Source organism: Streptomyces sp. NPDC093260 (assembly GCF_040683715.1).
In the GTDB taxonomy this organism is placed as follows: Bacteria; Actinomycetota; Actinomycetes; order Streptomycetales; family Streptomycetaceae; genus Streptomyces; species Streptomyces sennicomposti.
The window spans coordinates 1-110,925 of sequence record NZ_JBFBEK010000024.1 but is presented as its reverse complement, the minus strand read 5'-3'; the positions used below and the strand labels follow the sequence as shown (position 1 = coordinate 110,925).

The 110,925-nt window shown below is 73.6% G+C and carries 106 protein-coding genes, 1 rRNA gene, 4 pseudogenes and 2 riboswitches (1 of these 113 only partly in view); of the genes and pseudogenes, 48 read left to right on the top strand and 63 right to left on the bottom strand.

Features of this window, described 5'->3' with window-relative positions; all coding sequences use genetic code 11:
- The 8 genes from AB0N63_RS26810 to AB0N63_RS26775 form a co-directional block, all read right to left on the bottom strand.
- Nucleotides 1-179: the 5' portion of an urease accessory protein UreD gene (locus tag AB0N63_RS26810; RefSeq protein ID WP_365532460.1), read on the bottom strand. The gene continues 787 nt to the left of window position 1, outside the view; 179 of the gene's 966 nt are visible here — the first part of the coding sequence; it begins with the start codon at nt 177-179; the stop codon falls past the left edge of the window.
- A complete protein-coding gene (gene ureG, locus AB0N63_RS26805) occupies nt 176-859 on the bottom strand; it encodes an urease accessory protein UreG (RefSeq protein ID WP_365532458.1) in 684 nt (227 codons plus the stop codon). Before ureG ends, AB0N63_RS26810 begins: the two co-directional genes overlap by 4 nt.
- Nucleotides 860-1,040: 181 nt before the next feature.
- Complete coding sequence (locus AB0N63_RS26800) at nt 1,041-1,715, bottom strand: urease accessory UreF family protein (protein ID WP_365532456.1); 675 nt, start codon at nt 1,713-1,715, stop codon at nt 1,041-1,043.
- Between the two features lie 11 nt (nt 1,716-1,726).
- Nucleotides 1,727-3,448, bottom strand: coding sequence for an urease subunit alpha (locus AB0N63_RS26795; protein ID WP_365532453.1), 1,722 nt, complete (start codon nt 3,446-3,448; stop codon nt 1,727-1,729).
- Nucleotides 3,441-3,752 (bottom strand): urease subunit beta, encoded by a 312-nt coding sequence (locus tag AB0N63_RS26790; RefSeq protein WP_365532451.1) that lies wholly within the window; start codon nt 3,750-3,752, stop codon nt 3,441-3,443. The genes AB0N63_RS26795 and AB0N63_RS26790 overlap by 8 nt, the downstream gene beginning before the upstream one ends.
- A 12-nt stretch (nt 3,753-3,764) precedes the next feature.
- The gene (locus tag AB0N63_RS26785; RefSeq protein ID WP_009187411.1) at nt 3,765-4,067 is read right to left on the bottom strand and encodes an urease subunit gamma; all 303 of its coding nucleotides are present in this window, start codon (nt 4,065-4,067) and stop codon (nt 3,765-3,767) included.
- A gap of 340 nt (nt 4,068-4,407) precedes the next feature.
- Nucleotides 4,408-4,674: a type II toxin-antitoxin system Phd/YefM family antitoxin gene (locus AB0N63_RS26780; protein ID WP_365532447.1), complete on the bottom strand. Its 267-nt coding sequence runs from the start codon at nt 4,672-4,674 to the stop codon at nt 4,408-4,410.
- Nucleotides 4,675-4,739: 65 nt separating this feature from the next.
- A complete protein-coding gene (locus AB0N63_RS26775) occupies nt 4,740-5,099 on the bottom strand; it encodes an ANTAR domain-containing protein (protein WP_365532445.1) in 360 nt (119 codons plus the stop codon).
- A gap of 327 nt (nt 5,100-5,426) precedes the next feature.
- On the opposite strand from AB0N63_RS26775, the gene AB0N63_RS26770 reads away from it, so the two are divergent.
- Nucleotides 5,427-5,774: a hypothetical protein gene (locus AB0N63_RS26770; protein WP_365532443.1), complete on the top strand. Its 348-nt coding sequence runs from the start codon at nt 5,427-5,429 to the stop codon at nt 5,772-5,774.
- 404 nt (nt 5,775-6,178) lie between these two features.
- Nucleotides 6,179-6,392, top strand: a riboswitch (cyclic di-AMP (ydaO/yuaA leader).
- 3 nt (nt 6,393-6,395) lie between these two features.
- Nucleotides 6,396-6,869, top strand: a complete 474-nt coding sequence (locus AB0N63_RS26765) for a C40 family peptidase (protein ID WP_365532440.1) — start codon at nt 6,396-6,398, stop codon at nt 6,867-6,869.
- Nucleotides 6,870-7,725: 856 nt separating this feature from the next.
- Here the strand turns inward: AB0N63_RS26765 and AB0N63_RS26760 are convergent.
- Nucleotides 7,726-8,172 (bottom strand): ATP-binding protein, encoded by a 447-nt coding sequence (locus tag AB0N63_RS26760; RefSeq protein ID WP_365532438.1) that lies wholly within the window; start codon nt 8,170-8,172, stop codon nt 7,726-7,728.
- A gap of 270 nt (nt 8,173-8,442) precedes the next feature.
- Between AB0N63_RS26760 and AB0N63_RS26755 the strand changes: the two genes are divergently transcribed.
- Nucleotides 8,443-9,303, top strand: a complete 861-nt coding sequence (locus AB0N63_RS26755; protein WP_365532436.1) for a helix-turn-helix transcriptional regulator — start codon at nt 8,443-8,445, stop codon at nt 9,301-9,303.
- A 27-nt stretch (nt 9,304-9,330) separates the two neighbouring features.
- Entirely contained in the window at nt 9,331-9,561 is a 231-nt protein-coding gene (locus AB0N63_RS26750) for a DUF397 domain-containing protein (protein WP_365532434.1), read from the top strand.
- Nucleotides 9,562-9,602: 41 nt separating this feature from the next.
- Here the strand turns inward: AB0N63_RS26750 and AB0N63_RS26745 are convergent, their stop codons facing one another.
- The gene (locus AB0N63_RS26745; RefSeq protein WP_365532432.1) at nt 9,603-10,730 is read right to left on the bottom strand and encodes an 8-amino-7-oxononanoate synthase; all 1,128 of its coding nucleotides are present in this window, start codon (nt 10,728-10,730) and stop codon (nt 9,603-9,605) included.
- 148 nt (nt 10,731-10,878) lie between these two features.
- Between AB0N63_RS26745 and bioB the strand changes: the two genes are divergently transcribed.
- From bioB to AB0N63_RS26725, 4 genes are all read left to right on the top strand, one after another.
- Complete coding sequence (gene bioB, locus AB0N63_RS26740) at nt 10,879-12,138, top strand: biotin synthase BioB (protein ID WP_365532430.1); 1,260 nt, start codon at nt 10,879-10,881, stop codon at nt 12,136-12,138.
- A complete protein-coding gene (locus AB0N63_RS26735; RefSeq protein WP_365532428.1) occupies nt 12,131-13,429 on the top strand; it encodes an adenosylmethionine--8-amino-7-oxononanoate transaminase in 1,299 nt (432 codons plus the stop codon). Before bioB ends, AB0N63_RS26735 begins: the two co-directional genes overlap by 8 nt.
- 1 nt (nt 13,430) lies before the next feature.
- On the top strand, nt 13,431-14,159 hold the full coding sequence (gene bioD / locus AB0N63_RS26730; protein ID WP_365532426.1) for a dethiobiotin synthase: 729 nt from the start codon (nt 13,431-13,433) through the stop codon (nt 14,157-14,159).
- Between the two features lie 88 nt (nt 14,160-14,247).
- Nucleotides 14,248-14,958 carry a class I SAM-dependent methyltransferase gene (locus AB0N63_RS26725; protein ID WP_365532424.1) on the top strand — a complete coding sequence of 237 codons (711 nt, stop codon included), beginning with the start codon at nt 14,248-14,250 and terminating at the stop codon, nt 14,956-14,958.
- A gap of 172 nt (nt 14,959-15,130) precedes the next feature.
- Here the strand turns inward: AB0N63_RS26725 and AB0N63_RS26720 are convergent, their stop codons facing one another.
- Both AB0N63_RS26720 and AB0N63_RS26715 read right to left on the bottom strand, forming a co-directional pair.
- A complete protein-coding gene (locus tag AB0N63_RS26720) occupies nt 15,131-15,505 on the bottom strand; it encodes a hypothetical protein (protein ID WP_027757976.1) in 375 nt (124 codons plus the stop codon).
- A gap of 4 nt (nt 15,506-15,509) precedes the next feature.
- On the bottom strand, nt 15,510-15,761 hold the full coding sequence (locus AB0N63_RS26715) for an antitoxin (protein WP_365532421.1): 252 nt from the start codon (nt 15,759-15,761) through the stop codon (nt 15,510-15,512).
- A 191-nt stretch (nt 15,762-15,952) separates the two neighbouring features.
- On the opposite strand from AB0N63_RS26715, the gene AB0N63_RS26710 reads away from it, so the two are divergent.
- The 9 genes from AB0N63_RS26710 (at nt 15,953) to mug (ending at nt 26,724) form a co-directional block, all read left to right on the top strand.
- Entirely contained in the window at nt 15,953-16,849 is an 897-nt protein-coding gene (locus AB0N63_RS26710; protein WP_365532419.1) for an ABC transporter ATP-binding protein, read from the top strand.
- 5 nt (nt 16,850-16,854) lie between these two features.
- Complete coding sequence (locus tag AB0N63_RS26705) at nt 16,855-19,422, top strand: ABC transporter permease (RefSeq protein WP_365532416.1); 2,568 nt, start codon at nt 16,855-16,857, stop codon at nt 19,420-19,422.
- A 46-nt stretch (nt 19,423-19,468) separates the two neighbouring features.
- Nucleotides 19,469-20,353: an LLM class F420-dependent oxidoreductase gene (locus AB0N63_RS26700; RefSeq protein WP_365532413.1), complete on the top strand. Its 885-nt coding sequence runs from the start codon at nt 19,469-19,471 to the stop codon at nt 20,351-20,353.
- Nucleotides 20,354-20,438: 85 nt separating this feature from the next.
- Nucleotides 20,439-20,873 carry a GNAT family N-acetyltransferase gene (locus AB0N63_RS26695; protein ID WP_365532410.1) on the top strand — a complete coding sequence of 145 codons (435 nt, stop codon included), beginning with the start codon at nt 20,439-20,441 and terminating at the stop codon, nt 20,871-20,873.
- A 258-nt stretch (nt 20,874-21,131) separates the two neighbouring features.
- Nucleotides 21,132-22,550: a hemolysin family protein gene (locus tag AB0N63_RS26690; RefSeq protein ID WP_365532407.1), complete on the top strand. Its 1,419-nt coding sequence runs from the start codon at nt 21,132-21,134 to the stop codon at nt 22,548-22,550.
- Nucleotides 22,547-23,560 (top strand): hemolysin family protein, encoded by a 1,014-nt coding sequence (locus AB0N63_RS26685; protein WP_365532404.1) that lies wholly within the window; start codon nt 22,547-22,549, stop codon nt 23,558-23,560. The genes AB0N63_RS26690 and AB0N63_RS26685 overlap by 4 nt, the downstream gene beginning before the upstream one ends.
- Nucleotides 23,561-23,748: 188 nt before the next feature.
- On the top strand, nt 23,749-24,555 hold the full coding sequence (locus tag AB0N63_RS26680; protein WP_365532401.1) for an SGNH/GDSL hydrolase family protein: 807 nt from the start codon (nt 23,749-23,751) through the stop codon (nt 24,553-24,555).
- Nucleotides 24,556-24,706: 151 nt separating this feature from the next.
- A complete protein-coding gene (purB, locus tag AB0N63_RS26675; RefSeq protein ID WP_365532398.1) occupies nt 24,707-26,149 on the top strand; it encodes an adenylosuccinate lyase in 1,443 nt (480 codons plus the stop codon).
- 44 nt (nt 26,150-26,193) lie between these two features.
- On the top strand, nt 26,194-26,724 hold the full coding sequence (gene mug, locus AB0N63_RS26670) for a G/U mismatch-specific DNA glycosylase (RefSeq protein WP_365532395.1): 531 nt from the start codon (nt 26,194-26,196) through the stop codon (nt 26,722-26,724).
- Nucleotides 26,725-26,803: 79 nt separating this feature from the next.
- Here the strand turns inward: mug and AB0N63_RS26665 are convergent, their stop codons facing one another.
- Nucleotides 26,804-27,247: a hypothetical protein gene (locus tag AB0N63_RS26665; RefSeq protein ID WP_365532392.1), complete on the bottom strand. Its 444-nt coding sequence runs from the start codon at nt 27,245-27,247 to the stop codon at nt 26,804-26,806.
- A 252-nt stretch (nt 27,248-27,499) separates the two neighbouring features.
- On the opposite strand from AB0N63_RS26665, the gene AB0N63_RS26660 reads away from it, so the two are divergent.
- Entirely contained in the window at nt 27,500-28,657 is a 1,158-nt protein-coding gene (locus AB0N63_RS26660; protein WP_365532389.1) for an ROK family transcriptional regulator, read from the top strand.
- Nucleotides 28,658-28,815: 158 nt separating this feature from the next.
- Here AB0N63_RS26660 and AB0N63_RS26655 read toward each other — a convergent pair whose 3' ends face one another.
- On the bottom strand, nt 28,816-29,574 hold the full coding sequence (locus AB0N63_RS26655) for a GntR family transcriptional regulator (protein WP_365532386.1): 759 nt from the start codon (nt 29,572-29,574) through the stop codon (nt 28,816-28,818).
- Nucleotides 29,575-29,899: 325 nt separating this feature from the next.
- Here AB0N63_RS26655 and AB0N63_RS26650 point away from each other — a divergent pair, with 325 nt between their 5' ends.
- The gene (locus AB0N63_RS26650) at nt 29,900-30,730 is read left to right on the top strand and encodes an alpha/beta fold hydrolase (protein ID WP_365532383.1); all 831 of its coding nucleotides are present in this window, start codon (nt 29,900-29,902) and stop codon (nt 30,728-30,730) included.
- A 48-nt stretch (nt 30,731-30,778) separates the two neighbouring features.
- Here the strand turns inward: AB0N63_RS26650 and AB0N63_RS26645 are convergent.
- Nucleotides 30,779-31,615, bottom strand: a pseudogene (locus tag AB0N63_RS26645) (EamA family transporter); the annotation flags it as partial.
- Between the two features lie 47 nt (nt 31,616-31,662).
- On the opposite strand from AB0N63_RS26645, the gene AB0N63_RS26640 reads away from it, so the two are divergent.
- The 3 genes from AB0N63_RS26640 to AB0N63_RS26630 all read left to right on the top strand — a co-directional run bounded on the left by AB0N63_RS26640 (nt 31,663) and on the right by AB0N63_RS26630 (nt 37,007).
- Nucleotides 31,663-33,192: a PLP-dependent aminotransferase family protein gene (locus AB0N63_RS26640; RefSeq protein WP_365532380.1), complete on the top strand. Its 1,530-nt coding sequence runs from the start codon at nt 31,663-31,665 to the stop codon at nt 33,190-33,192.
- A 136-nt stretch (nt 33,193-33,328) separates the two neighbouring features.
- Nucleotides 33,329-34,909 carry an alkaline phosphatase D family protein gene (locus tag AB0N63_RS26635; RefSeq protein WP_365532378.1) on the top strand — a complete coding sequence of 527 codons (1,581 nt, stop codon included), beginning with the start codon at nt 33,329-33,331 and terminating at the stop codon, nt 34,907-34,909.
- A gap of 649 nt (nt 34,910-35,558) precedes the next feature.
- Nucleotides 35,559-37,007 (top strand): GNAT family N-acetyltransferase, encoded by a 1,449-nt coding sequence (locus tag AB0N63_RS26630; protein WP_365532375.1) that lies wholly within the window; start codon nt 35,559-35,561, stop codon nt 37,005-37,007.
- 145 nt (nt 37,008-37,152) lie between these two features.
- Here AB0N63_RS26630 and AB0N63_RS26625 read toward each other — a convergent pair whose 3' ends face one another.
- Complete coding sequence (locus tag AB0N63_RS26625) at nt 37,153-38,364, bottom strand: PLP-dependent transferase (protein WP_365532484.1); 1,212 nt, start codon at nt 38,362-38,364, stop codon at nt 37,153-37,155.
- A gap of 71 nt (nt 38,365-38,435) precedes the next feature.
- Between AB0N63_RS26625 and AB0N63_RS26620 the strand changes: the two genes are divergently transcribed.
- Nucleotides 38,436-38,975: an Lrp/AsnC family transcriptional regulator gene (locus tag AB0N63_RS26620; protein WP_365532372.1), complete on the top strand. Its 540-nt coding sequence runs from the start codon at nt 38,436-38,438 to the stop codon at nt 38,973-38,975.
- 42 nt (nt 38,976-39,017) lie between these two features.
- Nucleotides 39,018-40,706, top strand: coding sequence for a DUF885 domain-containing protein (locus tag AB0N63_RS26615; RefSeq protein WP_365532369.1), 1,689 nt, complete (start codon nt 39,018-39,020; stop codon nt 40,704-40,706).
- A 94-nt stretch (nt 40,707-40,800) separates the two neighbouring features.
- Here AB0N63_RS26615 and AB0N63_RS26610 read toward each other — a convergent pair whose 3' ends face one another.
- Nucleotides 40,801-41,319, bottom strand: a complete 519-nt coding sequence (locus tag AB0N63_RS26610) for a rhodanese-like domain-containing protein (RefSeq protein WP_365532366.1) — start codon at nt 41,317-41,319, stop codon at nt 40,801-40,803.
- Between the two features lie 136 nt (nt 41,320-41,455).
- Here AB0N63_RS26610 and AB0N63_RS26605 point away from each other — a divergent pair, with 136 nt between their 5' ends.
- Complete coding sequence (locus AB0N63_RS26605) at nt 41,456-41,902, top strand: Lrp/AsnC family transcriptional regulator (RefSeq protein ID WP_365532363.1); 447 nt, start codon at nt 41,456-41,458, stop codon at nt 41,900-41,902.
- Between the two features lie 53 nt (nt 41,903-41,955).
- Here the strand turns inward: AB0N63_RS26605 and AB0N63_RS26600 are convergent, their stop codons facing one another.
- The 3 genes from AB0N63_RS26600 to AB0N63_RS26590 form a co-directional block, all read right to left on the bottom strand.
- Nucleotides 41,956-44,949 (bottom strand): SMC family ATPase, encoded by a 2,994-nt coding sequence (locus AB0N63_RS26600; RefSeq protein WP_365532360.1) that lies wholly within the window; start codon nt 44,947-44,949, stop codon nt 41,956-41,958.
- A gap of 79 nt (nt 44,950-45,028) precedes the next feature.
- Entirely contained in the window at nt 45,029-46,192 is a 1,164-nt protein-coding gene (locus tag AB0N63_RS26595) for an exonuclease SbcCD subunit D (RefSeq protein ID WP_365532357.1), read from the bottom strand.
- Between the two features lie 119 nt (nt 46,193-46,311).
- Nucleotides 46,312-46,938, bottom strand: a complete 627-nt coding sequence (locus AB0N63_RS26590; protein WP_365532354.1) for a YigZ family protein — start codon at nt 46,936-46,938, stop codon at nt 46,312-46,314.
- Between the two features lie 151 nt (nt 46,939-47,089).
- On the opposite strand from AB0N63_RS26590, the gene AB0N63_RS26585 reads away from it, so the two are divergent.
- Nucleotides 47,090-47,500, top strand: coding sequence for a CoA-binding protein (locus AB0N63_RS26585; protein ID WP_365532352.1), 411 nt, complete (start codon nt 47,090-47,092; stop codon nt 47,498-47,500).
- Nucleotides 47,501-47,636: 136 nt separating this feature from the next.
- Here AB0N63_RS26585 and AB0N63_RS26580 read toward each other — a convergent pair whose 3' ends face one another.
- Both AB0N63_RS26580 and AB0N63_RS26575 read right to left on the bottom strand, forming a co-directional pair.
- The gene (locus AB0N63_RS26580; RefSeq protein ID WP_365532350.1) at nt 47,637-48,191 is read right to left on the bottom strand and encodes a YbaK/EbsC family protein; all 555 of its coding nucleotides are present in this window, start codon (nt 48,189-48,191) and stop codon (nt 47,637-47,639) included.
- Between the two features lie 43 nt (nt 48,192-48,234).
- Nucleotides 48,235-48,807 (bottom strand): XRE family transcriptional regulator, encoded by a 573-nt coding sequence (locus AB0N63_RS26575; protein ID WP_365532348.1) that lies wholly within the window; start codon nt 48,805-48,807, stop codon nt 48,235-48,237.
- A 92-nt stretch (nt 48,808-48,899) separates the two neighbouring features.
- Here AB0N63_RS26575 and AB0N63_RS26570 point away from each other — a divergent pair, with 92 nt between their 5' ends.
- Nucleotides 48,900-49,757 carry an EamA family transporter gene (locus AB0N63_RS26570; protein WP_365532345.1) on the top strand — a complete coding sequence of 286 codons (858 nt, stop codon included), beginning with the start codon at nt 48,900-48,902 and terminating at the stop codon, nt 49,755-49,757.
- A 65-nt stretch (nt 49,758-49,822) separates the two neighbouring features.
- Here the strand turns inward: AB0N63_RS26570 and AB0N63_RS26565 are convergent, their stop codons facing one another.
- Nucleotides 49,823-50,608: an acyltransferase gene (locus tag AB0N63_RS26565; protein WP_365532342.1), complete on the bottom strand. Its 786-nt coding sequence runs from the start codon at nt 50,606-50,608 to the stop codon at nt 49,823-49,825.
- Between the two features lie 123 nt (nt 50,609-50,731).
- Between AB0N63_RS26565 and AB0N63_RS26560 the strand changes: the two genes are divergently transcribed.
- Nucleotides 50,732-51,262, top strand: a complete 531-nt coding sequence (locus tag AB0N63_RS26560) for a gamma carbonic anhydrase family protein (protein WP_365532340.1) — start codon at nt 50,732-50,734, stop codon at nt 51,260-51,262.
- 141 nt (nt 51,263-51,403) lie between these two features.
- Here AB0N63_RS26560 and AB0N63_RS26555 read toward each other — a convergent pair whose 3' ends face one another.
- The 3 genes from AB0N63_RS26555 to AB0N63_RS26545 all read right to left on the bottom strand — a co-directional run bounded on the left by AB0N63_RS26555 (nt 51,404) and on the right by AB0N63_RS26545 (nt 54,361).
- Nucleotides 51,404-52,057, bottom strand: a complete 654-nt coding sequence (locus AB0N63_RS26555) for a DedA family protein (RefSeq protein WP_365532338.1) — start codon at nt 52,055-52,057, stop codon at nt 51,404-51,406.
- A gap of 135 nt (nt 52,058-52,192) precedes the next feature.
- Complete coding sequence (locus AB0N63_RS26550) at nt 52,193-53,437, bottom strand: hydrolase (protein WP_365532335.1); 1,245 nt, start codon at nt 53,435-53,437, stop codon at nt 52,193-52,195.
- 486 nt (nt 53,438-53,923) lie between these two features.
- Nucleotides 53,924-54,361, bottom strand: a complete 438-nt coding sequence (locus AB0N63_RS26545; protein ID WP_009187459.1) for a DUF4442 domain-containing protein — start codon at nt 54,359-54,361, stop codon at nt 53,924-53,926.
- Between the two features lie 143 nt (nt 54,362-54,504).
- Here AB0N63_RS26545 and AB0N63_RS26540 point away from each other — a divergent pair, with 143 nt between their 5' ends.
- Entirely contained in the window at nt 54,505-55,545 is a 1,041-nt protein-coding gene (locus AB0N63_RS26540; protein ID WP_365532334.1) for a hypothetical protein, read from the top strand.
- 41 nt (nt 55,546-55,586) lie between these two features.
- Here AB0N63_RS26540 and AB0N63_RS26535 read toward each other — a convergent pair whose 3' ends face one another.
- Both AB0N63_RS26535 and tuf read right to left on the bottom strand, forming a co-directional pair.
- Nucleotides 55,587-56,378: a fused MFS/spermidine synthase gene (locus tag AB0N63_RS26535; protein WP_365532481.1), complete on the bottom strand. Its 792-nt coding sequence runs from the start codon at nt 56,376-56,378 to the stop codon at nt 55,587-55,589.
- Nucleotides 56,379-56,722: 344 nt separating this feature from the next.
- Nucleotides 56,723-57,892 carry an elongation factor Tu gene (gene tuf, locus AB0N63_RS26530; protein WP_365532331.1) on the bottom strand — a complete coding sequence of 390 codons (1,170 nt, stop codon included), beginning with the start codon at nt 57,890-57,892 and terminating at the stop codon, nt 56,723-56,725.
- A 341-nt stretch (nt 57,893-58,233) separates the two neighbouring features.
- On the opposite strand from tuf, the gene AB0N63_RS26525 reads away from it, so the two are divergent.
- Nucleotides 58,234-59,061: a VTT domain-containing protein gene (locus AB0N63_RS26525; protein ID WP_365532328.1), complete on the top strand. Its 828-nt coding sequence runs from the start codon at nt 58,234-58,236 to the stop codon at nt 59,059-59,061.
- A 347-nt stretch (nt 59,062-59,408) separates the two neighbouring features.
- Complete coding sequence (locus tag AB0N63_RS26520) at nt 59,409-59,588, top strand: hypothetical protein (RefSeq protein ID WP_365532325.1); 180 nt, start codon at nt 59,409-59,411, stop codon at nt 59,586-59,588.
- A gap of 103 nt (nt 59,589-59,691) precedes the next feature.
- Here AB0N63_RS26520 and AB0N63_RS26515 read toward each other — a convergent pair whose 3' ends face one another.
- From AB0N63_RS26515 to AB0N63_RS26500, 4 genes and pseudogenes are all read right to left on the bottom strand, one after another.
- Nucleotides 59,692-60,432 carry a glucose 1-dehydrogenase gene (locus AB0N63_RS26515; protein ID WP_365532322.1) on the bottom strand — a complete coding sequence of 247 codons (741 nt, stop codon included), beginning with the start codon at nt 60,430-60,432 and terminating at the stop codon, nt 59,692-59,694.
- Between the two features lie 68 nt (nt 60,433-60,500).
- Nucleotides 60,501-60,971, bottom strand: a pseudogene (locus AB0N63_RS26510) (DUF4291 family protein); the annotation flags it as partial.
- A gap of 187 nt (nt 60,972-61,158) precedes the next feature.
- Nucleotides 61,159-61,821, bottom strand: a complete 663-nt coding sequence (locus tag AB0N63_RS26505) for a hypothetical protein (protein WP_365532319.1) — start codon at nt 61,819-61,821, stop codon at nt 61,159-61,161.
- A gap of 244 nt (nt 61,822-62,065) precedes the next feature.
- Nucleotides 62,066-62,350 (bottom strand): hypothetical protein, encoded by a 285-nt coding sequence (locus tag AB0N63_RS26500; RefSeq protein ID WP_365532316.1) that lies wholly within the window; start codon nt 62,348-62,350, stop codon nt 62,066-62,068.
- A gap of 545 nt (nt 62,351-62,895) precedes the next feature.
- Here AB0N63_RS26500 and lnt point away from each other — a divergent pair.
- Nucleotides 62,896-64,470: an apolipoprotein N-acyltransferase gene (gene lnt, locus AB0N63_RS26495; protein ID WP_365532313.1), complete on the top strand. Its 1,575-nt coding sequence runs from the start codon at nt 62,896-62,898 to the stop codon at nt 64,468-64,470.
- Here the strand turns inward: lnt and AB0N63_RS26490 are convergent.
- Nucleotides 64,388-65,299: a Gfo/Idh/MocA family oxidoreductase gene (locus AB0N63_RS26490; protein WP_365532310.1), complete on the bottom strand. Its 912-nt coding sequence runs from the start codon at nt 65,297-65,299 to the stop codon at nt 64,388-64,390. The two genes, lnt and AB0N63_RS26490, sit on opposite strands and share 83 nt — an antisense overlap.
- 22 nt (nt 65,300-65,321) lie before the next feature.
- Nucleotides 65,322-65,447 (bottom strand): annotated as a pseudogene (locus tag AB0N63_RS26485) (monooxygenase); the annotation flags it as partial.
- Between the two features lie 163 nt (nt 65,448-65,610).
- On the opposite strand from AB0N63_RS26485, the gene AB0N63_RS26480 reads away from it, so the two are divergent.
- Together AB0N63_RS26480 and AB0N63_RS26475 are read left to right on the top strand one after the other, a co-directional pair.
- Nucleotides 65,611-66,123 carry a DinB family protein gene (locus AB0N63_RS26480; protein ID WP_365532307.1) on the top strand — a complete coding sequence of 171 codons (513 nt, stop codon included), beginning with the start codon at nt 65,611-65,613 and terminating at the stop codon, nt 66,121-66,123.
- Between the two features lie 490 nt (nt 66,124-66,613).
- Complete coding sequence (locus tag AB0N63_RS26475) at nt 66,614-66,784, top strand: hypothetical protein (protein ID WP_365532304.1); 171 nt, start codon at nt 66,614-66,616, stop codon at nt 66,782-66,784.
- A gap of 70 nt (nt 66,785-66,854) precedes the next feature.
- On the opposite strand, the gene AB0N63_RS26470 is transcribed toward AB0N63_RS26475, so the two are convergent.
- The 7 genes from AB0N63_RS26470 to AB0N63_RS26440 all read right to left on the bottom strand — a co-directional run bounded on the left by AB0N63_RS26470 (nt 66,855) and on the right by AB0N63_RS26440 (nt 73,655).
- Complete coding sequence (locus AB0N63_RS26470; protein WP_365532301.1) at nt 66,855-67,382, bottom strand: hypothetical protein; 528 nt, start codon at nt 67,380-67,382, stop codon at nt 66,855-66,857.
- 786 nt (nt 67,383-68,168) lie between these two features.
- Entirely contained in the window at nt 68,169-68,852 is a 684-nt protein-coding gene (gene ung, locus AB0N63_RS26465; protein WP_019981443.1) for a uracil-DNA glycosylase, read from the bottom strand.
- Nucleotides 68,853-68,942: 90 nt separating this feature from the next.
- Nucleotides 68,943-70,520 (bottom strand): ABC transporter substrate-binding protein, encoded by a 1,578-nt coding sequence (locus AB0N63_RS26460; RefSeq protein ID WP_365532298.1) that lies wholly within the window; start codon nt 70,518-70,520, stop codon nt 68,943-68,945.
- 245 nt (nt 70,521-70,765) lie between these two features.
- Entirely contained in the window at nt 70,766-71,524 is a 759-nt protein-coding gene (locus AB0N63_RS26455; RefSeq protein ID WP_365532296.1) for an SDR family oxidoreductase, read from the bottom strand.
- Nucleotides 71,525-71,536: 12 nt separating this feature from the next.
- Nucleotides 71,537-72,298: a 3-oxoacyl-ACP reductase FabG gene (gene fabG, locus AB0N63_RS26450; RefSeq protein ID WP_019981440.1), complete on the bottom strand. Its 762-nt coding sequence runs from the start codon at nt 72,296-72,298 to the stop codon at nt 71,537-71,539.
- A gap of 146 nt (nt 72,299-72,444) precedes the next feature.
- Entirely contained in the window at nt 72,445-72,894 is a 450-nt protein-coding gene (locus AB0N63_RS26445; protein WP_365532293.1) for a DUF3037 domain-containing protein, read from the bottom strand.
- Complete coding sequence (locus AB0N63_RS26440) at nt 72,891-73,655, bottom strand: HipA family kinase (protein WP_365532291.1); 765 nt, start codon at nt 73,653-73,655, stop codon at nt 72,891-72,893. Before AB0N63_RS26440 ends, AB0N63_RS26445 begins: the two co-directional genes overlap by 4 nt.
- A 146-nt stretch (nt 73,656-73,801) precedes the next feature.
- Between AB0N63_RS26440 and AB0N63_RS26435 the strand changes: the two genes are divergently transcribed.
- Nucleotides 73,802-74,263: a Rieske (2Fe-2S) protein gene (locus AB0N63_RS26435; RefSeq protein ID WP_365532288.1), complete on the top strand. Its 462-nt coding sequence runs from the start codon at nt 73,802-73,804 to the stop codon at nt 74,261-74,263.
- A 150-nt stretch (nt 74,264-74,413) separates the two neighbouring features.
- A complete protein-coding gene (locus tag AB0N63_RS26430; RefSeq protein ID WP_365532285.1) occupies nt 74,414-74,881 on the top strand; it encodes a pyridoxamine 5'-phosphate oxidase family protein in 468 nt (155 codons plus the stop codon).
- A 140-nt stretch (nt 74,882-75,021) separates the two neighbouring features.
- Here the strand turns inward: AB0N63_RS26430 and AB0N63_RS26425 are convergent, their stop codons facing one another.
- The gene (locus AB0N63_RS26425) at nt 75,022-75,924 is read right to left on the bottom strand and encodes a LysR family transcriptional regulator (RefSeq protein WP_365532283.1); all 903 of its coding nucleotides are present in this window, start codon (nt 75,922-75,924) and stop codon (nt 75,022-75,024) included.
- Nucleotides 75,925-75,998: 74 nt separating this feature from the next.
- On the opposite strand from AB0N63_RS26425, the gene AB0N63_RS26420 reads away from it, so the two are divergent.
- Nucleotides 75,999-77,087 (top strand): DMT family transporter, encoded by a 1,089-nt coding sequence (locus tag AB0N63_RS26420; protein WP_365532280.1) that lies wholly within the window; start codon nt 75,999-76,001, stop codon nt 77,085-77,087.
- Nucleotides 77,088-77,262: 175 nt separating this feature from the next.
- Here the strand turns inward: AB0N63_RS26420 and AB0N63_RS26415 are convergent, their stop codons facing one another.
- A complete protein-coding gene (locus AB0N63_RS26415) occupies nt 77,263-78,594 on the bottom strand; it encodes an aminotransferase class I/II-fold pyridoxal phosphate-dependent enzyme (protein WP_365532278.1) in 1,332 nt (443 codons plus the stop codon).
- Between the two features lie 35 nt (nt 78,595-78,629).
- Here AB0N63_RS26415 and AB0N63_RS26410 point away from each other — a divergent pair, with 35 nt between their 5' ends.
- Both AB0N63_RS26410 and AB0N63_RS26405 read left to right on the top strand, forming a co-directional pair.
- Nucleotides 78,630-79,313, top strand: coding sequence for a pyridoxamine 5'-phosphate oxidase family protein (locus AB0N63_RS26410; RefSeq protein WP_365532479.1), 684 nt, complete (start codon nt 78,630-78,632; stop codon nt 79,311-79,313).
- On the top strand, nt 79,313-79,945 hold the full coding sequence (locus AB0N63_RS26405) for an FMN-binding negative transcriptional regulator (protein ID WP_365532275.1): 633 nt from the start codon (nt 79,313-79,315) through the stop codon (nt 79,943-79,945). The genes AB0N63_RS26410 and AB0N63_RS26405 overlap by 1 nt, the downstream gene beginning before the upstream one ends.
- A gap of 114 nt (nt 79,946-80,059) precedes the next feature.
- On the opposite strand, the gene AB0N63_RS26400 is transcribed toward AB0N63_RS26405, so the two are convergent.
- From AB0N63_RS26400 to AB0N63_RS26380, 5 genes are all read right to left on the bottom strand, one after another.
- Entirely contained in the window at nt 80,060-81,010 is a 951-nt protein-coding gene (locus tag AB0N63_RS26400) for an EamA family transporter (protein ID WP_365532272.1), read from the bottom strand.
- A 180-nt stretch (nt 81,011-81,190) separates the two neighbouring features.
- The gene (locus tag AB0N63_RS26395) at nt 81,191-82,195 is read right to left on the bottom strand and encodes an EamA family transporter (protein WP_365532269.1); all 1,005 of its coding nucleotides are present in this window, start codon (nt 82,193-82,195) and stop codon (nt 81,191-81,193) included.
- Between the two features lie 78 nt (nt 82,196-82,273).
- The gene (locus tag AB0N63_RS26390) at nt 82,274-82,903 is read right to left on the bottom strand and encodes a Clp protease N-terminal domain-containing protein (protein WP_365532266.1); all 630 of its coding nucleotides are present in this window, start codon (nt 82,901-82,903) and stop codon (nt 82,274-82,276) included.
- Nucleotides 82,904-83,056: 153 nt separating this feature from the next.
- Nucleotides 83,057-83,719, bottom strand: coding sequence for a PadR family transcriptional regulator (locus AB0N63_RS26385; protein WP_365532263.1), 663 nt, complete (start codon nt 83,717-83,719; stop codon nt 83,057-83,059).
- Nucleotides 83,720-83,904: 185 nt separating this feature from the next.
- The gene (locus AB0N63_RS26380; protein WP_365532261.1) at nt 83,905-84,339 is read right to left on the bottom strand and encodes a VOC family protein; all 435 of its coding nucleotides are present in this window, start codon (nt 84,337-84,339) and stop codon (nt 83,905-83,907) included.
- Between the two features lie 131 nt (nt 84,340-84,470).
- Here AB0N63_RS26380 and AB0N63_RS26375 point away from each other — a divergent pair, with 131 nt between their 5' ends.
- Nucleotides 84,471-85,280 (top strand): PhzF family phenazine biosynthesis protein, encoded by an 810-nt coding sequence (locus AB0N63_RS26375; protein WP_365532258.1) that lies wholly within the window; start codon nt 84,471-84,473, stop codon nt 85,278-85,280.
- An 11-nt stretch (nt 85,281-85,291) separates the two neighbouring features.
- On the opposite strand, the gene AB0N63_RS26370 is transcribed toward AB0N63_RS26375, so the two are convergent.
- Nucleotides 85,292-86,098 carry a type II CAAX endopeptidase family protein gene (locus AB0N63_RS26370; RefSeq protein WP_365532255.1) on the bottom strand — a complete coding sequence of 269 codons (807 nt, stop codon included), beginning with the start codon at nt 86,096-86,098 and terminating at the stop codon, nt 85,292-85,294.
- Between the two features lie 371 nt (nt 86,099-86,469).
- Nucleotides 86,470-87,987 carry a glutamate-cysteine ligase family protein gene (locus AB0N63_RS26365; protein ID WP_365532252.1) on the bottom strand — a complete coding sequence of 506 codons (1,518 nt, stop codon included), beginning with the start codon at nt 87,985-87,987 and terminating at the stop codon, nt 86,470-86,472.
- Between the two features lie 560 nt (nt 87,988-88,547).
- On the opposite strand from AB0N63_RS26365, the gene AB0N63_RS26360 reads away from it, so the two are divergent.
- The 4 genes from AB0N63_RS26360 (at nt 88,548) to AB0N63_RS26345 (ending at nt 92,618) form a co-directional block, all read left to right on the top strand.
- Entirely contained in the window at nt 88,548-89,132 is a 585-nt protein-coding gene (locus AB0N63_RS26360; protein ID WP_365532250.1) for a hypothetical protein, read from the top strand.
- A 512-nt stretch (nt 89,133-89,644) separates the two neighbouring features.
- Complete coding sequence (locus AB0N63_RS26355; protein WP_365532247.1) at nt 89,645-89,851, top strand: DUF5999 family protein; 207 nt, start codon at nt 89,645-89,647, stop codon at nt 89,849-89,851.
- 357 nt (nt 89,852-90,208) lie between these two features.
- A complete protein-coding gene (locus tag AB0N63_RS26350; protein WP_365532244.1) occupies nt 90,209-92,158 on the top strand; it encodes an amino acid transporter in 1,950 nt (649 codons plus the stop codon).
- 67 nt (nt 92,159-92,225) lie between these two features.
- A complete protein-coding gene (locus AB0N63_RS26345) occupies nt 92,226-92,618 on the top strand; it encodes a helix-turn-helix transcriptional regulator (RefSeq protein WP_365532241.1) in 393 nt (130 codons plus the stop codon).
- Between the two features lie 38 nt (nt 92,619-92,656).
- On the opposite strand, the pseudogene AB0N63_RS26340 reads toward AB0N63_RS26345, so the two are convergent.
- Nucleotides 92,657-93,143 (bottom strand): annotated as a pseudogene (locus AB0N63_RS26340) (hypothetical protein).
- Nucleotides 93,144-93,341: 198 nt separating this feature from the next.
- Here AB0N63_RS26340 and modA point away from each other — a divergent pair.
- Genes modA through AB0N63_RS26325 form a run of 3 tightly spaced genes read left to right on the top strand, consistent with a single transcriptional unit; the run spans nt 93,342 to nt 96,155 of the window.
- A complete protein-coding gene (gene modA, locus AB0N63_RS26335) occupies nt 93,342-94,166 on the top strand; it encodes a molybdate ABC transporter substrate-binding protein (protein ID WP_365532239.1) in 825 nt (274 codons plus the stop codon).
- The gene (gene modB / locus AB0N63_RS26330) at nt 94,163-95,017 is read left to right on the top strand and encodes a molybdate ABC transporter permease subunit (RefSeq protein WP_365532237.1); all 855 of its coding nucleotides are present in this window, start codon (nt 94,163-94,165) and stop codon (nt 95,015-95,017) included. Before modA ends, modB begins: the two co-directional genes overlap by 4 nt.
- Nucleotides 95,018-95,063: 46 nt before the next feature.
- Complete coding sequence (locus AB0N63_RS26325) at nt 95,064-96,155, top strand: ABC transporter ATP-binding protein (RefSeq protein ID WP_365532234.1); 1,092 nt, start codon at nt 95,064-95,066, stop codon at nt 96,153-96,155.
- Nucleotides 96,156-96,520: 365 nt separating this feature from the next.
- On the opposite strand, the gene gcvP is transcribed toward AB0N63_RS26325, so the two are convergent.
- Nucleotides 96,521-99,406: an aminomethyl-transferring glycine dehydrogenase gene (gene gcvP, locus AB0N63_RS26320; RefSeq protein ID WP_365532232.1), complete on the bottom strand. Its 2,886-nt coding sequence runs from the start codon at nt 99,404-99,406 to the stop codon at nt 96,521-96,523.
- A gap of 177 nt (nt 99,407-99,583) precedes the next feature.
- Nucleotides 99,584-99,678: riboswitch (glycine riboswitch) on the bottom strand.
- Nucleotides 99,679-99,792: 114 nt separating this feature from the next.
- Between gcvP and AB0N63_RS26315 the strand changes: the two genes are divergently transcribed.
- Complete coding sequence (locus tag AB0N63_RS26315; protein WP_019981412.1) at nt 99,793-100,170, top strand: PRC-barrel domain-containing protein; 378 nt, start codon at nt 99,793-99,795, stop codon at nt 100,168-100,170.
- A gap of 296 nt (nt 100,171-100,466) precedes the next feature.
- Here the strand turns inward: AB0N63_RS26315 and AB0N63_RS26310 are convergent, their stop codons facing one another.
- From AB0N63_RS26310 to rrf, 11 genes are all read right to left on the bottom strand, one after another.
- Nucleotides 100,467-101,855 carry a DNA polymerase IV gene (locus AB0N63_RS26310; RefSeq protein WP_365532230.1) on the bottom strand — a complete coding sequence of 463 codons (1,389 nt, stop codon included), beginning with the start codon at nt 101,853-101,855 and terminating at the stop codon, nt 100,467-100,469.
- Between the two features lie 169 nt (nt 101,856-102,024).
- Nucleotides 102,025-102,708, bottom strand: a complete 684-nt coding sequence (locus tag AB0N63_RS26305) for a MerR family transcriptional regulator (protein WP_365532228.1) — start codon at nt 102,706-102,708, stop codon at nt 102,025-102,027.
- A 195-nt stretch (nt 102,709-102,903) separates the two neighbouring features.
- Nucleotides 102,904-103,374 (bottom strand): bifunctional nuclease family protein, encoded by a 471-nt coding sequence (locus AB0N63_RS26300; protein WP_365532226.1) that lies wholly within the window; start codon nt 103,372-103,374, stop codon nt 102,904-102,906.
- A gap of 155 nt (nt 103,375-103,529) precedes the next feature.
- A complete protein-coding gene (locus AB0N63_RS26295) occupies nt 103,530-104,273 on the bottom strand; it encodes a MerR family transcriptional regulator (RefSeq protein WP_365532223.1) in 744 nt (247 codons plus the stop codon).
- A gap of 43 nt (nt 104,274-104,316) precedes the next feature.
- On the bottom strand, nt 104,317-105,201 hold the full coding sequence (locus tag AB0N63_RS26290) for an FHA domain-containing protein (RefSeq protein WP_365532221.1): 885 nt from the start codon (nt 105,199-105,201) through the stop codon (nt 104,317-104,319).
- A gap of 130 nt (nt 105,202-105,331) precedes the next feature.
- Nucleotides 105,332-106,168, bottom strand: coding sequence for a DUF881 domain-containing protein (locus tag AB0N63_RS26285; protein WP_365532477.1), 837 nt, complete (start codon nt 106,166-106,168; stop codon nt 105,332-105,334).
- A gap of 5 nt (nt 106,169-106,173) precedes the next feature.
- Entirely contained in the window at nt 106,174-106,506 is a 333-nt protein-coding gene (locus AB0N63_RS26280) for a small basic family protein (RefSeq protein WP_003988855.1), read from the bottom strand.
- On the bottom strand, nt 106,503-107,411 hold the full coding sequence (locus AB0N63_RS26275; protein WP_365532218.1) for a DUF881 domain-containing protein: 909 nt from the start codon (nt 107,409-107,411) through the stop codon (nt 106,503-106,505). Before AB0N63_RS26275 ends, AB0N63_RS26280 begins: the two co-directional genes overlap by 4 nt.
- Before the next feature lie 98 nt (nt 107,412-107,509).
- Nucleotides 107,510-110,005, bottom strand: coding sequence for a mannose-1-phosphate guanyltransferase (locus AB0N63_RS26270; protein ID WP_365532216.1), 2,496 nt, complete (start codon nt 110,003-110,005; stop codon nt 107,510-107,512).
- Between the two features lie 115 nt (nt 110,006-110,120).
- Nucleotides 110,121-110,729: a CDP-alcohol phosphatidyltransferase family protein gene (locus AB0N63_RS26265; RefSeq protein WP_365532214.1), complete on the bottom strand. Its 609-nt coding sequence runs from the start codon at nt 110,727-110,729 to the stop codon at nt 110,121-110,123.
- 108 nt (nt 110,730-110,837) lie between these two features.
- A 5S ribosomal RNA gene (gene rrf / locus AB0N63_RS26260) occupies nt 110,838-110,925 on the bottom strand; the annotation flags it as partial.

Below are 110,925 nucleotides of genomic sequence, written 5' to 3'. Positions count from 1 at the left end.
GTGGCCGGCTGGGGGGCGGCGGGTGCGGGTGCCACCCGCACGGCGGTCGTGGTGGCCGCCTGCCCGGCGCTCACCGCCTCCGGGGCCGGCGTCGTGGCCGGGGCCGTGGCGGTCCCAGTGACCGGTGCCGCCGCGGCCTGGGGGCTCGCGGCGGCCTGGGGGCTCGCGGCGGTCGTCATGCCTGTGCCGTCCACGCCGCGTGCCGCTGCCGCACCCAGCCGGCGACCTCCGCGACCCCGGTCTCGCCGCGCAACGACTGGTACACGACGGGCAGTTCACCGCGGGCGGCCTTGGCGTCGGCGGCCATCCGCGCCAGGTCGGAGCCGACGTACGGCGCGAGGTCGGTCTTGTTGACGACGAGCAGATCGGCGGTGGTGACGCCGGGGCCGCCCTTGCGCGGGATGTCGTCGCCGCCGGCCACGTCGATCACGAAGATCTGCGCGTCCACGAGCCCCTTGGAGAAGGTCGCGGTCAGGTTGTCCCCGCCGGACTCCAGGAGGATCAGGTCCAGCGGCCCGACCGCGTCCTCCAGGTCCTCGACCGCCTCCAGGTTGGCGGAGATGTCGTCCCGGATCGCCGTGTGCGGGCAGGCGCCCGTCTCCACGGCGGTGATCCGCTCGGGCGGCAGCACCGCCTCGCGCAGCAGGAACTCGGCGTCCTCGCGCGTGTAGATGTCGTTGGTGACGACGGCGAGCGAGAGTTCGTCGCGCAGCGCCCGGCACAGGGCGGCGACGGTCGCGGTCTTCCCGGACCCGACGGGCCCGCCGAGACCGATCCGGACGGCCCGGCGGGTGCCGTCGGGCCGGTGCGCGTCGGCGCTCACGGCGGGGGCGGCGGGGTGGGAGTGATCGAGGTGCATGACACGGCTCCAGTGGTCGGCCCGGACGGGCCAGGCGCCCTGTCCGGTCCGTCGGCGGACGGGACGGCGGGCGGCGGCCGGGCTCCGGGATACGAAGGGGCACAGCCCCGGGGTCGAAAGGGAGAGGGACGGCGGGCGCACGTCCCTGGGGGGTGGGAAAGGACCAGGCAGCGCGCGCCCGCTAGGACGCGAACAGCCGTACCGGCCAGGCGGCGTGCGCCTCCGCGGCGATCTCCAGCAGCGGCGCCGAGCACGCGGGCAACGCGTCCGCTCCCTCGGTGGCGACCCGCCGGGCCGCCGCCACCGCCCGCTCGACGACCTGGTCCAACTCGGGTGCCAGCCGGGCCAGCACGGCCGTCGCGTCGAACGGGTCCAGACTGAGCAGGCGTACGGTCGCCGTGGCCGGCCCGCTTACGCACTCGTACGCCGCGCAGTACGCCGCCTCCTCGGGCCCGAGCCCGGCGGCCCGCGCCGTGAGCCCGAGCACCACCGGCTGATGGGCGCCCTTGGGGAACTCCCTTGCCAGCGCGTCGAGTTCGGGCGCGGGCCAGGTCGCCCGGGCAGCTCGCACCAGCTGCCGTCCCAGCTTGCGGGCGGCCAGCCGCAGCGCGGGCGACGGCGTCCGCGCGTCGGCCGCCGCATCCAGTTCCACCGGGTCGCGGCCGAGGGCCGCGGCGCCGGCGAGGGCGGCCGCGACCAGCCCCGCCGTGTGCAACCGCCCCCGGCAGAAGTCCGCGAGGTCCGGCACACCGGTGATCCGCCCGGCCCTGACCGCCGCCTCGGCCCCGCCGGAGTGCGCGTGCCCGCCGGCGGGGAAGCGGCCGTCGGCCAGGACGAGAAGTGCTGCCCTTGACATCGGCGCCGCCCTCAGAAGAGGAAGTAACGCTGGGCCATGGGCAGTTCGGCGGCCGGCACGGACTCGATCAGCTCGCCGTCGACGCGCACGGCGAAGCTGTCGGGGTCGATGGCGACATCGGGCCGCGCGTCGTTCTCGCGCATGTCCGCCTTGGTCACCGCACGTGTCGAGGCGATGGCGGCGAACCGCTTGCCGAGGCCCAGCCGGTCCGGCAGCCCGTCCTCGATCGCCAGCGGGGCCACGAAGTTGACCGAGTTGGCCGCCGGCGCCCGGCCGACCGCCCCGTACATCGGGCGTGGCAGAACCGGCTGCGGGGTCGGGATCGAGGCGTTGGCGTCGCCCATCTGCGCGTACGCGATCTGGCCGCCCTTGATGACGAGGAGCGGCTTGACCCCGAAGAACGCGGGCTCCCACAGCACCAGGTCGGCGAGCTTGCCGGTCCGCACGGAGCCGATCTCGCGGTCCAGACCCTGGGCGACGGCCGGATTGATCGTGTACTTGGCGACATAGCGCCGCACCCGGTGGTTGTCGGCGCGCCCGTCGCCCGGCAGCGCGCCGCGCCTCCGCTTCATGACGTGCGCGGTCTGCCAGGTCCGCAGGATCACCTCGCCGACCCGGCCCATGGCCTGCGAGTCGGAGGAGATGATCGAGATCGCGCCCAGGTCGTGCAGCACGTCCTCGGCGCCGATGGTGGAGGGCCGGATCCGCGACTCGGCGAACGCCAGGTCCTCGGGCACCGCCGGGTTGAGGTGGTGGCACACCATCAGCATGTCGAGGTGTTCCTCGGCGGTGTTGACGGTAAAGGGGCGGGTCGGGTTGGTGGAACTCGGCAGCACGTTGGGCTCGGAGACCACGGTCATGATGTCCGGTGCGTGCCCGCCGCCCGCACCCTCGGTGTGGTAGCTGTGGATGCCGCGGCCGGCGATCGCGGCCAGCGTGTCGCCCACGAAACCGGCCTCGTTGAGGGTGTCGGTGTGGATGGCGACCTGGACGCCGGTCCGGTCGGCGACGGTGAGCGAGGCGTCGATGACCGCGGGCGTGCAGCCCCAGTCCTCGTGCAGCTTCAGGCCCAGGGCGCCGCCGCGGATCTGGGACAGCATCGCCTCGTGCGAGACGGTGTTGCCCTTGCCGAGCAGACCGATGTTGAGCGGGTACGCCTCCAGCGCCTCCAGTGTCCGGGCCAGGTGCCAGGGGCCGGGGGTGACGGTGGTCGCCTTGGAGCCCTCGGCCGGTCCGGTGCCGCCGCCCACGAGGGTGGTGACGCCGGAGGCGCGCGCCTCGTCGGCGATCTGGGGGCAGATGAAGTGGACGTGGGCGTCGATGGCGCCGGCGGTGAGGATGCGGCCGTTGCCCGCGATGATCTCGGTCTCCGGGCCGAGGATCAGGTCCGGGTGGACGCCGTCCATGGTGTCGGGGTTGCCCGCCTTGCCGATGCCGGTGATCCGGCCGTCGCGGATGCCGACGTCGGCCTTGACGATCCCCCAGTGGTCGATGACGACCGCGCCGGTGATCACGGTGTCGGGGGCGCCCTCCGCGCGGGTGACGCGCGACTGGCCCATGGACTCGCGGACGACCTTGCCGCCGCCGAAGACGGCCTCGTCGCCGGCGAGCCCGGGGCCGCCGCTGCGGTCCTCCTCGATCTCGACGATCAGGTCGGTGTCGGCGAGCCGGATGCGGTCGCCGGTGGTGGGGCCGAACAGGTCGGCGTAGGCGGGGCGCGAGATCTCAGGCATCGAGGGCCCCTCCGGTCTCGCCGCGCAGTCCGGGCACGATACGGGCGCCGGCGATCGGCACGAGGGCGACCTCGACGGGGATGCCGGGCTCGAAGCGCACGGCGGTCCCGGCGGCGATGTCCAGCCGCTTGCCGCGCGCCGCGGCGCGGTCGAACTCCAGGCCGGGGTTGGCTTCGGCGAAGTGGTAGTGCGAGCCGACCTGGACCGGGCGGTCGGCGGCGTTCAGCACGGTCAGCCTGGTGATCTCGCGGCCCTCGTTGCAGACGATCGGGCCGTCGGCGAACAGGATCTCTCCGGGAATCACTGCTCTGCCCCCTCAGACGATCGGCTCGTGGACGGTGACGAGCTTGGTGCCGTCCGGGAAGGTGGCCTCCACCTGGACGTCGTGGATCAGCTCGGGGATGCCCTCCATGACGTCGTCCCTGGTCAGCACCTTGCGCCCGGAGGCCATCAGCTCGGCGACGGTACGGCCGTCGCGGGCGCCCTCGAGGATGTGCGACGTGATGAGGGCGATCGCCTCGGGGTGGTTCAGCTTCAGTCCACGGGCCCTGCGCCGCTCGGCCACGTCGGCCGCCACATGGATGAGCAGTCTCTCTTGTTCGTGCGGGGTCAGTTGCATGGGCCCACCTCACAGTCCTCGCTCCGGACCGTGCGGGGTCCGGTTGCCGCAGCCACCGCGACGGGACAGGTCTAACACACGGACGGATCGCTCGATCTTCGACAATCCGGACGGAAAAACCGCAGGTGGCGTGGATCGGCAGGCTAGTTCGTCGGAGTTTCAACGACGTTAACCAGACCTTGGACGTTCCATGACCAGGAGCTGGGACGCGGCATACCGACGGCCCGCGCTGCTCCGTCCGTGGCACCGCCGCCGGACGAGGCGCACGGGGAGCACGGCAGCGCGGCGCGTACTGCCCCCCGGAGGGAGCCGCCGACCTTACGGAGCCGGTTGTTCCGCTCTACGGAGTCCGCTGTTCCGCCGCGAGACCGAGGCTCCCCGGTCGGGCGTGCGCCGACGGCGCGTCCCCGGCGCCACAGACCACTTCGAGCGTCTGTCCGGCGGGCTCCTCGCCCCCCTCCAGACGGCGCAGATCGACCGCGGAGACCAGGGCGACCAGCGGCTTGCCGTGCCGGGTCACCACGACGCGCTCGCCGGCGTACACCACCCGGTTGACCAGGTCGGCGAGTTCGGCCCGGGCTCGCGTCACCGGAATCTCGTAGGCCATGTGCCCACTTTACGGACCGGACACTGCACGGACACGTCAACTCCACCGGCGCGGCCGGGCGGCGCTCAGGACTGCGCTCGGCCCGTGGAGAAGTGCGCCGAGTAGCGGTCGAGCGCCCGCCTCAGCTCCTCCAGCTCGGTGTCGGACAGGGCCCCGCCCTGCGCGAACTTCAGGACGTGCTCGGCGACCGTGCGCACCTTCGTGTTGGTGTGCTGGGAGACCTCGCGCAGGACCCGCCAGGCGTCGTCGGGCGGGATCCGCCCGAAGGCCACCACGGCGCCGATGGCCTGGTCGATGACGGCGTGCGAGGTCAGGGCGCGCTGCAGCTGGTCGATCTCCTCGTGCAGCCGTTCGTGCTCCAGCACCAGGTCGGTGGTGGACAGCAGCTGGAGGGGGTGCCGCCTGGACATCGCGAAGAACACCATTGCAGATCCCCTGGGTCGTCGAACGGCCGGAGTTCCATCTCCAGCTTGCTCCAGGAGGGCGACGCGCACGACCGGAAGCCGACCGGCCGAGGGGTGCCGCCGGGTTGTGTACGTCCTGTACCTTCTCGACACCCGCGCCCCGCGCGGGGGCCGAGGACCGTCGCACGGAGGGCTGCGCCATGGACCGACCGTCCGCCCGCCGCATCACCCCGGAGGCCGTGGAGCGCGTGAGCGGAACCGTTCGGACGCCCCCGCCCCGGACGCCCGCTCCCCGGACGCTTGCTCCCCGGACGCCCGCTCCCGCCACGGTCGCGGGGTGAGCCGCCGATGCCGCCGCCCGCCCCGCCCGGACTGCCCGGGCCGTCCGCCGGACCGCCCTCGGAACCGCCGCTGCCGGCGCTGACCCGCGCCGAGTCGGAGCTGATCGACCGTTACCTCGTCGCGGTGGATCTGCTGGGCCGGATCAATCCGGGGCGGCACGAAAACACCTACAGCGGACTGAGGGCCGCTCAGGCGCTCGTCCGCGCGGCGGCCGAACTGCGGGACGCGCTCGCGCTGATGCACCGGCGTGGCGAGACCGAGCTGCACACGGCCACCCTGGCGCGAGCACTGCGGGCGCTCGACGGCGAGCGGCGGGCCGCCCGCGTCACCCTGCCGCCCCAGGACCCGAGTTGACGTACCCACAGACGTGCCGCCGTCGTGCCCGCAGGCGTGCCCCCGCCGTGCCCACCGATGCGCCTCGGACGCTCCCTCGGTGCGCTCGCATCACCGACGGAGCCGACACCCGCGGGCGGGACCCGAAACGGACCAAATGACGTACCGCCTTTCGGCGTAGATACACACCCTGTTTCGGCGTCTCCGCGGTTGCGCAACTCGCCTGCACGGATGGCGGAATACGCCGTTCCGCCGCTGGTCCGGGCCTCGCCGCGGGAGGACACAGTCGTTCGAACGCGCGAGTGTCCACCCGAACGGGTGAGTGGTGAGTAACAACACAAATCCTCGGTTGCGTTGGGATTTTCGGACATCCGTAGGTGAAGATCCCTGTCTGACGACAAGCCCCCGCCACAGCGGCGGGGCGGTCCGGGCGGACGCCGAGTCCTGCCGCCGCACGGACGACCGGTCGACGGGAGTGGATCGGCAGGAGTGGAGGACCCGAGCACGACGGGTCGCCGGAACGGTCACGCCATGGCCGGGTCGAGCAGCCCTTGGGGTGAAGCCGCAGCGATGCGGCCGGGCAACTTCGCCAGCCCGAATCCGACAGGTCATCCTTCACAGGCGGCTGACGAAGGGTTGCGCATGACTGCGCTCAATCGTGTCCCGTCGTTCATGGCCCGGGCCGGCACGGCCTCGGCCCTGACCATCGCCGCCGTCGGCGGTTCGATCGTGGTGCCCGGCGCCGCCTCCGACGCCTCGGCCGCGACTCTCGCGACGAAGGCGCTCCAGATCGCCGCGTCCAAGAAGGGCTCGCCCTACCAGTGGGGCGCCACAGGACCGCGGCGGTTCGACTGCTCCGGGCTCACGCTGTACTCGTTCAAGCGGGCCGGCAAGAAGCTGCCCCGCACGGCCGAGCAGCAGTACAACAAGACCCGCCACATCTCGGCGGGCAGCCGCCGCGCCGGCGACCTGGTGTTCTTCCACTCGGGCTCGTACGTCTACCACGTCGGCATCTACGCCGGCGCGGGCAAGATCTGGCACGCGCCGAAGACCGGGGACGTGGTGCGGCTGCAGAAGATCTGGACGAAGAGCGTGTGGTACGGGCGGGTCAGCTGACCCGCCCGAGGGCGGCGGCCCGGGTGACCGCCCGTCACCGCCGCCGGGCCGGCTCGCCGCCGCGCCCCCGGGCCCTGCCGCTCCGGGCCGGTCCGGCCCCCGCTGCGGTTTGCCGACCGGCGCGTCGGCCGCGGGCCGCGGTCCGACGCGGTCCACCGGCCGACGCGGCCGGTGACCGCCGGCGGTCACCGCCGTGGACCGCCCACCGGCCGACACGCACCGCCCGCGCCCGCCCCGTGCCCGGCGGCCCGCACCCGCACCCGCACCCGGGTACGGGGTCCGCTCCGGCCGTGCGCCGACCGGCGTCACGGCCACCGGGGCTACGGCGCTACGGCGCTACGGCGGCTACGGCCGGGATGGTCACGGCCATCGGCGGCCACGGCCGTCCGCCGTCCGCCGTCTGCCGTCTGCCGTCCGCCGTCCGCCGTCCGCCGTCTGCCGTCTGCCGTCTGCCGTCTGCCGTCTGCCGTCTGCCGACCGTCGCGGACCGCCCGGCCACTCGTGGTGCTCCGTCCGCAAGCCGTCCCACGGTCGCGACCGGAAGCCGAGCGACCGCCGCTGCCGGAAACCGACCCGGCGTCCCACACCCGGAAGCCGGTCCACCACCGCGGCTGCGAGCCGACTCGGCCGCAGGGCCGCAGGGCCGACCCGGCGGCACGGTCACCGGCGTCCGGTCGACGCGCTCACGGCCGCAGGCCGTGGCAGCCGCGGCCCGTCCGGGCCACCGCGGCCGCGGGTCAGCGGGCCCTTCCGGCGTGCGCACCCGCCCCGCCGGCCATGCACGGCACGCCCGCCCTCGCGGTCGTGGACGACCCGGTCGCTCGGGGCGTACGCCGCGCCCCGCTCCCGCCGCCGCTCAGCTCGCCGTCGCCGGGCGGTGGTCCCGTGGGGTCCACGGGAGTTCGATGCAGACCGTCTTGCCGCCCTCGCGGGTGGGTCTCACGCTCAACCTGCCGCCGCACTCCGCGGCGAGCCACCGGATGATCACCATGCCCCGGCCGTTGTCCTGCTGGACGGCGGCCGGCAGCCGCTTCGGGAACCGGGGGTGGCTGTCGGTCACCCCGATGCGCAGCAACTCGTCCCGCTCCAGAGCGAGGTCGACCGTGAAGGTGGGCGACTGCCCGAGAGTGTGCTGGACGGCGTTGGTGGCGAGCTCCGAGACGATGAGCCGTACGGTGTCGGCGGTCTCCGTCCGCGCCGGCAGACCCCATTCCGCCAGGGTGTCCACCGCGTAGGAGCGGGCGGCGGAGACCGAGGCGGGATCGCTCGGCAGAGTGACGGATGCTTCCAGGAGGTCTGCCATGGCGATGTCGTCCCTTTCCCACGGGGCCGTGGTCCGACACGGAGCGGATGGTTCGAGTACGGTCCCGGACTGGTGCTTCGCCGTCAGACTGCCATCACCACGCGGGTCCTGGTGGCGATCCACCGGGATATGCATATATCTGTCGCTCGAAGCGGTGAACTCTGCGACGGCCGACCGTATGCGGCAGGACTCTCCTCGCACCCGCGGGAACCGGTCCCGCCCGGCGCGGCGCGGTCCGTCGCGGGGAGCCGGAGGGAGGAAGGAGAGCCCATGCAGCACGGTCCCGTGGTGCGCCGCCGCAAGCTGGGCGCCGAACTGCGCGCACTGCGCACCGGCGCGGGTCTCACCAGCGGGCAGGCGGCCCGGCTGGTGGGCTGGCACCAGTCGAAGGTGAGCCGGATCGAGACCGGCACCAGCGGTACGAAGCCGGCCGACGTGCGGCTGCTGCTGGACGCCTACGACGTCCATGACACGCAGTTGCGGCGGCTGCTGCTGGCCCTGGCCGGCTCCGAGGACGGCGACGGCCGGCACCGCTGGTGGCACGCCTACCGCGGGGTCCTGCCCCCCACCTACCGAGACTTCATCAGCCTGGAGTCGCAGGCGACCGCGATGCGCACCCTGGAGACCACGGTCGTGCCCGGACTGCTCCAGACTCCCGAGTACGCCCGTGCGGTGACCCGGGCCGCCGTGGAGGGCCTCGACGAGGAGCGGCTGGACGCGCTGGTCGAGGTCCGGCTCGGCCGCCAGCACGTCCTGCGGGCCGATCCGCCGCTGGAGCTGAACGCGGTGCTCGACGAAGCCGTACTCCATCGTGAGGTGGGCGGCCCGGAGGTGATGGCGCGTCAGCTGGAGCGACTGGAGGAGGCGGCGCGGCTCCCGCAGGTGCGGTTGCAGGTACTGCCGTTCTCCGCCGGGGCCCACATCGGCGTCACCGGTCCCTTCGTCATCTTCTCTTTTTCTCACACTACTGATCTGGATGTGGTCGTTCTCGACCACTTGACGAGTAGCCACCATCTCGATCGGAAAGAAGACCTAGAGGCCTACACCGAGGCCTTCGACGCTCTTCGGTTCCACGCCCTGTCGGCCGAGGACTCGTCGGACTTCATCGCCGGGATGCGCCAGACCATGTGACGGCGCGCGACCGAACAAGGAGGCATCATGTCCGCTCCGCCGCGGCACGTACCTTCCAGCGCCGATCTCCACCGGGTGCGGTGGCTGCGCAGCAGCTACAGCACGGGAGCGAACAACTGTGTGGAGACCGCCCGACCGGCCTCGGGGCCGGGCGCCGGACTGCTCGCCGTGCGCGACTCCAAGGCCCCCGCCGGGCCCGCACTGCTCTTCTCCCCGGCCACTTGGGCGGACTTCACGGCCGCGGCGCACCGGTTCTGACCGCATTCCGCCGAGGCGACGCACGGCCGTGTCACGCCGACTCATGGTCGCGTTTCGCCGATCACCCGCACAGCGCGTTCGATCTGCGCCCCGGAGAGGTCCGCACGGGCGGTCAGTCTGAGCCGTGAGATGCCGTCGGGCACGGACGGCGGGCGGAAGCAGCCCACCGCCAGGCCCGCCGCACGGCAGTCGGCCGCCCATCGCACGGCCGCCTCCGGGGACGGCGCGCGCACGGAGACCACCGCGGCGTCCGGGCGTACCGCCTGAAGGCCCGCGGTGGTCAGGCGCGCGTGCAGGTCGGCCGCCACCGCGCGGGCCCGTTCCGCGCGCTCCGGTTCGCGGCGCAGCAGCCGCAGCGCGGCCAGCGCCGCGCCCGCCGCCGCGGGGGCGAGCCCGGTGTCGAAGATGAACGTCCGGCCCGCGTTGACCAGGTGTTCGATCACCCGGGCGGGTCCGAGGACGGCTCCGCCCTGGCTGCCGAGGGACTTGGAGAGCGTGGCCGTCACGACCACGTCGTCCGCGCCGGCGAGTCCCGCCGCGTGCGCCGCGCCGCGGCCGCCCGCGCCGAGGACGCCCAGGCCGTGGGCGTCGTCCACCACCAGTCCCGCGCCCCGCTCCCGGCAGACCTCCGCGAACCGCGCCAGCGGGGCGGCGTCGCCGTCGACCGAGAAGACCGTGTCGGAGACCAGGACAGCCGCCCCCTCGTGGGTGCCGAGCGCCTTGCGCACGGCCTCGGGGTCCGCGTGGGCGACGACCTGGGTCGTGGCGCGCGCCAGTCGGCAGCCGTCGATGAGGGAGGCGTGGTTGCCCGCGTCGGAGACGATCAGCGAGCCGTGCGGGGCGAGCGCGGTGACGGCGGCGAGGTTGGCGGCGTAGCCGGAGGAGAACACGAGCGCCGCCTCGAAGCCGCAGAACTCGGCGAGTTCGCGCTCCAGTTCGGTGTGGAGTGCGGTGGTGCCGGTGACCAGACGGGAGCCGGTGGCGCCGCCACCCCAGGTACGCGCCGCATGTGCCGCGCCCTCGGTCACCTCGGAGTGCCGGGCCAGGCCGAGGTAGTCGTTGCTCGCGAGGTCCAGCAGGGGCGAGTCGGCGGGGCGGGGGCGCAGCGTCCGTACCAGCCCGGCGCGGCGGCGTGCTTCCGCCTGCTCGTCGATCCAGCCGAACGCCATGGTTCCTCCGGGTGCTTTTGTAGGCAGTGGACAGACCCTAGCGGCCCGGCTCGCCGCCTACGGTGTGGCAATACCCACACGTCGATCCGTCTCCGTTGTGCAGACTCTCCTTGGCCGCGGGCCGTCCGGTAGGCCAGGATCGGCTTTCATGGACCTGCTGAACACGCTGGTGGACAAGGGGCTTCGGCGCGAGCTGCCGACCCGCGGGGAAGCTCTGGCCGTGCTGGCCACCTCCGACGACGACCTGCTCGATGTGGTGGCGGCGGCCGGCAAGGTGCGCCGCCACTGGTTCGGGCGACGGGTGAAACTCAACTATCTCGTCAACCTCAAGTCCGGCCTGTGCCCCGAGGACTGCTCCTACTGCTCCCAGCGGCTCGGCTCGAAGGCCGACATCCTCAAGTACAGCTGGCTCAAGCCCGACCAGGCCTCCGAGGCCGCGGCGGCGGGGCTGGCCGGCGGCGCCAAGCGCGTCTGCCTGGTGGCCAGCGGGCGGGGTCCGACGGACCGGGACGTGGACCGGGTCTCGGAGACCATCAAGACCATCAAGGAGCAGAACGAGGGCGTCGAGGTGTGCGCCTGCCTCGGGCTGCTGTCCGACGGCCAGGCGGAGCGGCTGCGCGCGGCCGGCGCCGACGCCTACAACCACAACCTGAACACCTCCGAGTCGACGTACGGCGACATCACCACCACCCACACGTACGCCGATCGGGTGGACACGGTGCACAAGGCGCACGCGGCCGGGCTGTCGGCCTGCTCGGGCCTCATCGCCGGCATGGGCGAGAGCGACGAGGACCTGGTGGACGTCGTCTACTCGCTGCGCGAGCTGGACCCGGACTCCGTTCCGGTGAACTTCCTGATCCCGTTCGAGGGAACCCCGCTCGCCAAGGAGTGGAACCTGACCCCGCAGCGCTGCCTGCGGATCCTCGCGATGGTCCGGTTCGTCTGTCCGGACGTGGAGGTGCGGATCGCGGGCGGCCGCGAGGTGCATCTGCGCTCGATGCAGCCGCTGGCGCTGCACCTGGCCAACTCCATCTTCCTGGGCGACTACCTGACCAGCGAGGGCCAGGCCGGCAAGGCGGACCTGGAGATGATCGCGGACGCCGGGTTCGAGGTGGAGGGCGCCGACCAGGTGACCCTGCCTCAGCACCGGGCGACGGCGGGCGGCGGCTGCGGCTCGCACACGGCAGCGGCCGACGGCGGTGCGCCGGAAGGCGCGGCCGGGTGCGGCTCGCACGAGGGCGGGGGCTGCGGTGCCCACGCCGACGCCGGGTGCGGGTCACACGGGGGCGGCGGGGTGTGCGGTTCGGTCCCCGCCACCGCCGCCGAGCCGAAGGCCAACGAGCCCCGCACGGACCTGGTGGCGGTCCGCCGCCGGGGCGCCGGCACGGACCTCGCGCCCAATGCCTGAGGGCTCCGGTCCGTACGGTCCGGGCACGGCCGGGCTGCTCGACCTGGACCGGCGGCACGTGTGGCATCCGTACGGTCCGATGCCCGGCCGGCAGGAACCGCTCGTCGTGGAGTCGGCGAGCGGGGTGCGGCTGCGGCTCGCGGACGGTTCGGGCGAACTGGTCGACGGCATGTCCTCCTGGTGGGCCGCGATCCACGGCTACAACCACCCGGTGCTCAACGAGGCGGTCCGCGAGCAGTTGGAGCGGATGAGCCATGTGATGTTCGGCGGGCTCACCCATGAGCCCGCCGTCCGCCTGGCGAAGCTCCTTGTCGACATGTCGCCCGACGGTCTCGAACACGTCTTCCTCGCCGACTCCGGCTCGGTGTCGGTCGAGGTCGCCGTCAAGATGTGCCTCCAGTACTGGCGTTCGCTCGGCCGCCCGGCCAAGCGGCGGCTGCTGACCTGGCGGGGCGGCTACCACGGGGACACCTGGCAGCCGATGTCCGTGTGCGACCCCGAGGGCGGGATGCACGAGCTGTGGGCCGGGGTGCTGCCGCGCCAGGTCTTCGCGGAAGCCCCGCCGGCCGGGTACGTGGAGGCGTACGCCGCCCACCTGCGCGAGCTGGTCGAACGGCACGCGGACGAACTGGCCGCCGTGATCGTCGAACCGGTGGTGCAGGGCGCGGGCGGGATGCGGTTCCACTCCCCCGCGTATCTGCGGGTGCTGCGCGAGGCGTGCGACGCGCACGACGTACTGCTGGTGTTCGACGAGATCGCGACCGGGTTCGGCCGCACCGGCGCGCTGTTCGCGGCGGAGCACGCGGCGGTGACCCCGGACGTGATGTGCGTGGGCAAGGCGCTGACCGGCGGTTATCTGACGATGGCGGCGACGCTGTGCACCGCGCGGGTGGCCGACGGGATCTCGCGCGGCGAGGTGCCGGTGCTGGCGCACGGTCCGACGTTCATGGGCAACCCGCTGGCGGCGGCCGTGGCGTGCGCCTCGATCGAACTGCTGCTCGGGCAGGACTGGCGTACGGAGGTCAAGCGGATCGAGGCGGGCCTGCGCGAGGGTCTGGCCCCGGCGGCGGAGCTGCCGGGGGTCCGGGACGTACGGGTCCTCGGCGCGATCGGCGTGGTCCAGCTCGACCATCCGGTGCACATGGCGGCGGCGACCCGGGCCGCCGTGCGCGAGGGCGTGTGGCTGCGGCCGTTCCGGGACCTGGTGTACACGATGCCGCCGTACGTCACGGGAGACGTGGACGTGGCACGGATCGCGCGCGCGGTGTGCGCGGCGGCGCGGGAGGGATGAGATGCCGGTACTGGTGATCACGGGCACGGGCACGGAGGTCGGCAAGACCGTCGCCACGGCCGCCGTCGCGGCGGCGGCCGTCGCGGCCGGCCGGTCGGTGGCCGTGCTGAAGGCCGCGCAGACGGGCGTGGGCCCGCACGAGCGCGGGGACGGTGCGGAGGTGGAGCGGCTGGCCGGCGCCGTGGTCTGGGCCGAAGTCGCCCGCTATCCGGAGCCGTTGGCGCCCGGCACGGCCGCGCTGCGGGCCGGGCGGCCGCCGGTGCGCCCGCAGGAGGTGGCCGAGGCCGCGGCCAAGCTGGCCACCGAGCACGACCTGGTGCTGGTGGAGGGCGCGGGCGGCCTGCTCGTACGGTTCGACGCCGCCGGCGGGACCCTCGCGGACGCGGCGCAGTTGCTGCGGGCGCCGGTCCTGGTGGTCGCCTCCGCCGGTCTCGGCACCCTGAACGTCACCGAGCTGACCGCCCGTGAGCTGCGCTCGCGCGAGCTGGACCTGCTCGGTGTGGTGATCGGCAGCTGGCCCGCGGAGCCCGGTCTCGCCGACCGCTGCAACGTCGCCGACCTGCCGCAGGTGGCCGGCGCTCCGCTGCTGGGCGCGCTGCCCGAGGGAGCCGGGGGCCTGGCGCCCGGCGCCTTCCGGGCGGCCGCCCCCGGCTGGCTGGCGCCGCGGCTGAACGGCCGGTGGGACGCGGCGGCGTTCACCGTGCGGGAGGCTCCGCCGCCGTACGCGTGACCGGACGCCTTACCGGGGGTGCGCGCGTGTGGCCGGGCCGTGCGCGGGGAGACTTCCCCGTAGGCCCGTCCTGTCCCGGGAGGCAGCCATGCCGCTACGGTCCACCGGCTCCGGCAAGGTGACACGGGACCCCGTCCGCCATCCCCTGTTCGCGCGTTGCTACGACCGGTTCAGCGTGGCGGCGGAGAACCGGATGGGCATGGCGGGCATACGGGAGCGGCTGCTGGCCGGACTGTCCGGCCGGGTGATCGAGATCGGCGCCGGCAACGGGCTGAACTTCGCGCACTACCCCGGCGCCGTCTCGGAGGTCGTCGCGGTCGAGCCCGAGCGGCTGCTGCGCCACAAGGCGGTGGCGGCGGCGCTGCGCGCCGAGGTGCCGGTCGATGTGGTGCCGGGCTGCGCGGAAGCGCTGCCGGTCAAGAGCGAGGCCTTCGACGGCGTGGTGCTGTCGCTGGTGCTGTGCAGCGTGCGCGATCTGCCGCGGGCCCTCGCCGAGGTGCGGCGCGTGCTGCGGCCGGGTGGCCAGGTGCGGTTCTTCGAGCACGGCAGGGGCGGAGGCCCTGCGATGGTCCTCACCCAGCGTGTCCTGGACCGCACGGTGTGGCCGCTGTTGACCGGCGGCTGCCGTCTGTCCCGGGACCCCGTCGCCGCCCTGCGCGACGCCGGGTTCGCGCTCGGGCCCTACCGGCGGGTGCTGATGCCTGGGACGGGGCCGGTCCTGCCGGCGTCGTACTGCTCGCTCGGCACGGCCTGGCGGCCGCCGGCGGAGGACGAACCGATCGGGGTCACCGGACGCTGATCAGGCGGCCGGACGCTCGGACCGCCGGGCGCCGGGGCGAAGCGCCGAACCTCCCGGATTCCGGCCGGTCCGCGGAACACCTCGCGCTTTCGGCGGCCCGCGGAGCCGCCCGGCGCTCGGCCGCACCGCCCGGCTTCCGGCGTCCGCTGAACGCCCCGGCGCTCCGGCCCGGTCACAGGCTCCACTGGCGCAGTTCGCGGGCGATGTCGTCCACCGACGCCTCGCCGCTCTTGACCAGCCGGGCTAGATCGCGCACCTGTTCGGGCGAGGTGACGACCTTCAGCCCGCTGGCGACCAGATAGGCGTAGGCGACCGCGGAGGCGAACAGGGCGTTGGACCGCTCCAGCGCGGGCACGTGCACGAGGAGCTGGAGCAGCGCGGCGGCCCGGGCGTGCGGGGTGTCGTAGACGGGGACGTCGAAGATCTCGGCCCGGTGCCGCGCCACCGCGGCGACGAGGGCGCCCCAGTCGGTGACCTGCGGGTCCCCGGGGGTCATCCGCTCCGCGAGCATGAGCAGCCAGGCGAGGTCGATGCTGAGATCGCTCAAGGGATCAGTGACGGCCTTCGATCCGGCGGACGCGGCGCCCTTCGCGGTCCGCTCCGAACTCCTCCGCGAACACGCTCTCGTAACTCTTCATGAAGTCGGCCGCGGCCTCCACGAAGGTGTGGCCGACCTCTCCCGTGTCCTGGCGGACCAGCTCCTCGATGTAGCGGTTGACGCTCATGCCGCGGGCCAGCGCGCGTTCCCGGGCGGCACGGGCGGTGCCCTCGTCCACTCTCACGTTCAACTGGGTCTTCGCCATACCTCGACGCTAGCGCCGGACCGCTAGCACGGGCAAGGCGCACGCCTCGCGCACCGGGAGCACCGACCGGGCGGGCCGAGCGCCCCCGCGCCGTCCGGCGGCCCGGCCCGCGGCGCGGCGGAGGCTCGGCCCAACGGGGGATACCGGGCGCGCGGGCGCTGACCTTACGCTCGATGGGGGACAAAGGAGTCATGAGCCAGGACGTCCAGGGTCACGGAAGCACCGAGGAGGCCGCCGTGTCCACACGCGCCGCGGCACCGGACCGGGCACGACCCGGCGGACCCGCGGCCCGCGCCCGCGGGCTGACCAAGGCGTACGGGTCGGGCGAGACGGCCGTACTGGCCCTGGACTCGGTGGACGTGGACATCGCGCGCGGCCGGTTCACCGCGGTCATGGGCCCCTCGGGCTCCGGGAAGTCCACCCTGATGCACTGCCTGGCGGGGCTGGACACCGTCTCGGCCGGTCAGGTGTGGCTCGGCGGCACCGAGATCACGGGCCTGAAGGACCATGAGCTGACCCGGCTGCGCCGGGACCGGATCGGCTTCATGTTCCAGTCGTTCAATCTGATCCCCACGCTCGACGCGCTGGAGAACATCACCCTGCCGATGGACATCGCCGGACGCGCCCCCGACCGGGAGTGGCTGGACGAGGTGATCGGCACGCTGGGGCTGAGGAACCGGCTGAAGCACCGGCCGGCCCAGCTCTCCGGCGGCCAGCAGCAGCGCGTGGCCTGCGCGCGGGCGCTCGCCTCGCGGCCCGAGCTGGTCTTCGCCGACGAGCCGACCGGGAACCTGGACTCGCGGGCCGGTGCGGAGGTGCTCGGCTTCCTGCGGGACGCCGTCGACCGCCTCGGCCAGACGGTCGTCATGGTCACCCACGACCCGAACGCCGCGGCCCGCTCCGATGCGGTGCTCTTCCTCGCGGACGGCCGGATCGTGGACCGGATGACCCACCCGACGGCGGAGGCGGTGCTCGAACGCATGCGCCTGTTCGCCACGGGCGGCGCCGGGGCGTCCGGCCCGGCGGGCCGTGAGAGCGGCAGCGTCGCCGAAGACCGCGAGGGCGGCGTCGCCGTAGAGGAGGCCTGACCCGCATGCTCAGGGCGACCCTGCGGAGCTTCCTCGCGCACAGGGGACGGCTGCTGCTCTCGGCCCTGGCCGTCGTGCTGTCGGTGGCCTTCGTCGCGGGCAGTCTGATCTTCTCCGACACCGTCACCCGCACCTTCGACCGCCTCTTCGCCTCCACCGCCGCCGATGTGACGGTCGCCCCGAGGCAGGACCTCGCCTCGCCGGTGCGGACCGGTGCCGTACGGACCCTGCCCGCCTCGCTCGCCGCCCGGCTGGCGAAGGTGCCCGGCGTCGCGGCCGCCCATGTGGAAGCGACCGTCGAGAACGTGGTGGTCGTCGACGACCGCGACGAACCCGTCGGCCCGACCACCGGCGCCCCCACCATCGCCCGCAACTGGCAGGCCACCGGCCGCAGCGGGGTGCGGCTGACCTCCGGGCACGCCCCGCGCGGCGACGGCGAGGCGGTGCTGGACGCGGACACCGCCGGGCGCCACCACGTCCGGATCGGCGACGTGCTGGCGGTGCAGGCGCCGACGGGCACGTTCCGGGTCCGCGTCTCCGGCGTCGCCGCCTTCACCACCACCAATCCGGGATCGGCCCTGGTCCTCCTCGACACGCCGACGGCGCAGCGCAGGCTCCTCGGCTCCACCGCCCGCGCGACCGCCGTCTCCGTCGACGCGGCCGGCGGCGTCACGGACACCGAGCTGAAGCGGCGCGTCGCCGCCGCGGTGGGCGCCGGGGCGTACGACGTGCGGACCGCCGCCGAGCAGGCCAAGTCGGCCGCCGCGAACCTGGGCGGGTTCCTGAAGGTCATCAAGTACGTGATGCTCGGCTTCGCCGGGATCGCGGTGCTGGTCGGCGTCTTCCTGATCGTCAACACCTTCTCGATGCTGATCGCCCAGCGCACCCGTGAGCTGGGGCTGCTGCGCGCCCTGGGCGCCGACCGCGAGCAGGTGCGCCGGTCGGTGCTCACCGAGGCGCTGCTGCTAGGCCTGGCCGGTTCCACGGCCGGTCTGGCGGCCGGGATCGGGCTCGCGGCCGGCTTGATGCGCCTCGTGGGCGCCTTCGGGGTGCGGCTGGGGACGGCGGGGATGGTCATCGGCTGGGTCACGCCCGCCGCGGCGTACGCCGTCGGAATCGGGGTCACCTTCCTGGCCGCCTGGCTCCCGGCCCGGCGTGCGGCGGCCGTCTCCCCGATGGCGGCTCTGGCGGACACCGAGGCCGCCGTCGCGGGACGGCCGCTCCGGGCGCGGGCGGTGGCGGGCGCCGTCGTCGGCGCCGTCGGCGCGGGCGCGCTCGCGGGCTGCGCCGTCGCCGGCCGGACCGCGACCGCCGTGGCGCTGCTGGGGGCCGGTGTCGTCCTCACCCTGGTCGCGACCGTGGTCGCCGGGCCGCTGCTGGTGCGCCCGCTGATCGGGGTGCTGGGCGGGGCCTTCCCGGCGTTGTTCGGCTCCGTCGGCCGGATGAGCCGGCGCAACGCCCTGCGCAACCCGCGCCGGACCGGGGCGACGGCGGCGGCACTGATGGTGGGCCTGGCCCTGGTCGGCGGGATGTCGGTGGCCGGCGCCTCCATCACCCGGTCGGTGGACCGCCGCATCGACCAGACGCTCGGCGCGGACTACATCGTGCAGAACCGCACCTACATCCCCTTCTCGCCGGAGATCACGGACCGGGTGCGCGCCACCGCGGGCGCGGGCGTGGTCGTACGGCAGCGGCTGGCGGCGATCGCGCTCCGGCTGCCGGACGGCAAGCGGGTCGAGACGGCCGCCTCCGGCTACGACTCCCGGCTGGACGCGGTCGCTCACCTGAAGTACGCGGCCGGGGACACGGCGGCGGCGCTGGCCGACGGACACCTGGCCATGGACGCGGGCTTCGCCGCGCAGCACGGCGTCCGCATGGGCAACGTGCTGCCCGCCGAGTTCCAGGGCGGCCGCCGGGCCGGGCTGACGGTGGCCGCGCTGACCGACCAGGAGCAGGCCGAGGGGTTCGGGTTCAAGGGCGGGCTGCTGCTCGGCATCGGCACGCTCGACCGGTACGCGCCCGGCAGCCTGGACGCCGCGCTGTACGTGAACGCGGCCCCCGGCACCGGCGCCGGCCCGTTGCGCACCCGGCTGGAGAAGGCCCTCGCCCCCTATCCGAACGTGCAGGTGCGCGACCAGGCCGACTACAAGAAGCTGGTGCACGACCAGATCGCGGTGCTGCTCCGACTCGTCTACGCGCTGCTCGCGCTGGCCATCGTCATCGCGGTGCTCGGCGTGGTGAACACGCTCGCCCTGTCGGTGGTGGAGCGGACCCGGGAGATCGGCCTGGTGCGCGCGATCGGGCTGTCCCGCCGGCAACTGCGCCGGATGATCCGGCTGGAGTCGGTGGTCATCGCGGTGTTCGGCGCGCTCCTCGGGCTGGCGCTGGGACTGGTGTGGGGCGTGTGCGTCCAGCGGGTGCTCGCCCTTCAGGGCATGACGGCGCTGGCGATCCCCTGGGGCACGGTCGTCGCGGTGGTGGCCGGGTCGGTGGCCGTGGGGGTGGTGGCGGCCCTGCTGCCCGCGTTGCGCGCGTCGCGCATGAACGTGCTGGCGGCGATCGCGCACGAGTGATGGAATCGCGGTAGGTCTTCAACTGGTACTGCTACGGGGAGAGTTCATGCCGCGACCGTTCCGCTTCGGGGTCAATCTGCTGCATCCCGGTCCCGCCGCCGAGTGGCGCGCCAAGTGCCGCCGGGCCGAGGACCTCGGCTACGACGTGATCCTCGTGCCCGACCATCTCGGCTGGGTCGCGCCGTTCCCCGCGCTGGTGGCGGCGGCACAGGCCACCGAGCGGCCCCGGCTCGGCACGTTCGTGCTCAACGCCGGCTTCCACAACCCCGCGCTGCTGGCCCGCGAGGTGGCGACGACGGACGCGCTCACCGACGGCCGCCTGGAACTGGGGCTCGGCACCGGGTACGTACGGGAGGAGCACGAGAGCGCGGGGCTGCCGTTCGGCTCGCCGGCCGAACGCGTGGACCACCTGCGGGCCACGGTGGTGGAACTGGAGCGGCTGCTGGGCTCCCCCGAGCACCGGCCGCGGCCGGTGCAGCCGCGGGTCCCGGTGCTGATCGGCGCCAACGGCGACCGGATGCTGCGACTGACGGCCGAGCACGCGGACATCGCCGCCTTCACCGGGGCCCGCCCGGCGGCCGGGAGCCCCACGGGACTCGCCCCGCTGACGGCCGACGAGCTGGCGGAGCGGGTGGCCCGGTACCGGACGTACGCGGCGGGACGCACCGAGCCGGCCGAGCTGAACCTGCTGATCCAGACCGTCGCCGTCACCGACGACCCGGCCGGCGCACTGGCGCCGCTGCTGGAGCGGCAGCCGCAGTTGACTTTGGAGCAGGCGCTGGCCCTGCCCATCGTGCTCGTCGGCACGCTGGAGGAGATCGTCGCGCGGGTGCGGGCCCGGCGCGAGCGGTTCGGCTTCTCCTACCTCACCGTCCTGGAGCCGGACATGGAGGCGTTCGCCCCGGTGATGGAGGCGCTGCGCGGGGAGTGAGGGCGGCGGCGCACGGTGGCGCCCCAGGGTGTCCGGATGCCGGAATCCTCGTTCCGGGCCCGGGCCCGCGTGGTGGGATTCCCGCATGACGGGCTTGCGCATACGCCCCGCGACCGCCGACGACGTCGACGCCGTGCTCGCCTTCTGGCGGACGGCCGCGGAGGGCGCCAGCATCAGCGACGACCGGGAGGGGGTGGCGCGGCTGGTGGCCCGCGACCCCGACGCCCTGCTGCTGGCGGAGCACACCGGCGAACTCGTCGGCACGGTCATCGCGGGCTTCGACGGCTGGCGCTGCCATCTGTACCGGCTGGCGGTGCACCCCGGACGCCGCCGGCAGGGCATCGGCACGGCGCTGCTGGCCGCCGCCGAGGAGCGGTTCACACGGCTCGGCGGGCGGCGCGGCGACGCGATGGTGCTCACCGGCAACGAGCGGGCGCACCACGCCTGGCGGGCCGCCGGATACGCGCCCGAGGAACACTGGCGGCGCTGGGTGAAGCCGCTCACGGCCCCGGTGGACTGACCCGGCGACACGGGCGTCACAGCACCACGGGTGCCGGGGCCCCTTCTCCCGCCTGTCCGGCGCCCCCGGCGCGCTTCGGGTACCTCCCGGGGGTGCGCAGGGACCGACTCGCCAGGTTCCTTTGCCGATCCTTTACCCTTGACGGAGCACTCGGTCCTCCATGAAAGGTTGTGAGCGTCCGCCCATGGGCGAGCCTCCCGGCGACCACCGTCGCGCGATCCCCCTTGTCCTGACCGACCATGGGAGGGGGGTGACCCGATGACCGAAGTGCTCCTCCTGCTCGTGGCGGTGCTGCTCTCCCTGGCCTGCGGCGCCTTCGTCGCGGCCGAGTTCTCCCTGACCACGGTCGAGCGCGGCGCCCTGGAGCGCGCAGCGCAGCGCGGAGAGCGCGGCGCCTCCAGCGCTCTGAAGGCCGTACGGAACCTGACGTTCCAGCTCTCCGGCGCGCAGCTCGGCATCACCGTCACCAACCTGGTGGTCGGCATGCTCGCCGAGCCCTCGATCTCCAAGCTGATCTCCGGCCCGCTCCAGGCGCTCGGCATGTCCCGGTCCGCCGCGTCCTCACTGGCGCTGGTGCTCGGCACCGCCCTGTCCACGGTGTTCCTGATGGTCGTCGGCGAGTTGGTGCCCAAGAACTGGGCGATCTCCTCACCGCTGGCGATCGCCCGGCGGGTGGCCACTCCACAGCGCTGGTTCAGCGCGGCGTTCCGCCCCTTCATCACCCATCTGAACAACACGGCCAACCGCGTGGTGCGCCGGCTCGGGGTGGAGCCCGCCGAGGAGCTGGCCTCCGCGCGCGGCCCCCAGGAGCTGGCGGCGCTGGCCCGGCACTCCGCCAAGGCGGGCGCCCTGGAGGCGGACACCGCCGAACTGTTCGTACGGACCCTCAACCTCGCCGACCTGACCGCGGAGAACGTGATGACGCCGCGGGTGCAGGTGGTGGCCCTGGACGCCCAGGCGACCTGCGAGGACGTGGCGAACGCGACCCGGGCGACCGGGCTGTCCCGGTTCCCCGTCTACCGCGACAGCCTCGACTCCGTGGTGGGGACGGCCCACGTCAAGGACGTGCTGGCGGTGCCCGCCGAACGGCGGCTGCACCTGCGCGTCTCGGAGATCATGCGCGAGCCGCTGCTCGTGCCCGAGTCGCTGACCGTGGACCGGCTGCTGGACCGTCTCTCCGGCCGGCGCACGATGGCCGTCGTCATCGACGAGTACGGCGGCACGGCGGGCGTGGCGACCCTGGAGGACATCGTCGAGGAGGTCGTCGGCGAGGTGCGCGACGAGCACGATCCGCACGAGACGCCCGATCTGGCCCCGGCCGGGGCGGACGCGGAGGGGCGTGCCCTGTACTCGGCCGACGGTTCCGCGCGCGTGGACCAGCTGACGCGCGTCGGCCTGAAGGTCCCGGACGGCCCGTACGAGACGCTCGCCGGGCTGGTCGCCGCCGAGCTGGGCCGGATACCGGCGACGGGCGACGTCCTGGAGGTCGCCGGATGGCGGCTGGAGGTGGTGGACGCGGGCGGCCGCCGCGCCGCGCGCGTGCTGCTGCACGCACCGCTGGACGACGCCCCCGTCGCGGAGGTCCCCACGCGGCGCGGCAGGCGCCGGATCGCGGCCCGCGGGGAGTCCCCCGCCCCTGACGAACACGTGAGCGACGGAAAGAGGGCCGACCGGTGACCGCCGTACAGATCCTGATCGGTCTGGCGACCCTGGTCGTCAACGCCTTCTTCGTGGGCGCCGAGTTCGCGCTGATCTCGGTGCGCCGCAGCCAGGTGGAGCCCTACGCCGAGGAGGGCGACCGGCGCGCGAAGAGCGTGCTGTGGGGCCTGGAGCACGTGTCCGCGCTGCTGGCGGCGGCGCAGCTCGGCATCACGCTGTGCACGCTGGTCCTCGGCGTGGTCGCCGAGCCCGCGATCGCCCATCTGCTGGAGCCGGTCTTCCACGCGGTGGGCGTGCCCTCGGGTGCGGGGCACGCGGTGTCGTTCGTGATCGCGCTGGCCCTGGCGACGTATCTGCACATGCTGCTCGGCGAGATGGTGCCCAAGAACATCGCCCTGGCGGAGCCGGTGCGCAGCGCGCTGCTGCTCGGGCCGCCGCTGGTCGCGCTGTCCCGGGCCCTGCGCCCGGTGATCTTCACGGTGAACGCGTTCGCCAACGGCCTGCTCAGGCTGTTGCGGGTGGAGGCCAAGGACGAGGTCTCGGCGACCTTCACCGACGCGGAGCTGGCGGAGATCGTGAAGGACGCCAGCGAGGCCGGGCTGATCGACGACCGGGCGCAGGAGCGGCTGCACGACGCGCTGGAGCTGGGCAGCCGGCCGGTGCGCGACGTGGTGCTCCCGCTGGAGCGGGTCGTCTACGCCCGGCTCGGGGTCACCCCGGAACAGCTGGAGCGGCTGTCGGCCGAGTCCGGCTTCTCCCGCTTCCCGGTGGTGGACGAAGGCCGCCGGATCGTCGGCTATCTGCACGTGAAGGACGCGCTGGACGCCTCGCCGCGCACCGAGCCGTTCCGGCTGCGGGACATGCGGCCCATCGCCCGGGTCCGCGAGGGCACTCCGCTGGACGACGTGCTCACGGCGATGCGCGGCAGCCGTACGCATCTGGCGGCCGTACTGGGCGCGGACGGACGGCTGGCGGGCCTGGTCACCATGGAGGACGTGCTGCGGGAACTGTTCGGGCAGCGGGTCTGAGGGGCCGCGGGCGGTTTTGGCGCGCGGGGGCCGGACGGTCGGGTGCCGGGCCCTGCGGGTTCGGCGACTGGGGGAGCCGGCCAGGCCTTGCGGGTCCGGTGGCGGGGACCGGCCGGATCAGCGGCCCGGCGCCGGTGGACCGACCGCTTGGTATGCGGTCCGCGCGGCGGGTTACCATCGCTCACGCCATGCAGACGAATCCCACATACAGCAGCCTGGTCGCGGTCGGCGACTCCTTCACCGAGGGCATGTCGGACCTGCTCCCCGACGGCACCTACCGGGGCTGGGCCGATGTCCTGGCCGGGCGGATGGCCGCCCGCACGCCCGGTTTCCGGTACGCCAACCTCGCCGTGCGCGGCAAGCTCATCGGGCAGATCGTCGACGAGCAGGTCGAGGTGGCGGCGGCCATGAAGGCCGATGTGATCACGCTCGTGGGCGGGCTCAACGACACCCTGCGGCCCAAGTGCGACATGGGCAGGGTGCGCGGGCTGCTGACGGAGGCGGCGGAGCGGCTGGCTCCGTCGTGCGAGCGGCTGGTGCTGATGCGCAGCCCCGGCCGGCAGGGGCCCGTCCTGGAGCGGTTCCGGCCGCGCATGGAGGAGCTGTTCGCCTGCGTGGACGACCTCGCGAGCAAGCACGGGGCGGTCGTCGTTGACCTGTACGGCGCGCCGTCGCTGGCGGACCCGCGCCTGTGGGACGTGGACCGGCTGCACCTGACGGCCGAGGGGCACCGCCGGGTCGCCGAGGCGGTGTGGCAGGCGCTCGGGTACGAGCCGGAGGACCCCGAGTGGCGGACCCCGCCGCCCGCGACCGCGCAGCCGGGCTGGGTCAGCCGCCGGGCCGCCGACGTCAGCTTCGCCCGCCGGCACCTGCTGCCCTGGATAGGCCGCCGCCTGACCGGCCGCTCCTCGGGCGACGGCCGTCCGGCCAAGCGGCCCGAGCTGGTGCCCTACGAGGACCTGGCGCGTCCGGCGGCCGACGCGGAGCCGGCGTGACCGCGAGGCGGCGCCCGCGTCTCCCCCGCGCCTGAGGCCGGCCGGGTCGGCGGCGCCCGCCGGGACCGGCCCGGCGGGCGGGTCCCTCGTAGGTTCCGACGAACACCCCCGTGGCGCTGGCCTGCACGAATCGCCAGTAGACTCTGGTCACGTGACTTCTGCGCCCGCCAAGCCCCGTATCCCCAACGTCCTCGCCGGACGCTACGCCTCCACCGAGCTCGCCACGCTCTGGTCGCCCGAGCAGAAGGTGAGGCTGGAGCGGCAGCTCTGGCTCGCCGTGCTGCGCGCCCAGAAGGACCTCGGCATCGAGGTGCCGGATGCGGCGATCGCCGACTACGAGCGCGTCCTGGACCAGGTCGACCTGGCCTCGATCGCCGAGCGCGAGAAGGTCACGCGGCACGACGTCAAGGCCCGTATCGAGGAGTTCAACGACCTCGCCGGGCACGAGCAGGTCCACAAGGGCATGACCTCCCGCGACCTGACGGAGAACGTCGAGCAGCTGCAGATCCGGCTCTCGCTCGAGCTGGTGCGCGACCGTACGGTGGCGGTGCTGGCCCGGCTGGCGAGGCTGGCGGCGGAGTACGGCGAGCTGGTCATGGCCGGCCGCTCCCACAACGTGGCCGCGCAGGCCACCACCCTGGGCAAGCGTTTCGCCACCGCCGCCGACGAGCTGCTGGTGGCCTACGGCCGCGTCGAGGAACTGCTCGGCCGCTACCCGCTGCGCGGCGTCAAGGGCCCGGTCGGCACCGCGCAGGACATGCTGGACCTGCTCGGCGGCGACGCGGCGAAGCTGGCCGAGCTGGAGGGGCGCGTCGCCCACCACCTCGGCTTCTCGCAGGCCTTCACCTCGGTCGGCCAGGTCTACCCGCGCTCCCTGGACTACGAGGTCGTCACCGCGCTGGTGCAGCTGGCGGCGGCGCCCTCCTCGCTGGCCAAGACGATCCGGCTGATGGCCGGGCACGAGCTGGTCACCGAGGGCTTCAAGCCGGGCCAGGTGGGCTCCTCGGCGATGCCGCACAAGATGAACACCCGCTCCTGCGAGCGCGTCAACGGCCTCATGGTGATCCTGCGCGGCTACGCCTCGATGACGGGCGAGCTGGCGGGCGACCAGTGGAACGAGGGCGACGTGTCCTGCTCGGTGGTGCGCCGGGTCGCGCTGCCGGACGCGTTCTTCGCGCTGGACGGTCTGCTGGAGACCTTCCTGACGGTGCTCGACGAGTTCGGCGCCTTCCCCGCGGTGATCGCCCGGGAGCTGGACCGCTACCTGCCGTTCCTGGCGACGACCAAGGTACTCATGGGCGCGGTGCGGGCCGGTGTCGGCCGCGAGGTGGCCCACGAGGCGATCAAGGAGAACGCCGTGGCCACCGCGCTCGCGATGCGGGAGCAGGGCGCCGAGCGCAACGACCTGCTCGACAAGCTCGCCGCCGACGAGCGCCTGCCGCTGGACCGCGCGCGGCTGGACGCGCTGATGGCGGACAAGCTGTCCTTCACCGGCGCCGCCGCCGACCAGGTCGGCGTGGTCGTCGGCCGGATCGAGGAGATCGTCAAGCAGCGCCCGGAGGCCGCGGCCTACGCGCCGGGGGCGATCCTCTGACCCGCTTCACCCCGGCCCAACTGGAGGCCGCCCGCGACCGGCTGGTGCCGGACCTGGTCGCGGACGGCCTCAGGGTGCTGTTCTGCGGGATCAACCCCGGTCTGATGACGGCCGCGACGGGCCACCACTTCGCCCGGCCCGGCAACCGGTTCTGGCCGGTGCTGCACCGGTCGGGCTTCACCCCACGGCTGCTGAAGCCCGCCGAGCAGGGCGAGTTGCTGTCGTACGGGCTCGGCATCACCAACGTCGTGGCCCGGGCCTCGGCGCGCGCCGACGAGCTGACCCGCGAGGAGTACCGGGAAGGCGGCCGGCTGCTGGCGCTGAAGGTGGCGCGGCTGCGGCCCCGCTGGCTGGCGGTCGTCGGCGTCACGGCGTACCGGGCCGCCTTCGACGACCGCAAGGCCCAGGTGGGGCCGCAGGATCGGGTGATCGGCGACACGCGCGTGTGGGTGCTGCCCAACCCGAGCGGGCTGAACGCGCACTGGACGACCGAGACGATGGCGCAGGAGTTCGCCCGGCTGCGGGCGGCCGCCGAGGGCGGCCCCGGAGTGCCCGCCGCGCGCCGGGGCGAGTGACGGCCCGGCGGCAGCGCGGCTCGGCACGGGACCGCTGGACGGCTGGACGACCGGCCGGCCGTGACCGGTCGAGGGGCGGTCACGGCGGGTCCACGTCGGTGGCGACCGCGAGCAGCTGGAACGGCAGCTCCTTGTCGTGCTGGGAGACGCCCAGGGCTATCCACCGGCCGGTCCCGGGCGCCCGCCACAGCTGGACGTCCGGCACATGCCCGCTGAGGGAACCCCACGGCTCCGGCACCCCCTCCCCCTCCATGGTCCGGGCGCACACGCTGTACAGGCTGAACTCCTGGGGCGGCCCCCAGCGTTCGGCCAGGCGCTCCGCCAGCCCGTCGCGGTAGCACGCGTACTGGTCGGCCGCCTCCTCCCGCCGGCTGCCGTCGTCCTCCCAGAAGTCGTCGCTGGTCGCCAGCGCGGCCGTCCGGTGACCGGGACCGGCCGGGCCGGTGTCCGTCCAGGTGTGCTCGGCGGGGAACGGCCCCGAGCACAGCCGGTCGATCTCGGCGAGCGCCTTGGCGATGTCCATGGCTTCCAGTAAAGCGGCGACCACTGACAATTGGCGGTGCGTCAGAGTCCGGGCAGGGCCCTCGCGCGGTACGGGCGGGGCTTCCGGCCCGGCCCGCGCGGGACGGCCGCGGGCCTCGGGCGCACCGGGGGTGCGACGACGCCGTACAGCCCTCGGGGCCGGCGTACGCCCCGCCGGTCCCCCGGCGCTCGCCGCCCCGGCCCGTGCCGAGTAGCATCCGCCCCACACGCGCACGAGCTGGGAGGACGGACGTTGGGGCGGCTGACCGGCGGGGATCCCTCGCTGCTGCGGAGGATCAATTCCGCGGTGGTGCTGCACGCGCTGCGCGCCACGGACTGTGCGACGCTCACCGAGATCACCCGGGCGACCGGGCTGTCGCGGCCCACGGTCGAGGGCGTCGTGGACGATCTGATCGGGGCGGGCCTCGTCATGGAGACGGCGGCCGAGGAGGGAGCCACCCGGCGTCAGGGGCGGCCCGCGCGGCGGTTCCGCTTCCGCGCCGAGGCCGGTCATCTGCTCGGTCTGGAGATCGGCGCGCACCGGGTCGCCGCGCTGCTGGCCGATCTGGACGGCCGGGTGGTCGGCGCACAGGCCAAGGAAGTGGCCGAGACGGCCGACGCGGACGAGCGGCTGGAGCGGCTGCGCACCGCGGTCGCCGAGCTGCTGCGCCGGGCCGGGGTGCCGCGCGGCTCGCTGCGCGCCGTCGGCGTCGGCACCCCGGGCATCGTGGACGCGGGCGGCACCGTGCGGCTGGGCACAGCGCTGCCCGGGTGGACCGGTCTGGACCTGGGCGAGCGGCTGGGCCGGTCCTTCAAGTGCCCGGTCCTGGTGGAGAACGACGCCAACGCGGCGGCGGTCGCCGAGCACTGGAAAGGTGCCGCGACCGAGTCCGACGACGTGGTGTTCGTGCTGGCCGGGCTGAGTCCGGGCGCGGGTTCGCTGATCGGCGGCCGGCTGCACCGGGGGTACGGCGGGGCGGCGGGCGAGATCGGCGCGCTGCACCTGCTGGGCCGGGAGGAGACTCCGGAGACGCTGCTGTCCACCACGGACGAGCCGCTGCACCCGCTGGACGAGCAGGCGGTGGCGAAGGTCTTCGCGCTGGCCCGTCAGGGTGATCAACGGGCCACGGCTGCCGTGGACCGCTTCATCCAGCGGCTCGTGCACGACGTGGCGGCGCTGGTGCTGGCGCTCGACCCGGAGCTGGTGGTCATCGGCGGCTGGGCGGCCGGTCTGGACGGGGTGCTGGAGCCGCTGCGCCGCGAGCTGGCCCGCTACTGTCTGCGGCCTCCTCAGGTGACCCTCTCGCTGCTGGGCGAGGCGGTCGTCGCGACGGGCGCCGTGCGGCTGGCCCTCGACCACGTGGAGGAGCAGCTCTTCGCGGTGGAGGGCACGGTCACGGCCCGCCGCTGAGAGCCGGTCGTCGCGCCGGGGGACCTCGCACGGGCGGCGGACCGGCGCATTCCGTGCCCCGCCACGAGGCGGACGCCTCCCCGCTCAGGACGGCGGCCGCCGTGCCCCGCTGGTTCGGGGGCACGGCGGCCGCCGTCTGGGAGCGGGCGGGCCGGGCGTCAGGAGGCCCGGCGCTCGGGGCCGTGGTGGATCTCCACGGTTCCGGAGTCCCCGAAGGTCAGCCGGCAGGTGTCCGCGCGGTAGGTGGCCACCGAGAGCGCGGCGACGCGGCCGGCGACGACGAAGCGGGTGGTGACGACGAGGACGGGCGCGCCGGGCAGCCGGTCCAGTTCCCTGGCGTCGTCCGCGCGGGCCGAGCCGAGTTCCACGGCGCGCTCCTGGCCCTCGAGCTCCAGGTGCTGGAGTTCGCGCAGCACGGCACGCGCGCGTGCCGGTCCGGACGGCGCGTCGATGGCGGTGAGGCCGGGCACCGACGCCGCCGGGATGTACAGCAGCTCGGCGGCGACCGGCTGGCCGTGGCTCGTCCGGGACCGGCGCACGGTGTGCACGGGCTCGCTCCGGTCACTCTCCAGGACGGCGGCGACGGCGGCCGGCGGGGCGGCCGGCACACAGTCCACGGGCTGCCAGGCGTCCCCGGCCGCGCCCGGCCAGGCGTGCTGCTCGGTGCCGACGGCGACCCCCACGCGCGGCGGCGCGACGGTGGTGCCGACGCCGCGGCGGCGTTGCAGCCTGCCCTCCAGCTCCAGCTGCTCCAGCGCCTGGCGGAGCGTGGCGCGGGCCACTCCGAAGCGGGCGGCCAGTTCCCGCTCGTTGGGCAGGATCTCGCCGACCGCGAACTCGGAGTCCAGTGCCTCACTGAGCACGGTCTTGAGATGCCAGTACTTCGGCTCCGGCACCGTTTCCAGCTGAGTCCCCACCCTGTCCTCCGCAATCGCCGTAGTCCGGCGGCGTTTAGCGCCCTTGTTTATTAAAGGTTGTTGTACTTCTCTGCGACCATAGGGCCGCCCTCACCCTTGGTCAAGACCAATCCTCGGCTCTTGCCTCCCGTACGGCCGCGTCGCCGCGCAGCGTTCACGGGGCGTTCGCACGGCGTCGCACGCGTGACATCGCGGCGAAGCCCCCGCCGCGGCGCGGTCGGGGGCTTCGGGGGGATCGGGCGTGACCAGGGGCTACCCGTCGGTAGCAATTGTTGACAAGCTGTCTATCCGGCATCCGTCAGCGATCGACGAGGAGCATGCACCCATGTCCGCCACCGTCTCCTTCAAGGTTCCCTCCGCGCACGGCCCGCAGACCGTGACGCTCTCCTACGCGCGCGAGGGCGCCGGCGAGCCCCTGCTCCTGCTGCATGGCATCGGCCACCACCGGCAGGCCTGGGACCCGGTGCTCCACCTCGTCGCGGGCGAACGCGACGTGATCAGCGTGGACCTGCCCGGCTTCGGCGCCTCGCCCGCGCTGCCCGACGGGCTCCGCCACGACCTGCCGACGATGAACGCCGCGCTGGGCGCCCTGTGCGGGACGCTGGGGATCGACCGGCCCCATGTCGCCGGCAACTCCCTGGGCGGTCTGCTCGCCCTGGAGATGGGCCGGGCCGGACTCGCCCGGTCGGTCACCGCCCTGTCCCCGGCCGGGTTCTGGACCGAGGCCGAGCGGCGCTACGCGTTCGGCGTGCTGCGCGCGATGCGCGGGATCGCGGTGCGCACCCCGCTGCCGCTGGTCGAGCGGTTCTCCCGCACGGCGACCGGCCGGACCCTGCTCACCAGCACCATCTACGCCCGGCCCGCCCGCCGTTCACCCGAGGCCGTGGTCGCCGAGACGCTGGCCCTGGCCGGCGCCACCGGGTTCGAGGAGACCCTCCGCGCGGGCATCGGCGTCCAGTTCACGGACGACGTCTCCGGCATCCCCGTCACGGTGGCCTGGGGCGCGAAGGACCGGCTGCTGGTGCCCCGGCAGGGCGTGCGCGCCAAGCGGCTCATCCCGCACGCCCGGCTGGTGAGGCTGCCCGGCTGCGGGCACGTCCCCATGAACGACGACCCGGCGCTCGTCGCGCGCGTGCTCCTGGACGGCAGCCGCTGAGCGGCGGCGGCCCGCCCGGGCCGCCGCGCCCGAGCCGAGGGCCACTCCGGCCCCCACCAGGGCGCTGCCCGCCGCCTGCGCGAGGCCGTACGTACCGGTGCCGACCAGGGGCGCGGTACAGGCGGCGGCGACCGGGATGAGCCCGGAGAAGAGGGTGGCGCGTTCGGCGCCGATCCTCTGCATGCCCATGTACCAGCACACGAAGCCGACGACGGTGACGACCGCCGCCTGCCACAGCAGCGCGGCGGCCTCGTGGGCGGTGGGCAGCCGCAGCCAGGCGCCGCCGTCCAGGAGGACGCCGACGGCCGCGGACTCCGCGGCCGCGGCCCCGCACACCACGGCGGACAGCAGTCGCGGCCCCAGCGGGCGCAGCACCGGCACCGCGAGGACCGCGAAACCCACCTCGCCGGCCAGCGCGCAGGCGGAGAAGGCGATGCCCGCGCCGTCGGTCCGCCCCCAGCCCTGGACGGTCAGCGCCCCGGCCGCGACCAGGGCCGCCCCCTGGAGCACGGCCCGCTGCGGCCGACGGCGCTCCAGCAGCGGGACGAGGACCGCGACGGCCACCGGCGCACAGCCCACGAAGACGCCCGGCACCGCCGGTTCGGCAGTGCGCTCGGCGGCGAGGACCGCCAGGTTGAAGCCGACCATGCCCACCGCCGCCAGCAGCGCCAGCCGGGCCCACCGGCGGGGTCCGAGTCCTCTCAGCCGTCGTCCCGCGTCCCGCCCCGCCAGCGGCAGGAGCAGCAGACAGGCCAGCCCGTAGCGCAGGAACTGGCCGCCCGCGTAGGGGTAGTGGCCGAGGACGCTGTTGGCGGTGAAGGATCCTCCGACGAGGACGCAGGCGAGCGCGGCGAGCAGGGCGCCGCGTGAGGCGGTGGTGTTCATGGCAGCGACGCTAGGGAGCGCGGCGGCCCGGTTTAAGGTCCACTTCCATGACGTCATCGGGGACCAATGCGGAGGGGCGGCACGGCGCGGCCGCCTGGGAGCTGCTGCTGCCGGCCGCGTCGGCGCCGGCCCGTGCGCGGGGCCGTTCGCTCCAGGCCGCTTTGCGTGAGGCGGTGCGCTCGGGGCGGCTCGCGCCGGGCACCCGGCTGCCCTCCAGCCGGGATCTCGCCGCCGACCTCCGGGTCTCGCGCGGGCTGGTCACGGAGGCGTACGAGCAGCTGACGGCGGAGGGGTATCTGCGCAGCGGACGCGGCGCGGGGACCTGGGTGGGCGGCGCGGTGCGGGCGGCACGCACGCGCACGCGTGACCTCGCCCCGCGCTCCCCCGGCGCCCGCGCGGACTTCGTGCCCGGCACCCCCGATCTGTCGCTGTTCCCGCGCGCCGCGTGGGCGGGCGCCCACCGCGCGGTGCTGGCCGATCTCCCGCACCAGGACCTCGGCTATCCCGACCCGCGCGGACTGCCCCGGCTGCGCACGGCCCTGGCCGAACTGCTCACCCGCCGCCGGGGCGCCGTCGCGGACCCCGAGCGTCTGGTCGTCGTCTCCGGCGTGGCGCAGGGCAGCGCCCTGCTGGGCGCCGTGCTGCACGCGCGCGGGATACGCACCGTCGGGGTCGAGGACCCGGGTAGCCCGCAGCACAGCGCCCTGTACGCCGCGGCGGGCGTCGGCACCGTCGCGCTGCCGCTGGACGAGGAGGGCCCGGCCCTCGCCCCGCTGCGCCGGTCGGGCGTACGGGTGGTGGTGGTGACGCCGGCGCACCAGTTCCCCACGGGGATCGCCTGCTCCGCGCGGCGCCGCGCCGAACTGCTCGACTGGGCGCGGTCGGTGGACGGCTTCGTCTTCGAGGACGACTACGACGGCGACTTCCGCTACGACCGTGCCCCGGTGGGCGCGCTGCAGGGCCTCGATCCGGAGCGCGTGGTCTACGCGGGCTCCGTCAGCAAGTCGCTGGCCCCGGGACTGCGGCTGGGCTGGCTGCTGGTGCCCGACGCGCTGGCCGACGCGGTCGTGGCGCGCAAGCGGACCACGGACCTCGGTCATCCGACCGTCGACCAGGCGGCGTTCGCCCACTTCGTGGAGCGCGGCGACTACGACCGGCAGCTGCGCCGCTGCCAGCGGGCCTACCGGGAGCGCCGGGACACGCTCGTCGCCGCGCTGACCGGGCACTTCCCCGGTGTGCGGGTGTCCGGGATCGCCGCGGGACTGCACCTGATCGCCGATCTGCCCGGCCGGTACGGCCCCGAGGAGCGGTTCCTCGCACGCGCGACGGCGGCGGGCGTCGCGGTGCGCACGCTGACGGCGTACCGGCACGCACGCGTGGACGACGGTGCGGACCTGGAGCTGGAGAGCGGCGTGGACCCGGCGGGCGGTGACGGGAGCGGCGGTCCGGACGAGGGCCGGGGCAAAGGCGGCGAAGGCCGGGACGGGGGCGTGCGGTTGGTCCTCGGGTACGCGCACGTGCCGCCCGCCCGGATCCGCGCGGGGGTGCGGCTGATGGCGGAGGCCGCGGCCGGGTGACGGCGCTGCGGCGCGCGTCCGCCGGACGACGCGGGCCGTACGGGCCGTTGTTCACCCGCGGTTTCCGTGCGCGCCGTACCGCCCCAGTAGGTGTGGGCCCGAACACTGGCCGGATTCCGTTCCTGGAGGCGCCGTCATGTCCCACCCCCACCTTCCTGGCCGCCGCAGCGTCCTGCGTGGTTCGCTGGCCGCGTCGGCGGCCCTCACCCTGCCCGGCGCGCTCGGCGCGGCCCCGGCGCTCGCCCTGTCGGGCCGTCCCCGGGCGGACTGGGGCGTGCAGGCGGGCGACGTCACCTCCGACTCGGGTCTGGTGTGGGCACGCGCCGACCGGCCGGCGCGGATGATCGTCGAGACCTCGGCCACCGAGTCGTTCCGCGACCCGCGCCGCTGGCACGGCCCGCTGCTCGGCCCGGACACGGACTTCACCGGCACGGCCCGGCTGCACGGCCTGCCGGCGGGCGAGCAGATCCACTACCGGGTGCTCCTGGCCGACCCGGACGACCCGCGCCGCACCGGCGAGCCGGTCCACGGCGCCTTCCGGACGGCGCCCGCCCGCCGCCAGGGCGTGCGGTTCGTGTGGTCCGGCGACCTGGCCGGGCAGGGCTGGGGCATCAACGAGTCCATCGGCGGCTACCGGATCTTCGACGCCATGGCGAAGCTGGACCCGGACTTCTTCCTGTGCAGCGGCGACAACATCTACGCCGACGGCCCGATCCAGGCCACGGCCGCGCTGCCGGACGGAAGCGTCTACCGCAGCGTCACCACCGAGGAGAAGTCGCACGTCGCCGTCTCCCTGGCCGACTTCCGGGGCAACTTCCGCTACAACCTGCTGGACGCGGCGCTGCGCCGGTTCAACGCGCGGGTGCCAGGCATCGTCCAGTGGGACGACCACGAGGTCCGCAACAACTGGTACCCCGGTGAGGTCATCGGCGGCGGCACTCCCTACCCGGCCGGGACGCGCCTGGACGACCTGGCGCTGCGCGCCCGCCGGGCCTTCTCGGAGTACTTCCCGATCTCGACCGTCAGCGGGCGGCCGGACGGGCGGATCTACCGCGTCCACCACCACGGCCCGCTGCTCGACGTGTTCGTGCTCGACATGCGCACGTACCGCAACGCCAACTCGCCCGACGACCAGCGGACCGACCCGCAGGGCATCCTCGGGCGCGCGCAGCTGGAGTGGCTCAAGCGTGAGTTGTCGCGGTCACGGGCGGTGTGGAAGGTCATCGCCGCGGACATGCCGCTCGGCCTGGTCGTGCCCGACGGGGTCGAGGGGAAGGCGGACTTCGAGGCCGTCGCGCAGGGCGACCCGGGCGCGCCGCTCGGCCGCGAGCTGCAGATCGCCGAGCTGCTGCGGTACGTCAAACACCGGCGGATCACCGGCACGGTGTGGCTGACGGCCGACGTCCACCACACCTCGGCCCAGCACTACGACCCGGCGCGGGCGGCGTTCAAGGACTTCGCGCCGTTCTGGGAGTTCGTGTCCGGGCCGCTCAACGCGGGCGCGTTCCCGGCCAGCGAGCTGGACGGGACGTTCGGACCGGACCGGGTGTTCGTGAAGGCGCCGACGGCCGCCAACGTCTCGCCGGCCGAGGGCTACCAGTTCTTCGGCGAGGTCGACATCGACGGCGACAGCGGGGAGTTGACGGTCCGTCTGCGCGAGCAGGACGGCACCGTCCTGTTCACGCAGCGGCTGCAGCCGGGGCGGGTGGGGCAGTGACTCCCGCTACTCTTCACCTGGGCCGCGCACCGGCGTCATCCCCCGGTGCGCGGCGTCGCCCCGGGCTGCCGACCCCTGCGGAAGATCGCCTGTTCCCGCAGGTCAGGACGATCGTCAGTGGTCGTCTCCACGGTTTCTCCCATGATGCGGTCCTCGCGGACCGTGGCCTGCCCGCGACCCTACGGGCTCGTATCCGCAGCGGGCGGGCGACGGGCCGGTACTGGAGACGTCCCGGGGAGCCGGTCCCCCTCCTGGCCGGGCGGGGCGCACTGGCGGCGGGGGCGGCCGCATGACGGGGTGAGGGTGGAGGGCCGGCGGCTCACCAGGCGGGGCGGGTGCCCGGGGGCGCGGTCCGCTGTCGTCATGCGGTGACCCGGCGTTCGGCCGCCGGGCCGCACCTGCGGGCCGTGACCGAGGGGGCGTTCCCGGGGGCATGTCCGGGGGGCGCGCCATGAGGTGCCCGGAGGTGTGCCCGGCACCGGATGCCTCCGACTACCGGTCACCGGCCACCGGTCGTCAACCGCCGGCCACCGGTCGCCAGCGGCCAACCGTTGGGCAAAAAGTACACAAAGAGGAGCAAATCAATGCTTTACCAGTAAGTCACAGGACGTTCGCGACCGCGCAACACCGGTCCTTCACAGTGGGCCGTATGACTGGAGAACTGTCTGATGTGACGCGGACGAAGCACGGCCGGCCGGTGCATCACTGGCGGCGGGACGTGGTCGAACTCGCCGCGCTGTTCACGGCGGTGGCCGTCGCCGACGGCGTGGCGAACCTGATCGGCCACGGGCCCGACGGACCGGCGCTGCTGCTGATCTCCGCGCTGGCGCTGATCGCGACGGCGGCGTTCCACACCTGGTGGGCACGACGCCACGGGCACGCTCCCCCGGCGCACGATACCGGCGCCCGGCCGCTCCCCGCCGCACGGCGGGCGGCCGGGCGATCCGCACCCGGCCCGGAGACGGACGACGGGATGACGCCCAGCACCCTGTGGCGGCTGCGGACGACGGTGAAGGACGAGCCGGGCTCGCTGGCCGTGCTCTGCGCGGCGCTGGCCACCCGGCACGTGGACATCCTGAGCCTGCAGACGCACCCGCTGGCCGAGGGCACGGTGGACGAGTTCCTGCTGCGCGCGCCCGGCCGGGTCGAGGCGCCGGAGATCACCGGGGCGGTCGCGTCGGCCGGCGGCGCCGACACCTGGATCGAACGCGCCGACGCGCACGACCTGGTGGACGCCCCGACCCGGGTCCTGGGCCTGGCCACGCGCACCGCGCTGGACGCGTCGGAACTCCCGCTGGCGCTACGGCAGCTGCTGGGGCGGTGCACCATCCGTTCGCTGCCCGCCCGGCCGACGGGCGGCGGCCGGGACCCCGAGGAGGTGCCCGCCGAGGGCGTGCTGGAGGACACGGTGCTGCGGCTGCGCGCGCCGGAGGGCGGAGTGATCACCGTCGAGCGGCCGTATCTGCCCTTCACGCCCACCGAGTTCGCCCGGGCCCGCGCGTTGGTGGAGCTGGACGCGCTGCTCGGACCGCGCATCCCGGCGGGCCGGGACGTGCTGACCCTGCCCGAGGGCAACGCGATCACCGTGCGCCGGGCCGACACGACCGACCTGCCCGAGGCGCGCCGGATGCACGCGCGGTGCTCGGCACGGACGCTCAGCCGGCGCTATCACGGGCCGGTCGGGGACGCGGACCGGTATCTGAACCATCTGCTCAGCCCGCGTTTCGGGCGGACCCTGGCCGCGCAGACCGCGTCGGGGCGGATCGTCGGCCTCGGCCATCTGCTGTGGGACGGCGACGAGACGGAGGTCGCGCTCCTGGTCGAGGACGAGTGGCAGCGGCGCGGCATCGGCGCCGAACTGCTCGGCCGTCTGGTGGCGATGGCCGCCGAGGCGGGCTGCGCGAGCGTGTACGCGGTGACGCAGGCGTCGAACACCGGCATGGTCACCGCGATGCGCGGTCTCCGCCTCCCCCTCGACTACCAGATCGAGGAGGGCACCCTGGTGATCACCGCCCGCCTGCACAAGTCCCCGGTCCCCGCCCGCCTGCCCCACGAGGGCATCAGCCGGGTGCACGACGGCTCCCGCCTCCCCGACTGACGCCGGCCCCGGCCGCACCCCCGGACCCGGACGGGAGGTCCGTCCCCGAACCGGGCAGGCGCCGACCCGACAGGCCGAACCGGGCAGGCGGCCGAGCCCTCCCCCGGGACCGGGGCTCGGACCGCCTGCCCGGCGTTCGTTCCGGTCAGTTCAGCGCCTCGTGCAGGCCCTTCACATCCGGGGTCCCGGTGCGGCCGCGGTCCAGGGCCTGGTCAAGGTCGGACCAGAGGTCGTCCACGTCCTCCAGACCCACCGACATCCGCAGCAGCCGGTCGCTGACGCCGGCGCCCCGCCGGTCCTCCGCGTCCACGATGCGGTGGCTGATGGAGGCCGGGTGCTGGATCAGCGTGTCCACGCTGCCGAGGCTCACCGCCGGCGTGATCAGGCGGACCGCGCCGATGACGGCGTGCGGGTCGCCGTGCACCTCGAAGGCGACCATCGCGCCACCGATCCGCGGGTAGTGCACGCGGGCGACGCGCGGGTCGGCCGCGAGCCGGGCGACCAGTTCGGCGGCGGAGGCGGAAGCGGCCCGCACCCGTACCGGCAGGGTGGACAGCCCGCGCAGCAGCAGATAGCCGGCGAGCGGATGCAGCACCCCGCCGGTGGCGAACCGCACCTGCCGCAGCCGCCCGGCGAGTTCCTCGTCGCAGGCCACCACGCCGGCCATCACGTCGCCGTGCCCGCCGAGGTACTTGGTGGCGCTGTGCAGCACCAGCCGGGCGCCCTGCTCGGCGGGCCGCTGGAGCACGGGCGTGGCGAAGGTGTTGTCGGCGAGCAGCGGGACCGAGCCGCAGGCGTGGGCGACGGCCCGCAGATCCACCTCGGCGAGCGTGGGGTTGGCCGGGGACTCCACCATGACCAGACCGGTGTCCGGGCGCAGCGCGTCGGCGATCCCGGCCGGGTCCGTCCACGTCACCTCGCTGCCGAGCAACCCCGCGGTCAGCAGGTGGTCGCTGCAACCGTACAGGGGACGGACGGCGACGACGTGCCGCAGGCCGAGGGCGGAGCGGACGAGGAGGACCGCGCTGAGCGCGGCCATGCCGCTGGCGAAGGCGACCGCGGACTCGGTGCCCTCCAGCCGAGCCAGCGCGGACTCGAACCGGGCGACGGTCGGGTTGCCCAGCCGTCCGTAGACCGGCGGTCCCTCGAGTTCGGCGCCGTCGGCGGCGAAGGCGTCGATGCGGGCGGCCTCGGCCCGGCTGTCGTAGGAGGGGTAGGTGGTGGACAGGTCGATCGGCGGGGCGTGCAGCCCCTGCCGGGCCAGGTCCTCCCGGCCCGCGTGCACGGCCTCGGTGGCCAGTGCTCGGGAGGGGGCGGCGCGTAGGTCGTCGTACGCGGACGTGCTCGCTGGGTCCAAGGGCGTGTCCATGCCCGAAGGGTGAACAGCGGGCGGGATGGTCAGCGGGAACTCCGTGCTACGTTCGGCACATGGCCGAATCCGTCGTACTGGACCCGGTGGATCTCCATCTGCTGCGGCTGTTGCAGAACGACGCCCGGACCACCTACCGCGATCTCGCCGCGCTGGTCGGGGTGGCCCCGTCGACGTGTCTGGACCGGGTCAACCGGCTGCGCCGCTCGGGGGTGATCCTCGGCCATCAGCTGCGCCTCGACCCGGCCAGGCTCGGCCGGGGTCTGGAGGCTCTGCTGTCGGTGCAGGTGAGGCCGCACCGGCGGGAGCTGGTGGGTCCGTTCGTGGAGCGGATCAGGGCGCTGCCGGAGTCGCGGACCGTGTTCCATCTGACCGGTCCGGACGACTATCTCGTCCACGTGGCCGTCGCCGACATGGCCGACCTGCAACGACTGGTGCTGGACGAGTTCACGTCCCGGCGGGAGGTGGCGCGGGTGGAGACGCGGCTGATCTTCCAGCAGTGGGACTGCGGTCCGCTGCTGCCGCCCGGCGCGGAGCAGGACACGCTGTCGGCGAAACGGGACCGCACAGCGGACGGAACACCGCCCGCGGTCCGGTAACCGGGCTGACGCGGACGGTGTGGTCGTACGAGGATGGGCGGCATGTCTCAGACCAAGAGCTTGCTGCCCCGTCAGGTCGCCGACGCCTACGTCGACGAACTCATCGCCCTCGACCCGATCACCGGTACGTACCTCGGCGTGAAGGAGTGTTCCGGCCGGCTGCCCGACACCTCGCCCGCCGGTCAGGAGGCGCTGGCGGAGCTGGCGCGCACCACGCTGGCCCGGCTGGCGGAGGCCGAGGGCCGGCCCGGCGCGGACAGCGACATCGAGCGGCGGTGCGCCCGTCTGCTGCGCGAGCGCCTGACCGCCGAACTCGCCGTGCACGAGGCCGACGAGGCGCTGCGGGCGGTGAGCAACATCCACAGCCCGGTGCACTCGGTGCGCGAGGCGTTCACGATCACCCCCACCGACACGGACGAGGACTGGGCGGCGGTCGCCGAGCGGCTGCGCGCCGTGCCGCAGGCGCTGCGCGGCTACCGCGAGTCGCTGGCGCTCGGCCTGGAGCGCAAGCTGTACGCGGGCTCGCGACCGACGGCCACGTTCGTCGAGCAGCTCACCGAGTGGTCGGACACCGGCCAGGGGCGCGGCTGGTTCGAGGACTTCGCCGCCGACGGTCCCGAGTCGCTGCGCGGGGAGCTGGACGAGGCCGGCCGGGCGGCGACCGCGGCCGTGGTGGAGCTGCGCGACTGGATGCGCGACGTGTACGCGCCGGCGGTCGAGGGCTCGCCCGACACGGTCGGCCGTGACCGCTACGCGCGCTTCTCCCGCTACTACAACGGCACCGACCTGGACCTGGACGAGGCGTACGCCTACGGCTGGTCGGAGTTCCACCGGCTGCTCGGCGAGATGAAGAAGGAGGCCGAGAAGGTCCTGCCGGGCGCCGAGACACCATGGGCCGCCCTCGCCCACATCGACGAGCACGGCGCCCACATCGAGGGCGTGGACGAGGTCCGCACCTGGCTCCAGGCGCTGATGGACGAGGCGATCGACGCGCTGGACGGCACCCACTTCGAACTCGCCGAGCGGGTGCGGAAGGTGGAGTCCTGCATCGCGCCGCCCGGCGGCGCCGCCGCCCCCTACTACACGGCGCCGTCCGCCGACTTCTCCCGGCCGGGCCGCACCTGGCTGCCCACCATGGGGCAGACCCGGTTCCCGGTGTACGACCTGGTCTCGACCTGGTACCACGAGGGCGTCCCCGGTCACCACCTCCAGCTGGCGCAGTGGGCGCACGTGGCGGAGGACCTGTCGCGCTACCAGGCGACGGTGGGCATCGTCAGCGCCAACGCCGAGGGGTGGGCGCTGTACGCGGAGCGCCTGATGGACGAGCTGGGCTTCCTCACCGACCCGGAGCGGCGGCTCGGCTACCTGGACGCGCAGATGATGCGCGCGGTCCGCGTCATCATCGACATCGGCATGCACCTGGAACTCGAGATCCCGGCGGACTCGCCGTTCCATCCGGGTGAGCGCTGGACGCCGGAACTGGCGCTGGAGTTCTTCGGCGCGCACAGCAGCCGCCCGCGGGACTTCGTGGCGAGCGAGCTGATCCGCTATCTGTCCATGCCCGGCCAGGCGATCGGCTACAAGCTCGGCGAGCGGGCCTGGCTGCTGGGCCGGGAGAACGCCCGCAAGCGGCGCGGCGACGCGTTCGACGCGAAGGCCTGGCACATGGCGGCCCTCTCGCAGGGCTCGCTGGGCCTGGACGACCTGGTGGACGAGCTGTCGCAGCTGTGACCCCGCCGGGAGGTGCGGCCGGTCCGGCCGCACCTCCCGGCGCGGCGTCCCGGGTCGCCGGGTACCCGGATCACCGGACCTCCCGGTTCCGTGGTCAGCAGCCGCAGGCGTCGCCCTCGGCCAGGGCCGTCAGCGGGTCGGCCGTGCGGCGCTCGACGCCCTGCCGGGTCTCGTGGGCGAAGCCCTCGCGCACCCAGTACTCGAAGCCGCCGAGCATCTCCTTGACCCGGTAGCCGAGTTCGGCGAGGGCGAGCGCCGCGCGGGTGGCGCCGTCGCAGCCGGGGCCCCAGCAGTGGACGACGACCGGGACGGACCGGTCGAGCAGCGCTTCGGCCCGCTCGGGGACGAGCGCCGTCGGCAGGTGGACCGCGCCGGGGATGTGGCCCTGGTCCCAGGCCTCGGCGGACCGGGAGTCGACCACGACGAATCCGGGGTCGCCGCCGGCCGCGAGGGCGGCGGCGACGTCCGACACGTCGGTGTGGAAGGCGAGGCTCGCCCGGAAGTGGGCGGCGGCCTCGGCCGGGGCCGCGGGGGCGACGCGCAACACGGGGCTGACGGCGGTCGGGGAGGCCTCGGGGGTCGCCGAAGGGGCCGGAGCGGCGGAGCGGGGCATCGGGGGGTCCTTCCGTGGATCGTTCGTCGCAGATCGTTAGACGGCCCGAAATCTACGGTCGCAGACCGCCGCCCTGAAGAGGCGATCCACGGCGCAGCTCTTGATCCGCCGGGGAATCTCCTGCTATTCCTCGCCCATGACCGCGTTTTCCCCGGACGCCACCGACTGGCGCATCCTCGACGTCCTCCAGCGGGACGGCCGGGCCAGTTTCGCCGAGCTGGCGCGGGCCGTGTCGATGTCGCCGAGCGCGGTGACCGAGCGGGTGCGCCGGCTGGAGGAGGCGGGCGTCATCCAGGGCTACGCCGCGGTGGTCGATCCCGACCGACTGGGGCTGCCGATCCTCGCGTTCGTGCGACTGCGCTACCCGAACGGCAACTACAGGCCCTTTCACGATCTGGTCGACGCCACGCCGGAGATCCTGGAGGCGCACCATGTGACGGGCGACGACTGCTTCGTGATCAAGGTCGCCGCGCGCTCCATGCGGCATCTGGAGGAGGTGTCGGGCAGGATCGGCGCGCTGGGGTCGGTGACGACGAGCGTCGTGTACTCCTCTCCGCTGCCCCGCCGTCCCCTCGGCCGCTGACGCCCCGCGACGGCCTCGTCGTACGGCTCCCGTCGTACGGCCGCCGCCGTCGGTCAGGCCGAACCCCGCTGCCGCACCGTGGAACCCGACCGTCCCTTCACTATCTCCAACTGGGCGTGCACGCGCCGCCGCAGGTCGGCGACATGGCTGACAATGCCCACGCTGCGGTCGCGTTCGCGCAGCGAGTCCAGCACGTCCAGGACCTCGTCGAGGGTCTGGTCGTCCAGGCTGCCGAAACCCTCGTCGATGAAGAGGGTGTCGAGGCGGACCCCGCCCGCCTCGTCGGTGACCACGTCCGCGAGGCCGAGGGCGAGGGCGAGCGAGGCGAAGAACGTCTCGCCGCCGGACAGGGTCGCCGTGTCCCGTTCCCGGCCGGTCCAGGCGTCGACCACGTGCAGCCCCAGGCCGCTGCGGCCTCGTCCGGACCGGTCGTCGGAGTGGACGAGGGTGTAGCGGCCGGACGACATGCGGCGCAGCCGGACGGTGGCGGCGGCGGCCACCTGTTCCAGGCGGGCCGCGAGGACGTAGGACTCCAGGCGCATTTTGCGCTCGTTGTCGGCGGAGGTGCCCGCGGCGAGGGTGGCCAGGCGTGCCACCCGGTCGTACTCCTCGCGCAGCGGCGCCAGGCGCCGTACGCCGGTGGCGGCGCGGGCGGAGAGCAGGTCGAGTTCCTCGCAGCGGCGAGCCGCGGCGTCCCGCGCGGAGGCGGCCTCGCGCAGCCGCCGGCCCGCGTCCGCCGCGGCGGCCTCCGCCACGGCGAGGTCGGCGGGGGGCCGCCGGGCGGCGGCGACGGTGTCGGCCTCGGCCAGCACCGCCCGCACGGCCGCCTCCTCCGCCTGCCAGGCGTCCAGGCGGCGTTGCAGCTCACGGTGGGCGGTGTCGTCCAGGAGCGCGGCGGCGGCGTCCCGCGGGGTGCCGAAGCCGGCCCGGAAGGCGGCCTCGGCGAGGCGTCCGTCGGCGTCCTTGAGCCGCTCGGCGCTCTCCTCGGCGGCGCGTGCCGCGTCGGCGGCGGCGGTGAGCAGGGCCGCCCGGCGTTCCAGCTGGGCGGCCCGGGCGGCGACGCTGGGGGCGGCGCCGCGGGCCTCGGCGATCTCCGCCTCCAGGGCGGTCCGCTCGCGCTCCAGGCTCTCGCGACGGGTCAGCCGGGAGGCCGCGCGCAGTTCGGCCCGCCTGCGGTCGGCGAGGCGGCGCTCGCGTTCCTGTTCGGCGGCGCGCAACTCGACCTGGGCCGGATGCAGTGCGGCGGCGTCCCGGCGGACCTGCGCGAGCTGACGGTCCAGTTCCTCGGCCTCGACGGCGAGTCGTCCGGTGGGAGCGTCGCCCGCGTCGGCGGTGGCGGCGGTCAGCTCCGCGCTGAGGGCGGCGAGGCGGCGCTCGTCCTCGGCGTGCCGCCTCTCGGCGGCCTGGTGGTCGGCGAGGGCGCGCTCCTCGGTCTCGCGGTCGACGTGCCCGGCGACCTTGCGGGCGGGTGCGGGGTGCGCGGTGGCGCCGCAGACGGCGCAGGGTTCGCCGTCGGCGAGGTTCGCGGCCAGTTCGGCGGCGATGCCGGTCAGCCGCTGCTCCTTCAGCCGGAGCCAGCGGTCCTTGAGCTCCAGGGACTTCTCGCCTGAGGCGAGGGCGCGCTGCCGGGCCCGTTCGGTCTCGTCGGTCAGCCGGTCGCGCTCGCGGGCGGCCCGGAGCCGCGCCTGGGCGGGTTCGCGCCGCACCGCGAGTTGTTCGGCGCGGCCCGCCGCCTCCTGCGCGGCCTCGATACGGCTCTGGAGGGCCGCACGGGTCGTCTCCCAGCCGGCGAGCCAGCTCTCGGCGTCCTCCAGGGCCTCCGTGTCGGCGCGCTCCTCCTGGTCCGCCTCGTCGCGTTCGGCGAGGAGTCCGGCCAGGCGCCGTTCGGCGCGGCGGGCCGACTCCAGGGAGCCGAGTTCCTCGGCGGCCCGGCGGGCCGCGGCGGCGAGTCCCGCCGCACCGGCGTCCTGGAGGCGCTCGGGGAGCTGGGCACGCGCGTGGGCGTCGGCGGCGGCCGCGCGCCGGTGTTCGGCGTCGGCGGCGTCCCTGAGTTCCAGTGCGGGCGCGACGGTCTCGGCCTTGCGGCCGCGTTCCATCCGCGCCCGGGTCTCCTCGTGGGCGCCGGCCCGCTCCGCGAGCCGTTCGGCACGGTCGCGTGCCTCGGCGAAGCGCTGTTGCAGCCGGACCAGTTCGCGTACGTCGTCCAGGGCGCGGCCGGCGGCGAGCCGGTCGGCCTCGGCGGCGGTGAGGCGGCAGTGGGCGGCGGTGAGCTGCTCGCGGGCGGTGCTGCGGGCGACGGCCGCCGCGGTGAGCACCGCTTCGGCCAGGCCGGGGTCGCCGGGGGCGAGGTCCGGCAGCTCCATGGCGTCGCCGGCCGCCTGCTGCATGCGGTGCGCGTCGGCGAGCAGCGCGGCGTCGCCCTCGCGCACCTGGGCCTCGGTGGCGCGCCGGCGGTCGGCGAGGCGGCGTTCGACCTCGGCGAAGCGACGGGTGTCGAACAGGCGGCCGAGCAGCTTGCCGCGGGCCTCGGCGTCGGCGCGCAGGAAGCGGGCGAAGTCGCCCTGGGGCAGCAGCACCACCTGGCAGAACTGCTCCCGGCTCATGCCGAGCAGCTGGGTGATCTCCTCGCCGATCTCCTGGTGGGAGCGGCTGAGGTCCTTCCAGACGCCCGCTGCCGCGTCGTACTCGCGCAGCCAGGTCTGCGCCTTGTCCATGGTGGTGCCCTTGCCGCGCCGTTTGGGGCGCTCCCAGGGCGGCTGACGGGTGATCTCCAGCCTGCGGCCGGCCACGGTCAGGTCGAGGGTGACCCCGGTGCGGGTGCCGGCGTCGGCGTGGTCGCTGCGCAGGGTGATGCCCTGGCCGCTCTGCCGGGCGCCGGGCACGGAGCCGTACAGGGCGTAGCAGACGGCGTCCAGTACGGAGGTCTTGCCGGCGCCGGTCGGGCCGTGCAGCAGGAACAGGCCGGCGGCCGACAGCGCGTCGAAGTCGACGCACTGGCGGTTCCCGAAGGGCCCGAAGGCGGTGATCTCCAGCCGGTGCAGCCTCACTGCGCCTCTCCCTCGTGGTGTGTCCGCGCCGGGTTCGCCTGTGCGGCCCGGTCGCCGGCCGGGGCGTGCGCCCGCGGGCTCACCGCGTCACCTCGTGCTCCGGGTCGTCCAGGCGGACCGCGTCGAACGCCGCGCGCAGTACGGCCTGTTCGTCGGCGTCGGGGCCGGCGCCGCGCACATGGGCGACGAAGTCCTCGGCGATCTGCTGGTCGCTGCGGCCGGCGAGCCGGCGGGCGTAGGACACGTCGGGGTCGTCGGGGGCGCGCTCCGGGGCGAAGACCAGGCTGAGGGTGTGCGGGAAGCGCTCGGTGAGGCGGGCCATCGGGTCGGCGGGGCGGACCGGGTCGGTGAGTGTGGCCTCGACCCAGGACTCCTCGTGGCCGGCGAGCGCGGGGTCGGCGAGCAGTTCCTGCAGCGGGCCGCTAATCCGGGCCAGCGGGCGCGGCACCGGACAGTCGACGCGTTCGGCGGTGACCGATCCGTCGGCGTCCAGGTCGACGATCCACACGCTCTTGCGGTGCGCGGCCTCGGAGAACGAGTAGGGCAGCGGGGAGCCGGAGTAGCGCACGCGCTCGGTGATGGTCTGGCAGCCGTGCAGATGGCCGAGCGCGGCGTAGTCGACGCCGTCGAAGACGCCCGCGGGGACGGCGGCCACTCCGCCGACGGTGATGTCCCGCTCGCTGTCGCTGGCCTCGCCGCCGGTGACGAAGGCGTGGGCGAGGACGACCGAGCGGGTGCCGTGCGGGCGGGCGGTGAGATCGGCGCGCACCCGGTCCATGGCGGCGGCGAGCACCGCCTCGTGCCCCGCCTTGTCGACCCCGAACACGTCTTTCACCAGGGCGGGTTCAAGGTACGGCAGCCCGTAGAAGGCGACGTCGCCGTGCGCGTCGGCCAGCACCACGGGGGCCGCGCACGCCGCCGGTTCGGTGCGCAGGTGGATGCCCGCGCGGTCGATCAGTCCGGCGCCGACGCCGAGCCGGCGGGCGGAGTCGTGGTTGCCTGAGATCATCACGGTGGGCACGCCGAGGGCGGCGAGGCGGTGCAGGGCGTCGTCGAACAGTTCGACAGCGGCCAGCGGGGGCACGGCGCGGTCGTACACGTCTCCCGACACGACCACGGCCTCGACGCCCCGTTCCCGGACGGTCGCCACGAGGTGGCCGATGAACGCGGCCTGAGCGTCGAGCATGCTCACCCGGTGGAACGACCGGCCCAGATGCCAGTCGGAAGTGTGCAGCAGCCTCATGATTTTCGAAGACTAACGGCCGGGTCCGACATCACGGGCGGTTGCTCGCGCTTCCCCCGCCCCGAGGGAAGCGGATTGATCCGCTTGTTACGTGAATGTCCGTTCCGTCGCGTGAGTTTTCACGCGTCGCCGTACGCCTCGCCGCCCAGTTCCAGGACGGCGGTCCCGGCGGTGGCGTCCGCGAGCCACGCGCGGAAGGCGTCGACGTCGGCGTCCGGCAGGGCGATCTCGAGGGCGACGGCCTCGCCGTAGCGCACGTCACGCACCTCCCGGCCGGTGGACCTGAGATCGTTCTGCACCTTGCCGGCCCGCTGGTGGTCGACGGTCACCGTGGCGAGGCGGAACCGGCGACGGGTGCGGGTGCCGAGCGCGTCCAGGGCCTCGCCGACCGCGCCGCCGTAGGCCCGGATGAGACCGCCCGCGCCGAGCTTGATCCCGCCGTAGTAGCGGGTGACGACGGCGACGACGTACCGCATGTCGCGGCGCAGCAGCATCTGGAGCATGGGCACGCCGGCGGTGCCGCCGGGTTCGCCGTCGTCGCTGGCCTTCTGGACGCTCGCGTCGGCGCCGATGACGTAGGCCCAGCAGTTGTGCGTGGCGTCGGCGTGCTCCTTGCGGACGGCGGCGACGAACTCCTGGGCCTCCCGTTCGGTGGCCGCCGGGGCGAGGGCGCACAGGAAGCGGGAACGGTTGATCTCGGTCTCGTGCACGCCCTCGCGGGCCACTGTGCGGTACTCGTCCTGCATCCGGCCAGCCTATGCGGACTGCTCCGTGGCGTCGGCCGCCGGTGCGGGGGCAGGCCTTCGGCCCGGCCGGGGAATCGACCGCCCGGGGCCGCTGTTGATCAGGGAGTGACGGCCAGGGCGACGAGCCCTTCCCAGACTCGAGGAGACAGTTGTGGCGTACGGCGATGCGGCGACGGTCCGGAAGATCCTGACCGGACTCGGTGACACCTGGGCCGTGGTGGGCCTCTCCTCCAACCGGAACCGCGCCGCCTACGGTGTGGCCGAGGTGCTCCAGAGGTTCGGCAAGCGGATCGTCCCGGTGCACCCGAAGGCGGAGACCGTGCACGGCGAGCAGGGTTACGCCTCGCTCGCGGACATCCCGTTCGACGTGGACGTGGTGGACGTCTTCGTCAACAGCGAGCTGGCCGGGACGGTCGCCGACGAGGCGGTCGCCAAGGGCGCCGGGGCGGTGTGGTTCCAGCTCGGCGTGATCGACGAGGCCGCCTACGAGCGGACCCGGGCGGCCGGGCTCGACATGGTCATGGACCGCTGCCCGGCCATCGAGATCCCCCGGCTGGGGTAGCCCCTCCGGCCGGGGTCGATCCACCGGCTGCGGTAGGTCCTCCGGCCGAGCCGCATTCCCCGGCCGGGGTCGATCCCCGACCGGGGCGGCTCCACCCGCCGGGTCGGCGCCCCGCCGCCCTGCCGGCCGCCCGGGATCAGACGCCGAGCCCGTCCACCACCACGGCACCCGACAGTTCCGCGAACGCCTTGCCGGGCACAAGGAGCTTGCCGCGGCGCCGACCGCTGCCGACCAGGACGTACGGCAGATCGACCACGGCCGCGTCGACCAGGACGGGCCAGCTCTCGGGCAGGCCGATCGGGGTGATGCCGCCGTACTCCATGCCGGTCTCGCCCGTGGCCACGTCCATCGGCGCGAACGAGGCCTTGCGGGCGTCGAGCCTGCGGCGGACCACGCCGTTGACGTCGACGCGGGTGGTGGAGAGCACCAGACAGGCGGCCAGCCGGGACTCGCCGCCGCGCTTGCCCGCCACCACCACGCAGTTCGCGGACTGCTCCAGCAGCTCACGGCCGTAGTGCTCGACGAAGGTCGCGGTGTCCGCCCACCGCGGGTCGGTGTCGACGTAGACGATCTGCTCGGCGGGGACGCTGCCGCGCCAGTGGCGTACGGCCTCGGCGACCGGGCTGACCAGTTCGCCGAGGCAGTCGGGGGCGGCAACGGCCTGCTGGAAGTCTCCGATGGGTGCGCGCATGCGGGCACGCTAACAGCAGTGCGGTGGGCTCCGGCCGGGCGTCTCAGTGCACGGGCGGGACCGAGACCGCCATGATCATCTCCATCGGCGCCTCACCCGTGTTGGCGTAGGTGTGCGGGGTGTTGGCCTCGAAGGACACGCTCGCACCCTCGGGCACGCGGTAGTCGACGCCGTCGACCGTGAGCGTCAGCTCGCCCGTCGTGACGTGCACCAGTTCGACCGTTCCGCCCGGGTGCGGATCCGAGGGGCTGCCCTCGCCCGGCATCAGCCGCCACTCCCACATCTCCAGCGGTCCCGGCGCCTCGGTGCCCGCGAGGAGCCGGTTGTAGCTGCCCGCGTCGGTGTGCCAGAGCCGGACGGCCTGGTCGGCGGGGACGACCCGGACGCGCGGCCCCTGCTCGTAGTCGAGCAGGGTGGTGATGCTGACGCCGAGCGCGTCACCGATCTTGACCACGGTGCCGAGGCTGGGGTTGGTCCGGGCCTGCTCGATCTGGATGAGCATGCCGCGGCTGACTCCCGCGCGGGCGGCGAGCGTGTCGAGGGTGAAGCCTCGCTCGGTGCGCCAGCGTTTGACGTTGCGCGCCAGGGACTGGGTCAGCAGGTCGAGATCCGACACATTCCGTCCAATATTCTGGATGACAGAGTTCACTTCGTTGAACTACGGTGGGTTGCACCCGACCGTTCACCGAACTGTACTGCGAGGCGTTCGTGACAGCATTCTTCGCCCTGGCCACCAGCCTCCTGTGGGGCCTGGCCGATTTCGGCGGCGGGCTGCTCACCCGGCGCAACCCGGCCCTGACGGTGGTCGTGGTCTCACAGTCGATCGCGGCGCTGGTGCTGGGCGCGATCGTCGTGGCCACGGGCGGCTGGAACGAGGCCGGCCCGCGGCTGTGGTTCGCGGTCGCGGCGGGACTGGTCGGGCCGGTGGCGATGCTCTCCTTCTACAAGGCGCTCGCGCTCGGCCCGATGGGAGTGGTGTCACCGCTGGCCACACTGAGCGTGGCGGTGCCGATCGGGGTCGGCCTGGTGCTCGGCGAACGGCCGGGACTGCTCCAGGTCGCGGGCATCGCGGTCGCCGTCGGCGGGGTCGTGCTCGCGGGCGGACCGCAGCTCGGGGGCGCCGCCGTGCAGCGGCGGACGATCGGGCTGACGCTCGTCGCCGCGCTCGGGTTCGGCACGGTGTTCGCGCTGATCGCCGAGGCGTCGACCACGGTCACGGGACTCTTCCTCGCGCTGTTCGTGCAGCGCGTGACCAATGTGGCGGCGGGCGGGGCGGCGCTGTACGCGTCGGCGCGGCGGGGCGGCGCGGTGTTGCCGGCGGGCGGTTTCCCGTGGGCCGCGTTGCCGGCGCTGGCCTTCGTGGGCCTCGCCGACGTCGCGGCCAACGGCACCTACTCGGTCGCCGCCCAGCACGGTCCGGTCACCGTCGCCGCCGTACTGGCCTCGCTCTATCCGGTGGTGACCGCGCTGGCCGCCCGCGGCTTCCTGCGCGAACGGCTGCGCGCGGTCCAGGCGGCCGGCGCGGGGCTGGCGCTGCTGGGGACGCTGCTGCTGGCTACGGGGTGAGGGAGGGGCGGCGGGGCCGGTCGGAGCCGTCGCGGGCGGTCGGGAACGACGGCTCGCGGCCGGGGTCACGAGGCCGCCGACCGGGAGGCGTTCTCGTCGTCCAGGTCCGCCAGGCGGGCCGCGGCCTCGTCGTCCAGCCCCGCCACGGCCACCAGCTGCTCCGGCGTGACACCGTCCGGAATCGGCACCGGGGCCGGGGTCCGCAGCGGCGGCTGCCAGCCCTCGGCGGGCGTCCAGCGGCGTACGACCCGGGCGGGCGCGCCCGCGACGACGGCGTGGTCGGGCACCTCGCCGCGGACCACGGCACCGGCGGCGACCACCACGTTCCGGCCGATCCGCGCACCGGGCAGGATCACCGCGCCGGTGCCGATCCAGCAGCCGGGCCCGATCTCCACCGGCTCCATCCGCGGCCACTGCCTGCCGATGGGCTGGTGCGGGTCGTCGTAGGAGTGGTTGGTGGAGGTGACGTAGACGTACGGGCCGAAGTAGCAGTCCCTGCCGATGGTGACCGACGTGTCGGCGATGACGTGGCTGCCGCGGCCGAGGACGACGCCGTCGCCGATGCGCAGGATGGGGTCCGGGCCGAGGTCCAGGTCGGGCATCAGACCGGCGGTCAGCGTGACCTGCTCGGCGATGATGCAGTACGCGCCGAGGTGGATCCACGGCTCGCCGAAGACGGTGCCGAGCGGGAAGGCGAGCCTGGTCCCCTCGCCGAGGGCGCCGAAGCGCAGCCGTCCGGGGCGCTCGGCCGTGACCGAGCCGGTGCGCCGCGCCCAGGCCCAGGCCGTGTGGACGGCGCGCTGCGCGAGGCGGCGCCGCCAGGACGAGAACGTGTTCTTGGGCTTGGGCACCCGCTCACGGTACTCAGCCCCGCCCGCGCCCGAGCGCTCGGACGCCTGTGATCTTCACCCCACCGGATGACGTACGGTTCGCGGAGACCGCGGCCGTCGACGGCAGGGAAAGGCAGGACGAGCATGACGCACAAGGCGCTGATCGTGGGGATGGGCGGCCGGGAGCCGCAGGTGGACGAGCAGGCGTTCGTGGCGCCGGGGGCCACGGTGATCGGCGAGGTGACGCTTGGCCCGGGCGCCAGTGTCTGGTACGGCGCGGTGGTGCGCGGTGACGTCGAGCGGATCTCCGTCGGCGCGGACAGCAACGTCCAGGACAACTGCACGCTGCACGCCGACCCCGGATTCCCGGTGAGTGTGGGCGAGCGGGTCTCCATCGGGCACAACGCGGTGGTGCACGGCGCCACGGTCGAGGACGACTGCCTGATCGGGATGGGCGCGACGGTGCTGAACGGCGCGGTGATCGGCGCGGGGTCGCTGGTGGCCGCGCAGGCCCTGGTGCCGCAGGGGATGCGGGTGCCGCCGGGCTCGCTGGTGGCCGGGGTGCCGGCGAAGGTCCGGCGGGAGCTGACGGAGGAGGAGCGTCAGGGGGTCACGCTCAACGGCACGATGTACGCGGAGTTGGCGACGGTGCACCGCGAGGTGCACGAGAAGTAGGGACCGGCGGAGACCGGGGCGCCGCAGTGTCCCGGACGGGGGATCCGTAGGAGGCCGGGGAGCCGCTGGGGGGGCCGGGCCCCTGTTCCGTGCGCCGGGAACGATGGTCCCGGACCCGCCGGACAGGCCCCGGGCCCTCGGTCACTCGCCCGCGGGCACCGGCTCCGGTTCCTCGGTGTCCTGGTGGGCGGGCCGCGCCTTCTTCGCCTTGCGCTTGATCACCAGCATCGAGACGAGGCCGATCAGCACGGCCGCGACCAGGCCGAGGTAGGAGAACTTCTTCAGCCAGGACTCGGCGACGACGCCGACGTAGTAGATGACGGCCGTGGTGCCGCCCGCCCAGCAGATGCCGCCGAGGACGTTGGCGGTCAGGAACTTCCAGTACGGCATGTGCAGCACGCCCGCGAGCGGCCCCGCGAAGATGCGCAGCAGGGCGACGAAGCGGCCGAAGAACACCGCCCACATGCCCCATTTCTCGAAGGACCGTTCGGCGGTGGCGACATGGCCCTCGCTGAAGTGCCTCGGGAACTTCTTCCCGAGCCAGGCGAGCAGTGGTCTGCCGCCCTTGCGTCCGATGGCGTAGCCGATCGAGTCGCCGACCACCGCGCCGACGACGGCGCAGGCGCCGAGGACGACGGGGTTGATCTCCGAGTTCTGGGAGGACATCAGCGCGGCGGAGACCAGGATGATCTCGCCGGGCAGCGGGATGCCCAGGCTCTCCAGACCGATGACCAGGGCCACCACGCCGTAGACGGCGGCCGCGGGTACCGTGTCGAGCCACTCCTGGACGTGCACGCCGGTCCTCCCCGTTTCGCGTCCGTGCGTTGCCGGGCGCGGACGCGCCCTCCCGGGAAGCCTACCCGCTCCGGTCCGCCGGTCCGCCGGCCGCCGAAACGGCCTCCCGCGGCCCCTCGCCCACCCTCCGGAGCCTCACCGCCGGACCGTGGGCCGGGCCGGACCGGCCGCACCGACCGGTGTGACGGAGGGGGACGTCGACGGGGCGGCCGGCGGCGCGGACCGGGCCGGGGAGGAGGGGGTTCCCGCCCGGTCCGGGCCGACGGCGCCGCCACCGGGCATGCTCCAGGCCGCGCGGGAGACGGGCACGGACCGGTCCTCCGCGCAGCCTCCGCCGCCCGGGACACCGGCGATCAGGACCAGGGACGCCAGCCCCGCGCCCACCACGACGGCCGTCCGGTGCCTGCGCCACTGCTCAGCGGCTCCCTGCCCTTCGTCACCCTGGTCACGGACCTCCTGCCCATCGGCCCCCGGTCCACCGGCTCCCTGTGCACCGGACTCGACGCCTCCGTCGCGCCCAGCGTCCCCGGTGGCACCGCCCAGGGCGTTGCGCGCCGTGCGGGAGTCCAGATACCGGCGCGCGCCCCAGCCGAGGACGGCTTCGGCGAGCAGGACGTCGAGACCGTCCTCGATGTGGCCGATCTGTTCCGCCGCGTACGCGCAGTGGCGGCACTCCCGCAGATGCCGACGCGCACCGGTCGGCGGCGTTCCGGTCCCGGGCCCGGAGACATCGGGGAGGAGGGGGCCGAGGACACGGCAGCGGGCGGTCGGCGCGAGTTCCCGGTGGGCGCGCACGCAGCCCGCCCGGAATTGCTCGCGAGCGTGTTCGCGCAGGCCCGCCGCGGTTTCCGGAGTCAGGGCCAGCAGACCGGCCGGTACGGTTATGGGTTCCGCCTCGACCTCGGTGTGCCACAGCAGGCATTGGAGGGCATCGGGAAGATCACGGAACGCCCGCTCGGCCAGCCGCCGCTTTTCGGGTGTGAAGGAGCGCACGGCGCGCAGTCCGCGGCCGCCGGACGGCCTGCGCAGTTCCGGCAGTACGGCGCAGGCGGTCTCGTCGGCGGCCCATTGCCGTACGGTCTCCCGCGCGGCGACGAGGAGCCGCGGGCGCAGAGCGCGGCCGCCCGTACCAGCGGCCGGACGGCGCAGCACCCGGCGGAAGGCGGCCGTGGCCACCGCCGCGGCCGAGTCGCCCGGCGCGGCCAGGCAGACGACGGCGTAGTCGTAGGTGGCCCGCCAGTGCCGGGCGAGCAGCAGCGCGACGGCGTGGTGCCCGCCGTCGGGATCCCGCAGCCGGGCGATGAGCCGGTCGTCGGACTCGGCGGGCGGGCCGCCGGGCCGGGGTGGATACGAAGGGGGTGGGGGGTGAGGTGATCGCACAGGAGCATTTCCTTCCAGGCCGCAGGACGGCGCTCGGAATGCGTCCTCGGGAAAGCGGTGTCACGAGGAGCGCGCACCCGGCGGGGAAAGGGAGGCCGGCCGTCGCCTGCCCCGCGGGGTGGCTCACTTTCGCACACGTTACTCAGCGGAAACAAGGAGTTCGAAAAGCTCGTACGTCAATGCGGGGAATCGGTGCGGGAGTTACCGCGAGTATCCATATCCGGTTCCGGAGAGCCTCGTCACGCGGCGGCCAACTCGTGTGCGCGGAAGGGGGGTAGGCCGCACGGGAAGAGGTGCGCGCCGCACGGGATCCGCCGGTTTGCGGTGTCCCGGCCCAGGGAGTTCGTCGTGGCGGCGGACACCGCCGGACGCGGGCCGGAGCGGCGCGTCGCTTCCTGACACCGCCCTCCGGGCAGGCGCACCCCGGCGAACGACCGCCGGGGCCGACGCCCTGGAGGGCCGCCCCGGCTCAGTGGTCCACCGCTCTCAGCCGTTGGGGCGCAGGGTCCACACCACCGTCATCTCGCTGGTCACCGCGCCGTCGCCGCGCTGGATGCTCACGGTGACCGGGAACTCGGGGCGGCGGCCCTCGTCGAGTTCGGCGACGACCTCGGCGATGGGGCGGTCGAGGGTCGCGGTGGCCTTGACCGGGCCGAGGGCGACCTTCTTGAAGGCGATCCGGGCGTCCACCGGCAGCGGCACCGCCCTCGAGAGCTGGTCGCCGAAGGCGGCGAGGACGACCGCGCCGCTGGCCGACTCGCCGAGGGTGAACATCGCCCCGGCGTGCGGCCCGCCCACGTGGTTGCGGTACTCCTCCTGGTCCGGCAGGGACAGCACCGCTCTCTCCGGAGTGGTCTCCAGGTACTCCAGCTTCAGGGTGCGGACCATGGGCACCGTGGCGGCGAGCATCTCGCCGATCGACATCTGTTCTGCGCTCATGGCCAGATGTTACTCACGAGTAGATCGAGCTGGCCAGAGAGATCCCCCTGCCGGCGCCACCTTTCTGGTACGTCCCTGACAAGGACCGGTGACCGGATCGTGCCCCCGCGCCACTAGGGTTACTGCCCATGTGGCCAGGACAGCAGCCGCCCGGGGGCGAGCAGAACCCGCAGAACAACCCGTACCAGCAGCCGGGACACCAACAGCCGAATCCGTACCAGCAGCCGGGCTACCAGCAGCAGCCCGGCCCGTACGGCCAGCAGCCGCCCACGCCGCAGTGGGGCGCCCCGGCGCCCGTGGGCGCACCGCAGCCGCCGGCCGGCGGGGGCGGAGGCGGGGGCGGGAACCGGACGAAGCTCGTCGCGATCGTCGCCGCGGCGGCCGTGGTCGTGGCCGCGGGCGTGACCGGATTCCTGGTGCTCGGTGGCAAGAAGGACGACAAGGCCGACGACGGCAAGAACGACCCCGAGGTCAGCCAGTCCGCGTCGTCTTCGGCGTCGGCCTCCGGCAGCCCCGGCCCGGCCTCGTCCGCGTCCGAGGACAACCCGCGCGGCGCCGAGACCGAGAAGCCGACGATTCCCGGCTGGAAGGTGGTCGTCAACCCCAAGCACGGCACGGCGTTCGACGTACCGGCCGACTGGGAGGTGGCCTCCCCCGGCTGGTCCACGTTCTTCGAGGACAAGAAGACCGGCGACCCGTACATCGGCTTCTCCGCACCGGCCTACTTGCAGAAGAACTGGTGCACGTCGGACGACGACAAGGACGGCCGGGTGGACAGCACGTCGCTGGCGGCCACGGGCACCAAGGGCGAGAACGGCGGCAAGGACACCGCGAGCATCGCACGCGGGGACGCCGCCGCCTTCGCCTTCGGCGGCTACACCGACCAGACCGACGCGTCGAAGAAGTACCTGAAGGTCGGCAAGGCCCAGCCGTTCACCACCAAGTCCGGGGTACAGGGCAGCGTCGCGACCTCCTACACGACCGGTGTGCCGAAGAAGCACAAGTGCGACAGCGACGGCAAGGCGACCACCTTCGCCTTCAAGAACTCGAAGGGCGACTTCGTCTCCTGGACCCTCTTCGCGGCGAAGGGTGTCAAGAACGAGATCCCGGAGGCGACCGTCATGAAGATCCTCAGCACGGTCCGGGTGCACGGCGACCCGACCGGCTGACGGTACCGGGCCGAGGCCGGCGGCGGGGCGGGCGGGCGGGATCAGCCGATTCCGAACGTTCCGCCCGGCGGCTCCGGTGACGGCACCGCCTCCGCGTCCCGTACCGGGGCGGCGGTCGCGGTGAACTCCCGTAGCGCGGCACCGTGTTCGACGCGGGCGGGGAAGGCGTCGGCGGCGGTGAGCCGGGCCAGCGCGGCCGTGTCGACGGGACGGTGCGCTGCGATCAGCACCGCGTTGCCGAACCGGCGCCCGCGCAGCACGCCCGGCTCCGCGATCAGCGCCAGCTCGCCGAAGGCCTCGGCGAACGTGGCGAGTTGGGAGCGCAGGAAGGCGAAGGGCGCGGCGTCGGCGAGGTTGGCGAGGTAGACGCCGTCCGGGCGCAGCACGCGCTCCGCCGCGCGGGCGTAGGCCAGTGTGGTCAGATGGGCCGGGATGCGGGAGCCGCCGAACACGTCGGCGATCAGCACGTCCGCCGAGTCGGCCGGGGCCGCCTCCAGCCAGGCGCGGGCGTCGGCGGTGTGCAGCGCGATGTCCGGGCCGTCCGGCAGCGGAAGGTGTTCCACGACCAGACCGAGCAGGCCCCGGTCGGCCTCGACGACGTCCTGGTGCGAGCCGGGGCGGGTCGCGGCGACGTACCGGGGCAGCGTGAGCGCGCCGCCGCCCAGGTGCAGCACGTCCAGCGGGCGGCCCGGGTCGGCGAGCGTGTCCAGGACGTGCCCGAGCCGGCGTGCGTACTCGAACTCCAGGTGGGTGGGCGCGTCCAGGTCGACGTAGGACTGGGGCGCTCCGTCCACGGTGAGCAGCCAGGCCCGGTCGCGGTCGACGTCGGGCATCAGCTTGGCCGTCCCGTGATCGACGGCGCGGGTCACGGGTATCGGCTCGGAGTCGGTCACCCCTCCATTGTGCCGGTCCCGCCACGGGAGCCGTCGCGCCGGTCCGGCTCCGACAACCGTGGGTTCGGCCCGCCTCCGGGGGCCGTCGTGCCGGTACGGGCCGGGGACCGTCGCGGCCGGTCCGGTTCCCGGCCGAGCGGGCGCGCACCCGCTCGTCACAGCCCCGGGCGGGCGGACGGGGGCCGCGTCGTTCCGCGGTCCCCGTCGCCCACAGCGCCGCCTGCCGCCCCGTCGGCACCCCGGCCCTTCCTGGCGGCACACCCCTGCCGCCCCGGCGGCGCCCCTCACTCCACCGTCGTCACCGTCCCCGCGCCCACGGTCCGGCCGCCCTCGCGGACGGCGAAGCCGAGGCCCGGCTCCAGGGGCACCTCGCGGCCGAGTTCCACCGTCATGGTGACGGTGTCCCCGGGCCGGGCGACGGCCCTCCCGCCGTGGTCGACGTCGCCGACCACGTCGGCGGTGCGGATGTAGAACTGCGGCCGGTACCCGGTCGCCACCGGCGTCGTACGGCCGCCCTCGCGCGCCGACAGCACGTACACCCGGGCGGTGAAGCGCCGCCGGGGCGTCACGCTGCCGGGCGCCGCGACCACGTGACCGCGGCGGACCGCGTCGCGCGGGACGCCGCGCAGCAGCAGCGCCACGTTGTCCCCGGCCTGGGCCTGCTCCATGGGCTTGCCGAAGGTCTCCAGGCCCGTGACGACGGTCTCCACCCCGGCGCCGAGCACCTCGACCCGGTCGCCGGCGCGCACGGTCCCGCGCTCGACGGCGCCGGTGACGACGGTGCCGCGGCCGGTGATGGTGAGGACGTTCTCCACCGGGAGCAGGAACGGCGCGTCCAGGTACCGCTCGGGCAGGGGCACGTACGTGTCCACCGCGTCGAGCAGCGCCTCGATCGACGCCGTCCACCGCGGGTCGCCCGCCAGCGCCTTCAGCCCGGAGACCCGGACGACCGGCACCGCGTCGCCGGCGTACCCCTGCCGGCTGAGCAGGTCGCGGACCTCCAGCTCGACGAGGTCGGTCAGCTCCTCGTCGCCCGCGTCGGCCTTGTTGAGGGCGACCACGACGTGGTCGACGCCCACCTGCCGGGCGAGCAGCACGTGTTCGGCGGTCTGCGGCATGATCCCGTCGAGCGCGGAGACCACGAGGATCGCCCCGTCGAGCTGCGCGGCCCCGGTGACCATGTTCTTCACGTAGTCGGCGTGACCGGGCATGTCCACGTGGGCGTAGTGCCGGGTGTCGGTCTCGTACTCGACGTGCGCGATGTCGATGGTGATGCCGCGCGCGGCCTCTTCCGGGGCGCGGTCGATGCGGTCGAACGGCACGAACGTGCCGGTGCCGCGCTCGGCGAGGACCTTGGTGATGGCGGCGGTCAGGGTGGTCTTGCCATGGTCGACATGGCCCATCGTGCCGATGTTCAGATGTGGTTTGGTGCGGACGTACGCCGTCTTGGGCATGGCTGTACCTCGAAGCGTCGAAGGTGGTGCGAGGACCCCGAGGGACGGCCGACCCTCCCCCTGCGGGGTCCGCCGGACGATCCGGGGAGGGTCAGCTTCGGGCGCCGTCGGCTGCGGCCGGGAAGACGAGGACGGCAGCCTTCGGAGCACCCGCTGCCGCGGATGCTGCGAGGACGAAGGCGTGCCGGAACATGGGCCGATCATCGCCGACCGCGTGCCGCGCGTCGAACGGTTTTCGGCGGGCGGCACCTGACGTGTCACCAGAAACGACGGCCTTTCCTGTGACAGTGCTGAGACGAACCGTACGGCGATCACACGTATCCGTCGGTTAGTGTCACAAGATGCTCGATGCCACCACCCGCTCTGGGGGCACCGCCACGGCCTCTCCCCGGGCCGCCGCCACGGAGCCCGGCGCCACCGTCCCCACGGCCGCCGTCCCCATTCCGCTCACCCCGTCCGGCCCCTCCGGTCCCGTCGCGTTCGCCGGGGCCACGGGCCTGGCCGCCCGTTGCGCGAGAGTCCTGCTCTCCCCCTGGTCGCGGCTGTCCCTCCTGCTCGTCCTGCTCGCCGCGGCCGGCACGTCCGTGCTGCTGTTCCAGCCGCAGCGGCTGCTCACGCACGGCTGGCCGCCCCAACTCGGCGGCGCCGCCGCGGTGATGGCCTTCGCCGTGGCCTACGGCGTGGGCACGGTGGCGTTCCTGCCGCGACCGCTGCTCAACCTCGCCGCGGGCGCGCTGTTCGGCTCGCAGTTCGGACTGGCCGCCGCGCTGGCCGGTACGGTGCTGGGCGCGGGCGTGGCCTTCGGCCTGGGCCGGGTGCTGGGCCAGGACGCGCTGCGTCCGCTGCTGCGCGGCCGGCTGCTGAAGGCGGCGGACGGGCAGCTCAGCCGGCACGGCTTCCGGTCGATGCTCGCGGCCCGGCTGTTCCCGGGCGTGCCGTTCTGGGCGGCGAACTACTGCGCCGCCGTCTCCCGCATGGGCTGGCCGGCGTTCCTGCTGGCGACGGCGCTCGGCTCGGTGCCGAACACCGCCGCCTACGTCGTCGCCGGAGCCCGCGCCGCCGCGCCGACCTCGCCGGTGTTCCTGATCGCGATGGCCTGCATCGCCGTGCCGGCGGTGGCGGGCGCGACGGTGGCCTGGCGCAAACGCCACCACCTGCGCGCCCGTTGAGAACGGCGCGGGGCGATGCTTTTCGCCACGTGATCGCGTGCGGATCCGGACACGGCCGGTCCCCGGCTCTCCCCGCCCGCGCACCGTCGCGCACCGCTTTGCCTCCGGTCCGGCGGCTCACGGCGTTCGAGATCTCGTCATCGGCGCTGGTCACGGCCGACGGCCGGGTAGCCACGGGGCCGGCGCCGCGGTCCGCGACCCGCCCGCACGCGGGTCGGCCACCGCGCCACTCGGCCGCCGGACCGGCAGCCGCGGCGGCCGGACCCGGTCGCACGGGTGACCGAGTCCATGCGGTCTGCGTAGCCGTCCGGTAGCGCAGCGTCAGGGCTTGCCCCTAGGCTGTGGCCATGTCCCCCGATTCCATGGCCCTTGGTTCCGTGCGGTCTGCCGCCGAACTGAACGAGCAGATCCGCGCGCTCTGGCTGCGCTCGGGCGGGTCCCTGACGGCCCAGGAGCGCGAGGAGTACGAGTCGCTGGTGGTCAAGTGGGCCGCCGCCATCCGCAGCGGGGTGATCGAGGCGGCGTGAGGGCCGACGCCCCCGCGCCGGCCACCCACCACCGGACGTCCAGCGCGTCGGCCCCCGTCCACCACCGCACCGCCGGCCCCCGGGCGTCCGAAGGCGCCCCGTATCAGCGTCCGCCGGACACCCGCAGTACCGCGCCCGAGGCGTAGGAGGCGTCCGGGGACATCAGCCAGGCCACGGCCGCGGCGATCTCCTCGGCGCGGCCGGGGCGGCGCAGCGGGATCGTCCCGGCGGCGCGCCGGGCGCGCTCCGGATCGCCCATCTCCTCGTGCATCTCGGTGTCGATCATGCCGGGCGCGACCGCGTTGACACGGATGCCGTCGGGCCCGAGTTCCTTGGCGAGCCCCAGGGTCAGGGTGTCGACGGCCGCCTTCGTCGCCGCGTAGTGGACGAAGTCGCCGGGGCTGCCGAGGGTGGCGGCCGCGGACGAGATGTTCACGATGACGCCGCTGCCCCGGGGCACCATGAGCTGCGCGGCGCGGCGCGCGCACAGCAGCGTGCCGAGCAGGTTGACCTCGACGACCCGGCGCAGATCGGCGGTGTCCGTGTCGGTGAGGCGGCCCAGCGGTCCGGTGACGCCTGCGTTGTTCACAAGGCCCGTCACCGGTCCCAGGCGTTCCTCGGCGGTGGCGAAGAGCCGTTCGACGTCGGCCTCCGCCGAGGTGTCCATCCGGACGGCGACACCGCGCGCCCCGGCCTCCAGCACCTCGTCGGCGACGGCCTCGGCGGCCCGGGTGTCGTTGACGTATCCGATCACGATGTCGTGCCCGTCGGCCGCCAGCCGCCGGCAGATCGCGGCGCCGATGCCCCGGCCGCCGCCGGTGACGACGGTGACAAGACGTTTCATGCGGACCTCCGCTGCACTCTCGGCGCCACCCGTCCGCAGCGCCGGGCGAGACCCCCGCTGTGATCAGCCTAGGCCCGCAGGTGCGCGAGCACCTCGTCGGCGACGGGGTGGGGGCGCTCCTTCGGCAGCAGGGCGGCGGCCCGTTCCAGCTCACCCGTTCGGACCAGCGCGTGGATCTCGGTAGCGAGCGGGGTCACGTCCTCGATGACGGTGATCCACTCGTCCGCGTACCGGGCCGCGGCCGGGCCGGCGAGGCCGAGCCGGCGCGGCCGAGCCGGAGGGAGCGGTACGGCAGCGGGTTGTGGTGCGGGTCCCGCTCAGGGTCCCACTGCACCCGCGCGGGGGCCTCCCGCAACCGCCGCCGCCAGGACGCCCGGTCCCCGTGCAGGGCCGGCACATGGTGGGACAGGCAGGCGTTGCGGAGCGCCCGTTCGAACCCGTCCCGGCGGATCTCGACGGCGAGCACCGTCTCCTGCCCCTCCTTGGCTCCAGCCGCAGCGGTACATCATCCACAGGAGCGACGGCTTGATCCGTGTCAAGCCGCGCCGACAAACCTCACCGAGCCGCGAGCAGCCGACCGTTCACGCAGCGGAAAGAGCCCTCCGACCGTTATTCGAAGAGGTGGCGTCCCGCTTCGTCCTCTCGCCGCCCGCGAGACGCGGATGCCGGCAGGTTGCACAGCATGTTGCCGGAGGGTTCCCACGACTTGATGCGCAGGCCGGCTCCTCAGGCTCCGGTGGCACCGACGAGGGTGTCGTCCGGCCTGCGTGTCCACAAGGAGAGGTCGCTGCTCGTCGCCACGGCGATGGTCTGTCCGGAGGGCGAGAAGCCCGCTGTCCGGAATGTGGAGTAGTCCGAGTGGAAGATGTGCCACCACTGCTCTGCGTGCGGACCGGCGTGGGGGAGCCCGCCGTCGCGGGACAGCAGGACGCGCTCGTTCGGCCAGGCCGGGGTGACGACCTCCAGGATCCAGCCGTCCCCGGTGGTGGTGTGCAGCCCGCCACCGAAGAGCCCCGCGATGGGCACACGGCTCCCGGCAATCAGCCCCAGCCCCGGGCAGGACAGATCGGCGACCGCGTCGGGGGTGCTGCCCTCGGGGTCGGGATCGCGATCCCGGGCGATCCTGTCCCCGGTGACGGCGTCGAAGAGACCGTGGCCGGCCGAGGAGACGACCATCACCAGATCATGGCCGCTGTCGGGATGCGTCGCGAAGCCGATCCCGAGCAGACCGCCGACGGCAACGCCGTATGTGTGCTCGAAGACGGGCCGCCAGGGTTCAGGAGCGGGCACCACGGGGGCCGCGAGAAGCCGGTTCCGCATGGCTCGCTGGTACGCCGAGAGCTCGGCCTCCGGCTGCTCGGCCGGCTCCGCCTTCTTCGTCCACTTCATCACGGATCCATGATCCATGCTTCGGCGAGCTCACCGGACGGAGCTGATGCGGCCCAGCGCTCAGGCACCTGCTCCCGCGGTCCGTGGACGCGGCTTGATGATCCCGTCAAGCCGTATTGACAGTCCTTTTTACGGCCGAGCACCGGGCGGGGTCGAGGTCGTGAAGGACGGTCAGTTGGGCATTGCGGGCCGCTACGGCCCTGGAGGCCATGTCATGTGTCCGGTGTGTCCGGTCCGAACGCTGTCATGCGGAAGCCACCACCTCGCCGGCCATGACCTGGGGAGGGTGGGGAAGCAGCGACGCAAGGTTGTCCCGCACGAAGTCCGCAGCCCTCGCGATGCATTCGTCGGTACCGGCCTGGTCCTGGAAGACGCTGGTCGAGACCATCACTCCGTCCCCGGTATCGATCCAGTAGTAGGCCACGAAGCCGCGGACCTGGCGCATGAGCGGCACAAACCCCTCATTCACGAGACGTGCGGCCTCGGCCGAATCGGTCACCCCTTCGTACCGTCGGACTGCTGCGTACATCACCGAGCTCCTCACGGGGTTCTGGGTCCGTCCTCTGCTGAGACGTCGTACCCCCTGGGACAGCTGCCTGGCTCACAAGGCGTCCGGCGATCACCTGAAGGGCCGCCTTGAGCGATCCGGACGGCGGCCGTCGGCCCAGCCACACGGCCCTGCGTACGTCTGCCACGAGAAGGCGTCGACGTGGAGCGGAGCGCCGGAGCAGGTGGCTGCCCGCAGCACGGAAGAGGCTGTGAACGCGGCCTGGTGACCCCCGTCATCCGGTCGCGCTTCCAGTCGGCCGGGAAGCGGCCGGTGCGGGCGGCCGGTGCGGGCGGCGGGTCCGCCGATCCGCGGGTGGGAGGCCTGCTAGACGGTGACCGTGGTGTCGGTGTGGCGGGCGCGGATGCGGAACCGGGGCTCTGCTTCGGCGTGGTGATCGTTCACCCGCCCACGCTCGTTCCCGGCGCCCGTCCGGCGCCACCGAATGTCCACGTCGCCCGCTGGGCGCGCACACTGGAGCCGTCCGCGGGGTAGGCCGGGTCGAGCACGGGTAGGAGGGCGCGCATATGGACATCTATGGCCGCTGGCTCGTCTCTCCGTGGCGCCGCTCGGTGCTCGCCGTTCTCGCGGGGGCGCTGCCCGTGTTCGCGTTTCCCGCGCCGTCGCTGTGGTGGTTCGCGTACGTCGCCCTGGTGCCGTGGCTCCTGCTCGTCCGTACGGCCCCGACCGGGCGGCGGGCCGCGTACGACGGCTGGTGCGGCGGGCTCGGCTTCATGCTGGCCGTGCACCACTGGCTGCTGCCGAGCCTGCACGTGTTCACCGTGGTGCTCGCGGCGCTGCTCGGCGCGCTGTGGGCGCCGTGGGGCCGGCTGGTGCGGCGGTTCCTCGGCGGGAGGCCCTCGGCGGGGCGCGCGGCCGCCGCGCTCCTCGTGCTGCCGTCGGGCTGGCTGGCCGTCGAGCTGGTCCGGTCCTGGCAGGGGCTGGGCGGTCCCTGGGGGATGCTCGGCGCCACCCAGTGGCAGGTGGCGCCGGCGCTGCGGCTGGCGTCGGTGGGCGGAGTGTGGCTGCTGAGCCTGCTGCTGGTGGCGGTGAACGTCGCCGTCGCCCTGCTCGCCGCCGTGCGGGCGGCGCGGCTGCCCGCCGTGGCCGGACTGCTCGCCACGGCGGCGGCGACCTCGGCGGTCTGGGGGTGGGCGCCGCGCCCGGACGTGGACGGCCGGATCCGGATAGCCGTCGTCCAGCCGGGGATCGTCGACGGAGCCGACAGCGGGCAGCGGCGGTTCGGCCTGGAGGAGCGGCTGACCCGGGCCCTGGCCGGACAGCGGGTGGATCTCGTCGTCTGGGGCGAGAGCAGCGTCGGCTTCGACCTGGCCGACCATCCGGACATCGCGGCGCGGACGGCGGCCCTGTCCCGCACGGTCGGCGCCGATGTGCTGGTCAACGTGGACGCCCGGCGCTCGGACCGGCCCGGCATCTACAAGAGTTCCGTGCTGGTCGGCCCGTCCGGTCCGACCGGCGCCCGCTACGACAAGATGCGGCTCGTCCCGTTCGGCGAGTACGTCCCGGCCCGTTCCCTGCTCGGCTGGGCGACCTCCGTCGGCAAGGCCGCCGGCGAGGACCGGATGCGGGGCACCGCGCAGACGGTGATGGACGCCGGCCACGGTCTGCGCGTCGGCCCGCTGATCTGCTTCGAGTCGGCGTTCCCGGACATGAGCCGGCATCTGGCGGCGGACGGCGCGGACGTGCTCCTCGCGCAGTCCTCCACCTCGACCTTCCAGCACAGCTGGGCCCCCGAGCAGCACGCATCGCTCGCCGCGCTGCGCGCCGCCGAGACCGGCCGCCCCATGGTGCACGCCACCCTGACCGGGGTGTCCGCCGTCTACGGCCCGGACGGGCGGCGCGTGGGCCCCTGGCTCGGCACGGACGCGAGCACCGCCCGGGTGTACGACATGCCGACCGCGCACGGGGTCACCCCCTACGTCCGCTTCGGCGACTGGCCGGTGCACGCGGCCCTGCTGGTGCTGGCCGCGGTGTGCGTGACGGAGGGCGTACGGGTGTTCAGGCCGCGCCGGAACGCTCCAGCACCGTCCGCACCACCCGCTCGCACAGTTCGTGAGTCTCCAGCGCGTCCCGGGCGCTGAGCACCTTCCCGGTGCGCACGGCGTCCAGGAAGGACAGCACGGCCTGCTCGATGCCGCGCTGCCGGGCGACCGGCACCCAGTCCCCGCGCCGCCGCACGGTCGGCTGCCCCTTGTGGTCTATGGTCTCGGCGAGGTTGACGACCTGGCGCTTGGTGTCCTGCCCGGAGACCTCGAGGATCTCCTCGGTGGAGCCGCTGAGCCGGTTCATCACGCCGAGCGCGGTGAACCCGTCCCCGCCGAGCTGGAGCACGACGTGGTGCAGCAGCCCGTCGCGCAGCCGGCCGCGCACGGTGACGTCGTCGACGGGGCCGGGGGCCAGGAACCGCAGGGTGTCCACGACGTGGATGAAGTCGTCGAGGATCATCTGCCGGGGTTCCTCGGGCAGTCCGACGCGGTTCTTCTGCATGAGGATCAGCTCGCGCGGGTGCTCGGCGCACTGCGCGTAGCCGGGCGCGTGGCGCCGGTTGAAGCCGACGGCGAGGGAGACGCCCCGCTCCTCCGCGAGCGCCACCAGACGCGCGGAGTCGGCGAGTTCGTAGGCGAGCGGCTTGTCGACATAGGTCGGCACGCCCGCCTTGAGGAGCCGGGTGACGATCTCGGGGTGGACGGCGGTGGGCGCGTGCACGAAGGCGGCGTCGAGGCCGGCGCCGAGCAGGGAGTCCAGGTCCGCGTGGCGCTGCGCGGCGGGCAGGTGGAGACTGTCGGCGACCCGGTGCAGCGTGGCGGGCGTGCGGGTCTGCGCGTGCAGTTCCACCTCGGGCCGCGTGCCGAGGACCGGCAGGTAGGCCTTCTGCGCGATGTCGCCGAGTCCGATGCAGCCGACCTTCACGTGCTCTCCCTCACCACTTGCGTCACCTGTCCGTGTCCGTCCGCACGGCAGCATACGGCGGCTGCGGGGGCCGCCCGTCGGCGATGCCGTCGAAGCCGCGCAGCAGCCAGGGCCGCGCCCGGGAGGCCGTGGCGATCAGGGTGTCCCGCGGGGCGAGCCCGGCGGGAAGCGGTGTCTCCTGCGTGGCGCGCCTTCCCCGCCGAGGTCCCGGAACCGGACGAGGTGCGCGCCGGTCCGCGGGAACTGCAGGCGGGGATGCCCGGCGGGCAAAAGGTGTGGTGTGACGGGCGCGGTCAGGAAATGATCGGGGCATGACGACCGAGCGCAGTGAGCCCGCCCAGAACGCCGACGAACGCACCATGCTGGAAGGCTGGCTGGACTACCACCGGCAGACCCTTGCCTGGAAGTGCGAGGGCCTGACCGACGAGCAGTTGCGCACGGCTCCGCTCCCGCCGTCCGAGCTGTCCCTGCTGGGGCTGGTGCGGCACATGGCGGAGGTGGAGCGGGGCTGGTTCCGCGAGGTGCTGACGGGCGAGGACGCGGAGCCCCTCTACTTCAGCGACGAGGACCCCGACGGCGAGTTCCACCTCACCGAGGCCGACACGTGGGCCGACGCCCACGCCGTCTGGCAGGCCGAGATCGAGACCGCCCGCCGCAACGCCGCCGGCTTCGGCCTGGACGACCTGTCCAAGGGCCGGGGCAGGAGCACCGGCGAGCCGTTCAACCTGCGCTGGATCTACACCCACATGATCGAGGAGTACGCCCGCCACAACGGCCACGCGGACCTCCTGCGCGAGCGGATCGACGGGGCGACGGGCGACTGAGGCACCCGGACCGGCGTACGGATCCCGGGCCCCGGTGGAGGCCGCCGGGACCGGCGGTGCTATGAGGTGTACGGCGTCACCTCGGCGCCGTCGCACGCACTCGGTACGGTGCGGGAGGTCACCCGTGCGGGGCATCATCCGCCCGTCGGGCGCCCACGGGCGGCGCGGACCCAGCAGAGTGGCGCGGGTGCATCGAACGACCACCGCAACGCTTCTGGTGACCGTGGCGGTCTCGGCCCTCACCGGCTGCGTCACGGTCCAGCGATCCCCCGCCACCGGCACCGCCGGGGCCCCCGCCGGGCGTCCGGCCCCGCATCCGGGGGGCGGCACCGGGCGAGGAGCCGTACAGGCTCCCGCCCGTGAGGCCCTGGGACGCGTCGGACCGTCCCCCACGCGGTCCCCGGCCCGGTCCTCGGCCCCGGCGGATTCGTCCGCGCAGTCGCGCCGGACCCCGCCACCGTCCTCCCCGAGCCACCATCTGCGCCTGGAGGTGCCCCGGTACGAGCACAAGCCGTACGTGCCGAGCGCGCCGCGCGCCGAGATCCCCGACATCGGCCACGCGGTGCCGGGAAACGCCGGCGTCTGCGACCTCGGCAGGGAGTACGGCCACTGGTCGGCGGACAGCCCCCAGTCGAGGATCTGCGGCCAGGCCTACCGCTGACCGCCGGGGAGCGGGAAGCACGGCGGGGCCACCGGGGACGCTGATCCGGCCGGCATGACCGGCGGCGGCGCTAGTCCGGCCGGCGGGGCGGTCCCGGCTCGCCCGGGGCGCCGGGACCGGACTCCCCCAGCCGCAGCGCCAACCGGTGGATCGCCGCGCGCACGCCGTCGCCGTAGCTGTCTTCGGCCAGGGCGACGGCCGCGCCGCGGGCCTGGTGGAGGTGGGCGCGGGCGGCCTCCGAGCGGCCGAGCCGGGCGTAGTCGGCGGCCAGGTTCAGCTGGAGGGACGGGTAGAGGGCGCGGACCGCCGCCGCGGCCCCGGTCTCGGGACCGGTGGGCCCGTCGTCGGTCAGTTCCCGGGCGGCCGAGAGCGCCCGCAGGTCCCAGGCCAGTTCGTCCACGGGGTCGTCCTGGGTGTCGGCCATGTAGTGGGCCAGGGTGCAGCGCTGGAGCGGGTCGCCGTCCTCGCCGATCTCGTGCCACAGGTCGAGGAAGCGCGTCCGGGCCTCTTCCCGGTCTCCCGCGTGATGCAGCAGCACGCCCTGCCCGATCCGTGTCATCACGACGTCCGACGCCGTCCGTCCCTGCTGTTCGGCCACCGCGTCCTCCAGCCCTGTCCCCGACCCGTCCCCACCGACGCTAGAGCCTGGCCGCCAAATCCCGGCGCAGACGCGTACGAAGGCCACTCCGCCGCCCGCCCGACCGGGCCCGACGGGCCGATCCCGCCCCGCCCCCACGGCTGGGCCGCCACGTCCTCGCTCCGCCGAACCGGACCGACGGACCCCCGTCGACGCACCGCGAACCCCCGGCCACGGCGGACCTCAGCACCCAGGCCGCCGCAGGCCGACGCTCCCGGGCCACGGCGCGCCGGGCACGCCGTCCCCGGCGCCCCGGGGTGCACCGGCTCCGCGGTCCGAAGGACCTACGGCATCGGAGCCGCCGGGCGGTGCACCCCTGGTCGGCGGCCCCCGCACCGGGACCGGCCCCCACGACCGAACCGGCGCTGAGCCCCCGCGCACCGGACCGGACCGCTCCCCCGTCACGAACCGCCGGCCGGCCGGAGCGCGTCCCCTGGGCGAACCGCCGCTCAGACCGGGGCCCGCACCTCGACCGGACCGCGCCTTGCCCAGGGACCGGCTCCGCGCCCGGATCTCTCTCCTCCGGAGAGCGGACTCTGCCGCCCCGTGGCTCCGCCGCACACTCGGGCTCCCGCCGGAACCCGGGTTTCACTCACCGGAGGCCGGGCTCCCCGAAGGCGCCTCCCCCGGAGACGGCGCTCGGCCCCGGGCGGGATTCCGCCCCCTCCCCCCGAGGGTCACCCCCGCACCCGTGCCCCCGGCCCGGTTCGCCCCCCCGGGCCCCCAGCCCCACGGAGCGGTACCGCCTCAGCCCAGGTTCGGAATCCGCCAGTCGATCGGCTCGTGACCCTGGCGGGCCACCGCCTCGTTGATCTGCGTGAACGGGCGCGAGCCGAAGAACTTCTTCGCCGACAGCGGCGAGGGGTGCGCCCCCTTCACCACCACGTGCCGGCTCTCGTCGATCAGGGGAAGCTTCTTCTGCGCGTAGTTGCCCCACAGCACGAAGACCGCCGGGTCGGGCCGGCTCGCCACCGCGCGGATCACCGCGTCGGTGAACTTCTCCCAGCCCCGGCCCTTGTGGGAGTTGGCCTCACCGGCGCGGACGGTCAGTACCGCGTTCAGCAGCAGCACGCCCTGCTCGGCCCACGGCATGAGGTAGCCGTTGTCCGGGACGGGCGTGCCCAGTTCCTCGTGCATCTCCTTGTAGATGTTGCGCAGCGACGGCGGGATCCGCACCCCCGGCCGCACCGAGAAGCACAGTCCGTGCCCCTGGCCCTCCCCGTGGTACGGGTCCTGCCCGAGGACGAGCACCTTCACCTTGTCGTACGGCGTGGCGTCCAGCGCGGCGAAGACCTCCTCGCGCGGTGGGTACACCGGCCCCTTCGCCCGCTCCTCCTCGACGAACTCGGTCAGCTCCTTGAAGTAGGGCTGCTGCAGCTCGTCGCCCAGAACCCCGCGCCAGGACTCGGGCAGCATGGCGATGTCGGTCACGTCAACGTCCTCACGATGTGCGGTCACTTCCAGGTCACCGAACCTACAGGCGACCACTGACAACGCCATCGCGGCCCGGGAACTGCCCGCCTACCAGCTGGTCTTGCGGTACAGCTCCCACATGGTCATGATCGACGAGGGGTCCAGCGCCCGCTCGCCGCCGGAGATGTCCTCGCTGGCGGCCACGTACTGCCGGCCCTGCCACAGCGGCAGCAGCCGCGCGTCGTCCACCAGGATCTGCTGCGCCTGCTCGAACTCCTTCACCACGGCCGCCCGGTCGCTCTCGCGCCGCGACTCGGGCAGCAGCACCCTGGTGATCTCGGGCGCCGGATAGGGCGTGCCGAGCGCGTTCTGCCGGCCGACGAACGGGGCGATGAAGTTGTCCGGGTCGGGGAAGTCGGGGGACCAGCCGCGCCCGAACACCGGGTACTCGCCCTTCTGGTAGCCCACGACGTACGTCTTCCAGGGCCGGCTGCGCAGGGTGATCGTGAACAGGCCGGAGGCGTCGAGCTGCCGCTTGAGTTCCCCGAACTCCTTCGCGGTCTCGGAGCCGTAGCGGTCGGTGGTGTACCAGAGGGTGAGCGGCACCTTCTCCTTGATGCCCGCGGAGGCGAGGATCCGGCGGGCCTTGCCGACGCTGGGGTCGCCGAAGTCGTCGAAGAAGCCGGTGGTGTGGCCGGTCAGGCCCTTGGGGACCATGGAGTACAGCGGGTCGACGGTGTCCTTGTAGACCTTGTGCGCGATGGCCGCCCGGTCCACGATCTGGGCGACGGCCCTGCGCACGGCCGGTTTCGCGGCCCACGGGTCCTTGGGGTTGAACACCAGGTAGCTGATGTCGGCGCCGGAGCCCTCGACGAGCTGGAGGTTCTGGTCGCCGTTGCGCTGGAGCGTGACCACGTCGTCGGCGGCGAGGCCGCGGTAGGTCACGTCGATCCCGCCGTTGCGCAGCTCCTTGACCATCGTCGCCGAGTCCTGGAAGTAACGGATCGTGACAGCATCGTTTCTCCGCTGGGCGTACCCCGTGTAGTGGCTGTTCCTGACCAGCTCGGCCCGCTTGCCCTCCTCGTAGGACTTCAGGGCGTACGGGCCGGAGCCGAACACCTGGCCGTCCTTGCGCAGCGAGTGGGCGGAGTAGTCGTCGGGGTCGACGATCGACATCGCGGGAGCGGCGAGCACGAACGGGAAGGTGGCGTCCGGCTTGTTGAGCCGGAAGACGACGTCCCGGCCGTCCACCGCCTGCACCTGGTCCAGACTGCCGAGCAGCCCGGCCGGGCCGCCGGGCACGTTGATGTTCCTGACGCGGTCGATGGAGAACTTGACGGCCTGGGCGTCCAGCACGTCCCCGTCGGCGAACTTCATGCCCGCGCGCAGCCGGCAGCGGTAGACGCGGTTGCCGGTGTCGGTGAACCCGCAGCTCTCCGCGGCGTCGGGCTGGGGCGTCGTGGCGCCGTTCGGGTAGGCCAGCAGGGTCTGGTAGATGTTGCGGAACAGCTCCCAGGAGCCGTCCCAGGAAGCCGCCGGGTCCAGCGTGGTGGGGGCGCTGGTGGTGCCCACCACGATCGCCTTGCCGGTGTCCGGGCCGCCGTCGGAAAAGACGCCGCACCCGGCCACCAGGCTTATGGACGCGATCGCCGCCGCCGGTTGCAGGCATCGGTTCCGGTTGAACACGCGCACGCTCCTCGATCCGCCGTACCACAAGGGACGGCAGACCATACCGCGGGTCGTCGCCCGGTGAACCCGCTTGCGCACGGTCTTGATCAGCGTGTGACTGACTACGTTGTCAACCCCTCGTAGGACGGTCGGCGGCGGCCCGTACGACGACGCCGGGGCCGTTTCCGTCAAGGGCGGCGGGGAAATCCTCACCGAACGGAAACGGCCCCGGCGGCCGGTCGGCGCGCCTGTGTCACGACCCGTCAGCCGACACCGGCGTTGAGGAAGATGCCGCCGTCGACCACGAGCGTCTGACCGGTGATCCAGTCGGACTGCTCGGAGGTGAGGAAGGCCGCCGCGCCGCCGATGTCGGAGGGGACGCCGAGCCGGCCGAGCGGGTAGGACGCCGCCGCCTCCTCCTCGCGGCCCTCGTACAGCGCCTGCGCGAACTTGGTCTTCACCACGGCCGGGGCGATCGCGTTGACCCGCACCCGGGGCGCGAACTCGTGGGCGAGCTGCTGGGTGAGGTTGATCATCGCGGCCTTGCTGACGCCGTAGGCGCCGATGAACGGCGAGGGCGCGAGACCCGCGACCGAGGCGATGTTGACGATCGCCCCGCCGTTCTCCTTCTGCCAGGCGTGCCAGGTGCGCTGCGCGAAGCCGAGCGCGGAGATCACGTTGGTCTCGAAGACCTTGCGCGCGACGTTCAGGTCGAGGTCGGCGATCGGGCCGAACACCGGGTTGGTGCCCGCGTTGTTGACCAGGTGGTCGACGCGGCCGAACGCCTCCATGACGCGCTCGACGGCCTCGGCCTGGTGCGCCACGTCGTGCGCCTTGCCCGCGACGCCGATGACCCGGTCGGCGCCGAGCCTGTCGACGGCCTCCTTGAGGGCGTCCTCGTTGCGGCCGGTGATGCACACCCGGTCGCCGCGGGCGACCAGGGCCTCGGCGACGCCGTAGCCGATGCCGCGGCTGGCGCCGGTGACGAGGGCGACCTTGCCGGAGAGTTCCACGGAAGTCATGTGTCCGGTCCCTTAGTCGAGCGGCCCGCCGGCCACGTACAGCACCTGGCCGGAGACGAAGCCCGCCGCGTCGCCGGTGAAGAAGGCGATGGCGTTGGCGATGTCCTCGGGCTCGCCGACGCGCTGCACCGGGATCTGGGTGGCGGCGGCGGCCTTGAAGTCCTCGAAGCCCATGCCGACGCGGTCGGCGGTGGCCTTGGTCATCTCGGTGGCGATGAAGCCGGGGGCGACGGAGTTGGCGGTGATGCCGAACTTGCCGAGCTCCTTGGCGAGGGTCTTCGTGAAGCCCTGCAGACCGGCCTTGGCAGCGGAGTAGTTGACCTGGCCGCGGTTGCCGAGCGCCGAGGACGACGACAGGTTGACGATCCGGCCGAAGCCCGCGTCCACCATGTGCTTCTGGACGGCCTTGGTCATCAGGAACGAGCCGCGCAGGTGCACGTTCATGACGGTGTCCCAGTCGGAGACGCTCATCTTGAACAGCAGGTTGTCGCGGAGCACGCCCGCGTTGTTGACGAGGATGGTCGGCGCGCCCAGCTCCTCGACGATCCGCGCGACCGCGGCCTCCACCTGCGCCTCGTCGGACACGTCGGCGCCGACCGCGACGGCCCGGCCGCCGGCCGCGGTGATCTTCTCCACGGTGTCCTTGCAGGCGGCCTCGTCGAGGTCGATCACGGCGACGGCACGGCCCTCGGCGGCCAGTCGTACGGCGGTGGCGGCGCCGATGCCGCGCGCGGCACCGGTGACGACGGCTACCCGCTGGTCAGTGGTGGACATGTTCTGCTTCTCCTCGCCCTTGAGAGAACCCGGTCGCCCTGGAGAGAACCCGACCTGCGGTGAGCGACCGCTTAGTACCTTCGGTAGACGTGACGCTAGAAGCCTTGGCACCCGGTGTCAACGGGACACCGGGCGGGTGTGATCCATTACCTCACCAGGAGGTCCAGCAGGCGCTCCGTCTCGGCCACCGGATCGGCGGTGAGACCGGTGTGGACGGGGCCGGGCTGGACGATCGTGGAGCGGGGCGCGACCAGCCAGCGGAACCGCCGGCCGGCGTCGTCGCCCGCCGCCTGCCCGGCGGCCGGACCGCCGGCGCACACGCGCTCCACGGCGCCGAGCGCGGCGCGCACCCCGGCCACGTCCGCGGCCGGGTCGAGGGCGAGCAGCCGGGCCTCGTCCAGATGGGTGCGGGCGCCGACGTAGCCCCGGGCGCGGCAGTAGACGAGCACGCCGGCGTTGACGCACTCGCCGCGCTCGATGCGCGGCACGACCCGCAGCAGCGCGTACTCGAACACGTCGCGGTCGCCGCCCTGGCCCGCCCTGGTGATGTGCCGGCCGCCCGCCTGACGGCCGCCGAGGATGTGGTGGTCGCTCACTTCGCCCCCTGGAGGCCGTCGACGCGTTCGTGGATGACAAAGGCGCGGGCCAGCAGCGGCCGCGCGTAGGCCCGACGCAGGTCGTCGGGGGTGTCGAAGCCGGGCTCGCCGGCCAGCCAGACGTCCGGGATCTCGGCGGTCACCTCGGCGAGCAGGTCCTCGGTGACCAGGGGCGCCAGTTCGGCCGCCGCGGCCTCGACATCGGGCCGGAAGGCGGCGAGGGCGTGGTCGGAGGCGTCGTAGGGGCGGGCGGCGGAGGCCTCTGCGCCGGGCCAGTTGTGGTGCCAGATCATGGTCGCGCCGTGGTCGATGAGCCACAGCTCGCCGTGCCGGCGCAGCAGGTTGGGGTTGCGCCAGGACCGGTCCACGTTGTTGACCAGCGCGTCGAACCAGACGATCCGTCCGGCCTCGCGCGCGTCCACCGGGAAGGCGAGCGGGTCGAAGCCGAGCGCGCCGGAGAGGAAGTCCATGCCGAGGTTGGCGCCGCCGCTGGACCTCAGCAGCTCCTGCACCTGCTCCTCGGGTTCGCCGAGACCCAGCACCGGGTCCAGTGCGATCGTCACCAGCCGGGGCACCCTGAGTCCCAGCCGGCGGGCGAGTTCACCGCAGACCACCTCGGCGACGAGCGTCTTGCGGCCCTGTCCGGCGGCGGCGAACTTCAGGACGTACGTCCCGAAGTCGTCGGCCTCCACCAGCCCGGGCAGCGAACCGCCCTCACGCAGGGGCGTGATGAACCGCGTCGCGTTGACTTCCTTGAGCATCGCCCCAGGTTACTTGGGATCCTTCCCGCGACGACGCCGTCCGGACACCGGCCCCGCGGCGGGGGTGAACGCCGGGCGCCCCACGGCCGTACCCCTGTGCGGATCACGAGATCCGTCCGCGCAGTCCGCACGAAGGGAACGTCGGCATGACCAGCGAATCGCTTTTGCCCCAGGGGGCGCCCGCCCGCCGCACGGTCGTCGCGGCGGTGGGCGCGACCGGACTCGCCCTCGGGCTCGGCGCGTGCGGCTCGGACGAGCCGCCGTCCTCCGGCGCGGGCGCGGCGGACCACGGCGGCTCGGGCGGCGCCGCGGCCGGTTCCGGCGGCGTGCTCGCGCGGACCGCCGACATCCCCGAGGGCGGCGGCAAGGTGTTCGCCGCGCAGGGCGTGGTGGTGACCCAGCCGGCCAAGGGCCGGTTCGAGGCGTTCTCCTCGACCTGCACCCACCAGGGCTGCGCGGTGAACCGGGTGGCGGACGGCGTGATCAGCTGCCCCTGCCACCGCAGCGAGTTCTCGGCGGCGGACGGCAGCGTGAAGAAGGGACCCGCGACCCGGCCGCTGCCCGCCAAGAAGATCTCCGTCGCCGGGGACGAGATCAGGCTGGCCTGACGGCCGGTCCGGCCGCCGGGTGCGGTGCGCTGAAGGGTCGTTGCGCGCGCAGGCGGGGGGCCTCATCCTCGGAGGACGTCTCCCGCCGGGGACCCCCGGCCCGGCGCCTTCGCCGGGGACGAGGGAGACGAGAGGACAAGAGGGGGCCGTATGACCGTCGGGCAGCGCCGGGGCCGGAAGATCATGATGACGCCGGGCGAGCTGGACGAGTTCCTCGCCACCGAGCGCACCTGCCGGGTCGCGACCGTCTCGGCCGGCGGCGCACCGCACGTCAGCGCCCTGTGGTTCGTGTGGGACGGCGCCTCGCTGTGGCTGTACTCGGTGGTGCGCAGCAGGCGCTGGGCCGACCTGCGCCGCGATCCGCGGGTGGCGATCGTCGTCGACACGGGCGAGGAGTACGACCGCCTGCGCGGCGTGGAGCTGTCCGGTGCGGTGGAGTTCGTGGGCGAGGCGCCGCGCACCGGCCAGCTGCGCGCCGAACTCGACCTGCCCGAGACGCTGTTCGCCCGCAAGTACTTCGGCCTGGAGGAGATGCCGCACGACGGCCGGCACGCGTGGCTGCGGCTGACCCCGGAGAAGACCGTCTCCTGGGACTTCAGCAAACTGGGGTCTGTCTAGGGCGTGTTCCGACCGGGCCGGGCGGGCGGCGGCCAATCGGCGACCGTCCGCCGGGCGCCCCCCGGGGGGAAGCGGCCCCAAGGGACGAACTCCGGGGGACGTCCGAAGGGGCACCCCTCAAGGGGTGAGCGGCCGCGCCCTCAGGCGATCCGCTCCCCCGCCGCCCGCAGGGCGTCCACCGCCGCGCGGATCGAGGGGCGGCGGTCGGCGTCGGCGCGCCACACGGCGTAGACGTGCCGACGTACCGTCTGCCGCACGGCGACTGTCCGCACCCCGGCGGGCAGCGGCCCCCGCCCGAGCCGCGGCGCGACGCACACCCCCAGGCCCGCCGCGACCAGGGCGAGCTGGGTGGCGTGCTCCTGCGCGCGGTGGGCGATGCGCGGTTCGACGCCCTTGGAGCGCAGGGTGTCCAGCAGCCACTCGTGGCAGAACTCGGCCTCGGCCCAGGTGATCCAGTCGTCGTCGGCGAAGTCCTCCAGGCCAGCCTCGGCGCGGTCGGCGCAGGGGTGCGTGGCGGGCAGGGCCACGTCGGCGGGGTCGTCGAGGATCGGCGCGCGGGAGAGACCCTCGGGCACCGGCAACGGCTTGTTGTACCAGTCGAGGACGAGGGCCAGGTCGACGTCGCCGCGCTGCACGGCGCGCAGGGCGGGCGCGGGCTCCATCTCGGTGGTGGTGACGGCGAGGCCGGGGTGCCGGGTGCGCAGCTCGCGCAGCGCCAGCGGGAACAGGCCGCGCGCCGCGGTGGGGAACGCGCCGAGGCGCAGTTCGCCGACGACCTGTCCGCGCCGGGCCTCCAGATCGGACTGGGCGAGCTGGACCTGGGACAGGATGCGTGCCGCGTGCTCGGCGAGCAGGCGACCCGCGTCGGTGAGGCGGACGCCCCGGCCGTTCCTGGCCAGGAGCTGCTGGCCGACCTCGCGCTCCAGCTTGGCCATCTGCTGGGAGACGGCCGAGGTCGTCACGTGCAGCCCGTCGGCGGCGCCGCTGACCGAGCCGTGCCGGGCGAGGGCGTCGAGGGTGCGCAGGCGCTCCAGGTTCAACATGTAAGCGATGCTACGAGATATCGCGCGCGAATTCTCGATTGTGCTACGAGGTCGGTGCCGTGCATCGTACGACCATGAGCACCACGACCGCCTCCTCACCGTCCGCCCCAGCCGAATCCGCCGAACCGGTCGGACCAGTCGGGCCCCGCCTGCACTGGCGGGTCCGGTTCGCCTTCCTCGCGCTGGTGTGGGGCTTCAGCTTCCTGTTCATGAAGGTGGGCACACGCGGCTTCGCTCCCTTCCAGGTGACGCTGGGGCGGCTGGTGTTCGGGACCGCGGTGCTGGCGGTGGCGATGGCCGTGAAGCGGGAGCGGCTGCCGCGCGGTGCCCGCACCTGGGGTCATCTGGCGGTCGCGGGGTTCCTGCTCAACGCGCTGCCGTTCTCCCTGTTCGCGTACTCGGAGCTGACGATCCCGTCCACGCTCGCCGGCATCTGCAACGCGACCTCGCCGCTGTGGGGCATGGCGCTCTCGCTCGTCGCGCTCTCGGAGGACCGCCCGACCCGGGTGCGGGTGGCGGGGCTGGGCCTCGGCTTCCTCGGGGTACTGACGGTGCTGGGCGCGTGGCAGGGCTTCCACGGCCTGGACGCGGGCGGCACGGCGATGGCCCTGCTGGCCTCGCTGAGCTACCCGGTCGGCTGGATCTACGTCCGCCGCACCCTGGCCGGTTCCACCGAGTCCCATCTGTCCCTCACGGGCGGGCAGTTGCTGCTGGCCACGGTCCAGCTGGCCGTGGTCACACCGCTGTTCACCAGCCTGCCGAGCCGTCTGGAGTCGGGTCCGCTCCTCGCGATCGCCGCGCTGGGTGCGCTGGGCACCGGCGTCGCGATGCTCGTCCAGTACGGCCTGGTCGCCGAGGTCGGGCCGACCACGGCGCAGATGGTCACCTATTTCGTCCCGGTCATCGCCGCCGCGGCGGGCGTCGCGGTGCTCGGCGAACACCTGGGCTGGTCCACCCCGGTCGGCGCGGTCGTCGTCCTGGCGGGCGCGGCGCTGACCCAGGTCCGGCTCGGCAGGGGCGGCCGCCCGGGCCGCACGCCCCTGGGGAAGGCCGCCGCCGGCGCCCTGCGGGAGGAGTCCGACGGGACCGCACCGGCGTCGGCCTCGCCCGTGGCGGAGGCCGCTCCCCGGTCGGCGCCCTCGGCGCCGGGCCGCGCCGCGTAGGGGGACCACCGCACAGGTCGCTGCTCCCAGGAGGTCCGCCGGAGCCCCGGTGCAGGCCGCCCGCCACGGCGGTGGGCCGGGGACCCTCGCCGTCGCGGCCGCCGGCCGTCGTCCCCGCGTCGGCGAGGCGCGACCGCAAGACGCAACCGATGGGCGCACCCGGTGGCCGCGTCCGCTACACGTACCCCCGCGCGGGCGCGGGTCCCAGCGCCGCGGCCACCGCGTCCGCCAGCCGCTCGGTCTCCTCGCCCCGCAGCGTCGAGACGGTGATCCGGATTCCGGGGGGCGCGCCCAGCCGGAAGCGGGCGCCGGGGGCGACGGCCCAGCCGGCGTGCAGCAGCCGGGCGACGGCCCCGGTCTCGTCCGGCACGGGCACCCACACGTTCATCCCGCTGCGGCCGTGGGCGGCGACCCCGCGCTCGGCCAGCGCGCCGATCAGCGCCTCGCGCCGTCTGTCGTACTCCGCCGGCGCCCCACGCGCGGCCGGCACGTCGTCCGCCCACAGGCGCGCGACGGCCCGCTGGAGCAGCAGACTCACCCAGCCCGCGGCCAGCCGCTGTCTGCCGCGGACCCGGTCGACGGTGACCGCGTCCCCGGTGAGGACGGCGAGGCGCAGGTCGGGGCCGTAGGCCTTGGCGACCGACCGGACGAAGGCCCAGTGCCGGGTGACCCCCGCGAGCGGGCACAGGGGGACGTCGACGATGCCGTGGCCGTGGTCGTCCTCGATGAGCAGCGTCTGAGGATGCTCGCGCAGCACGGCCCGCAGGGCACGCGCGCGCGTGGCGCTCACCGCGGCGCCGGTCGGGTTCTGCGCCCGGTCCGTGACGATCAGCGCGCGTGCGCCGCCCGCGAGGGCGCGGCGCACCTCGTCGGGCAGGGGCCCCTCGTCGTCCACCGCGACGGGCACCGTGCGCAGCCCCAGGGCCGGCGCCAGATCGAGCGTGCGCCCCCAGCCGGGGTCCTCCACGGCGACCGTGTCGCCCTGCTTGAGATGGGCCGTGAGGACCCGCTCGATCGCGTCCAGTGAGCCGGACAGCACGGCCAGCGGCCCCTGCGGCACTCCGTCGGCGTCGAGTTCGGCCCGGGCGGCGCGCTGCAGCTCCGGGTCGACGGGCGTGTCCCCGTACAGGACGGGCTCGCGGTCGGCGCGGGCCGCCGCCTCGGCGAACGCCGGTCCCAGCGGCGGCAGCAGCGCCGGGTCCGGATTGCCCGCCGACACGTCCCGCACGCCTTCCGGCACGTCCACGCGGATGTGGTCCCGTCCGGTGGTGGCGGGCGCGGGCCGCACCCGGCTGCCCCGGCGCCCGGCGGTCTCGATGACCCCGCGCTCGCGCAGCACCCGGTACGCGGCGGCGACGGTGTTCGGATTGACCCCGAGCCGGGTCGCCAACTCCCGCATGGGTGGGAGCAGTTGCCCCGGTTCCAGGTCTCCGCTGCCCACCGCGCGTTCGACGCTCGCGGCGATATCCGCCGCGCGCCGCCCCTCGATCCGATATCCTCCTAGCACAAAGCAGATTATGCACTAGTGCAATGGAGACCGCAATGCAGGGCACCCAGCAGCCGACACCGCCGTCCGGCGCCTACACCCCGACCGACCGCACCGTGCCCACCCGCTCCCCCAAGCGCGCGTCCTACGACAAGGAGCTGGTGCACGCGATACTCGACGAGGGCTACGTCTGCCATGTCGGCTTCGTCCGCGACGGCGCGCCCGTGGTCCTCCCGACGCTGTACGGCCGGGTGGGCGAGCGGCTCTACGTGCACGGCTCGACGGGCTCGCGCCCCCTGCGCATGGCCGGCCAGGCCGATCCGGGGCTGCCGGTGTGCCTGACGGTCACGCACGTCGACGGCCTGGTGCTGGCCCGCTCGGCTTTCCACCACTCGATCAACTACCGCTCCGTGGTGGTGCACGGCATCGCCCACCAGGTCACCGACCCGCAGGAGAAGCGGACCGCGCTGGACGCGCTGGTGGACCATGTGGTGCCGGGCCGGGCCGCCGACTCGCGCCCCGCCAACGCCAAGGAACTGGCGGCGACCGCCGTGCTCCGCATCGACCTGGCCGAGGTCTCCGCCAAGCTGCGCACCGGCGGCGTCAACGACGAGCCCGAGGACCTCTCCCTCCCCCACTGGGCGGGCGTCGTCCCGGTCGACCGGAGGTACGGCGCTCCGCTGGCCGACCCGGACCTGGCCCCCGGCACGGAGCTGCCGGACTACCTCAGGGCGCTGTGATGCTCGTCCACCCCTGGGACGCGCCCCGCGAGGGCGCGGAGTGGCAGCGCTGGCTGGCCGAGCACGACTTCGGCCAGCTCGCCGTGAACGGCCCGCCGGGCGAACCGCCGTGGGTCCAGCCGCTGCACTTCGCCTACGACGCCGGCCGGGGCGAGGCCGTCACCCACCTCGCCCGCCCGAACCCCCTGTGGCCCGCCGTCGCGGCGCGTCCGGAGGTCCTGCTGAGCGTGGTCGACGACTACGTGTTCGTACCGGGCCCCTGGCAGGCGGAGCCGCACACCCCGCCGGAGCACGGGGTGCCGACCAGCTTCTACGCCGCCGTCCAGCTGCGCTGCACCGCCCATGTCGTGGACGACCCGGCCGAGAAGGCCGAACTGCTGAACCGGCAGCTCGGCCACTTCCAGCCGGACGGCGGCTCGGCCCGCGCGGCGGTGGGGGAGGCCCCGTACGGCCGGCAGCTGTCCGGCATCCGCGGTCTGCGCCTGGCGGTGACCGGCGTGCGCGCCAAGTTCAAGTACGGCGGCAAGCGCTCCACCGAGGTGCGCGCCGGGATGGCGGACCACCTGGCCGAACGGGACGGCCCCCGGGACGCGGCGGCCCGGGACCACCTGCTCCGCAGGCAGGACGTCTGACGCGGAGCCGGTCTCCCCCGCGACCCGGACCGCACCGGCGCGGCCCGGACCGGCGGACGGCAGGGCCCTCCGGTACGGGCCGGACCCCGCGACGGCGGGACGGTGGGGTCCGCCTCAGACGAGGGCCGGCTCCGCCGGTACCGCACGCGCCCCGCGGGCCTCCGCCACGGCGAGGCCCGCGACCGACCCCAGCATCAGCGCGGTGCCGGCCAGCGTCGCCGGCGTCAGCCGCTCGCCGAGCAGGGTCACCGCCAGCGCGGCGGCGCTCACCGGCTCCAGCAGCATGATCACGGACACGGTGGCCGAGCGGACCACGGCCGCGCCCGCGAAGTAGAGGGCGTAGGCGAGAGCCGTCGGGATCGTGCCGATGTAGCCCAGCAGCCACAGTAGCCGGACGGGGTCGGCGGCGTGCGGGACCAGCCCCTCCACCAGCGCGAACGGCAGCAGGCAGACACTGGCCACCGCGAACGCGCCCACGGTCGTGGCGGAGTTGTCCGTCCCGCCGTCCCGCCCCCACCAGCGGGTCAGCAGCGTCATCACGCTGTAGCCGGCCGCCGACGCCAGGGCCAGCAACACGCCCCACGGGCGCACGGTCGCGCCGCCGCTGCCGAGCACCAGCACGGCCAGCCCGGCGAGCGCGCCGACGACAGCGGTCAGCCCGGACCGGCCCAGCCGCTCGCCCAGGGCGATGCGCGCGCCGAGGGCGATCAGCACGGGTCCGGCGCCGAGGGTGACCACGGTCGCGACGGCGAGCCCGGTGGCCTGGACCGCGGCGAAGTAGGCGGTCTGGAAGACGGCGAGGCCGACCCCGGTGGCGCCGGCGCGCAGCAGCCGCCGACGGGCCGGTACGGCCGCGGCGGTGCGGGCGCGCGGCCGCAGCAGGCGGGCGGCGAGGAGGAGGACGACGCCGATCGCGCAGCGCCAGAAGGACAGGGCTGACGGACCCATGTCACTGGCCCGGTAGACCAGGGAGGCGGCGGCGCCCGCGGTGCCCCAGGCGGCGCCGGCGACGGTCAGGTAGAGGAGGCCACGCCCGATGGGCAGGCCGGAGGAAGTGTGCGACACGAGTTCTCTCCGCAGAGGTGCAGAAGTTCGGAAACGGCCGGCCCCGGTCGGGCGGGGCGGCGGACTTCTTCTGCGGGCAGCACGGCTCGGCCCGGCGAGACGCCGGGCAGGTCACCGGAGGGCCCGCCTCAGGCGGCCGGAGGCGGGAGAACGAGTGCGCGTGCGTGCATGATCGCCACTTTATGCCGCCGTTCCGCGTGCCGACAACTCCTGCTCCGCCCGGTCGCCGCCACGTGCCACGGGCTGAGCGGACCGTTCGGCGGGAGCCGAGGACTGCGCGATGAACGCGCCCAGCAGGACGACGGCGCCGCCGGCGATCTGCGGGGCGGACAGGTGCTCGCCGAGCAGCACCCAGGCCAGGACCGTCGCGATCACCGCTTCCAGGCACGCCACGACGCCGGCGACCTGCGGCGAAAGGCGGCGGACCGAGAGCACTCCGGTGACGTAGGCGAGGACGGTGGCGACGAGCACGATCCACAGCAGCAGCACGACGGCCGGGACCGGGGTGCCGTTCATCTGCGCGGTATGGGCGAGCACGGACCAGCGCATGCCCCAGGGGCGGGCCACCGCGGTCAGGACGGCGGCGCCGACGAGCAGGCCGTAGGCGATGACGCCCAGCGGGTCCGGGGCCCGGTCGCCCGCGTCGCCGCCCTGGTCCGACAGGACGAAGTAGCCGACCTGGCAGCAGGCGGCGCCGAGGGCGAGCAGCAGTCCGAGGGCGTCGAAGCTCAGCCCGGACCAGACCTCCACCACGCACGCGAGTCCGCCGGCCGCGAGGACCACGCCGAGCGCGGCGGCACGGGTGACCGGCCGCCGCTGCACGAACCGGACCCAGCCGAGGACCAGGGCCGGCGCCAGGTACTCCACGAGGAGGGCGACGCCGACGGGGATACGGGAGAGCGCGGCGAAGTAGCAGGCCTGGACGCCCGCCACGGCGAGCAGGCCGAACCCGGCGAGCAGGGCGGGACGGGTACGCGGCAGCGCGCGGTGGCGCACGGCGAGCGGCAGCATGACGAGGGCGGCACCGGTGACCCGCAGCCACACCACGTGCAGCGGGTCGAGGCCCGCCTCGATCAGCGGCTTGGCCGCGACGCCGGAACCGCCGAAGGCGAGCGCGGACACGAGCGCGAGACCGAGTCCGACGCCCTTGCCGGAGTGGCCGTGACTGATCGCAGACGTACGCATCGGCACATGATGACAGGCGATGACATGACCGTCATCCCCCATAGCTGCTGTCTCACCGGCTGGACCCGGGACGGTTCCTCAGCAGGCGGCCCGGGCGTCCCCGGCCCGCTCCTCCGGGAGGTCCCCGGCATCGCCCGAGAGCCGGGCGGCCGCCTCGCGGGCGTCGATCCCGGCACGGGCGAGGACCTCGACGGCACGGGCCTCCGGGTCGAGGAGGAGCCCGGCGAGCAGGTCGACTCCCCCGGCCGGTCCGCCGCCCCGCCGGGCGGCCCGCTCGCGGGCGTGCACGAGCGCTGCCGAGGCCAGGGGGGAGCGGCGGTCCGGGCCGGCCGCCCCCGCACCGGCCGCCCCCGCGCGCGCCGAGTCGGTCGCGTCCGTGTCCGTCGCCGTGTCCGTCACCACCGGCAGGGCGCCGGAGTCCTCCACGGTGGACTGCCAGCGCAGGCCGTAGCCGATGCTGCGCTGGACGAGGTAGCCGAGCAGCCGCGCGATCCGCGGGCCGCCGCCCACGGCGGCGCGCACCTCGGGGTCGGACTCCAGGAGCGTGTGCAGCAGATGGGCGGTGTCGGTCTGCCGGTCCCCGTCCCGGACCGCCCGCCGGCGCGCGGCGGCGAGCACCGCCGCCAGTTCGTCGCTGAGTCCCGCGGTGTCGTCCGGAAGGCGGTCGTCCTGGTCGTGGGCCGACTGCCCGGGGATACGGTCGTGCACGTCTCCCACCCCATCAGTCTCCCGGGCTCCGGTCGTCCCCGGCGGGAACCATTCGCGCCTCCCACGAGGAGTGGACCCGGCCGGGCGGGATCTCCTCCTCACGGAGGAGATCCCGATCCGCCCGGCGACCGGCGTCCGCGTCGGCCCAGCGGATCAGTCCTCGTCGGCGAGGATCAGGTACAGCTTCTTGCGGGCCTCGTTGATGACGGCGAGGGCCTTGTCGCGCTGCTCCTTGGTGCCGGTCTTCCAGACCTGGCCGAAGGCCTCCATCAGACCGAAGCCGGCCTGGCGGATCTCGCCGAGGGCCTCCCAGTCGACTCCCCGCGAGGCCTCCTCCCAGGGGGCGTCCGGGCCTTCGTCGGCGGCGGCGCGGCCCGCCTCGGTGAGCGCGAACAGCTTCTTGCCGCCCTCGCTCTCACTGGCGATCAGGCCCTCGTCCTCCAGCAGTTGCAGGGTGGGGTAGACCGAGCCGGGGCTGGGCTTCCACGCACCGCCGCTGCGCTCGGCGATCTCCTGGATCATCTCGTAGCCGTGCATGGGGCGGTCCTTGAGGAGCGCCAGGATCGACGCCCGTACGTCGCCGCGCCGCGCCCGGCCGCGCGGTCCGCCGCGCCCCCGCCCGCCCCAGGGTCCCGGGAAGCCCGGGCCGAATCCGGGGCCGCCGGGGCCGAAGCCCGGTCCGCCGCCCCGGCCGCCCGGCCCCCCCGGCCCGAAGGGCCCGAAAGCCGCGCGCCGTCCGTCGAAGCCGCCGAGCCCTCCGAAGCCGCCCCGGTGACCGCCGTGCCGCTGTCCGTGTTCGGGTCCGTGGGAACGCATCACAACCACTCCATTCCATCGGTGACCTGTCGCGATGCTTCAACGATATATCGGGACACTACTTACGACAACCCCTCCCGACCTGCTCCGTCACCTGGCCGGGATGACGAACGGACCGGGAGACACAAGCAGCGGGCCGCCGACCTCACGATCGGCGGCCCGCTGGACCCTGACGAACCGCGCCCTCAGTCGAGGCAGAACTCGTTGCCCTCGACATCCTGCATCGCCAGGCACGACTCGTTCTCCTCGTCGGCCGGCAGCAGGCGCACCCGCACCGCGCCGAGCGCGACGAGTCGCGCGCACTCCGCCTCCAGCGCGGCGACCCGCTCCTCCCCCACCAGGCCGGTGGCGACCCGTACGTCGAGGTGGACCCGGTTCTTGACGACCCTGCCCTCGGGAACGCGCTGGAAGTACATCCGCGGGCCCACCCCGGAAGGGTCCGTGCAGGTGGCCCACTCGCCCCGCCGCTCGGCCGGCAGCGAGTGCTGGTACTCGTCCCACGAGGCGAACCCCTCGGGCGGCGGCGGAGCGACGTACCCCAGCACCTCGCACCAGAACCGGGCGACGCGTTCGGGGTCCGCGCAGTCGAAGGTGACCTGGAACTTCTTGATCGACGGCATCGGCTCACCGTAGCGGGCGCGCTCCCCGCCGACAGCTGGTTTTCCCCGTAGCCGGAACCACCGCGCCTTGCAGGCCGCCGACGTGCGATTGGCCTTGGCACCGCACTCCGGACGCCCCCTACCGTCTGGGCATGCGCATTCGAATCGTCGACGCCTTCACCGACCGTCCCTTCGCCGGCAACCCCGCGGGGGTGCTGCTCCTCGACGCCTTCCCCGACGACGACTGGCTCCAGAACGTGGCGCTGGAGGTGAACCACGCCGAGACGGCCTTCGCCCACCGGCTGCCCGAGGGCGCGGAGGCCGACTGGGCGCTGCGCTGGTTCACGCCCGCCACCGAGGTGGCGATGTGCGGGCACGCCACCCTCGCCACCGCCCACGTCCTGCACACCACCGGCACGCACACCGGCCCGGTGCGCTTCGCCACCCGCAGCGGCGTGCTCATCGCCACGCCCGCCGACGACGGCTCGATCACCCTGGACTTCCCCACCGCCCCGCTCACCGCCGTCGAGGTGCCCGACGGGGTCGCCGAGGCCCTGGGCGCGGAGCCGTTCACCGCCTTCGACACCGGTCCGAGCGTCGGCGACCTGGTGGTGGAGCTGGCCGACGAGAAGACGGTGCGCGGTCTGACCCCCGACCACAAGGCGCTGGCCGCCTACTCGACGCGGGGCCTGATCGCCACCGCCCGTGCCGAGGACCCGGCCCGCGGCTACGACTTCGTCTCGCGCTGCTTCTTCCCGAACGTGGGCATCGACGAAGACCCGGTCACCGGCAGTGCCCACACCGCGCTCGCCCCGTACTGGTCCGAGCGCCTGGGCCGCCCCGACCTCACCGGCCTCCAGGCCTCCCCGCGCTCCGGACGGGTCCGCACGGGCCTGCGCGGCGATCGCACCCTGCTCACCGGCTGCGCGGTCACCGTCATCGACGGCGAGCTGCGCGCCTGACGGTCCACTCGTCACGCTGTCGGCAGCCAGCCCACCTTGCCGGCCAGCACGGCGTAGCCCACGAACGCCCCGATGTCGAGCAGCGAGTGGGCGACCACCAGGGGGCCGACCCGGCCCCACCGCCGGTACAGCCAGACGAAGACCACGCCCATCGCCATGTTCCCGAGGAATCCGCCGACGCCCTGGTAGAGGTGGTACGAGCCGCGCAGGACGGAACTGGCCACCAGCGCCGTCCCCGCGGACCAGCCGAGCCGGTCCAGCCGGCGCAGCAGGTAGCCGACGACGATCACTTCCTCCAGGACCGCGTTCTGCACGGCGGAAAGGATCAGCACCGGGTACTTCCACCACACCGGCGGCAGCGCCTCCGGCACCACCGTGAGGTTGAAGCCGAGGCCGCGGGCGGCGAGGTAGAAGGCGATCCCGGTGCTGCCGATCACCGCCGCGATCGCGGCCCCGCGGCCGAGGTCGGGCCAGGGGCGGGTGCGGTCGAAGCCGAGCACGCGCAGGCTCTGCCCCTCGCGCAGCAGGAGGTGCGCGACCAGGGCGACGGGCACGAGGGCGGTGGCGATCCCGAAGAGCTGCCAGGCGAGGTCGAGCCAGGGGCGGCCGGGCGCGGCGGACGCGTTGAGGGTGGCCGCCTGATCCTTGAGGCCGCCGGGTTTGGTGACCGATCCGATGAAGCTGATCAGGGCGGACACTCCGCTCGCCCCGAGCGAGAGCGCCAGGACGAGCAGTGTCTCGTCGCGCAGGATCCTCCGCGACAGCTCCTCGCGCGGCAGGGCGCCGCCCCCGGGCCCCGCCTCCGTCTCAGCCTGCACACCGGCCTCCCGTACCACCGTCGTCGGAGGTCACAGCTTGCCCGATCAGCCCGGCGCGAGCACGGCCGACCCCGGCATGCGCCCGCGCCGCGCATCCCCGGGCCGCCCGCACGCACAACGGGACCACGGGCAGCGGGTTCGGACGGACGGCGGCCGGACTGATACGGCACACGGACGACGCCTGGGGCCGTCCGGCGGCACACCGCTCCCGGTCCCCGGCCGCGGAAACAGCGGACCGAGGCAGGAGCCGGGAGCGGTTCCGCGAACCGGTCGCACCCTGAAGCGGGAGCCACCCCCGCGGGGCATACTGCTCACAGGCACAAGCGCCCCCCGAGCAGGAGCGAAAGCGCCCCTGAGCGCGGGAGCCGTCCTCAGCCGAGCGGCACCGGCGCCGGCAACCCCGCCGGCCAGGTGTGCACCGGCTCGCCGAGCTGCATCAGCTCGCAGTAGCGGCGGGTCGTCGCGGCCAGGGCGGCCTCCCGGTCCATGCCCTTCTCCAGGGCGCGGTGGAAGGTCGCGGCCTGCCACTGCGCGCCGTTGGTGCGGCGGCGGCACCGCTCCTCGATCACGCCGAGGTACAGGTCGCGGTCGGCCCGCTCCACTCCCCAGGCGGTGAGTCCGGCCTCGGCCAGCGGCAGCAGTTCGTCGCGGACGAGGGTGACGGCGTCGACCTCGGCCGTACCGGAGTGGCGGCCGCGCCTGGGCCAGGTGAAGCGGGCGTCGATGCCGTGCCGGCAGGCGGCCTCGAAGTTGGCCGCCGCCGCCTCGAAGGGCAGCCGGGTCCACACGGGCCGCGGTTCGTCGGCGAGGGAGCGGACGAGGCCGTAGTAGAAGACGGCGTTGGCGACCACGTCGGTGACGGTCGGTCCGGCGGGCAGCACCCGGTTCTCCACCCGCAGATGCGGGACGCCGTCGGCGATGTCGTAGACCGGGCGGTTCCAGCGGTAGATCGTGCCGTTGTGCAGGACCAGCTCGGCGAGTTTCGGGACGCCTCCCTCGGCGAGCACGTCGAGCGGGTCCTCCTCGTCGCAGATCGGCAGCAGCGCCGGGAAGTAGCGCAGGTTCTCCTCGAAGAGGTCGTACGCCGAGGACACCCAGCGCTCGCCGAACCAGGTGCGCGGCCTGACGCCCTGCGCCTGGAGCTCCGGCGGGCGGGTGTCGGTGGACTGCTGGAAGAGCGGCGGCCGCGACTCGCGCCACAGCTCGCGCCCGAACAGGAAGGGCGAGTTGGCGCCGACGGCTATCTGCGCGGCACTGGCCGCCTGCGCCGCGTTCCACACGTCCGCGAACCGGTCGGGGGTGACCTGGAGGTGCAGTTGCACGGAGGTGCAGGCGGCCTCGGGAACGATCGACTTCGAGGTGCACACGAGGTGCTCCACCCCGTCGATGTCGAGCGCGAAGTCCTCGCCGCGGGCCGCGACGATCTGGTCGTTGAGCAGGGTGTAGCGGTCGACGTCGGAGAGGTTGGACGAGACGAGGTCGTCCCGGCCCAGGGTCGGCAGGATGCCGATCATCGCAATTCCCGCGTCCACCTCTCCGGCTTTTCGGTCGGCATATGCCAGTGACGTCCTCAGTTCCTCGGCCAGCCGGTCGAATACCCGGCCGCCGAGCCGATGGGGGGCGATGTTGACTTCCAGGTTGAACATCGCGAGTTCGGTCTGGAAGTCACGGCTGGCGATGCGTTCCAGCACTTGTGCGTTGAGCATTCGGGGGAGCCCGTCGGGGCCCACGAGATTCAATTCGATCTCCAGCCCCATCAGATTCTTCGGCCGGTCGAACCGCTTCTCCTGCAGCAGCCGCTCCAGTCCCGTCAGACACCGCCGGAGCTTGTCGCGGTAGCGGTTGCGATCGGACAGGTCGAACTGGCCTGCCACGACCTTCTCGCCCATGCAGCGTCCCTCCTTGCTCGGGCGGGCCGGAGATCGGGCCGCCGGGTCATGGTCAGGTGGGATGATGCCCCGCCATCGCGATCGATAACGTCCCGCAGCCGCCGGGCACCGACTACTCTGAAGCTGTATGACCAGAGGCACATTCACGGGGCATGGGGCGTCCAGCAGTTTCGGGTACCCGGGAGGCCTCGTGAAAAACGCCGACGGCATCCGGCCGTCCACCGTGCGGACGCGGCCCGAGGTCACCGCGGTGCGGCCGTCGGGAAATCGGGATGATTCCCACGAATCTCCGGCCGAATAGAGACTTGCTGTTCACCTGGGAAACAGCTAGCCGAAACACCACCTGAACATTTGTCGTATAAACTCTGCACCACGGCAGAAGGTAGGCTCCCGCCGCCCCGGACCCTGCAGCCAGGGCCGAATGCGGCATGCCACGCTCCGCATCCCCCACTCGTCCACCGGGACCGGCTCCGCCCCCTCCTGCCCGAGAGCTGACAGCGCCGTCCGCCCCACACCCCGCCCTCGCGCCACCGTGCCTGTCGAATGAGAGGCGACCCACCATGCCGTTGCACATCCCCCCGGCTCCCGCCGCCGCACTGCGCTCCGTCCTCACGGCGCTCGATTCCCCCACCGCGCTCCGTGAGGCCCCGACCCCCGCCCTGCGCGCCGCCCAGGGCCCCGCGACACCCGAACTGCCGCTGCCCGTACACGTCCTCGACCACATCGGCGACGACGGGGCGTCCGAGACCCGGCTGGCCGGTTGGCGCTTCCTGATCCGCAGCGGCGAGCACGCGGTGGCCGCGGCCGAGACCATGCTGACTCCGGACGGATGGACCTTCTCGCACTTCTTCGAGGGGCCCTACGTCACCTCCACCGAGCGTGCGCTGCGCCAGGCGGAGACCATGAGCCAGCCCTACCAGCCGCGCCTGCTGTCGGTGCCCAGCCTGTACATGCTGACGCTCTGGCTGCACGGCGACATAGGCGGCGACGGCACCGGCGGGCACCCGGCCGCCACCGATCTCCTGGTCCCGCTGGCGCCGGCCCCGCCCGGCATACCGGCGCACGTGCCGCACCGGGTCGCGGATCTGCTGCCGGTCCTCACCCACCGGGTGTCCCCGGTGCGGCTCCTGGGGTCGCCGGCCTGACCTCGACGCCTCGGCAGACACCGCGTGCCCCGTCGCCGGAATTGCCGGCGGCGGGGCACGTCGTCGCGGCCGATCACCGCTGCCGGGCGCCGATGACGAGCGGCAGCGGTGATCGTCATAGACGCTCGGCAACAGTGATCGTCATGGGCGACCGGTATCGCGACCGTGGTAATTCGCTCATGCGAGCCGCAGTTCACTCCCCTGAGCCGCACCGGGGCCGAATATGCGGGCGAACCCGCCCCGACCACCCGCCGCACCGACCGGACTAGTCACCTTCGGTCACCTCGAACCACCCGAAGTGACAGTGCAGTTGAGGTGAACCGCTCGCACGGGTGACGCGTCTTGAACCTTTGAGAAGCGGTGCCGCGAAATCCCTGCGGAATCACGTCCGCGGGACAACACTGGTTCCAGTCCGACTTATCAAACGGGGGGCGGCCATGCAGAATGCCAGCAGCCGCGGGACGGACACGACGACCATCCCGGACCACACAGCAGAGCGAGAGATCCCACCCATGTGCCAGCACCAGCCACCGTGCCCGTCAGCCGACTCCGCCGACCGGGAATCCGCCCGTCTCGTGGCGCACCACCCGGAGCAGGGCTGGAGCCTGCTGTGCAACGGCGTCCTGCTCTTCGAGGACACCGGTGAGCTCCTGCCGGACGGCCGCGTCATCGCCCCGCACCGGCCGCTGGACGCCGACCGCGTGGTGACCGCGGCCTGAGCAGGACGGACGGTCCGCCCCGGCGCACCGTCCCGGAACCACGAGGGGCCGGCCCGCACACACCGTGCGAACCGGCCCCGACGCATGTCCGCGGCCTCCCACTCCCCGCACTCACCCGATGACCGAGCCGCAGGCGGCCGACGGACGGACCGCGCGGAAGGACGGCCGCGCGGGTGCGGGGGTGCGGGGCGGCAGGGACACGGCCATGCTGGACGGAGGGCCGCGGCGACTCTTAACGGAAGATTGACGTCCGCTCGGCCCGGTAACCGTGGGTCCGGGCGTCACTCTCTGCTTACGCTGGTGCCCCGTTCGCACGAAGGCCCGATCCCACCGAGCCGTACTTCAGGAGCAGGGCCCATGGCCACCACCGATCACCCTCCCAGTCGCCTGCGCGCGTGGATGCTGGAGGGCCTGTCCGACATGGGCAAGGGCGTGCAGCAGGCGCCGCACGCGGCGCCCGAGCCCCCGCACCAGGGCCAGCGGTGGTGGCGGGTGATGTGCCTGACCGGCGTCGACTACTTCTCCACCCTCGGCTACCAGCCGGGCATCGCCGCCCTCGCGGCCGGCCTGCTGTCGCCCGTCGCCACCCTCGTCCTGGTCCTCGTCACCCTCGCCGGCGCGCTGCCCGTCTACCGCAGGGTCGCCGAGGAGAGCCCGCACGGCCAGGGTTCCATCGCGATGCTGGAACGCCTGCTGTCGTTCTGGCAGGGCAAGCTGTTCGTCCTGACCCTGCTCGGCTTCGCCGCCACCGACTTCCTGATCACCATCACCCTGTCGGCCGCCGACGCCTCCACCCACCTGGTGCAGAACCCCCATCTGACGAGCGCGCTGCACGACCACCAGTTGCTGATCACCCTGATCCTGCTGGCGCTGCTCGGCGCGGTGTTCCTCAAGGGGTTCCTGGAGGCGATCGGCGTCGCGGTCGTGCTCGTCGGCGTCTACCTCGCGCTGAACGTGGTCGTGGTGATCACCGGCCTGTGGCACGTCGCCACCGCGGGGCACCTGGTGACCGACTGGACCGGCGCCCTGACCACCCAGCACGGCAATGTCTTCGCCATGGTCGGCGTGGCCCTGCTGGTCTTCCCCAAGCTCGCCCTGGGCCTGTCCGGCTTCGAGACCGGCGTCGCCGTCATGCCGCATGTGCAGGGCGACCCGGGCGACACCGAGGAACGGCCGGCCGGCCGGATCCGGGACACCAAGAAGCTGCTCACCACGGCCGCGCTGATCATGAGCTGCTTCCTGATCGCCACCAGCCTCATCACCACCCTGCTGATCCCGGAACACGAGTTCCAGCCCGGTGGCAAGGCCAACGGACGCGCGCTGGCGTATCTGGCGCACGACTACCTCGGGAACGCCTTCGGCACCGTGTACGACGTCTCCACCATCGCCATCCTGTGGTTCGCGGGCGCCTCCGCGATGGCCGGACTGCTCAACCTGATGCCGCGCTACCTTCCCCGCTACGGCATGGCCCCGCACTGGGCCGGTGCGGTACGGCCGATGGTGCTCGTCTTCACCCTGATCGGGTTCCTGGTCACCTGGATCTTCGACGCCGACGTCGACAAGCAGGGCGGCGCGTACGCCACGGGCGTGCTGGTGCTGATCAGCTCCGCGGCGATCGCGGTGACCATCGCCGCCCGCAAGGCCGGGCAGCGGCACTGGACCATCGCGTTCGCGGTGATCTCGGCGGTGTTCCTCTACACGACCGTCGCCAACGTCATCGAGCGCCCCGACGGCGTGAAGATCGGCGCCTGCTTCATCGTCGGCATCATCGTCGTGTCGCTGCTGTCCCGCCTCGCCCGCGCCTTCGAACTGCGGGTGACCAGCGTGACGATGGACCCGATGGCCGAGCGCTTCGTCCGCGACATCGCCAGCCGCCGGATCCGCTTCATCGCCAACAAGCCCGGCCGCCGCGACAAGGCCGAGTACCACGACAAGATCGAGCAGATCCGCGCCGACAACGAGATCCCCGGCACGGAGGACTTCGTCTTCGTCGAGGTGACGGTCACCGACCCCTCGGAGTTCGAGGCCGATCTGAAGGTGCGCGGCGAGGTGCTGCACGACCGCTACCGCGTGCTCTCCCTGGAGTCGTCGTCGGTGCCGAACGCGCTGGCCGCGCTGCTGCTGGAGGTCCGCAGGACCACGGACCGCATCCCGCACATCTACTTCGAGTGGACCGAGGGCAACCCGTACCGCAACTTCCTGCGCTTCTTCCTCTTCGGCCAGGGTGAGGTCGCCCCGGTCACCCGGGAGGTGCTGCGCGAGGCGGAGCCGGACCGCGCCAAACGGCCCCGGGTGCACACCGGCTGAGCCGTCGCGGCGCGCCCGCGCGGACCCTGCGTCCAGCCCGTACGGCGATGGCCCTATCGTGACCGGCATGCAGTCCTACACGATCGGCCAGGCCGCCCGCCTGCTCGGCGTCAGCCCCGACACCGCACGCCGGTGGGCGGACGCGGGCCGGGTGGCCACCCACCGTGACGAGAGCGGACGGCGGCTCGTCGACGGCCGGGACCTCGCCGCCTTCTCTGTGGAGCTGGCCGCTTCCGGCAGCGAGGAGGACCCCTCCTTCACGTCGGTCCGCAACGCCTTCCCCGGGATCGTGACCGCCGTCAAGCTCGGCGACGTGGCCGCGCAGGTGGAGATCCAGTCCGGCCCGCACCGGCTGGTCTCCCTGCTGACGCGCGAGGCCGTCGAGGAGCTCGGGCTGGAGGTCGGCATGGAGGCCACGGCCCGGGTGAAGTCGACGAACGTGCACATCGACCGGGCGTAGCCCGTCCGGCGGCCGCGTAGCCCGTCGCCGGGGACCCGTCACGGCCTTGGGCCGTCGCGCCCGTACGCGTCCCAGGCCGACGCGGCCACCCCGAACCCGTCCACACAGATCACCCTGATGCCGCTGACGCAGCGCGCCCCGCAGCGGTCCTGCCGGAGGACCGGCTGCGGACCGGGCCCGTCGAGCGGGGCGCCCTTCATGGCCACGGCCAGGAGGACCGGGCCGGTGGCGAAGTCCGGGGCGATCTCCGCCCAGGAGAGCAGCGTGCGGTGCCCGTCGGCGCCCGCGACCGCGATCAGGAAGCGCAGCCGGTCCTTGCGCCGCGTCGAGGACGGGCCGGGCATCGGCCGGCACGTCGTACAGCCGCGGGCCGGCGAAGCGGTGGCGGCGCACCCCGCTGGGGGCGCACTCGAAGCTCATCCGTGCCCGGCGCTGCGGCCGGTCCGGCAGACAGGGCACGGTCGGGCGCGCGGGCCGGGCGAGGTCACCGGTCAGCACGAACTCCGCGAGCGGCACGGCCACCACCTCCGGGGGAGGCCGTCCCCGCAGACAGGGCCGTATGAACGCACATGCGGCCCCGAAGTCACAGAACAGCAGCTCATGCGAAGCGACAGGTGACTTAGCCCTCGCATTTGCGGCAGTATCATCGCCGCACGGCCCCGCACGGTCGTGCCCCCAGGCACGACCGCCTTCTTCGTGCACGACCAGAGGAGCAGATCCCTGATGACCCGTTCAGTGCGCTGGACCCGGACCCTGCGGGCGGCCGGTGCGGGAGCGGCGGCGCTGCTGGCCCTCGGCGCCTGCTCCGCCTCGGACGACTCCTCCGACAGCTCCTCCTCGCCGTCCGCCGGCGCCTCGGGGGCGTCGAAGCCGTCCGGCACGGTGACCGTCTTCGCGGCGGCCTCCCTGAAGGAGAGCTTCACGACGCTGGGCAAGGAGTTCGAGCAGCGGCACCCGGGCACCGAGGTGGCCTTCAACTTCGGCGGCAGCGACACCCTCGCCGCCAGCATCACCAGCGGCGCGCCCGCCGACGTGTTCGCCGCCGCCAGCGCCAAGACGATGAAGACCGTCACGGATCAGGGCGACGCGGTCGGCACGCCCGCCACCTTCGTCCGCAACCAGCTGGAGATCGCCACACTGCCCGGCAATCCCGACGAGATCGCCTCGCTCAAGGACCTCACCAAGTCCGGTCTGAAGGTCGTCCTGTGCGACAGGACGGTGCCCTGCGGCGCCGCCGCCCGGAAGGCCCTGGACGCGAGCGGCCTCGAGCTCACCCCCGTCTCCTACGAGCAGGACGTCAAGAGCGCCCTGACCAAGGTGGAGCTGAAGGAGGCCGACGCGGCCGTCGTCTACAAGACCGACGTGCACGCGGCAGGTGACAAGGTGGAGGGCGTGGAGTTTCCCGAGTCGGCCAAGGCCGTCAACGACTATCCGATCGCCCTGCTCAAGGGCTCCCACAACACCGAGGCGGCCAAGGCGTTCATTCAGCTGGTGCGGTCCGCCGAGGGCCAGAAGGTCCTGAACGAGGCCGGGTTCCTCAAGCCGTGAAATCCGTGGTCCGGGCCGACGAGACCGGCGCCGTCACCCCGCAGCGCGGGTCACGGCGCCGCCGTGGCGTGCCGGGGGTGCCGCTGCCCCTGCTGCTGCCCGCCCTGGTGGGTCTGGCGTTCCTGCTGCTGCCGCTGCTCGCCCTGCTGATCCGCGCCCCCTGGCGCGACCTGCCCGACCAGCTGAGCAGCACCGCGGTGTGGCAGGCGCTCCAGCTGTCCCTGGTCAGCGCCACCGCGGCCACCGCCGTGAGCCTGGTGCTGGGCGTCCCGCTGGCCTGGCTGCTGGCCCGCACCGACTTCCCCGGCCGCGGTTTCGTCCGGGCCCTGGTGACGCTGCCGCTGGTGCTGCCGCCGGTGGTCGGCGGTGTGGCGCTGCTGCTGGCGCTCGGGCGCAACGGTGTGGTCGGACAGTGGCTGGACTCCTGGTTCGGCGTCACCCTGCCGTTCACCACGGCCGGTGTGGTGGTCGCGGAGGCGTTCGTGGCCATGCCGTTCCTCGTCATCAGCGTAGAGGGCACGCTGCGCGCCGCCGACCCGCGCTACGAGGAGGCGGCCACCACCTTGGGCGCGTCCCGCTTCACCGCGTTCCGCCGGGTCACCCTGCCGCTGATCGCGCCCGGGATCGCGGCGGGCGCCGTGCTGGCGTGGGCGCGGGCGCTCGGCGAGTTCGGCGCGACGATCACCTTCGCCGGCAACTTTCCCGGCCGTACCCAGACCATGCCGCTCGCGGTCTACCTGGCGCTCCAGGACGATCCGGCCGCGGCGATCGCCCTCAGCCTGGTGCTGCTGGCGGTGTCGATCGCGGTCCTGGCCGGTCTGCGGGACCGTTGGATGACGGCCTCCTCGTGACCGGCGGCCGCCGGGCACCCCGGACGACCCCCTGGATGATCACCTCATGACCCACATCGACGAGACCCCGACCGGTGTCCGCGCCGAGGACGCGCCCGGCGAAGGGCTGGACGCCCGGCTCGTCGTCGCCCGCGGCGCCTTCCGGCTCGACGTGGCGCTGACCGTCCGCCCCGGCGAGGTCGTCGCGCTGCTGGGCCCCAACGGCGCCGGCAAGACCACGGCCCTGCGGGCGCTCGCCGGTCTCTCCCCGCTCACCGGCGGCCATCTGCGCCTGGACGGCGTCGAGCTGGACCGCACCCCGCCGGAGGCGCGCCCGGTCGGCGTCGTCTTCCAGGACTATCTGCTCTTCCCGCACCTGTCCGCCCTGGACAACGTCGCGTTCGGGCCGCGCTGCCAGGGCGCCACGAAGGCCGAGGCCCGCGCGCAGGCCGCCGAGTGGCTGACCCGCATGGGCCTGGCCGACCACGCCGGCGCCAAGCCCCGCCGGCTCTCCGGCGGCCAGGCCCAGCGCGTCGCCCTGGCCCGCGCCCTGGCCACCCGGCCCCGGCTGCTGCTCCTGGACGAGCCGCTGGCCGCCCTGGACGCCCGCACCCGGCTGGAGGTGCGCGCGCGACTGCGCCGCCATCTGGCCGAGTTCGAGGCCGTCGCCGTCCTGGTCACCCATGATCCGCTGGACGCGATGGTGCTGGCCGACCGGCTGGTGGTCGTCGAGCACGGACGCGTCGTGCAGGAGGGCGCCCCGGCCGACATCGCCCGCCGGCCCCGCACGGACTACATCGCCCAGCTGGTCGGCCTGAACCTGTACCGGGGGCAGGCCGAGGGGCACCGGGTGCGGCTGGCGGCGGGCCCCGCCGTGGTCACCACCGAGGAGCTGTCCGGGCCGGCCTTCGTGGCGTTCCCGCCGGCCGCGGTCACCCTCCACCGGGACCGCCCGGCAGGTTCCAGCGCGCGCAACCTGTGGCGCTGCGAGGTGGCCGGTCTGGAGACTCACGGCGACCGGATCCGCGCGGACCTCAGCGGCGAGCTGCCGCTGGCCGCCGACCTGACCACGGTCGCCGCCGCCGAACTCGACCTGCACCCGGGCGCGGAGGTATGGGCGGCGGTCAAGGCGACCCAGACCCACGCCTACCCGGCCTGAGCCCGGCCACGGGCCCACGGCCCGAGTCCCACGCCGCCCACGGTCGGGGGTGCGCGGCCGGTGTGCCCGCCCCGCGGGCCCCCGTCCGGCGTGTGCGTCCGGCCTGCGGACCTCCGTCCGGCGCGCTCCGCGCACGGACGGCCGAGCGGCGCCCAGCGCCCGCACGCCCGGACGCCGGCCTCACCCGCGAACACCCGGCCGACGCACCCGCACACGGGCACCCGACCGACACGCGCCGCACCCCCGCCGCCCAGGGACACCCGCTCCCTGCCCCGCACCGGCCCATGCCCGGCCGGCCCGCGCCCGCACGCGCGAAGGCGCCGCCCGGCGGACAGCGCCGGGCGGGGCCTCGTGCGTCACCGCACTCAGTCCTCGTACGCGTCCAGCGGCGGGCAGGAGCAGACCAGGTTCCGGTCGCCGAACGCCTGGTCGATACGGCGCACCGGCGGCCAGTACTTGTCGGCCGCCGAGACACCGGCCGGGAAGACCGCCTCCTCGCGGCTGTAGGCGTGGTCCCACTCGCCGCCGAGCGCGGCGGCGGTGTGCGGAGCGCCGCGCAGCGGGTTGTCGTCCGCGTCCCACTCGCCCGAGCCGACCTTCTCGATCTCGGCGCGAATCGCGATCATCGTGTCGCAGAAGCGGTCCAGCTCGGCCAGGTCCTCGGACTCGGTCGGCTCGATCATCAGCGTGCCGGCCACCGGGAAGGACATCGTCGGCGCGTGGAAGCCGTAGTCGATGAGCCGCTTGGCCACGTCGTCGACGCTGACGCCGGTCGCCTTGGTCAGCGGGCGCAGGTCGATGATGCACTCGTGCGCGACCAGGCCGCCGGGGCCGGTGTAGAGCACGGGGTAGTGCGGCTCCAGGCGCTTGGCGATGTAGTTGGCGTTCAGCACGGCCACCTGCGTGGCGCGCTTGAGACCCTCGCCGCCCATCAGCCGGACATAGGCCCAGGAGATCGGCAGGATGCCGGCCGAGCCCCAGGGCGCGGCGGAGATCGGTCCGACGCCGGTCTCGGGACCGGCCTCCGGCTGGAGCGGATGGTTGGGCAGGTACGGCGCGAGGTGCGAGCGGACGGCGACCGGGCCGACGCCGGGGCCGCCGCCGCCGTGCGGGATGCAGAAGGTCTTGTGCAGGTTCAGGTGGGAGACGTCGCCGCCGAAGTGGCCGGGCTTGGCGAGGCCGACCAGGGCGTTGAGGTTGGCGCCGTCGACGTAGACCTGGCCGCCGGCGTCGTGGACCTGCGCGCAGATGTCGGCGACGTGCTCCTCGAACACGCCGTGCGTGGACGGGTAGGTGATCATCAGCACGGCGAGCTGGTCGCGGTGCTGCTCGATCTTGGCCCGCAGGTCCTCGACGTCGATCTCGCCGTCCTCGGCGGTCTTGACGACGACGACCTTCATGCCGGCCATCACGGCGCTGGCGGCGTTGGTGCCGTGCGCGGAGGACGGGATGAGACAGACGGTGCGCTGCTCGTCGCCGTTGGCGCGGTGGTAGCCGCGCACGGCGAGCAGACCGGCCAGCTCGCCCTGGGAGCCGGCGTTGGGCTGCAGGGAGACCTTGTCGTAGCCGGTGACCTCGGCGAGCCGGTCCTCCAGCTCGTGGATCAGGGTGAGGAAGCCCTGCGCCTGCTCGGCGGGCGCGAAGGGGTGCAGCTGGCCGAACTCGGGCCAGGTGACCGGCTCCATCTCCGTGGTGGCGTTGAGCTTCATGGTGCACGAGCCGAGCGGGATCATGCCGCGGTCGAGCGCGTAGTCGCGGTCGGCCAGCCTGCGCAGGTAGCGCAACATGGCGGTCTCGGAGCGGTGCTGGTGGAAGACCGGGTGGGCGAGGTAGCCGTCGGTGCGCAGCAGACCCTCCGGCAGCGCCTGAGCGGCGGTGGCGTCCAGGGCGTCGATGTCGCCGGAGACGCCGAAGGCGGACCACACGGTGCGCAGATGGGCGCGGGTGGTGGTCTCGTCGCAGGCGATGGAGACGTGGTCGGCGTCGACGAGGCGCAGGTTGACGCCGGCCTCGCGGGCGGCGGCGACGACCTCGGCGGCCCGGCCGGCGACCTTGACGGTCAGCGTGTCGAAGAACGCGCCGTGGACGACCTCCGCGCCGCCGGCCCGCAGTCCCTCGGCGAGGACGGAGGCGTAGCGGTGGGTGCGCTCGGCGATGGCCTTGAGGCCGTCCGGGCCGTGGTAGACGGCGTACATGCCGGCCATGACGGCGAGCAGCACCTGCGCGGTGCAGATGTTGCTGGTGGCCTTCTCCCGGCGGATGTGCTGCTCGCGGGTCTGGAGGGCGAGGCGGTAGGCCTTGTTGCCGTCGGCGTCGACGGAGACGCCGACCAGGCGGCCGGGCAGGCTGCGGGCGAACTTCTCGTGCACCGCCATGTAACCGGCGTGCGGTCCGCCGAAGCCCATCGGGACGCCGAAGCGCTGGGTGGTGCCGACGGCGATGTCCGCGCCCAGCTCGCCGGGCGACTTCAACAGTGTGAGGGCGAGCAGGTCGGCGGCGACGGTGACGAGGGCGCCGAGTCCGTGCGCCTGGTCGATCACCGGCTGGAGGTCGCGCACGGCACCGGAGGCGCCCGGGTACTGGAGGAGCACGCCGTTGATCTCGCGCTCGGCGATCTCGGCGGGGATGCCCTCGCTCAGGTCGGCGACGACGACCTCGACGCCGGTCGGCTCGGCGCGGGTCTGGATGACGGCGATGGTCTGCGGCAGCGCGTCCGCGTCGACCAGGAAGAGGCCCTTCTTGTTCTTGCCCATGCGCCGCGACAGGGCCATCGCCTCGGCGGCGGCGGTGCCCTCGTCGAGCAGGGAGGCACCGGAGGTGGGCAGCCCGGTGAGGTCGGCGACGACGGTCTGGAAGTTCAGCAGCGCTTCCAGGCGGCCCTGCGAGATCTCCGGCTGGTAGGGCGTGTACGCCGTGTACCAGGCCGGGTTCTCCATGACGTTGCGCAGGATGACCGGCGGGGTGAACGTCCCGTAGTAGCCGAGCCCGATCATGGAGCCGAGGACCTGGTTGCGGTCGGCGAGCGAGCGCAGCTCGGCCAGCACCTCGGCCTCGGTGCGGGCGCCCGGCAGGTCGAGCGCGTCGGCGTTCTTGATCACATCGGGTACGGCGGCGGCAGTCAGCTCGTCGAGCGAGCCGTATCCGACCTGCGCGAGCATCTTGGCCTGGGCCTCGTGGTCGGGGCCGATGTGACGCTGCTCGAAGGGGATGCCCTGTTCGAGTTCGGAGAGCGGGATGCGCTGGGCGGTCATTGCGGAGGCCTCCTGGTCTGACGCGACCTTCGAGGGACACCACGGCGCGGGTGCCCCGACGGCCTCCCCCTCTGTCATCTCAACCTGAGAGCTTCACCGGGGCCGCTCGCTCGCGCCCGGTTTTCACCGTCGGTGAGAGCGGGCGCCGTCGACACCCGCTCTGCTTTCCAGAGTGACCTCGTCCGTGCGGTACGTGGGCCTGAGAGATTCCGGGGAGGATTTGCTCCTTCGGCGCCTCCGATGTCGCTGGAGGACTCTCCCGCACGGGGTCAGCAGCCGCCTGCCAGCCTACCAGCGGACCGGCCGCACAGGCCTTCGAGTGGCCGCACCGGCGAATGTGCTCTTTTGTAGTGCTTACGGATGAGTTGCGACCACGTGGAGGGACCGTGCAGACCGAGATCGATCCGCGCAACCTGATCGGCCGCAAGGCGTTCGACCGCAACGGCGAGAAGATCGGCACGGTGGACGAGGTGTACCTCGACGACGCCACCGGTGTGCCCGAGTGGGCGGCCATACGCACCGGCCTGTTCTCCCGGGACGCCTTCGTCCCCCTGGAGCCCAGCGAGCTGGTGGACGGCGCCCTGCGCGTCCCCTTCGACCGGGCGCTGATCAAGGACGCCCCCGATTTCGGCGTCGGCCGCCATCTTTCCCCCGAGCAGGAACTGCAGCTCTACCACCACTACGGCCTGGACGTGGCCCCCGCACCCGCGCTCCCCGACCACGACTTCGGCAGACTCGCGGGCTCGGGCACGGAGGACGCCTGACAGCCCCCGCATCCGTTGGACTCCGGGGCCGGAGAAGCCTACGGGAGCCCAGTCCCCCCACCCGTACCGGACGGCATCGGTCCGGGCGACGCCCGGCACCGCCGACTCACCCTCCCCCGCCCGGCGCAGCCCGCTCCCGCTCCCGTCCACGACCGGCCGCCACCGGCCGCAGCCTCGGCATCGCCGACTCACCCGTCACCACCGAGGCAGGCGGTCCCGGCGGCCCGCATCCCGTCCGCACCGAGCCGACAAGGAGGTCACCGCCGCGCCACGGCAGCCACATCCGGGCCTGGCCGTCACACCGCCGGCTCAGCGCCGTTCGCCACGCACGCCCCGCCCTCGGCCCCGTCCGGTCTTCGCCGCACCAGCGGCAGCGGATCGGCCGGTTCGAGGTCCGGGTCGTCGACGCGGAACGTCCGCACCCGGCCCGGCCCCGACAGGGGCGTCTCGAAACGCACCGTGACCCGGCCCAGGCCGCTGCCCTGCACCCAGCCGTGCCCGTACTCGGCGTGCCGAACGTCGTGGCCCGAGGGCCAGCGCCGTTCGGCCGGGGCCGGCCGCTCCTCGGCGGGTTCGTCCGCCGGCACCTCCAGGGGACCCTCCGGACGGGCGCCCGCCGCCTGCGCGAACAGGTCCTCCTGGGTGTAGTCGGCCAGCCCGGTCACGCCCACGCCCAGCAACCGGACCCCGCCCGTGGTGTCCACGGAGTCCAGCAGCCGGGCCGCGGCCTCGCGCACCACCGCCGGGTCGTCGGTGGGACCGCGCAGCGTCTCGGAGCGGGTCAGCGTGGAGAAGTCGTAGCGCCGCACCTTCAGCACGATGGTCCGCCCGGACAGCCCCGAACCGCGCAGCCGCCGCACGCACCGGTCGGCGAGCCGCTGCACCTCGAGACCGACTCGCAGCCGGTCGTGGATGTCCACGTCGTAGGTGTCCTCGACCGACACCGACTTGGTCTCGCGTTCGGCGACGACGGGCCGCTCGTCGTGGGCCAGCGCCATCGCGTACAGCGCGTGCCCGTGCGCCTTGCCCAGCAGCCGGACCAGCTCGTCCTCGCCCGCCTCGGCCAGCTCGCCGACGGTGTGGATACCGGCCCGCCGCAGATGGTCGCCCGTCGCCGGTCCCACGCCCGGCAGCGTCCTGACCGGCATGGGTTCGAGCAGGCCCCGCTCGGTGCCGGGTTCGATGAGCACCAGCCCGTCCGGCTTGGCCTGCTCGGAGGCGATCTTCGCGAGCATCTTGGAGGCGGCCAGCCCCACCGAGCCGGTCAGACCGGTCACGGCCAGGATGTCGGCGCGCAGCCTGGCTCCCACCAGCCGGGCCGAGTCCGCGTCCCGGGCGGCTCCCGCGGCCTCCAGGTCCACGAACGCCTCGTCCAGGCTGAGCGGCTCCATCAGGGGCGACAGGGACCGCAGCAACCCCATCACCTGGTCGCTGATGGACCGGTAGAAGGCGAAGCGCGGCACCAGGTACGCCGCGTTGGGCGCCAGCCGGCGGGCCTGCGCCATCGGCATCGCCGAGTGGACGCCGAAGACCCGCGCCTCGTACGACGCGGTGGCGACCACCCCGCGCGGTCCGAGACCGCCCACGATCACGGCCTTCCCGCGCAGGCTCGGCTTGGACGCCTGCTCCGCGGAGGCGAAGAAGGCGTCCATGTCGAGGTGCAGGATCGTGGGCGCGTTTCTCACATCTACGATGCTGCACCACACCACTGACAACGCCCCCCGCGCCGGGCGTCGGCACGGGGGCGGGGCAGCTGGCGGATGCGCGCCCGCCGCCGCGCGGAGGCGAGGCGCCGTTCACACGGAGGCGGGCCGTCGCGCTCCGGCCGGTCGGGACGAGCGACGGAGGGCGCGGTCAGACGGCCCGGTTGCGCCGCCGGGCCAGTTCGTCGGCGGGGTTGTGGCCGACCAGGGTCTCGCCGGTGTCGACGCGCTCCCCGTGCAGTTGGGACAGGGCGCTCTCCACGTCCCGCCACACCACGCCCACGGCGATGCCGAAGACGCCCTGACCACCCTGCAGCAGCTCGTGCACCTCGTCCGGCGAGGTGCACTCGTACACCGTGGCGCCGTCGCTCATCAGCGTCATGCACTCCAGGTCGCGAAAGCCGCGCTCGCGCAGGTGCTGCACCGCGGTACGGATGTTCTGCAGGGACACACCGGTGTCCAGGAACCGCTTGACGATCTTCAGCACCACGACGTCGCGGAAGCTGTACAGCCGCTGCGTGCCGGAACCGTGCGCGGGCCGGACACTCGGCTCCACCAGGCCGGTGCGCGCCCAGTAGTCCAGTTGCCGATAGGTGATGCCGGCGGCTGCGCAGGCCGTCGGCCCCCGGTAGCCGATCTCCTCGGACACCATGGACGCCGCCCCTTTGCTGCTGGGCACGGCCGCCGGCCACTGCGGGGCGTGGTCGGCCGTGCCGGCGTGGTGGGGGTATCCGCTGCTGGAGCGGAGCCGAGAGCTTGGGGAAGGGTACGGAACGCCTCCGCCGACATCGCGCCCGGGGACTTCCCCAGCCGTACCGTCGCCGCTGCTTCTCACGCCGACCTCCGTCCTTGACCTGCCTCCTCGACGGTAGGCAGTCACCAGGGGTGCGTCAACGATCGCCACACTCGGCACGCCGAGTGATAATCACCCTAAGAGTGGTTTCCCGTGCCCCACCGCGGGGAAAGGCTAGCCGAATGCCCTCGCGGGAGGCCGCAGGGCGGCCCTCGGCCGACGGCGTGTGCCGGCGTGTCACTGGCTACTGCCGAAGTCCTCCGGCGAGATCTGGTCGAGGAACTCGCGGAACTTCTCCACCTCGTCCTCCTGCTCGTCCGGGATCGCGATCCCCGCGTCGTCCAGCACCGTGTCACTGCCGTAGATCGGCGTTCCGGTGCGTAGCGCCAGCGCTATGGCGTCGGACGGACGGGCGCTCACCTCGACTCCGCTGGCGAAGACCAGCTCCGCGTAGAAGACGCCCTCCCGCAGGTCCGTGATACGCACTTCGGTCAGCTCCTGGCCGACGGCCTCCAGCACGTCCTTGAACAGGTCGTGCGTGAGTGGCCGCGCGGGAGCCATGCCCTGCTGGGCGAAGGCGATCGCCGTCGCCTCCCCCGGTCCGATCCAGATGGGGAGGTAACGGTCGCCTCCCACTTCGCGCAGGAGCACGATCGGCTGGTTGGAGGGCATTTCGACCCGGACACCTACGACATCGAGCTCGTTCACACAGCAACCCTAGGCTGTGCCCGGGACGTTTGGGTAGTCGGGCCGGACTCGGGCGGCGAAACAGCGGGCCGATCCGGCCTCGCGGCGCCGCGATCCGGCCGCCGCGGGGGCCGCGCCGAGGACGTCGGTAGGGGCAGCCGCGCAGGCGGGGCCGCTCAGGACAGCCGTACTCCGAGGGCGGTCTGCACCAGCGCCGAGTGCAGCTTCACCGTGAGCGCCGCCAGCTCCCTGGTGCGGGCCTCCGCGTGCGCCCTGGTCTGCGGGTTGCGGTGCCGCCTGAGCGGGGCCACCACCTGGTCGACCAGCCCGGCCTCCCGGTCGGCCGCCGCCTTCATCACCCGCAGGTGCCGGGGCCCGATCCCGAACTCGCCGAGCGCCCGGACCAGGGCGGCCACGGTCACCGCCTCGGCGTCGTAGACCCCGTCCTCCAGTGGAGTGAGCAGCCCGTAGGACTCCCACTCCGTGAGGTCCGCCTCCTCGATCTCCGCCGCGGCGAGCAGTTCGGCACGCCCGATCCGGGCCGCCGTGGGCTCCGGCTCCTCGACGGACGCGGGCGCCGGCTCGCCGTCGCGCTGCCGGCCGAGCACCGGCAGCTGGACGGCCTCCCCGCGCTCCACCGCCTCCAGGTACTCGCGGATGACCTTCAGCGGCAGATAGTGGTCCCGCTGCATCCTCAGCACCCTGGCCAGGCGCTCCAGGTCGTCCGCGCTGAACTTCCGGTACCCCGAGGGGGTGCGCCGCGGCTCGACGAGTCCCTCCGCCTCCAGGAAACGGATCTTGGAGACGGTGACCTCGGGGAACTCGTCGCGCAGCGCGTTCAGCACCGTGCCGATGCTCATCAGCCCACTGTCCGTTGCGGCGGCCCCGTGGCCGGTGCCGCCGCTCGGTGTTCGAAGCATGGACCTTCCCTGGGGGTTCCTCCGGACAGCGCCCGGAGGACGGTCAGTAGCCCTGCCGGCTCGCGTAGAAGACCAGCCGGTACTTGCCGATCTGCACCTCGTCGCCGTTGGCCAGCGCGACCTGGTCGATCCGCTCACGGTTGACGTAGGTGCCGTTCAGGCTGCCGACGTCGGCCACCGTGAACGAGCCGTCCGGGCTGCGGCGGAACTCCACGTGCCGGCGCGAGACCGTCACGTCGTCCAGGAAGATGTCGCTCTGCGGATGACGCCCGGCCGTGGTCAGCTCGCCGTCCAGCAGGAAGCGGCTGCCCGAGTTCGGGCCGCGGCGCACCACCAGCAGGGCGGAGCCGAGCGGCAGCGCGTCGACCGCCGCCTGCGCCTCCGGGGAGAGCATGGGCGTCTGGCCCGTGGCCTCCGCGTCGTACGCCTCGAGACCTGAGATGGAGATCGTGGACGTCGTCTCCGAGGCCCGCTCCGGCACCGCGCCGGGCCGCAGCGGAGCGCCGCAGTTGGAACAGAAACGGCTGTTCTCGCCGTTGCGGTTGCCGCACCGCGCACACACCAGGGCCGACATGGACGGATCCTCCTGCCGCGGCTGCCCCGCCGGGGCATGGGACGCGTACGGGTCGGGGCTGAACCCGCCGGCCGTACCCGGGGTCGACGGTTGGCCGAAACCTATGCCGCCCGCCTGGGCAGGGTCAACGGACGGCGCGCCGTGACCGCCGGAAACGTCACCCCCCTGACCGGCCACCTGGTCCCGGAACAGCGGGCGCCGGCCCTCCGCGTCGGGCTGTGCGCGATGACGGGCGGTGGCGTTCTCGTTGCCCTCTCGCGCGCTCTTGCCGAACAACTTCGCAAACAACTTCACGGGCGATTCCCCTTGACCGAAACAGACCCGCCCGTGGGGCAGGACGAACCCTGACTGCATACACCGGTCGACCCGGACATCCTCACAACGTCCGTATCCACCAGACAGTTTCCACCACGCACCACCCAATCGGTGCGCCGACCCCCCGCAACCTCATGCCCCTGCCCGACGGACGCCATGCACCCCCGGTTCACTGGGACGACGACCGAGCGTAGTCAGGCTGCTTCGCCGCCCGCAAGGCGTCCACGACGATCTTGTCCGATCGCTCCACGGTAACGGTGGCCTGCTCCTTCTCGAAGGTCTGCACCACGCCTCCGGGGATGTTGAGCGCCGGCTCCAGGTCCTGCGGCTTGCCGATGACCTGGAAACGATACGGGGCGTTGATCTTGTTCCCGTCGACCTCGACGCTCTTGCCGGAGTCCGTCAGATAGGTACCCGCGACCACCCGTACGCCGTTGACCTGCATCGCCTCGGCGCCTGCCGCGCGCAGCTCCTGTATCGCGTCGAGCAGCATGTCCGCCTGCACCGTCCCTTTCGTGTCCTCGACCGTCACCGTGATGCCGGGGCCCTGCGCCGCCACCGTGCCCGCCAGGATGCCGAGTTGCCTCTCCTTCTCGGCGGTCTGCCTGCGGGCCTCCTCGGCCTGGTCGGAGCTGTTCTCCAGCTCCTGGCGCTGCTTGTCGAGCCCCTGCTTCTCGTCTTCAAGACGCTGAGTACGGTTGTCCAGTTCATCGAGGATGCGCACAAGATCTTCCTGGCGGGCGCCGCGCAGCGCGCTGTCGCTGTCGCTGTTGGACGCGACCTGGATCGCGAGCCCGAAGCCGAGACCGAACAGCAGCAGCGCCACGACGAGTTGGGCCCGTGTGAAGCGCGGCGGCCACAGCCCGGCCACGAGCCGCTGACGGCCGGTCAGCGTGGGCCCGGACCGCTCCCCGACGCTCCGCTCGGGCGCGGCGGCCTGCGCGGGCACCTCGGCCGGCAGCTCCTTGCGCAGCCTGTTCTCCGGCAGTTCGTCCTGGTGGGTCATCCCTGTCACGCCCGGAACACATGCCGCCGGATCGCGGCGGCGTTGGAGAAGATGCGGATGCCGAGGACGACCACGACACCGGTGGACAGCTGCGCGCCCACGCCCAACTTGTCCCCCAGGAACACGATCAGCGCGGCGACGACCACGTTCGACAGGAACGACACCACGAACACCTTGTCGTCGAAGATGCCGTCGAGCATGGCCCGCAGACCGCCGAACACGGCGTCCAGCGCCGCCACGACGGCGATCGGCAGATAAGGCTCGACGACCGCCGGAACCTCAGGCCGGACCAACAGGCCGGCCACGACTCCCACGACGAGGCCCAGTACGGCGATCACGATGTGCCCTTCTCAGTGCTCGGCTGTGCGGTACGTACGGTCACACTCGGTGCGGCCGGCAGCCGGAGGTCGTCCGCCACGGAGATGGCGGTCCGGATGCCGTAGTTGTCCTGCAGGGCGTGCAGATACAGCCCGTCGGAACTGTTCTGGAACCGGGCGCTGAGCCGCTGCCCGTCCCCCACCGCGAGCACCGTGTACGGCGGCACCAGCGGTTTGTTGTCGACCAGTATGGCGTCACCCGCGGCGCGGATCGCCGACAGGGCCGTCAGCCGCTGCCCGTTGACGGAGATCGCTTCGGCCCCGGACTGCCACAGCCCGTTGATCACGCGCTGCATGTCCCGGTCGCGCACGCGGCCGGTGTCGGAGAAACCCGAAGTCTCGCGCGGGTTGCCGTTGCCGCCCCCGGTGCTGGCCTCCTTGGCGTCGTCCACGACGAGCTTGACGCCCGGGCCGTGCACCTGCGTGGCGCCTGCCAGGGCGCTCACCAGGTCAGCCTGCGGGTTGCCCCCGCTCTGCCTCAGCGCCTGGCGCTGCCGGGCGTTCACGTCGGCGCGCAGCGCGTCGACGTCGCTCTCCAGCTTGTCCGCCGCCGCGGTCTCGCGGTCGATGCGGTCGATCAGCTCCTGGCGCTCCTTGGCGACGACGGGGGCCGCCACCCGCGCCTGCGCCGCCCCCACGGTGACGACGAGGGCCGCCAGCACCAGACCGGCGGCCAGTCCCAGCCGGGCCCGCAGGGTCTTCGGCAGGGCGCTCTGACCGGCCGCCCTCTTCCGGGCGGCGGCCTCGGCGTAGCCGTCGTCGAGGCTGTGGTCCATGACGTTGGTGATCAACGACATGGAGGCGTCCGGACGGAAGGGCCGCGCGGGATTGCTCCGAACGGGGGGTTGCTGCGGCATGCCGCACATCGTCGCACGTCACGCCCGAGACCTCTAAACGGCCCTACGCGCGTGCCGGACAGGCCCCCTAGGGGCGGCTGTCCGGCACGCGCCCGGGCGCTGCGTTCCTACCGGCCGGCGCTGTCCACGACCGCCGACCACTCGTCCAGCAGGGCCTGCGCGGAGGCGTCGTCGGGGCCCTCGGCCCACAGATGGGTGACCGCCTCGGCCGGGTCGGGCAGGACCATCACCCAGCGCCCGTCGGCCTCCACGACCCGGACACCGTCCGTCGTGTCGACGAAGCGGTCCCCGGCCTCCTCCACGACCCGGCGCATCACCAGGCCCTTGACGGCCCACGGAGTGGCCAGGTCACGCCGCAGCACGTGGGCCCGCGGGATGCGGGCGTCGATCTGGCTGAGCGTGAGCTGCGTCCGCGCCACCAGCCCGATGAGCCGCACGAACGCCGCCGTGCCGTCGTAGACGCTGCTGAACTCGGGGACGATGAAGCCGCCCTTGCCGTCGCCGCCGAAGATCGTCCCCTCCTCCCCGCCGACCCGGGTGAGGTCGTCGGGGGAGGTGGTCGTCCACTCGACCTGGGTGCCGTGGTAGGCGGCCACCTGCTCGGCGATACGGGTGGTGGTCACGGGAAGCGCCACGCGTCCGCTGCGTCGCTCCGCGGCCACCAGGTCCAGCATCACCAGCAGGGCCCGGTCGTCCTCGATGATGCGGCCCTTCTCGTCGACGAGCGACAGCCTCTCGCCCACCGGGTCGAACCGCACGCCGAACGCCGCCCCGGAGGACGCCACTATCTCGCCGAGGCGCGTCAGGCCGGCCCGGCGCATCTCCGCGGTCTCGGTGGGCCGCGACTCGTCCAGACCCGGGTTGATCGTCAGCGAGTCGACGCCGAGCTTGCCCAGCAGGCTCGGCAGGACCAGACCGGCGCTCCCGTTGGAGGCGTCCACGACGACCTTCAGGCCCGACTCGGCGATCCCGGTCGTGTCGACGTCACGCAGCAGTGAACCGGTGTACGAGTCGAAGACGCTGGACGGGAAGTACAGGTCGCCGATCTCACCCGGGAACGCACGCCGGTACTCCTGGCGGGCGAAGACACGGTCGAGCTTGCGCTGGCTGCCCTGCGAGAGGTCGGCGCCCTGCCCGTCGAAGAACATGATGTCGACGGAGTCCGGCACGCCCGGGGTGGTGCGGATCATGATGCCGCCGGCGCTGCCGCGGGCGGTCTGCTGCCGCGCCACGGGCAGCGGCACGTTCTCCAGGTCCCGTACGTCGATGGCGCTGGCCTGGAGCGCGGAGATGACCGCCCGCTTGAGCGCGCGCGCACCACGGGAGTGGTCACGGGCGGTGGTGACGGTGGCGCCCTTCTTCAGCGTCGTCGCGTACGCGCCGGCGAGCCGGACGGCGAGTTCCGGGGTGATCTCCACGTTCAGCACGCCGGAGACGCCGCGGGCGCCGAAGAGATGCGCCTGGCTTCTGGACTCCCAGATCACCGAGGTGTTGACGAAGGCGCCGGCCTCGATGGTCTTGAACGGGTAGACACGGACGTTGCCCTGGACGATCGATTCCTCACCGATGAGGCACTCGTCGCCGATGACGGCGCCGTCCTCGATCCGCGCCGCGCGCATGATGTCGGTGTTCTTGCCGACGACACAGCCGCGCAGGTTGCTCTGCTGCCCGATGTACACGTTGTCGTGGACGACGGCCTTGTGCAGGAAGGCGCCGCTCTTGACCACGACGTTCGAGCCGACGACGGTGTGCTCGCGGATCTCCGCGCCGGCCTCCACCTTGGCGTAGTCGCCGATGTAGAGCGGCCCGCGCAGAACGGCGTCCGGGTGGACCTCCGCGCCCTCGGCGACCCAGACCCCCGGGGAGATCTCGAAGCCGTCGATCTCGACGTCCACCTTGCCTTCGAGGACGTCCGCCTGCGCCTTCACATAGCTCTCGTGGGTGCCGACGTCCTCCCAGTAGCCCTCGGCGACATAGCCGTAGATCGGCTTGCCTTCCTTCATCAGCTGGGGGAAGACGTCACCGGACCAGTCGACGGGGACATCGGCCTCGACATAGTCGAAGACCTCGGGCTCCATCACGTAGATGCCGGTGTTGACCGTGTCGGAGAAGACCTGGCCCCAGGTCGGCTTCTCGAGGAAGCGCTCGACCTTGCCCTCTTCGTCGACGATGGTGATTCCGAATTCCAGGGGGTTGGGGACGCGTGTGAGACACACGGTGACCATCGCGCCCTTTTCCTTGTGGAACCGGATCAGGTCGGTGAGGTCGAAGTCGGTCAGGGCATCGCCGGAAATGACGAGGAAGGCGTCGTCCTTCAACGCCTCTTCGGCGTTCTTGACGCTTCCGGCGGTACCGAGTGGCTTCTCCTCGTTGGCATAGCTGAGTTCCATGCCGAGCTCTTCGCCGTCACCGAAGTAGTTCTTGACCAGCGAAGCCAGGAACTGGACTGTGACGACGGTCTCATGCAGCCCATGCCTTTTGAGCAGCCGCAGAACGTGCTCCATGATCGGCCGGTTGGCCACCGGCAGGAGCGGCTTGGGCATGCTCGAGGTCATAGGGCGAAGACGTGTGCCTTCGCCTCCGGCCATCACGACGGCCTTCATGTCGGAAGCGTCCTCCTCCAAGAGATGACGATCTAGCCGACTTCACCCGTGATGATTGTCCCGCACTTTTGTGGAGCGGGCCATCGGAGCCACTCGGGTGCCGGAGTCGGCGGGATCAGTCGGCCATGGCGTCCGCACGGACCAGGCGGCGGACTTGTACCACGTACAGCACTCCTGCCCACCAATAGAGGGTTGTACCCCACCAAGCGAACGCCCATCCGAAAATGGCAGCGAGTGACGAGATCCAGCCGCTTCCGTCACTGAGCAGAAGCAGCGGGAACGCGTACATCAGGTTGAACGTGGCAGCTTTGCCCAGGAAGTTCACCTGCGGCGGCGGGTAGCCGTGCCGGCGCAGGACGCCCACGGCCACCAGGAGCATCAATTCCCGTGCCAGCAGGGCCGCGGTGAGCCAGACCGGCAGAATCTCGCGCCAGGTGAGCCCCACGAGCGTGGAAAGCACGTAGAGGCGGTCGGCCGCGGGGTCGAGCAGCCGGCCGAGGCTGCTGATCTGGTTCCAGCGCCGGGCGAGTTTGCCGTCCAGGTAATCACTGACGCCGCTCAGCGCGAGTACCAGGAGGGCCCAGCCGTCGCTCTCGGGGCCGCCGAACTCCGGCCTGAGGATCAGCCACAGGAAGAGGGGCACGCCGACCAGCCGCGCCATGCTGAGGATGTTCGGGATGGTGAGGACTCGGTCCGTCTGGACTCGGGTCTCCTGGACCTCCACCCGGGGGCCTCCTGGGAAAAAGTGCCTACGATGCCTCCTGACCCTACCCCAACGCAAAAAAGCTCCGGCTCTTGGGCTGTCTGCCCAAGAGCCGGAGCTCTAAGAATTGTTCGGCGGTGTCCTACTCTCCCACAGGGTCCCCCCTGCAGTACCATCGGCGCTGAAAGGCTTAGCTTCCGGGTTCGGAATGTAACCG

Excerpts from the sequence above, each read along its gene's own strand:
- ureG (WP_365532458.1), bottom strand. The coding sequence starts at position 859 with ATGCACCTCGATCACTCCCACCCCGCCGCCCCCGCCGTGAGCGCCGAC.
- AB0N63_RS26800 (WP_365532456.1), bottom strand. The coding sequence starts at position 1,715 with ATGTCAAGGGCAGCACTTCTCGTCCTGGCCGACGGCCGCTTCCCCGCC.
- AB0N63_RS26795 (WP_365532453.1), bottom strand. The coding sequence starts at position 3,448 with ATGCCTGAGATCTCGCGCCCCGCCTACGCCGACCTGTTCGGCCCCACC.
- AB0N63_RS26785 (WP_009187411.1), bottom strand. The coding sequence starts at position 4,067 with ATGCAACTGACCCCGCACGAACAAGAGAGACTGCTCATCCATGTGGCG.
- AB0N63_RS26780 (WP_365532447.1), bottom strand. The coding sequence starts at position 4,674 with ATGGCCTACGAGATTCCGGTGACGCGAGCCCGGGCCGAACTCGCCGAC.
- AB0N63_RS26775 (WP_365532445.1), bottom strand. The coding sequence starts at position 5,099 with ATGGTGTTCTTCGCGATGTCCAGGCGGCACCCCCTCCAGCTGCTGTCC.
- AB0N63_RS26770 (WP_365532443.1), top strand. The coding sequence starts at position 5,427 with ATGCCGCCGCCCGCCCCGCCCGGACTGCCCGGGCCGTCCGCCGGACCG.
- AB0N63_RS26765 (WP_365532440.1), top strand. The coding sequence starts at position 6,396 with ATGACTGCGCTCAATCGTGTCCCGTCGTTCATGGCCCGGGCCGGCACG.
- AB0N63_RS26760 (WP_365532438.1), bottom strand. The coding sequence starts at position 8,172 with ATGGCAGACCTCCTGGAAGCATCCGTCACTCTGCCGAGCGATCCCGCC.
- AB0N63_RS26755 (WP_365532436.1), top strand. The coding sequence starts at position 8,443 with ATGCAGCACGGTCCCGTGGTGCGCCGCCGCAAGCTGGGCGCCGAACTG.
- AB0N63_RS26750 (WP_365532434.1), top strand. The coding sequence starts at position 9,331 with ATGTCCGCTCCGCCGCGGCACGTACCTTCCAGCGCCGATCTCCACCGG.
- AB0N63_RS26745 (WP_365532432.1), bottom strand. The coding sequence starts at position 10,730 with ATGGCGTTCGGCTGGATCGACGAGCAGGCGGAAGCACGCCGCCGCGCC.
- bioB (WP_365532430.1), top strand. The coding sequence starts at position 10,879 with ATGGACCTGCTGAACACGCTGGTGGACAAGGGGCTTCGGCGCGAGCTG.
- AB0N63_RS26735 (WP_365532428.1), top strand. The coding sequence starts at position 12,131 with ATGCCTGAGGGCTCCGGTCCGTACGGTCCGGGCACGGCCGGGCTGCTC.
- bioD (WP_365532426.1), top strand. The coding sequence starts at position 13,431 with ATGCCGGTACTGGTGATCACGGGCACGGGCACGGAGGTCGGCAAGACC.
- AB0N63_RS26725 (WP_365532424.1), top strand. The coding sequence starts at position 14,248 with ATGCCGCTACGGTCCACCGGCTCCGGCAAGGTGACACGGGACCCCGTC.
- AB0N63_RS26715 (WP_365532421.1), bottom strand. The coding sequence starts at position 15,761 with ATGGCGAAGACCCAGTTGAACGTGAGAGTGGACGAGGGCACCGCCCGT.
- AB0N63_RS26710 (WP_365532419.1), top strand. The coding sequence starts at position 15,953 with ATGAGCCAGGACGTCCAGGGTCACGGAAGCACCGAGGAGGCCGCCGTG.
- AB0N63_RS26705 (WP_365532416.1), top strand. The coding sequence starts at position 16,855 with ATGCTCAGGGCGACCCTGCGGAGCTTCCTCGCGCACAGGGGACGGCTG.
- AB0N63_RS26700 (WP_365532413.1), top strand. The coding sequence starts at position 19,469 with ATGCCGCGACCGTTCCGCTTCGGGGTCAATCTGCTGCATCCCGGTCCC.
- AB0N63_RS26695 (WP_365532410.1), top strand. The coding sequence starts at position 20,439 with ATGACGGGCTTGCGCATACGCCCCGCGACCGCCGACGACGTCGACGCC.
- AB0N63_RS26690 (WP_365532407.1), top strand. The coding sequence starts at position 21,132 with ATGACCGAAGTGCTCCTCCTGCTCGTGGCGGTGCTGCTCTCCCTGGCC.
- AB0N63_RS26680 (WP_365532401.1), top strand. The coding sequence starts at position 23,749 with ATGCAGACGAATCCCACATACAGCAGCCTGGTCGCGGTCGGCGACTCC.
- AB0N63_RS26665 (WP_365532392.1), bottom strand. The coding sequence starts at position 27,247 with ATGGACATCGCCAAGGCGCTCGCCGAGATCGACCGGCTGTGCTCGGGG.
- AB0N63_RS26650 (WP_365532383.1), top strand. The coding sequence starts at position 29,900 with ATGTCCGCCACCGTCTCCTTCAAGGTTCCCTCCGCGCACGGCCCGCAG.
- AB0N63_RS26640 (WP_365532380.1), top strand. The coding sequence starts at position 31,663 with ATGACGTCATCGGGGACCAATGCGGAGGGGCGGCACGGCGCGGCCGCC.
- AB0N63_RS26635 (WP_365532378.1), top strand. The coding sequence starts at position 33,329 with ATGTCCCACCCCCACCTTCCTGGCCGCCGCAGCGTCCTGCGTGGTTCG.
- AB0N63_RS26630 (WP_365532375.1), top strand. The coding sequence starts at position 35,559 with ATGACTGGAGAACTGTCTGATGTGACGCGGACGAAGCACGGCCGGCCG.
- AB0N63_RS26620 (WP_365532372.1), top strand. The coding sequence starts at position 38,436 with ATGGCCGAATCCGTCGTACTGGACCCGGTGGATCTCCATCTGCTGCGG.
- AB0N63_RS26615 (WP_365532369.1), top strand. The coding sequence starts at position 39,018 with ATGTCTCAGACCAAGAGCTTGCTGCCCCGTCAGGTCGCCGACGCCTAC.
- AB0N63_RS26610 (WP_365532366.1), bottom strand. The coding sequence starts at position 41,319 with ATGCCCCGCTCCGCCGCTCCGGCCCCTTCGGCGACCCCCGAGGCCTCC.
- AB0N63_RS26605 (WP_365532363.1), top strand. The coding sequence starts at position 41,456 with ATGACCGCGTTTTCCCCGGACGCCACCGACTGGCGCATCCTCGACGTC.
- AB0N63_RS26595 (WP_365532357.1), bottom strand. The coding sequence starts at position 46,192 with ATGAGGCTGCTGCACACTTCCGACTGGCATCTGGGCCGGTCGTTCCAC.
- AB0N63_RS26590 (WP_365532354.1), bottom strand. The coding sequence starts at position 46,938 with ATGCAGGACGAGTACCGCACAGTGGCCCGCGAGGGCGTGCACGAGACC.
- AB0N63_RS26580 (WP_365532350.1), bottom strand. The coding sequence starts at position 48,191 with ATGCGCGCACCCATCGGAGACTTCCAGCAGGCCGTTGCCGCCCCCGAC.
- AB0N63_RS26560 (WP_365532340.1), top strand. The coding sequence starts at position 50,732 with ATGACGCACAAGGCGCTGATCGTGGGGATGGGCGGCCGGGAGCCGCAG.
- AB0N63_RS26545 (WP_009187459.1), bottom strand. The coding sequence starts at position 54,361 with ATGTCGATCGGCGAGATGCTCGCCGCCACGGTGCCCATGGTCCGCACC.
- AB0N63_RS26540 (WP_365532334.1), top strand. The coding sequence starts at position 54,505 with ATGTGGCCAGGACAGCAGCCGCCCGGGGGCGAGCAGAACCCGCAGAAC.
- AB0N63_RS26535 (WP_365532481.1), bottom strand. The coding sequence starts at position 56,378 with ATGCCCGACGTCGACCGCGACCGGGCCTGGCTGCTCACCGTGGACGGA.
- tuf (WP_365532331.1), bottom strand. The coding sequence starts at position 57,892 with ATGCCCAAGACGGCGTACGTCCGCACCAAACCACATCTGAACATCGGC.
- AB0N63_RS26525 (WP_365532328.1), top strand. The coding sequence starts at position 58,234 with ATGCTCGATGCCACCACCCGCTCTGGGGGCACCGCCACGGCCTCTCCC.
- AB0N63_RS26520 (WP_365532325.1), top strand. The coding sequence starts at position 59,409 with ATGTCCCCCGATTCCATGGCCCTTGGTTCCGTGCGGTCTGCCGCCGAA.
- AB0N63_RS26515 (WP_365532322.1), bottom strand. The coding sequence starts at position 60,432 with ATGAAACGTCTTGTCACCGTCGTCACCGGCGGCGGCCGGGGCATCGGC.
- AB0N63_RS26505 (WP_365532319.1), bottom strand. The coding sequence starts at position 61,821 with ATGAAGTGGACGAAGAAGGCGGAGCCGGCCGAGCAGCCGGAGGCCGAG.
- AB0N63_RS26500 (WP_365532316.1), bottom strand. The coding sequence starts at position 62,350 with ATGTACGCAGCAGTCCGACGGTACGAAGGGGTGACCGATTCGGCCGAG.
- lnt (WP_365532313.1), top strand. The coding sequence starts at position 62,896 with ATGGACATCTATGGCCGCTGGCTCGTCTCTCCGTGGCGCCGCTCGGTG.
- AB0N63_RS26480 (WP_365532307.1), top strand. The coding sequence starts at position 65,611 with ATGACGACCGAGCGCAGTGAGCCCGCCCAGAACGCCGACGAACGCACC.
- AB0N63_RS26455 (WP_365532296.1), bottom strand. The coding sequence starts at position 71,524 with ATGACTTCCGTGGAACTCTCCGGCAAGGTCGCCCTCGTCACCGGCGCC.
- fabG (WP_019981440.1), bottom strand. The coding sequence starts at position 72,298 with ATGTCCACCACTGACCAGCGGGTAGCCGTCGTCACCGGTGCCGCGCGC.
- AB0N63_RS26440 (WP_365532291.1), bottom strand. The coding sequence starts at position 73,655 with ATGCTCAAGGAAGTCAACGCGACGCGGTTCATCACGCCCCTGCGTGAG.
- AB0N63_RS26435 (WP_365532288.1), top strand. The coding sequence starts at position 73,802 with ATGACCAGCGAATCGCTTTTGCCCCAGGGGGCGCCCGCCCGCCGCACG.
- AB0N63_RS26430 (WP_365532285.1), top strand. The coding sequence starts at position 74,414 with ATGACCGTCGGGCAGCGCCGGGGCCGGAAGATCATGATGACGCCGGGC.
- AB0N63_RS26425 (WP_365532283.1), bottom strand. The coding sequence starts at position 75,924 with ATGTTGAACCTGGAGCGCCTGCGCACCCTCGACGCCCTCGCCCGGCAC.
- AB0N63_RS26420 (WP_365532280.1), top strand. The coding sequence starts at position 75,999 with ATGAGCACCACGACCGCCTCCTCACCGTCCGCCCCAGCCGAATCCGCC.
- AB0N63_RS26410 (WP_365532479.1), top strand. The coding sequence starts at position 78,630 with ATGCAGGGCACCCAGCAGCCGACACCGCCGTCCGGCGCCTACACCCCG.
- AB0N63_RS26405 (WP_365532275.1), top strand. The coding sequence starts at position 79,313 with ATGCTCGTCCACCCCTGGGACGCGCCCCGCGAGGGCGCGGAGTGGCAG.
- AB0N63_RS26395 (WP_365532269.1), bottom strand. The coding sequence starts at position 82,195 with ATGCGTACGTCTGCGATCAGTCACGGCCACTCCGGCAAGGGCGTCGGA.
- AB0N63_RS26385 (WP_365532263.1), bottom strand. The coding sequence starts at position 83,719 with ATGCGTTCCCACGGACCCGAACACGGACAGCGGCACGGCGGTCACCGG.
- AB0N63_RS26380 (WP_365532261.1), bottom strand. The coding sequence starts at position 84,339 with ATGCCGTCGATCAAGAAGTTCCAGGTCACCTTCGACTGCGCGGACCCC.
- AB0N63_RS26375 (WP_365532258.1), top strand. The coding sequence starts at position 84,471 with ATGCGCATTCGAATCGTCGACGCCTTCACCGACCGTCCCTTCGCCGGC.
- AB0N63_RS26365 (WP_365532252.1), bottom strand. The coding sequence starts at position 87,987 with ATGGGCGAGAAGGTCGTGGCAGGCCAGTTCGACCTGTCCGATCGCAAC.
- AB0N63_RS26360 (WP_365532250.1), top strand. The coding sequence starts at position 88,548 with ATGCCGTTGCACATCCCCCCGGCTCCCGCCGCCGCACTGCGCTCCGTC.
- AB0N63_RS26355 (WP_365532247.1), top strand. The coding sequence starts at position 89,645 with ATGTGCCAGCACCAGCCACCGTGCCCGTCAGCCGACTCCGCCGACCGG.
- AB0N63_RS26350 (WP_365532244.1), top strand. The coding sequence starts at position 90,209 with ATGGCCACCACCGATCACCCTCCCAGTCGCCTGCGCGCGTGGATGCTG.
- AB0N63_RS26345 (WP_365532241.1), top strand. The coding sequence starts at position 92,226 with ATGCAGTCCTACACGATCGGCCAGGCCGCCCGCCTGCTCGGCGTCAGC.
- modA (WP_365532239.1), top strand. The coding sequence starts at position 93,342 with ATGACCCGTTCAGTGCGCTGGACCCGGACCCTGCGGGCGGCCGGTGCG.
- AB0N63_RS26325 (WP_365532234.1), top strand. The coding sequence starts at position 95,064 with ATGACCCACATCGACGAGACCCCGACCGGTGTCCGCGCCGAGGACGCG.
- gcvP (WP_365532232.1), bottom strand. The coding sequence starts at position 99,406 with ATGACCGCCCAGCGCATCCCGCTCTCCGAACTCGAACAGGGCATCCCC.
- AB0N63_RS26295 (WP_365532223.1), bottom strand. The coding sequence starts at position 104,273 with ATGCTTCGAACACCGAGCGGCGGCACCGGCCACGGGGCCGCCGCAACG.
- AB0N63_RS26290 (WP_365532221.1), bottom strand. The coding sequence starts at position 105,201 with ATGCAGTCAGGGTTCGTCCTGCCCCACGGGCGGGTCTGTTTCGGTCAA.
- AB0N63_RS26285 (WP_365532477.1), bottom strand. The coding sequence starts at position 106,168 with ATGACCCACCAGGACGAACTGCCGGAGAACAGGCTGCGCAAGGAGCTG.
- AB0N63_RS26275 (WP_365532218.1), bottom strand. The coding sequence starts at position 107,411 with ATGTGCGGCATGCCGCAGCAACCCCCCGTTCGGAGCAATCCCGCGCGG.
- AB0N63_RS26270 (WP_365532216.1), bottom strand. The coding sequence starts at position 110,005 with ATGAAGGCCGTCGTGATGGCCGGAGGCGAAGGCACACGTCTTCGCCCT.